Source organism: Streptomyces albiflavescens (assembly GCF_014645835.1).
Lineage (GTDB): Bacteria > Actinomycetota > Actinomycetes > Streptomycetales > Streptomycetaceae > Streptomyces > Streptomyces albiflavescens.
In genome coordinates this window covers 1-81,049 of sequence record NZ_BMMM01000033.1, presented here as the reverse complement: position 1 = coordinate 81,049, position 81,049 = coordinate 1, and the positions used below count along the sequence as shown (strand labels likewise).

General features: G+C 70.5%; 66 protein-coding genes. 28 read left to right on the top strand and 38 right to left on the bottom strand.

Annotated elements, in window-relative coordinates:
* Positions 1-368 precede the first annotated feature (368 nt).
* The 11 genes from IEY95_RS47345 to IEY95_RS47300 all read right to left on the bottom strand — a co-directional run bounded on the left by IEY95_RS47345 (position 369) and on the right by IEY95_RS47300 (position 11,715).
* The gene (locus IEY95_RS47345; protein ID WP_189192540.1) at positions 369-1,724 is read right to left on the bottom strand and encodes a sulfate adenylyltransferase subunit 1; all 1,356 of its coding nucleotides are present in this window, start codon (positions 1,722-1,724) and stop codon (positions 369-371) included.
* A 2-nt stretch (positions 1,725-1,726) separates the two neighbouring features.
* Positions 1,727-2,677, bottom strand: a complete 951-nt coding sequence (gene cysD, locus IEY95_RS47340) for a sulfate adenylyltransferase subunit CysD (protein WP_189192539.1) — start codon at positions 2,675-2,677, stop codon at positions 1,727-1,729.
* Positions 2,674-3,246 (bottom strand): adenylyl-sulfate kinase, encoded by a 573-nt coding sequence (gene cysC, locus IEY95_RS47335; protein ID WP_189192538.1) that lies wholly within the window; start codon positions 3,244-3,246, stop codon positions 2,674-2,676. The genes cysD and cysC overlap by 4 nt, the downstream gene beginning before the upstream one ends.
* Positions 3,243-3,953: a phosphoadenylyl-sulfate reductase gene (locus IEY95_RS47330; RefSeq protein WP_189192537.1), complete on the bottom strand. Its 711-nt coding sequence runs from the start codon at positions 3,951-3,953 to the stop codon at positions 3,243-3,245. The genes cysC and IEY95_RS47330 overlap by 4 nt, the downstream gene beginning before the upstream one ends.
* A complete protein-coding gene (locus IEY95_RS47325) occupies positions 3,950-4,126 on the bottom strand; it encodes a hypothetical protein (RefSeq protein WP_189192536.1) in 177 nt (58 codons plus the stop codon). The genes IEY95_RS47330 and IEY95_RS47325 overlap by 4 nt, the downstream gene beginning before the upstream one ends.
* On the bottom strand, positions 4,123-5,817 hold the full coding sequence (locus IEY95_RS47320; protein WP_189192535.1) for a nitrite/sulfite reductase: 1,695 nt from the start codon (positions 5,815-5,817) through the stop codon (positions 4,123-4,125). Before IEY95_RS47320 ends, IEY95_RS47325 begins: the two co-directional genes overlap by 4 nt.
* Before the next feature lie 134 nt (positions 5,818-5,951).
* A complete protein-coding gene (locus IEY95_RS50970; protein WP_309486338.1) occupies positions 5,952-6,035 on the bottom strand; it encodes a putative leader peptide in 84 nt (27 codons plus the stop codon).
* A gap of 139 nt (positions 6,036-6,174) precedes the next feature.
* Positions 6,175-6,747, bottom strand: coding sequence for a GNAT family N-acetyltransferase (locus IEY95_RS47315; RefSeq protein WP_189192534.1), 573 nt, complete (start codon positions 6,745-6,747; stop codon positions 6,175-6,177).
* A 94-nt stretch (positions 6,748-6,841) separates the two neighbouring features.
* Positions 6,842-8,191, bottom strand: coding sequence for a hypothetical protein (locus IEY95_RS47310; protein WP_189192533.1), 1,350 nt, complete (start codon positions 8,189-8,191; stop codon positions 6,842-6,844).
* Between the two features lie 323 nt (positions 8,192-8,514).
* Positions 8,515-9,813, bottom strand: coding sequence for a GAF domain-containing protein (locus IEY95_RS47305; protein WP_373294692.1), 1,299 nt, complete (start codon positions 9,811-9,813; stop codon positions 8,515-8,517).
* A 267-nt stretch (positions 9,814-10,080) separates the two neighbouring features.
* The gene (locus IEY95_RS47300) at positions 10,081-11,715 is read right to left on the bottom strand and encodes an acyl-CoA dehydrogenase family protein (RefSeq protein WP_189192531.1); all 1,635 of its coding nucleotides are present in this window, start codon (positions 11,713-11,715) and stop codon (positions 10,081-10,083) included.
* A gap of 17 nt (positions 11,716-11,732) precedes the next feature.
* Here IEY95_RS47300 and IEY95_RS47295 point away from each other — a divergent pair, with 17 nt between their 5' ends.
* The gene (locus IEY95_RS47295) at positions 11,733-12,902 is read left to right on the top strand and encodes a YihY/virulence factor BrkB family protein (protein ID WP_189192530.1); all 1,170 of its coding nucleotides are present in this window, start codon (positions 11,733-11,735) and stop codon (positions 12,900-12,902) included.
* A 56-nt stretch (positions 12,903-12,958) separates the two neighbouring features.
* On the opposite strand, the gene IEY95_RS47290 is transcribed toward IEY95_RS47295, so the two are convergent.
* On the bottom strand, positions 12,959-13,801 hold the full coding sequence (locus tag IEY95_RS47290; RefSeq protein WP_189192529.1) for an NAD(P)H-binding protein: 843 nt from the start codon (positions 13,799-13,801) through the stop codon (positions 12,959-12,961).
* Positions 13,802-13,905: 104 nt separating this feature from the next.
* Here IEY95_RS47290 and IEY95_RS47285 point away from each other — a divergent pair, with 104 nt between their 5' ends.
* Together IEY95_RS47285 and IEY95_RS47280 are read left to right on the top strand one after the other, a co-directional pair.
* Positions 13,906-14,841 carry an AraC family transcriptional regulator gene (locus IEY95_RS47285; RefSeq protein ID WP_189192528.1) on the top strand — a complete coding sequence of 312 codons (936 nt, stop codon included), beginning with the start codon at positions 13,906-13,908 and terminating at the stop codon, positions 14,839-14,841.
* A gap of 10 nt (positions 14,842-14,851) precedes the next feature.
* A complete protein-coding gene (locus IEY95_RS47280) occupies positions 14,852-15,538 on the top strand; it encodes a helix-turn-helix transcriptional regulator (RefSeq protein WP_189192527.1) in 687 nt (228 codons plus the stop codon).
* On the opposite strand, the gene IEY95_RS47275 is transcribed toward IEY95_RS47280, so the two are convergent.
* Positions 15,521-15,922, bottom strand: a complete 402-nt coding sequence (locus tag IEY95_RS47275) for a VOC family protein (RefSeq protein ID WP_189192526.1) — start codon at positions 15,920-15,922, stop codon at positions 15,521-15,523. The two genes, IEY95_RS47280 and IEY95_RS47275, sit on opposite strands and share 18 nt — an antisense overlap.
* 135 nt (positions 15,923-16,057) lie before the next feature.
* On the opposite strand from IEY95_RS47275, the gene IEY95_RS47270 reads away from it, so the two are divergent.
* Positions 16,058-16,702, top strand: a complete 645-nt coding sequence (locus tag IEY95_RS47270; protein WP_189192525.1) for a ThuA domain-containing protein — start codon at positions 16,058-16,060, stop codon at positions 16,700-16,702.
* A 201-nt stretch (positions 16,703-16,903) separates the two neighbouring features.
* The gene (locus IEY95_RS47265; protein ID WP_189192524.1) at positions 16,904-18,604 is read left to right on the top strand and encodes a carboxylesterase/lipase family protein; all 1,701 of its coding nucleotides are present in this window, start codon (positions 16,904-16,906) and stop codon (positions 18,602-18,604) included.
* Positions 18,605-18,747: 143 nt separating this feature from the next.
* On the opposite strand, the gene mmuM is transcribed toward IEY95_RS47265, so the two are convergent.
* On the bottom strand, positions 18,748-19,674 hold the full coding sequence (gene mmuM / locus IEY95_RS47260) for a homocysteine S-methyltransferase (protein ID WP_189192523.1): 927 nt from the start codon (positions 19,672-19,674) through the stop codon (positions 18,748-18,750).
* Positions 19,675-20,123: 449 nt separating this feature from the next.
* On the opposite strand from mmuM, the gene IEY95_RS47255 reads away from it, so the two are divergent.
* The 4 genes from IEY95_RS47255 to IEY95_RS47240 all read left to right on the top strand — a co-directional run bounded on the left by IEY95_RS47255 (position 20,124) and on the right by IEY95_RS47240 (position 27,262).
* Positions 20,124-20,510 (top strand): CU044_2847 family protein, encoded by a 387-nt coding sequence (locus tag IEY95_RS47255; RefSeq protein WP_189192522.1) that lies wholly within the window; start codon positions 20,124-20,126, stop codon positions 20,508-20,510.
* The gene (locus IEY95_RS47250) at positions 20,507-22,732 is read left to right on the top strand and encodes a VMAP-C domain-containing protein (protein WP_189192521.1); all 2,226 of its coding nucleotides are present in this window, start codon (positions 20,507-20,509) and stop codon (positions 22,730-22,732) included. The genes IEY95_RS47255 and IEY95_RS47250 overlap by 4 nt, the downstream gene beginning before the upstream one ends.
* Positions 22,729-23,682 (top strand): AAA family ATPase, encoded by a 954-nt coding sequence (locus IEY95_RS47245; protein ID WP_189192520.1) that lies wholly within the window; start codon positions 22,729-22,731, stop codon positions 23,680-23,682. Before IEY95_RS47250 ends, IEY95_RS47245 begins: the two co-directional genes overlap by 4 nt.
* Positions 23,683-23,818: 136 nt before the next feature.
* Complete coding sequence (locus IEY95_RS47240) at positions 23,819-27,262, top strand: SAV_2336 N-terminal domain-related protein (RefSeq protein WP_189192519.1); 3,444 nt, start codon at positions 23,819-23,821, stop codon at positions 27,260-27,262.
* Positions 27,263-27,311: 49 nt separating this feature from the next.
* Here the strand turns inward: IEY95_RS47240 and IEY95_RS47235 are convergent, their stop codons facing one another.
* Both IEY95_RS47235 and IEY95_RS47230 read right to left on the bottom strand, forming a co-directional pair.
* Positions 27,312-28,742 carry a selenium-binding protein SBP56-related protein gene (locus IEY95_RS47235; protein WP_189192518.1) on the bottom strand — a complete coding sequence of 477 codons (1,431 nt, stop codon included), beginning with the start codon at positions 28,740-28,742 and terminating at the stop codon, positions 27,312-27,314.
* A 259-nt stretch (positions 28,743-29,001) separates the two neighbouring features.
* On the bottom strand, positions 29,002-31,113 hold the full coding sequence (locus IEY95_RS47230) for an autotransporter (protein WP_189192517.1): 2,112 nt from the start codon (positions 31,111-31,113) through the stop codon (positions 29,002-29,004).
* Positions 31,114-31,440: 327 nt separating this feature from the next.
* Between IEY95_RS47230 and IEY95_RS47225 the strand changes: the two genes are divergently transcribed.
* Positions 31,441-32,853 (top strand): RICIN domain-containing protein, encoded by a 1,413-nt coding sequence (locus IEY95_RS47225; protein WP_189192545.1) that lies wholly within the window; start codon positions 31,441-31,443, stop codon positions 32,851-32,853.
* A gap of 160 nt (positions 32,854-33,013) precedes the next feature.
* On the opposite strand, the gene IEY95_RS47220 is transcribed toward IEY95_RS47225, so the two are convergent.
* Positions 33,014-34,690 (bottom strand): rhamnogalacturonan lyase B N-terminal domain-containing protein, encoded by a 1,677-nt coding sequence (locus IEY95_RS47220; protein ID WP_189192516.1) that lies wholly within the window; start codon positions 34,688-34,690, stop codon positions 33,014-33,016.
* Positions 34,691-34,879: 189 nt separating this feature from the next.
* On the opposite strand from IEY95_RS47220, the gene IEY95_RS47215 reads away from it, so the two are divergent.
* From IEY95_RS47215 to IEY95_RS47200, 4 genes are all read left to right on the top strand, one after another.
* The gene (locus IEY95_RS47215; RefSeq protein WP_189192515.1) at positions 34,880-35,926 is read left to right on the top strand and encodes a rhamnogalacturonan acetylesterase; all 1,047 of its coding nucleotides are present in this window, start codon (positions 34,880-34,882) and stop codon (positions 35,924-35,926) included.
* 82 nt (positions 35,927-36,008) lie between these two features.
* Positions 36,009-37,709 (top strand): DUF2264 domain-containing protein, encoded by a 1,701-nt coding sequence (locus IEY95_RS47210; protein ID WP_189192514.1) that lies wholly within the window; start codon positions 36,009-36,011, stop codon positions 37,707-37,709.
* A gap of 62 nt (positions 37,710-37,771) precedes the next feature.
* Entirely contained in the window at positions 37,772-38,230 is a 459-nt protein-coding gene (locus IEY95_RS47205) for a hypothetical protein (protein ID WP_189192513.1), read from the top strand.
* Positions 38,231-38,235: 5 nt separating this feature from the next.
* Positions 38,236-39,060 carry an isocitrate lyase/PEP mutase family protein gene (locus IEY95_RS47200; protein ID WP_189192544.1) on the top strand — a complete coding sequence of 275 codons (825 nt, stop codon included), beginning with the start codon at positions 38,236-38,238 and terminating at the stop codon, positions 39,058-39,060.
* Here IEY95_RS47200 and IEY95_RS47195 read toward each other — a convergent pair.
* Entirely contained in the window at positions 39,057-39,737 is a 681-nt protein-coding gene (locus tag IEY95_RS47195) for a response regulator (RefSeq protein WP_189192512.1), read from the bottom strand. The two genes, IEY95_RS47200 and IEY95_RS47195, sit on opposite strands and share 4 nt — an antisense overlap.
* The gene (locus IEY95_RS47190) at positions 39,734-41,017 is read right to left on the bottom strand and encodes a sensor histidine kinase (RefSeq protein ID WP_189192511.1); all 1,284 of its coding nucleotides are present in this window, start codon (positions 41,015-41,017) and stop codon (positions 39,734-39,736) included. Before IEY95_RS47190 ends, IEY95_RS47195 begins: the two co-directional genes overlap by 4 nt.
* Before the next feature lie 223 nt (positions 41,018-41,240).
* On the opposite strand from IEY95_RS47190, the gene IEY95_RS47185 reads away from it, so the two are divergent.
* Both IEY95_RS47185 and IEY95_RS47180 read left to right on the top strand, forming a co-directional pair.
* On the top strand, positions 41,241-41,933 hold the full coding sequence (locus tag IEY95_RS47185) for an ABC transporter ATP-binding protein (protein ID WP_189192510.1): 693 nt from the start codon (positions 41,241-41,243) through the stop codon (positions 41,931-41,933).
* On the top strand, positions 41,930-44,329 hold the full coding sequence (locus IEY95_RS47180; protein ID WP_189192509.1) for an ABC transporter permease: 2,400 nt from the start codon (positions 41,930-41,932) through the stop codon (positions 44,327-44,329). The genes IEY95_RS47185 and IEY95_RS47180 overlap by 4 nt, the downstream gene beginning before the upstream one ends.
* 25 nt (positions 44,330-44,354) lie before the next feature.
* On the opposite strand, the gene IEY95_RS47175 is transcribed toward IEY95_RS47180, so the two are convergent.
* From IEY95_RS47175 to IEY95_RS47160, 4 genes are all read right to left on the bottom strand, one after another.
* Positions 44,355-44,942 (bottom strand): TetR/AcrR family transcriptional regulator, encoded by a 588-nt coding sequence (locus IEY95_RS47175; protein WP_189192508.1) that lies wholly within the window; start codon positions 44,940-44,942, stop codon positions 44,355-44,357.
* A 64-nt stretch (positions 44,943-45,006) separates the two neighbouring features.
* Positions 45,007-45,153 carry an alpha/beta fold hydrolase gene (locus IEY95_RS47170; protein WP_189192507.1) on the bottom strand — a complete coding sequence of 49 codons (147 nt, stop codon included), beginning with the start codon at positions 45,151-45,153 and terminating at the stop codon, positions 45,007-45,009.
* The gene (locus IEY95_RS47165) at positions 45,146-45,391 is read right to left on the bottom strand and encodes a DUF397 domain-containing protein (protein ID WP_189192506.1); all 246 of its coding nucleotides are present in this window, start codon (positions 45,389-45,391) and stop codon (positions 45,146-45,148) included. Before IEY95_RS47165 ends, IEY95_RS47170 begins: the two co-directional genes overlap by 8 nt.
* Positions 45,388-46,230 (bottom strand): helix-turn-helix domain-containing protein, encoded by an 843-nt coding sequence (locus tag IEY95_RS47160; RefSeq protein WP_189192505.1) that lies wholly within the window; start codon positions 46,228-46,230, stop codon positions 45,388-45,390. Before IEY95_RS47160 ends, IEY95_RS47165 begins: the two co-directional genes overlap by 4 nt.
* 153 nt (positions 46,231-46,383) lie before the next feature.
* Here IEY95_RS47160 and IEY95_RS47155 point away from each other — a divergent pair, with 153 nt between their 5' ends.
* The 5 genes from IEY95_RS47155 to IEY95_RS47135 all read left to right on the top strand — a co-directional run bounded on the left by IEY95_RS47155 (position 46,384) and on the right by IEY95_RS47135 (position 52,233).
* Positions 46,384-46,827, top strand: a complete 444-nt coding sequence (locus tag IEY95_RS47155) for an ATP-binding protein (RefSeq protein ID WP_189192504.1) — start codon at positions 46,384-46,386, stop codon at positions 46,825-46,827.
* A 139-nt stretch (positions 46,828-46,966) separates the two neighbouring features.
* The gene (locus IEY95_RS47150) at positions 46,967-48,673 is read left to right on the top strand and encodes a PHP domain-containing protein (protein ID WP_189192503.1); all 1,707 of its coding nucleotides are present in this window, start codon (positions 46,967-46,969) and stop codon (positions 48,671-48,673) included.
* Entirely contained in the window at positions 48,670-49,257 is a 588-nt protein-coding gene (locus IEY95_RS47145) for a hypothetical protein (RefSeq protein WP_189192502.1), read from the top strand. The genes IEY95_RS47150 and IEY95_RS47145 overlap by 4 nt, the downstream gene beginning before the upstream one ends.
* 486 nt (positions 49,258-49,743) lie before the next feature.
* Positions 49,744-50,688, top strand: a complete 945-nt coding sequence (locus IEY95_RS47140; protein ID WP_189192501.1) for an AraC-like ligand-binding domain-containing protein — start codon at positions 49,744-49,746, stop codon at positions 50,686-50,688.
* Positions 50,689-50,802: 114 nt separating this feature from the next.
* Positions 50,803-52,233, top strand: coding sequence for an NHL repeat-containing protein (locus IEY95_RS47135; protein ID WP_189192500.1), 1,431 nt, complete (start codon positions 50,803-50,805; stop codon positions 52,231-52,233).
* On the opposite strand, the gene IEY95_RS51160 is transcribed toward IEY95_RS47135, so the two are convergent.
* The 11 genes from IEY95_RS51160 to IEY95_RS47080 all read right to left on the bottom strand — a co-directional run bounded on the left by IEY95_RS51160 (position 52,230) and on the right by IEY95_RS47080 (position 65,395).
* Positions 52,230-52,604 carry a hypothetical protein gene (locus IEY95_RS51160; RefSeq protein ID WP_189192499.1) on the bottom strand — a complete coding sequence of 125 codons (375 nt, stop codon included), beginning with the start codon at positions 52,602-52,604 and terminating at the stop codon, positions 52,230-52,232. The genes IEY95_RS47135 and IEY95_RS51160 overlap by 4 nt on opposite strands.
* Before the next feature lie 157 nt (positions 52,605-52,761).
* Positions 52,762-53,562, bottom strand: coding sequence for an ABC transporter permease (locus tag IEY95_RS47125; RefSeq protein ID WP_189192498.1), 801 nt, complete (start codon positions 53,560-53,562; stop codon positions 52,762-52,764).
* Between the two features lie 5 nt (positions 53,563-53,567).
* A complete protein-coding gene (locus IEY95_RS47120; protein WP_189192497.1) occupies positions 53,568-54,377 on the bottom strand; it encodes an ABC transporter permease in 810 nt (269 codons plus the stop codon).
* Positions 54,374-55,369, bottom strand: coding sequence for an ABC transporter ATP-binding protein (locus IEY95_RS47115; protein ID WP_189192543.1), 996 nt, complete (start codon positions 55,367-55,369; stop codon positions 54,374-54,376). Before IEY95_RS47115 ends, IEY95_RS47120 begins: the two co-directional genes overlap by 4 nt.
* A 59-nt stretch (positions 55,370-55,428) precedes the next feature.
* Positions 55,429-56,616 (bottom strand): MFS transporter, encoded by a 1,188-nt coding sequence (locus tag IEY95_RS47110; protein WP_189192496.1) that lies wholly within the window; start codon positions 56,614-56,616, stop codon positions 55,429-55,431.
* A complete protein-coding gene (locus IEY95_RS47105; protein ID WP_189192495.1) occupies positions 56,609-59,476 on the bottom strand; it encodes a glycoside hydrolase family 2 TIM barrel-domain containing protein in 2,868 nt (955 codons plus the stop codon). Before IEY95_RS47105 ends, IEY95_RS47110 begins: the two co-directional genes overlap by 8 nt.
* 12 nt (positions 59,477-59,488) lie before the next feature.
* On the bottom strand, positions 59,489-60,382 hold the full coding sequence (locus IEY95_RS47100) for a carbohydrate ABC transporter permease (RefSeq protein ID WP_229703841.1): 894 nt from the start codon (positions 60,380-60,382) through the stop codon (positions 59,489-59,491).
* Complete coding sequence (locus tag IEY95_RS47095) at positions 60,379-61,344, bottom strand: carbohydrate ABC transporter permease (protein ID WP_189192494.1); 966 nt, start codon at positions 61,342-61,344, stop codon at positions 60,379-60,381. The genes IEY95_RS47100 and IEY95_RS47095 overlap by 4 nt, the downstream gene beginning before the upstream one ends.
* A gap of 20 nt (positions 61,345-61,364) precedes the next feature.
* A complete protein-coding gene (locus IEY95_RS47090; RefSeq protein ID WP_189192493.1) occupies positions 61,365-62,627 on the bottom strand; it encodes an ABC transporter substrate-binding protein in 1,263 nt (420 codons plus the stop codon).
* Positions 62,628-62,823: 196 nt separating this feature from the next.
* Positions 62,824-64,053 carry an ROK family transcriptional regulator gene (locus tag IEY95_RS47085; RefSeq protein ID WP_189192492.1) on the bottom strand — a complete coding sequence of 410 codons (1,230 nt, stop codon included), beginning with the start codon at positions 64,051-64,053 and terminating at the stop codon, positions 62,824-62,826.
* A 91-nt stretch (positions 64,054-64,144) separates the two neighbouring features.
* The gene (locus IEY95_RS47080; RefSeq protein WP_189192491.1) at positions 64,145-65,395 is read right to left on the bottom strand and encodes an FAD-binding protein; all 1,251 of its coding nucleotides are present in this window, start codon (positions 65,393-65,395) and stop codon (positions 64,145-64,147) included.
* 178 nt (positions 65,396-65,573) lie between these two features.
* Here IEY95_RS47080 and IEY95_RS47075 point away from each other — a divergent pair, with 178 nt between their 5' ends.
* Positions 65,574-66,581, top strand: a complete 1,008-nt coding sequence (locus IEY95_RS47075) for a hydroxyacid dehydrogenase (RefSeq protein WP_189192490.1) — start codon at positions 65,574-65,576, stop codon at positions 66,579-66,581.
* 115 nt (positions 66,582-66,696) lie between these two features.
* Here IEY95_RS47075 and IEY95_RS47070 read toward each other — a convergent pair whose 3' ends face one another.
* A complete protein-coding gene (locus tag IEY95_RS47070) occupies positions 66,697-67,551 on the bottom strand; it encodes an alpha/beta fold hydrolase (RefSeq protein ID WP_189192489.1) in 855 nt (284 codons plus the stop codon).
* 263 nt (positions 67,552-67,814) lie between these two features.
* On the opposite strand from IEY95_RS47070, the gene IEY95_RS47065 reads away from it, so the two are divergent.
* The 3 genes from IEY95_RS47065 to IEY95_RS47055 all read left to right on the top strand — a co-directional run bounded on the left by IEY95_RS47065 (position 67,815) and on the right by IEY95_RS47055 (position 72,510).
* Positions 67,815-69,134, top strand: a complete 1,320-nt coding sequence (locus tag IEY95_RS47065; RefSeq protein WP_189192488.1) for a radical SAM protein — start codon at positions 67,815-67,817, stop codon at positions 69,132-69,134.
* Positions 69,135-69,669: 535 nt separating this feature from the next.
* On the top strand, positions 69,670-71,154 hold the full coding sequence (locus IEY95_RS47060) for a cellulose-binding domain-containing protein (RefSeq protein ID WP_189192487.1): 1,485 nt from the start codon (positions 69,670-69,672) through the stop codon (positions 71,152-71,154).
* 447 nt (positions 71,155-71,601) lie between these two features.
* On the top strand, positions 71,602-72,510 hold the full coding sequence (locus tag IEY95_RS47055) for a pentapeptide repeat-containing protein (RefSeq protein WP_189192486.1): 909 nt from the start codon (positions 71,602-71,604) through the stop codon (positions 72,508-72,510).
* On the opposite strand, the gene IEY95_RS47050 is transcribed toward IEY95_RS47055, so the two are convergent.
* Entirely contained in the window at positions 72,497-74,668 is a 2,172-nt protein-coding gene (locus IEY95_RS47050; protein ID WP_189192485.1) for a SpoIIE family protein phosphatase, read from the bottom strand. The genes IEY95_RS47055 and IEY95_RS47050 overlap by 14 nt on opposite strands.
* Before the next feature lie 679 nt (positions 74,669-75,347).
* On the opposite strand from IEY95_RS47050, the gene rsgA reads away from it, so the two are divergent.
* Positions 75,348-76,499, top strand: coding sequence for a ribosome small subunit-dependent GTPase A (rsgA, locus tag IEY95_RS47045; protein ID WP_189192484.1), 1,152 nt, complete (start codon positions 75,348-75,350; stop codon positions 76,497-76,499).
* Between the two features lie 251 nt (positions 76,500-76,750).
* The gene (locus tag IEY95_RS47040) at positions 76,751-78,193 is read left to right on the top strand and encodes a DNA-3-methyladenine glycosylase 2 family protein (RefSeq protein ID WP_229703840.1); all 1,443 of its coding nucleotides are present in this window, start codon (positions 76,751-76,753) and stop codon (positions 78,191-78,193) included.
* A gap of 37 nt (positions 78,194-78,230) precedes the next feature.
* Here IEY95_RS47040 and IEY95_RS47035 read toward each other — a convergent pair whose 3' ends face one another.
* Both IEY95_RS47035 and IEY95_RS47030 read right to left on the bottom strand, forming a co-directional pair.
* Positions 78,231-78,971 carry a Type 1 glutamine amidotransferase-like domain-containing protein gene (locus tag IEY95_RS47035; protein WP_189192482.1) on the bottom strand — a complete coding sequence of 247 codons (741 nt, stop codon included), beginning with the start codon at positions 78,969-78,971 and terminating at the stop codon, positions 78,231-78,233.
* A gap of 273 nt (positions 78,972-79,244) precedes the next feature.
* Positions 79,245-79,613: a PPOX class F420-dependent oxidoreductase gene (locus tag IEY95_RS47030; protein WP_189192481.1), complete on the bottom strand. Its 369-nt coding sequence runs from the start codon at positions 79,611-79,613 to the stop codon at positions 79,245-79,247.
* A gap of 140 nt (positions 79,614-79,753) precedes the next feature.
* Here IEY95_RS47030 and IEY95_RS47025 point away from each other — a divergent pair, with 140 nt between their 5' ends.
* The gene (locus IEY95_RS47025) at positions 79,754-80,989 is read left to right on the top strand and encodes an SGNH/GDSL hydrolase family protein (RefSeq protein ID WP_189192480.1); all 1,236 of its coding nucleotides are present in this window, start codon (positions 79,754-79,756) and stop codon (positions 80,987-80,989) included.
* Positions 80,990-81,049: the final 60 nt, after the last annotated feature.

Here is an 81,049-nt window from a genome sequence, read left to right as displayed (position 1 = left end):
GATCTTCTTCGACCCGGCGGCGACCTTCGCCTTGGTGTCGTCCTTCGCCTCGGAGCCATAACTGCAAGCGGCGAGGCCGAGGAGGGGGAGGGCCACGGCGGCGGCTATGCCGCGACGAACAAAGGCGGAGCGGATGGCAGGCACGGGAGGTGTTCCTCTCGTTGGCCCGGCGGTCACGACTCTCAGGTCGTGGCCGGGAAGTCGGCAGGTCTTCGTTTTCGCAGGCGGTGGGGGGTGAGGGCGCGCAAGCAGTGCGCGTACGTCATCGCGCACATCGCGCCACTCCGCCCTGCCCGCTGCCGAGGGCGCCGCTGCCGACGCGGCCGCCCTCCTTCGCGAACGTGGAGAAGAAGTCGGTGGACGTCATGTCAGAAGTCCCACCCGTCGTCGTCGCCCTCGTCCTTGACCGGCTCGGGGGAGGCGAACGACTCGCCGACCATGCCCGCGGTGAGCGTGGTGCCGTCGGCCGGGTCGATCAGGATGAACGCACCGGTACGGCGGGAGTCGGCGTACGAGTCGAGCGGCAGCGGCTCGGCGGTACGGATCTTGACGCGGCCGATGTCGTTGGCGGCCAGCCGGCCCGGGTGCGGGTGCAGGGAGAGGTCGTCCAGCGTCAGCCGGGACGGGATGTCCTTGACGATCGCCTTCACCGTGCGGGTGCCGTGCTTGAGCAGCACGCGGTGGCCGACGGTGAGCGGCTGGTCGGCCACGTGGCAGACGGTCGCCTCGACGTCCTGGGTCGTGGGCGGCGCGTCCTTGCTCGGCACGATCAGGTCGCCGCGCGAGATGTCGATGTCGTCCTCCAGCAGGAGGGTCACCGACTGCGGGGTCCAGGCCACGTCGACCTGTCGGCCCAGCAGGTCGATGCCGGCGATCTTCGACGTACGACCGGAGGGCAGCACGGTGACGTCGGAGCCGACGCGGAAGGTACCGGCCGCGATCTGACCGGCGTAACCCCGGTAGTCGGGGTGCTCGGCCGTCTGCGGGCGGATCACGTACTGCACGGGCAGCCGGGCGTGGCAGTGCGCCAGGTCGTGGCTGACCGGCACGGTCTCCAGGTGCTCCAGGACCGTCGGACCGCCGTACCAGTCCATGTTCGCGGAGGCTTCCACCACGTTGTCACCGGCGAGCGCCGAGATCGGGATCGCGGTGATCTCGGGGACGCCCAGCTCGGAGGCGTACGCCGTGAACTCCTCGGCGATCGCGGCGAAGACGGACTCCTGATAGTCGACGAGGTCCATCTTGTTGACCGCGAGGACCACGTGCGGGACGCGCAGCAGCGCGGCGACGGCGGCGTGCCGGCGGGTCTGCTCGATGACGCCGTTGCGCGCGTCCACGAGGACGACGGCCAGGTCGGCGGTGGAGGCGCCGGTGACCATGTTCCGGGTGTACTGCACGTGTCCGGGGGTGTCGGCCAGGATGAAGCGGCGGCGTGCGGTGGCGAAGTAGCGGTACGCGACGTCGATGGTGATGCCCTGTTCGCGTTCGGCGCGCAGGCCGTCGGTGAGGAGGGCGAGGTCGGGCGCGTCCTGGCCGCGGCTGGCGGACACGCGCTCGACGGCTTCCAGCTGGTCCGTCAGGACGGACTTGGAGTCGTGCAGCAGACGTCCGACGAGCGTGGACTTGCCGTCGTCGACGGAGCCCGCGGTCGCGAAGCGCAGCAGGGTGGTCGCCGACAACTGCTCGACCGACAAGGGCTCGGTGGGTTCGGTGGTGCTGGTCATGTCTAGAAGTACCCCTCGCGCTTGCGGTCTTCCATCGCGGCCTCGGACATCTTGTCGTCGGCACGGGTGGCGCCGCGCTCGGTGAGCCGGGAGGCGGCGATCTCGGCGATGACGGCGTCCAGCGTGGTCGCGTCGGAGTCGACGGCGCCCGTGCAGGACATGTCGCCGACGGTCCGGTAGCGGACGAGCCGCTTCTCGACCGTCTCGCCGTCCTTCGGGCCGCCCCACTCACCGGCGGTCAGCCACATGCCGGACCGCTTGAAGACCTCACGGTCGTGCGCGAAGTAGATCTCGGGCAGTTCGATGCCCTCGCGGGCGATGTACTGCCAGACGTCGAGTTCGGTCCAGTTGCTGAGCGGGAAGACGCGGACGTGCTCGCCGGGGGCGTGGCGGCCGTTGTAGAGCTGCCACAGTTCGGGGCGCTGGCGGCGTGGGTCCCACTGGGAGAACTCGTCGCGCAGGGAGAAGACGCGTTCCTTGGCGCGGGCCTTCTCCTCGTCGCGGCGTCCGCCGCCGAAGACGGCGTCGAAGCGTTCGGACTGGATCTTCTCGGTGAGCGGCACGGTCTGCAGCGGGTTGCGGGTGCCGTCGGGGCGTTCGCGCAGCACACCGCGGTCGATGTAGTCCTGTACGGAGGCGACGTGCAGGCGCAGACCGTGCTTCTGGACGGTGCGGTCGCGGTACTCGAGGACCTCGGGGAAGTTGTGCCCGGTGTCCACGTGCAGCAGCGAGAAGGGGATCGCCGCGGGGGCGAACGCCTTCAGCGCGAGGTGCAGCATGACGATGGAGTCCTTGCCGCCGGAGAACAGGATCACCGGCCGCTCGAACTCGCCCGCGACCTCGCGGAAGATGTGGACGGCCTCGGACTCCAGCGCGTCCAGGTGCGACAGCGCGTACGGGCTGGACTCCTCGGAATCGCCGGCTGCCGCGGAGACAGTGGCTGCGGTCGTCATGCGAGACCCCTCTCGGTGAGCAGCGCATGCAGCGCGGCCGCGGACTCCTGCACGGTCTGGGTGTGCGACTCGATCCGCAGATCGGGCGACTCGGGCTCCTCGTAGGGGTCGTCGACACCGGTGAGGCCGGAAATCTCGCCCGCGGCCTGCTTGGCGTACAGGCCCTTCACATCGCGTACGGAGCAGACCTCGACCGGGGTGGCGACGTGGACCTCGATGTACGGCGTGCCGCCCGTCTGGTGGCGCCCGCGCACCGCCTCACGGCTGTCCGCGTAGGGCGCGATCACCGGGACGAGCGCCTTGACTCCGTTGCGCGAGAGCAGTTCGGCGAGGAAACCGATGCGCTGTACGTTCGTGTCGCGGTCCTCGCGCGAGAAGCCGAGACCCGACGAGAGGAACTCGCGGATCTCGTCGCCGTCGAGCACCTCGACGCGGTGGCCTTCCTCGCGCAGCCGTCCCGCCAGCTCGTACGCGATGGTGGTCTTGCCGGCGCTCGGCAGACCCGTGAGCCAGATGGTGGCTCCGGTCGTCACTTGCTGCTCCTGAGAAATCTGAGTGGTCGTGGTCATCCGTGCAGCCCGCACTCGGTCTTCGCGCGGCCCGCCCAGCGGCCGGCGCGCGCATCCTCGCCCTCCAGCACACGCCGGGTGCAGGGCGCGCATCCGACGGAGGCGTAACCGTCCATCAGCAGCGGGTTGGTGAGGACCCCGTGCTCGGCGACGTACGCGTCCACGTCGTCCTGCGTCCAGCGGGCGATCGGCGAGATCTTCACCTTCTGCCGCTTCTCGTCCCAGCCGACGACCGGGGTGTTCGCCCGGGTCGGGGACTCGTCGCGGCGCAGCCCGGTCGCCCACGCGTCGTACTTGGTCAGACTCTCCTCGAGGGGCTTGACCTTGCGCAGCGCGCAGCACAGGTCCGGGTCGCGGTCATGCAGCTTGGGGCCGTACTCGGCGTCCTGCTCGGCGACCGTCTGGCGCGGGGTGAGCGTGATGACGTTGACGTCCATCACGGCCTCGACCGCGTCGCGGGTGCCGATGGTCTCCGGGAAGTGGTAGCCGGTGTCGAGGAAGACGACGTCGACACCGGGGAAGGCGCGGGACGCGAGGTGGGCGACCACCGCGTCCTCCATGGAGGAGGTCACGCAGAACTTCTTGCCGAACGTGTCGGCGGCCCACTGGAGGATCTCCAGGGCGGAGGCGTCCTCCAGGTCGCGCCCCGCCTGCTCGGCGAGACTCTTCAAGTCCTCGCCCGTACGCTCTTCCTGAATGGTCGTCATATCTCTGCCCCTCCGTGATCCTGCTGAAGACCCCGGGCGAGCAGCCCGAGGAACTTCAGCTGGAAGGCTCGATTGCACGCCGCGCATTCCCACGCGCCGTGGCCCTGCTCGCTCGGACGAAGGTCTTCGTCACCGCAGTAGGGGCAGTAGAAGGGGGCGGCCCGCTCGCTCATGACAGCGACTCCTCGCTGGCGCGCGAGGCCCAGGCGGCGAAGCGCTCGCCGTCCTCACGCTCCTCCTGGAAGTGCTTCAGGACCCGCTCGACGTAGTCGGGCAGCTCCTCCGAAGTGACCTTCAGGCCACGGACCTTGCGGCCGAAACCGGCCTCCAGGCCGAGCGCGCCGCCCAGGTGCACCTGGAAGCCCTCGACCTGCTCGCCCTGGTCGTTGAGGACCAGCTGGCCCTTGAGACCGATGTCCGCGACCTGGATACGGGCGCAGGCGTTCGGGCAGCCGTTGATGTTGATGGTGATCGGCTCGTCGAACTCGGGGATGCGGCGCTCGAGTTCGTCGATCAGCGAAGCACCGCGCGCCTTGGTCTCGACGATCGCGAGCTTGCAGTACTCGATGCCGGTGCAGGCCATGGTGCCGCGCCGGAAGGGGGAGGGCTTGGCGGTCAGGTCCAGGGCCTCCAGGGCCTCGACCAGCGACTCGACCTGCGCCTCCTCGACGTCGAGGACGATCATCTTCTGCTCGACGGTGGTCCGGACCCGGCCCGAGCCGTGCGCCTCCGCCAGCTCGGCGATCTTCGTCAGCATGGTGCCGTCGACGCGGCCGACACGCGGGGCGAAACCGACGTAGTAGCGGCCGTCCTTCTGCCGGTGCACACCGACGTGGTCGCGCCAGCGCGCCACGGGCTCGGCGGGCGCGGGGCCGTCGACGAGCTCGCGCTTGAGGTACTCGTCCTCCAGCACCTGGCGGAACTTCTCCGCGCCCCAGTCCGCGACCAGGAACTTCAGGCGGGCGCGGGTGCGCAGCCGCCGGTAGCCGTAGTCGCGGAAGATGCCGATCACACCGGCCCAGACGTCCGGGACCTCGTCCAGCGGGACCCAGGCACCCAGCCGGACGCCGATCTTCGGGTTGGTGGACAGTCCGCCGCCGACCCACAGGTCGAAGCCCGGGCCGTGCTCGGGGTGCTCCACGCCGACGAACGCGACGTCGTTGATCTCGTGAGCGACGTCGAGGAGCGGGGAACCAGAGATCGCCGTCTTGAACTTGCGCGGCAGGTTGGAGAATTCCTTGCTGCCGATGTAGCGGCTGTGGATCTCGTCGATGGCCGAGGTGCCGTCGATGATCTCGTCCTCGGCGATCCCGGCGACGGGCGACCCGAGGATGACGCGGGGCGTGTCACCGCAGGCCTCGGTCGTGGACAGGCCCACAGCCTCCAGGCGCTCCCAGATCTCCGGGACGTCCTCGATGCGGATCCAGTGGTACTGGATGTTCTGCCGGTCGGTCAGGTCGGCGGTGCCACGCGCGAACTCCTGCGAGATCTCACCGATGACGCGCAGCTGCTCGGTGGTCAGCCGGCCGCCGTCGATGCGGACGCGCAGCATGAAGTGCTTGTCGTCCAGCTCCTCGGGCTCCAGGATCGCGGTCTTGCCGCCGTCGATCCCGGGCTTGCGCTGGGTGTACAGACCCCACCAGCGCATCCGGCCGCGCAGGTCGTTGGGGTCGATCGAGTCGAAGCCCCGCTTGGAGTAGATCGTCTCAATGCGTGTCCGCACATTGAGACCGTCGTCGTCCTTCTTGAACTGTTCGTTGCCGTTGAGCGGGGTGAAGTGACCCACGGCCCACTGACCCTCGCCGCGGTGACGGCTCACCTTGCGGCGCGGCGCGGCGGCGGGATTCTGCGGGGTGGCGGCCATGGTTGCTACGTCCTTCGAGACTGCGGGACAGGTCTGTCGCGGCTCTGACCTGCGCATACGGGCGCATACGGATGTATGGGCGCGTCACTGCGCAAGGCTCGCAAAAGGGAAAGGGTCGGGCGGAGCTGGGCTGGTCAGCTCGCCGGACAGATGGCGCTGGACATGCGGCCGAGGTCGACGTGCCGCCGACTCACCAAGGCAATTCCAGTTCCAGACATGACGGAAGCGTGTCACGAGGATCTCGGGCCAGTCCACCGTCATCCATCATGTGGACACCCTTGTCCCGAATCATGAGACAAGGGTGTCGTCGGTCACACGGCCGGGCCTCCGACCGTACCGAATCGGGTCATCAGCAGGTCAGACCGCTCGCGCCCCCGGCCAGGGGCCCGGTGTGGCCGCGTCCGTCTCCTCCTCGACCTTGGTGTCGAAGAGCCTGAAGCCACGCCGCAGGTAGTTGTCCATCGCGTGCTCCCCGTCCTTGCTGCACGTATGCAGCCAGACCCGCTTGGTCTCGGCCCGCCCCGGCCAGCGCTCGGCCAAGTCCCAGGCCCGCGCGACGCCGTACGAGAGGAGGTGTCCGCCGATGCGGCGTCCGCGGAAGGCGGGGATCAGCCCGAAATAGACGATCTCCACGATGCCGTCGTCCTGGGGATCCAGCTCGACGTAGCCGGCGGGCGTCCCCCTGTCGTAGGCGACCCAGGTCTCCACGCCCGGCCTCTCCAGCGCCTCCTGCCACTGCGCGTACGTCCAGCCGAGCCGGTCCGTCCAGCGGATGTCCCCGCCGACCGACGTGTATAGGAAGCGGCTGAACTCCGGCGAGTGGACCTCCGCGCGCACGATCCGGACGTCCCCGTCGGGTGCGATCGCGGGGAGCAGGTCCGTCGGGGCCGTCTGCTCCAGGGACCAGGTGGTCACGGTGAGGTTGCTCATGCGGGCCAGGGAACCATGGGGGCGGGTGCGTCTCCAAAAGCGACTCCCGGGAGCTCGCCGGGTCCCCTGCCCGGAGAACCCTTGCAGACAGGCCCTAGTCCAGCGAGCTGTCGACCGAGGGCAGCGGGACCGCGTACAGCACGCGTTCCGCCCCCGCTCCGGTCAGCGTCCACAGCTCGCCCGTTTCCTGCCAGTAGGAGAGGGACTCGCCGCCCTGACCCCAACACGCGTGCGACCGGTCCGCGGTGCAGGTGGCCGCCTTGGCGCCGTGCTCGGTCTGCCGCCAGAGGGTGTCGTGCCGGGTGCCGCTGTCGGGTGTGTGGCCGACGTACCAGTCCGCCTTGCGCGCGCCGGTCGGCCTGTGGGAGAGGGCGCCGGACAGACCGGTGCCCTTGGTCTCGTAGGCCTCGACGGCGTCGACGTACCCCTGGGAGTCGGCGAGCAGGCCCGTGCGGTAGGCCGCGGTGCTGTAGGAGTACCGCCAGACTCGGGCCCGCTCCGCACCGTCGGGCCTGGACCGCTCGGTCGCGACCAGGCTGTCCGGCGTCGAGGTGCGGTCCAGGGAGAGGGAGCCGAAGCAGGGGACCGCGCGGCCGCCGGTGCCGCACGCACCGTCGGGTACGTCGTACGAGCCGATGGCCGGGAGCACGTACCGGTAGCCGTCCGCCGAGTAGCCGCCGCTCACTCTGCCGACGGCGCCGCTGTTCACGTCGGCCTTCAGGATGCGGTGCATGTCGAAGACGAGGAGGCCCGCGCCGTGCGCGGAGGTGACGATCAGTTTGTCCTGATACCAGACCATGCCGCCCAGGTCGGAGGGGACCGCCGCGAAGTCCTTGCCGCCGTCTCGCGGGGCGACGAGCAGGACCCAGTCGTACGTGAGGGCGTGCGGGTCGGTCGCGTCGACGAAGGCGATCCGGGCCAGGCCCTCGTCCCGGGTCGGCGCCGCGGCCTGGTCGTCGCGGTGCGTCCAGCCGGCCAGGATCACCCGGTGCCGGCCCCACTGGCCGTCGTCGTCGGCGTCGCCCGACGTGGTGACGGAGCGCGGTTGCCACTGCCGGGTCTTCGCGTCACCGCTCTCCCAGCAGTACGCGCGGGTGGCCGTCGGCTCGACCGGAAGCGCTGCGCGCTCGCCGGTGGCGCAGTCGGCCTCGTCGCGCATCGAGCGGTCGGCGTCCCGGAGGACGCCGTCGACGCCGACGTTCCCGCCCATGTCCTTGGTGAGCGTGTCGAGGGTGTCCCGGGCGACCGGATTCTCGTGGAGTCGCAGCTTGCCGGTCGCGGCCGCCGAGGTGAGCGGGGTCAGGCCGCCCGGAGTGCCGCTGCCCGTGGCCTGGGAGGTGCTGATCAGGGTGGCGGCCGCGGTGAGCGCGAGGGCGGTTCCGGCCAGGGTGGCGCGCAGCGCCTGTCCCCTTCTGCGACGACGGTGCCTGCCGCGGTGCTTCATGCGTCCTCCCGAGGAAGGCCAACTGCCTCTCACGCTCCGGGCGTTGACGGAGAGACGGGTGGGGTGGCCTGGGAGGAGATGCTACGGCAGAGACCGGCGGGCCCGGTCGAAGACCGCGGAACACGCTCACGAAATACGCACGTGACGACACTCGTTGGGCGCGAGAGGGATTCTTTCGCCCCCGCCGCCCCTACCCAGCCCATCCTTCTGGGGCTCCGCCCCAGGCCCCGGCCCGGGACGCTGAGCTCCTGGACTCCTGCCCGGGGCGCTGCCCTTGGACCCTGCCCCAGGCCCCCGTGCGGCAGGCCCGACCGCCCCCGTTCTCAAACGCCCGGCGGGCCGGCGGTGCCCGACCGTGCGGCCACCACCGTCGGTGCCGTCGAATGGGGGAGCAGGTCCAGTGGGTCGTTCGGGAGCAGGACCTCGATGTCCACCTCCTCGCGGTAGCGGTAGGGGCGGTGGTCGAGGAGGCCTGTGAGGCGTCGGCGTAGGCGGGAGAGTTCGGCGCGGACGGTCACCGTGCGGGTCGGGTCGTCGAAGAGGTCGACCGCGAGTTGGGCCGCGCTGCGGCCGTGCCGGTGCACGGCGAGGACGTAGAGAAGCTCGGCGTGGCGTGGGGTCAGGTCCTGTGCCCAACTGCCCGCCGCGCCGGTGATGGTGGCGCACGGCCGCCGGGGTTCGGTGAGGTCGAGCACCACACGGCTGGCGCACCCGGAGGTCTCGGTCTCCGTGACCCGTAGCAGCCAGCCGCCGGGCATCGGCTCCGCGACGCACGTCCCGAGGGCGGGCAGCCAGATCGGGCCCGCGCCGAGGGAGCTGGGCAGCGCGACCCGGTCGACGGGCGGCATCCCCGTGACGGCCGCGAGCCAGCCGTTCGTGTCCACCACCAGCGCCTTGCCGCCCAGCCGGCACAGGATGGGCGCGGCCACCGCGCGCAGCCGCTCGATGCCCGTCAGATGCCTGCTGCGCAGCTCGCTCTCGGCCAGCCGGGACACCGAGTCGACCAGAGCGAGCGTGGCCGGGTGAAAGGTGCTGTCCGGGCCGCTGACGTCGATGATGCCGAGCAGCCGCCCGTCGCGCGGGTCGTGCACCGGCGCGGCGGCGCAGGTCCAGTCGTGCAGTGTGCGCACGAAGTGCTCGGCCGAGTGCACCTGGACCGGTGTCCCCGCCGTCAACGCCGTACCGATCGCGTTGGTGCCCGTCGTGTCCTCGCTCCAGGCGGCGCCCTCCTCCAGACAGATGGTGTCGGCCCGGCGCAGCACCCCCGCGTTGCCCTCGCGCCACAGCACCCGGCCCTCCGGGTCAGTGACCACCATGATCTGCAGGGACGCGTCGGCGACCGAGCCCAGCCCGCCACTGAGGACGGGCATCACATCGGCGAGGGCGGTGGATGTACGGCGATGTTCGAGTTCGTCCGTCTGCAACAGTTCGCTGTCCGTGCTTTGTTCGGGATCGACCCCGAAACGTTTCACTCGTTGCCAAGACTGACCGATAACCGGCCGGGGAGCGATCGGGGAGCGTTCGCCTCTGAGCGTTGCGGCCCAGGTTTCCTGGAGACGCCGGACGGTTTCGGACGCGTCCGGCGGAGCGAAGCGGACGGGGTTGAACGATGTGGTCTTCACAGGGCACTCCCCAAACCAGTACCGCGTACGAGCTGTGACGCCGCCGTCACCCCACATCGTGCCTGCTCTCGGCCCGGGACGCCGGAAGTTCGCACAAGGAGGGCAAACGAATGCAACGGTCTGCAACTCTCGCCAACGGTCACAAGGTTCCTTGAAACTGACAACGACGTCGCCTGCGCGGCGTCCGAGCTCCTGGAAACGGGGCGAGCAAGCGGGGGTGGTGCCGTGTCGGCGCAGCACCACTCCCGCATCAGCCCCGGCGACTCCTCACGACACGGGCCGCGCCCGCTCCACCACCGTGGCCAGATCCAAACTGTGCGGCAGGGTACCGAAGGCCGAACCCCAGTCCCCGCCCAGCCGTGAGGCGCAGAACGCGTCGGCGACCTCCGGGGGCGCGTACCGGACGAGCAGCGAACCCTGGAGCACCGTCGCGATGCGCTCGACGAGCCGACGGGCGCGCCCCTCGATGCCGTCCAGGTCGGCGAGTTCGGCCAGCAGGTTCTTGATGGCTCCGTCGAGACGGTGGTCGGCGCCCCGGGCCCGGCCCACCTCCCGCAAGTACGCGTCGAGCGCCCCAGGCTCCCGCTGCAGCGCGCGCAGCACGTCCAGTGCCTGCACATTGCCCGCGCCCTCCCAGATGGAGTTGAGCGGCGACTCGCGCAGCAGCCGGGGCATGCCGGACTCCTCGACGTACCCGTTGCCACCCAGGCACTCCAGCGCCTCCACCGCCACCGGCGTACACCGCTTGGTCACCCAGTACTTGGCGGCCGGCACCGCGAGCCGCAGGAACGCCCGCTCCTGCTCGCCGCCGTCGTCGTACGCGGCGGCCAGCCGCAGCGCGAGCGTCGTCGCCGCCTCCGACTCCAGTGCCAGGTCCGCCAGTACGTTCCTCATCAGCGGTTTGTCGATGAGCTTGCCGCCGAACGCCTGGCGGTAGGTGCAGTGGTGGACGGCCTGCGCGACGGCCTGCCGCATCAGCGAGGCGGAGCCGAGCACACAGTCCAGCCGGGTCGCCGCGACCATCTCGATGATGGTGCGCACCCCGCGCCCCTCGTCGCCGACCCGGCGTGCCCAGGTCCCGTCGAACTCGACCTCGCTCGACGCGTTCGACCTGTTGCCGAGCTTGTCCTTGAGCCGCTGGATACGGAATACGTTCCGGGTGCGGTCCTCCAGGACGCGCGGGACGAGGAAGCAGGTGAGCCCGCCGGGAGCCTGCGCGAGCACCAGGAAACCGTCCGACATCGGCGCCGAGCAGAACCATTTGTGGCCGGTCAGCTCGTACGTCCCGTCCTCGGCGAGCGGTCGCGCCTCGGTCGTATTGGCGCGTACGTCACTGCCGCCCTGCTTCTCCGTCATCCCCATGCCGAAGAGCACGCCGGCCTTCTCGGCGGCGGGCCGCAGCCCCGGGTCGTAGACCGTGGACGTCAGCCGCGGCTCCCACTCCGCGGCGAGCGCCGGGTCGGTGCGCAGCGCGGGCACCGCCGCGTGGGTCATCGACAGCGGGCAGCCGTTGCCCGCTTCGACCTGCGTCCAGATCACGAAGGCGGCCGCCCGCCTGAGGTGCCCGCCGGGGCGCGACCAGGCCGAGGTCAGCCCCGCCGACACGCCCTTGCCGAGCAGGCGGTGCCAGGCGGGATGGAACTCGACCTCGTCGGTCCGGTTGCCGTAGCGGTCGTGCGTACGCAGCTTGGGCGGGTTCTCGTTGGCCAGTACCCCCCACTCCTGCACCTGAGCGGAACCGGACGTGCGTCCCAGCACCGTCAGCTCCTCGCGCGCCTCGTCCAGCAGCTCTGGATCAAGATGCCGGTCGACCGCCTCCACGAGGACCCGGTCGGCGGCGAATACGTCATATCCGACCAGGGGCGGAGCCTGGTTGGTCACGGTGTGGGTGCTGGCTGCCATACGGATACGGTAAGGACGTGCACCAGGCAAAAGAAACACCTGAACGGCCTCCCTCGGGCCGCTTCCACCGCGCTCGCGCGCTGTATCGGAACGTATCGAAGCGCAGGACCGCCTGGCTGCTGCTCAAGGACACCGTCAACTCGTGCATGGAGTACCGGATCCTGGGTCTGGCGGCCGAGGCCGCCTTCTTCACGCTCCTGTCCGTGCCGCCACTGCTGCTGAGCATGATCGGGCTGCTCGGATACGTGGACGACTGGACCGGCGCGGACACGATCGCCAGCCTGGAGTCCAACATCCTGGAGGCCTCCCGCACGGTCCTCACCGAGAAGGGCGTGCACCAGATCGCCGAGCCGATCCTGCACGACGTGATGAAGGGCGGCCGTCCCGACATCATCTCCCTCGGTTTTCTGTTCGCCCTGTGGTCGGGCTCCCGCGCGGTGAACGTCTTCATCGACACGATCACCGTGATGTACGGCCTCGACGGCACCCGCGGGATCGTGAAGACCCGCGTGATGTCGTTCCTGCTCTTCATCGTGGCGCTGCTGATCGGCTCGGTCGCGCTGCCGCTGATGGTGGCGGGCCCGGACGCGGTGGTGAACTTCGTGCCATGGTCGACGACCGTCGTACAGGTCCTGTACTGGCCCGTCGTCATCGTGCTGTCGGTCGTCTTCCTCACGACGCTCTACCACGTGTCCGTGCCGGTGCGCTCTCCGTGGGTCGAGGACGTGCCGGGTGCCCTGGTGGCCCTCGCCATGTGGGTGCTGGGCAGCTTCCTGCTCCGTATCTACCTGACCAACACCGTCGAGGGCCCCACGATCTACGGCTCGCTCGCCGCGCCCGTCGCCGTCCTGCTGTGGATCGGTGTGTCCGCGTTCGCGGTCCTGGTCGGCGCCGCCGTCAACGCCGCCATCGACCGTGTCTGGCCGGCCGCCGCCACGGCCGCCGCCCGCGCCGCGAACGAGCGCCTGCGGCAGGAGCAGGCGGCCGAGTACGTCGCCCGTGCGGCCGCCGCCCGCTCGTACGACGCCGACATCGACCCCGACGACCCGGACATGCCCTCCGAGTTCCCGGAACGCTGGTCGCGCTTCCTGCCGCCGGAGGACGTGACGTCCCGGCTGCGCACGCATGCGAAGAGCACGCATCACCATCCGCACCGGAACGGGGACGCACCGCCTACGGGAGAGTGACAGCACCGCCTCCGGGGGGAGTGACAGCAGCGCCTCCGGCGGAGTGACAGCGGGCGTTACGCCTTCCACACCCCCGCCGCCGCGGCCTCCCGCGCGAAATCGGAGAAGTCGCGGGGCTCGCGGCCCAGGATCTGCTGGACGCCGTCCGACAGATAGGAGTTGCGGCCGTCGAGAAGGCTCTCGAAGAGCTCGACGAGGAACTCGACCTCCTCGGGCGGCACCCCGAACCCCGCCAGGTTGTCGCCGTACTGGCGCGCTGTCACCGGGGTGTACGTCAGCTCGCTGCCCGTCGCCCCGGAGATCTCCGCGACCGCCTCGCGGAAGGTCAGCAGCCGGGACCCCGAGATGGCGAGATCCTGGCCGACATAGCGGTCGCCCGATGTCAGCGCGGCCACCACGACGTCCGCGATGTCCCGCACGTCGATGAACGGCTCGCGCACCTCACCTGCCGGGAAGATCAGCTCCCCGTGGCGCAGCCCCTCCACCAGCGGGCCTTCGCTGAAGTTCTGCGCGAACCAGGCGGCCCGTACGACCGTCCAGTCCGCGCCCGACGCCTTCAGCGCCTCCTCGGTGGGCCGGGCACGCTCCTCGCCCCGCGACGACAGCAGCACGAGCCGCCGTACGCCGTGATCGACCGCCTGCCGCCCGAGAGCACCGACGGCCGAGGCGGCCCGGGGGGAGCCGACGTCGGACGGGTAGACGAGATACGCCGCGTCCGCACCCCGCAGGGAGTCCGCCCATGTCGTCGGGTTCTCCCAGTCGAAGCCCTGGGAACGGGATGCGGCCCGCACCGTGAGACCGGCCGCCCGCGCGGCCTCCGCGACCCGGCGCCCTGTCCGCCCCGAAGCCCCTGTGACCAGTACCGTCATGTCGTGTGTACGTGCCGTGTCGTCCGTCATGCAGCCAGTGAACTGCCGTGCCCGGCAAGGGACCATCGCTGAACGGCTCATTCCCATAAGCGCACGTCTACGACAGGGTCCGGGAGGGCGTTTACGCTGACGCCATGGACGCACTCGCAGGCCTGTTGGAGGGTCCACGCGCGCGGGGCGCCTTCATGATCCGTGCGTGCTTCGACCCGCCGTGGTGCGTACGCGTGGAGGACCGCGCCCCCCTGACGATCATGCTGGTGGTGCGCGGCGACGCCTGGGTCGTGCCGGACGGCGGACAGCCGCTGCCGCTGCGGGCGGGCGACCTGGCCATCGCGCGCGGCCCGGACCCGTACCTCTGCGCCGACGACCCGAAGACCGCGCCCCAGGCGGTGATCCTGCCGGGCGGCGAGTGCACCTACCCCGACGGGCGCTCCCTGAAGGGTCACTGGGAACTCGGCGTACGCAGCTGGGGCGACCGGCTGGACGGCTCCACGGTGCTGCTGATCGGGACGTACATGATGCAGGGCGAGGTCAGCCGCAGGCTGTTGGACGCCCTGCCTCCGCTCCTCTCGCTCACCTCGGACGTGTGGGAGTGCCCGCTGACCCCGATCCTCGCCGAGGAGATGGTGCGCGACGAGCCCGGGCAGGAGGTCGTCCTCGACCGGCTCCTCGACCTGCTGATGATCGCCTCGCTGCGGGCCTGGTTCTCCCGCCCCGAGGCCGCCGCCCCCGCCTGGTACCGGGCTCTCGCCGACCCGGTCGTGGGCCGGGTGCTCCGGCTCGTGCAGGACGACCCGGCCCACCCCTGGACGGTGGCGACTCTCGCCGCCAAGGCCGGGGTCTCGCGCGCCGCCCTGGCCCGGCGCTTCAGCGAACTCGTGGGCGAGCCCCCGATGGCCTACCTGACCGGCTGGCGCCTGGCCCTGGCCGCCGACCGCCTGCGCGAAACGGACGACACCCTCGACTCGATCGCCCGGCACGTCGGCTACGGCAGCGCGTTCGCGCTCTCCAGCGCGTTCAAGCGGGTGTACGGCGTCAGCCCACAGGAACACCGGGCGCGGGCGGCGTAGCCTGACGCACGTGTACGAGGAGCGTGCGTCCAGGCTCGCGGGCGCGGTGGCGTGGTCCCGCGCGATCGCCGGTCCGTCGGTGGCGCCCGTCCTGCCCGACGGCTGCATGGATCTGCTGTGGACCGAGGGGCGGCTGCTGGTGGCCGGTCCTGACACACGGGCGTACGTTCCCGACGGTGTGCCCGGTGGCTGGGCGGGCGTCCGCTTCTACCCCGGTACGGCGCCCGCGTTGCTGGGCGTACCCGCGTATGAACTCCGAGACCGGCGTGTCGAGTTGGCCGACCTGTGGCCCGCCGCCCGGGTGCGGCGCCTCACGGAGAAGGTCGACGGGGCCCCGGACCCCGTGAGCGCCCTCGAAGAGGTGGCCCTGGAGCGTGCGGCGGACACGGAACCCCCTGATCCGCTGCTGCGCGGCGTGGTCGCGGCCCTCGACGCGGGCCGCCCGGTCGCCGCGGTCGCCGATGAACTGGGCCTGAGCGCACGGCAGTTGCATCGCCGCTCGCTGGCCGCGTTCGGCTACGGGCCGAAGATGCTGGCCCGGGTGCTGAGGCTGCAGCGCGCCCTCGCGCTGGCCCGGGGCGGGGTGCCCCTGGCGGAGACGGCGGCCCGCGCCGGGTTCGCCGACCAGGCCCACCTGGCGCGGGACGTACGGGAGTTGGCGGGGGTGCCGACGCGAGAGCTACTGGGTCTCCGGTAGCCGCGCGAACAGGTCGACGCCGTTGCCGTCCGGGTCGTGCACGACCGCGTACCGCATGCCCCAGAAGGCGTCCCACGGCTTGAGCTCGCCGTGATGACCGGCGCCGACCAGGTCCTCGTACACGGAGTCGACCTCCGTCGGACTGTCGCAGAGGAAGGCGAGCGAGACTCGTCCGCCTCCGCTGGGCGGCCGCCACCCCGCGTGGAACGACCGAACCGTCTCCTCCGTGTCCAGCGCCAGCCGCAGTCCGCCGGGCAGTTCGGCCTCGACGTGCGGCTGGTCCTCCGAGCCGTCGGGGAAGACGAGCCCGAGGCGGCGGTAGAAGGCGAGGGAGGCGGCCATGTCGGAGACGACGAGACCGATCACATCGAATCGTGGAGTCATGAGGTCACGGTAGGCAGGGGGTGGGAGGGAGTCTTGGACGAATCGGACGCGACACGGCGTGGGTGCCCAACCGGTTCCTCGGGGGCTCCGCCCACGGGCCTCGCGCCCGTCCCACCACGGACATAGGCTCGGGCCATGCCCCCGCGCCTGCTCGTCTGCACCCGCACCACGGGTTACCGGCACGACTCCATCCCGGACGCCATCGCCGCCGTACGCACCCTCGGAGAGTTCGAGGTCGACGCCACCGAGGACCCCGCGGCGTTCGAGGGGCCCTTGGACGCGTACGCCGCGGTCGTCTTCCTCTCCACGAGCGGGGATGTGCTGACTCCGCGAGGGCGTGACCGTCTCGCGGCCTACGTCGAGGGAGGCGGCGGGTTCGTCGGGGTGCACGCGGCCGCGTGCACCGAGTACCACTGGCCCTACTACGGCGAGCTGCTCGGCGCGCGCTTCGACCGGCACCCGGAGTATCAGCCGGGCAAGGCCGTCGTCGAGGACCGGGAGCATCCGGCGACCCGACATCTGCCGCCCGTCTGGGAGTTCACGGACGAGTGGTACGACTTCCGGGCCAGCCCGCGTGGTTCGGTGCGCGTGCTCGCCTCCTCCGACGAATCCTCGTACGAGGGGGGCGGCATGGGCGACGACCATCCGCTGGTGTGGTGCCGCGAACAGGGTGCTGGCAAGGTTTTCTACACCGCCCTCGGGCACGCCTCCGAGGCCTACGACGATCCGGACTTCCGGGCACATCTGCTGGGCGGCATCACCTGGGTTTCCAAGGGGTAGTCGGTGCCGGGCCCGACGGCGAACTCGCTGCCGAATCCGAGTGGGGCGAAACGGTACTGAGGCCGCTTTGATGTGCGCCAAACAGGGCCGCTCACGGCCACAGAGACGACGTCCGCCGGAATGACGTCCGAAGGAATACCCGGAAGTGATGTGATGCTCTGATGTGAACGGTTTGTGAGTCGGCGAGGAGCTGGTGGTCGCATGGCGGTGCGCGCGGTGGACTCGGTTTCGGAGACGAAGGACCCGGTGGTCAGCACCCCCTACGGGGCGGTGCGCGGCCGGTACGAGAACGGGATCGCCGTCTTCCGCGGCATCCCCTACGCGGCACCGCCGTTCGGCCCCCACCGCTTCCGGCCCCCGGCGCCGCCCGAACCCTGGGACGGTGTGCGCGACGCGGGCGCCTTCGGACCGACGCCGCCCAAGCCGCCGTACTCCGAGGCGTTCGCACGGCTCCTCGCCGACCCCGTCGTGCCCGGCGACGACTGCCTCAACCTCAATGTGTGGACACCGGAGCCGGGACCGGGTGCCCGGCTCCCCGTCATGGTGTGGATCCACGGCGGGGCCCTGACCCGCGGTTCCTCGGCTGTGCCGGTCTACAACGGGCACTCCTTCGCCCGCGACGGAGTCGTCCTGGTGTCCATCAACTACCGCCTGGGTGTGGAGGGTTACGGCCTCTTCCCCGACGTGCCCGCCAACCCCGGGCTGCGCGACCAGCTGGCCGCGCTGGAGTGGGTGCGTGAGGCGATCACGCGGTTCGGCGGCGACCCCGACCGGGTCACCGTCTTCGGCGAGTCGGCCGGCGCCATCAGCATCGGCGCCCTGCTGGCCAGTCCGCGCGCCGCGGGCCTCTTCCATCGTGCCGTTCTGCAGAGCGGGCCGCCCGAGGTGAGCGACCGCGACAAGGTGCGCCGGATGGTGCGCAGGATGGCCACCCGGCTGAAGATCCCGGCGACCGCGGAGGCGTTCGCCGCCGTGAACCGCGACCTGCTTCTGCGCACCCAGGCCGACGTGGGGAAACTCAGCAGCCCGGTGCTCGGCGGACCCGCCTTCGGTATCGTCGTGGACGGCGACCTGGTCCCGCGCGACCCACTGGAGGCCCTCGTCGAGGGCGCCGCGCCGGACGTCGACCTCCTCCTGGGCTGGACCAGCGAGGAGTACCGGCTGTGGCTGGTGCCCGGCGGCCTCCTGGAGCGCGTCGACCGGCTCGGCCCCGTCGCCCTGGCCGGCGCGATGGCCCGCTGCCACTGCGGCCACGAGGTGCCCCGCGGCTACCGCGCCATCCATCCGGACGTGGGCACGGCGGACCTCGTGGGCCAGATGGTCACTGATCACCTCCTGCGGGTCCCACTGCACCGCCTGGCCGACGCGCGAAGGGGCCAATCTCCCGCGTACGTCTACGAGTTCGCCTGGCCGTCGAACGTGCCGGACCTCGGTGCCTGCCACGCCCTGGAGCTGGGCTTCGTCTTCGACACCGCCGACGTACCGGAGTCGGCGAAGCTGGCGGGTGCGGGCGCCCCGCAGGAGCTCGCCGACGCGATGCACTCGGCGTGGGTACGGTTCGCGGTGGAGGGCGACCCCGGGTGGGCCGCCTGGGACGCCTCGCACCCGGTCGGTGTCTTCGGCGGATCCAGCGGATCCAGCGGATCCAGCGGATCCAGCGGATCCGGCACCGGTGAAGTCTTCGGCGGACTCGGCATCGGTGAACCGCGCACGGTCCACGGACCGCGTGATCGAGAACTCGTCCTGTGGGACGCCGAGTTGAGCAAACCCTCCGGTCAACCGGTCGGCTCTCCGGAGTCCACCCCGGCATCGCGCCCCGGCCCCGACTCGCCCACGCGCGGTACGGCACCACTGTCCGCCGTACGCCGCTTCCGTCGCTCCGGCGGCGCCCGTCGGCCCTGACGACACCGAGCCCGGCGAGCGGCTCCGGCCGAACGTGACGGTCGGAACCGGGCCCGTAGGGCATAGGGCATAGGACATAGGACAACGGTCGGACCCGACCCGTAGAACACCGCACGCGCAGGGCTGGAGGTGGCGAAAACCCGTTACGCCGACGCCAGCGTCTCCCTGATCCCCGCGATCGCCCCCGGCCCCACCCGGCAGCACCCCCCGATCAACCGAGCCCCACCCCGTCGCCACCCGGCGACCTGCTCCGTGGTGAACGTGGATCGCCCGGCCCACGCACGGGCCTCCGCGTCCCACACCTCGCCACTGTTCGGGTACACGACGACCGGCTTCCCCGTCACCCGCGCCGCGGTGGCGACGGCCGCGTCCACGTCTTCGGGCGCGCAGCAGTTCACTCCGACCGCGATCACCTCGTCCGCGTCGGCGGCCAGGGCGAACGCCTCCTCCAGGGGCTGCCCGGCCCGCGTACGGTCGCCGGCGACGCTGTACGACAGCCACGCCGGTACGCCCAGCCCGCCCACACCCCGCAACAGAGCCCGTGCCTCGTCGGCGTCCGGCACGGTCTCCAGGGCGAGCACGTCGGGCGCGGCGGCGGCCAGCACCTCCAGGCGGGGTCGGTGGAACCGCTCCAGTTCGCCGACGCTCAGCCCGTACCGGCCCCGGTACTCCGAGCCGTCCGCGAGCATCGCGCCGTAGGGTCCGACCGACGCGGCGACCCACAGAGGCCGCGTGACGCCCTCGGAGGCCGCCCGGCGCGCGGCCTCCCGGGCCAACTCCACACTCAGTCCGAGCAGTTCGGCCGCCCGCCGGTGGCTGATCCCACGCTTGGCGAAGCCCTCGAACGTCGCCTGGTAGCTGGACGTGATCGCCACGTCCGCGCCCGCCTCGAAGTAGGCGAGATGCGCCTCGACGATCGCCTCGGGACGCTCCGCGAGCAGCCGTGCCGACCACAGCTCGTCGCTCAGGTCGTGCCCGGCCGATTCGAGCTGGTTGGACATGCCGCCGTCGAGGACGACGGGCCCGGCGGAGAGCGCTTCGGCGAGGGTGCCGGCGGTGTTGCTGGTCATGACACGACGCTAGTCGATGCGGGGAGCGGCGCCCGCTTGCGTCCGGTCCATGTGTGGCCGCGCGGACGCCGCGAGGTGGGAGCCGACCCAGGGGGTTTCTGATGGATCTCCGTGGAAGAAGGAGCGGCGTTCGGTGCGTGCTCTCGGCGTGCCGGGCGGAAGTCCTCGATGGGGGTCCCCCCGCGCGAGCGAAGCCGAGCGTGGGGGAGGAGCTACTAGGGCTTTTGTCCGGTGCGGCGAGAGTGCGTGCCGGGCGTCGCGACGCCGCGGAGATCCATCAGAAACCCCCTAGGGCCTGTCCGGTCCCGTCGGGCGGCCCACGTGGCATCGTCGGACACAGCCTCGTACCCGACGTCTTCTGCGCGGGGCGCCAGATCCGCATGCCACTGCCTCGCCCCGATTCCTCAACTCGCCTGCCTCCAAGGGACATCGACCGGCACAATGCCTCTGTGCCGCACTACGACTACATGGAGTTCACCCTCGACGACGGGGCGCAGGTGAGGCTCGAACTCGCTGCCGCGGGAGAAGAGCCGGCCGGCCCGGCGGCGGATGCCGATCTGCCGGGCGGCATCTCCGGGGTGGTGCCGGTCGGCCGCGGCGCGCGCGTCGCGTCGCTGGCGACGGACGGCCTGCGCAGCGTGCTGAGCCCCCTGGGGCCCGTACTGCAACAGGTGCACGACTCCATCCGGGGAATACCCGACCCGCCGAACGAAATCTCCGTCGACTTCGGCATCCAGATCGGACAGGACCTCAAGATCGGCATCGTCGGCGTCAACGGCCAGGCCAGCATGACCATTTCGGCTACCTGGCAGCTACCCCGCCGGACCGAGCCGTGACGACCTGGTTCACGTCGCCGGAGGACCCCTCGTCCAGAGATGCCCGCGGCGCGCTGGTGCGCGTCCTGTCCACGGATCGCGGCCGTACCGCGGGCGCGGGCGTCTACCTGGCCGGCCGCAGGCTGCTGACCTGCGCCCATGTCATCAATGCGGCGCTCGGGCTGCGCAGTCTCAGCCCGCACAATCCTGGGAAGGTCACGCTTGACGTGTCCTTCCCGGTGCTGTCCGCCTCGGACGTGCACCCGGCTCGGCTGGTGGCCTGGATACCGCCGCGCTCGCCGCAGTACGGCCCGGTCCCCGACGGTTCCCTGGAGTGGGACGGCGATCTGGCCGTCCTCGAGCTGAACGATGAACCGCCGCCGCCGGTGAGCCCGGTGCGCTGGCTGGAGATGGAGCGCGGCCAGCAGGTGCGGGCCTGGTACGGGGGCGGGCAGCCGTTCTCGTACGCCGACGCCCGGGTGGGGGCGTACGACGGCCGGATCTGTTATCTCGACGGGCAGTTGTCGGGCGCCGCGGTCGATGAGGGCTACAGCGGCGGGCCCCTGTGGTCGGTGACCGACCAGGCGGCCGTCGGGCTGGTCATGGGCCGGATCACCGCGCCCGACGGGGCCCTTTCGGCGCAGCACACCGTACGGCGGAGCTGGGGGCTCGGCTGGCAGTCGGTGTTTCGGGAGCTGGCGCGGGTGGGTGCGGCACCCGAAGGCCACGTGAACGGTTCGCGGGAGCGGTCCGCCGCCACCCTCGCCGAGGCCGAGTCGGTGCGCGACATGATGGTCGGCCCGCTGCACGGTCTGCTCGGCGACCCTCGGGCGCGCGCCGACCACGCCACCGTGCTCGCCGCCCAGCTCGGCCTGCGGGCTCCGGCGGACGGGAGCGCGCCGACCGTGGAGGAGCTGGCGCTGCTGCTCAGCGGCACCGAGCGGGCGCTGCCCACGCTCGCCGAGTCGCTCGCGCCCAAGGTGACGGACGACTCGCGCGGCCGGGCCGAGCTCGACCGGCTGCTGGCCCTCGGCCGGCTCACGGAAGCCGCCCGTCTGCTGTCGGTGCCCGAACACCGGGCACTGGTAGGCAAGTTGGAGTATCTCACCGAGCACGATCCGGGCCTGCTGTGCCGCGCCGCCACCGCCGCGCTGCCCTACGTCGACCTGCCGCGCTCGCTGCAGGCGGCCCGCCTCGTGCCCTCCGCCGTGCCCGGGGTCGTACGCGAGCTGGAGAGCTGGTACGGGGACGGGTCGCCGGTCCCCGACGAGACGCCCCGTCTGCCGGCTCTGCTACGGGTCGTCGAGTACGTTGCTGCCGAGACGTCCGGCGACCTGGCCCGGCAGGCGCTGCGGGAGTGGAGCAGCCGGGTCGCCACCCGCCTCGGGATTCATTCGTCGGCGTTGCAGGAGCGGCGGGGGGACGCGGACCGCTGGTCCCGGCGGACCGCGCCGGCCGGCGTCCGGGTGCTGGTGGAGCTGGACCGGTACGCCAAGGACCCTGTCGGCCACTACCGGTGCTCGGTGTGGCGGCTGCGCCCCGACGGCACTCCCGCGCGCGCCGCCACGGAATCCGATCGCCCGCGTACCGGTCGGGAGATCGCCCGGCTGATCCGGGAGGTGGCCGGTGGCGCGGAAGGTGCCGGGGGCGGAGTCGCGCTGGTCGCCGTGTCGGTGCCGCCGGACGCCCTGGAGCTCGCGCTGGACGAGTGGGACGGGGCGGGCGCCGACGAGTACATACCCGCGCCGCTCGGCGAGGACTTTCACCTCGTGCTGCGGTGCCCGAAGATCCGGCGGCGCTCGCGCACCGGCCACGCGGACCTCGAGCGGCGATGGAACTCCCGCCACCAGAGCGACACCCTGCTCGCGGACCACAGGATCGGTGGCAGAGCGGGACTGATCGGGCTGCTCAAGACAACCCATCGGGACACTGCCCGCGTCCTTGTGCATGGAAGCACCGAGCTCCGCGGTGAGTTACTGCCCGTGTGCCTGGTGATGGGGGTTCCGGTCGTGCTGTGGGACCGAGCCGCCCCCGGTCCGGACGACAGTGACCCGCTCGACTCCCTGGCCCCGCACGGTCCTGTCGACGGACTTCCGGAGCGCGTACGGCACTTCAGGGTCCATGCCTACGCCAACCGGGCGGTGTCCGCGCGTCCCGCCCTGGTGTGGGAGGACATCGGGCTGCCGCTGCCGGACGAACTCCAACTCGCCGACCCATCGGAAGGAACGGAGCGCACAGGATGACGCAGCAGACCGACGGGTGGCGGTTGTTCCGCGGTGACCGCGTGGCCCGGCAGGTGGAGTTCCCCGAGGCGCCGCCCTGGCGGCAGTTCGGCGACGGGACGGGCAGCCGCACGCGGCACCGCCCGTATCTGATCGGGCGCACGGAGGCCGATGTGGTGAGCGCCGCCCTGCATCTGCGCCGTCCGCTGCTGGTCACCGGGCACCCCGGCACCGGCAAGTCTTCGCTGGCGCACGCCATCGCCCACGAGCTGTCCCTCGGCCCGGTCCTCCAATGGCCGGTCAACAGCCGTTCGGTCCTCAAGGACGCGCTGTACGGGTACGACGCGATCGGCAGGCTGCGCGAGACACATCTGCGCCAGGAGCGCGGGGAGGCCGAGCCGGACATCGGCACCTACGTCCGGCTCGGCCCGCTGGGCACCGCCCTGGTGCCGCGTGACCGGCCGCGGCTCCTGCTCGTGGACGAGCTGGACAAAGGCGACGTCGATCTGCCGAACGATCTGCTGACCGTGTTCGAGGAGGGCGAGTTCGAGATCCTGGAGCTGTCCCGGTTGCCGGAGGCCCAGTCGGAGGTGCCGGTGCTGACCCATGGTTCGGGGGGTGAGCGGGTCACGGTGACCCGCGGTGTGGTGCGGTGCCGGGAGTTCCCCGTCGTGGTGATCACCAGCAACGGGGAACGGGATTTCCCGCCCGCCTTCATGCGCCGCTGTGTACGGCTCGATCTGCCGGACCCGGACGAGGCCCGGCTGCGGGACATCGTCGCCGCGCACCTTGGTGAGGGGGCGCTGGCCGACGTGGACGACCTGCTGCACGCCTTCCTCAACCGCAGGGCACCCGGTGAGCTGGCCACGGACCAGCTGCTCAACGCCGTGTTCCTGCGCAAGGGCGGAGTCGATCTGGACGCCGACGGCCTGCTGGACGCCGTACTGCACCGCCTTGGCGGGATGGTCTAGCGTGCCCGGGGGCGGCTGGAAACCGGGCGGCTCCGGGCCGGAGGGCGACGGGGACCGCGGCCAGGGCGGGCCGGGCGACGGAAGCGGCCCGAGTCACCCGGGCGGCCCAGGCGATCTGGCTGACTCGGGCAACGGCATGTCCCGAGACCTCCGCCCAGGGACTCCGGGTGTACGGAGTGGCCGTGGGGAGCCGTCGGTCCTCCCTCCGCTCAGCGGGCTCGGCAGACTGGCCGGGCACGAGCTGTCGATCCATGAGCTGCTCGACACCCTGTGGCTGGCGGCGCGGCTTCCGGCTGGAGCCGGCGCACCGCTCGCGAGCGCGCTGGCCGCGGATTCCGCGCCCCCGCCGGGCAGGGGCGCCGCGGACACCTCGCGTCCCGCGGACGGCACCGCCCCGGCGGAGCGGGGCTCCCCAGCGCCCGCGGCACCGGCCCAGCCGCCGCCCCCCGCCCAGCTTCTGGGCGCGCTGCACGCCGCCGCGGCCGCGCGGAGTGCGCCCGAGTTCGCCGACCTCGCCGCACCGGTGCCGCGCGGCGCCCCCGGCGAGGGCGCGCTGCCCGTTCGGGTGCCGGAGGAGAAGGCGCTCGGTGCGGACGAACTCCGCCTCAGCCGTTCGCTGCGCCTGCTGAAGCAGCCCCAACCGGGGCCGTTGAAGCGGGAGTTCGACGAGGAGGCGACGGCGTCCGCCATGGCCGAGACGGGACTGCCCGATGTGGTGACCCGCCCGGCCCGGCAGCGCTGGCTCGATCTCGCCCTGCTGATCGACGACGGCATATCCATGCTGCTGTGGCGGCGACTCGCGATGGAGTTGCGTGCTCTCCTGGAACGCCTGGGCGCCTTCCGCGACATCCGTGTGCACGGTCTGGACACCCGATCGGCGGGGGCCCCGCTGCTGCGCTCCCGCCCCTTCGATCCGCATTCCCCGCTCCTCCCTCCCGCGTCGGTCGTCGACCCCTCGGGCGGCACGCTGGTGCTGGTGATCAGCGACGGCGTCGGCGCCTGCTGGCGGGACGGTCGGCTGCACGCGACGCTGGAACGCTGGGCGCACCAGGGGCCGACGGCGATCATGCACGCGCTGCCCTCCCATATGTGGGACGGGTCGGGCATCCGCTCGGAGCCATGGCTGGTGACGACCCGGCGGCGGGGCGCGGCGAACGACACCTGGGAGGTGGCCGACCCCCTGCTGCCGCCCGGGCTCGGCGACGAGTTCCCCGGAGTCCCGGTACCCGTACTCGAACCGTATCCCCCCGCGGTCGCCGCATGGGCGCGGCTGGTGGCTTCGCCGGGCGGCAGCACGGAACTGCCACTGTTGGCCCCCTTGCAGGCCACGGCCGCGCGGCATGGTGCCGACACCCGGGGCGGCGGCGCGGCGGACGCCGTGCTCAGATTCCGCGACGCCGCGTCGCCCCAGGCCTACCGGCTGGCCGCCCATCTCGCCGCCGTGTCCCCGCTCACGGTGCCCGTCATGCGTCTGGTCCAGGCCGCCGTGCCGTGGCGGGCCGACACCGCCCATCTGGCCGAAGTGTTCCTGGGCGGCCTGATGCGACAGGTCGATCCGGTCGACGAGCGGATGCCGGCCCAGCACCGCAGGTTCGGCTTCCCCAGCGACGCCCAGGAGATCCTGCTCGACACCGCGTCCCCGATCGATCTGCTGCGCACCACCCGGGCCGTTACCGAGCGGTTGCGTACCCTGGTGGGCCGCTCACCCGACTTCCCCGCCTGGCTCGCCCATCCTTCCGGCACCGGCGAACTGCTGCCCGGAACACGGCCGTTCGCGTGGCTGGAGGACCGCCTCCTCACCCACCTCGGCGCCAAACCGATGGCCCTCGCACCGCCGCAGACCACTGAATACGAGGCGGTGCGGCTGCCGTCGGGCCTGGAGACGGCCCCGTCCTGGCTGCCACTGCGACTCCAGGACCTGCATTCCCTGGGCCCGTACAACCTGCTGCAGCGCGACGGAACGGGCGGCAAACCCACCGCGTACATCGGAGAGGACGAGGACGGGCAGCGGGTGCTGCTACGGGTGTCCTACTCTTTCGCCTCTCCTGTCGCACGGGAACTGCTCGATGTGGAGCGACGCGCGCTGCGCCGTATGGACGGGATGTACGCGCCCGCCGTGGTCCGCAGCGACCTGGACGGTGCGACTCCGTGGCTCGCCCTGCGCCTGGACACGCTGAGCGGCGGTCTGCCCGCGCCCACACTCCGTGCCGTGCTCGAGACGGCCGGGGCACAGCCCGGCACACCGCTGTTCACGTGGCTGGGCTGGAATCTGGCGCGGGCGGTGACCCGCTGCCACCACAAGGGCATCGTGCACGGCGCCCTGACCCCCGGCACCGTGCTGGTCACCGAGTCGACGCTGCATCTCATCGGCTGGACGTCGGCGCGCATCGACGGCGCGTGGAGCGCGTCGACGCCGTCCACGCCGGCCGGCTCCCCCTATCGAGCCCCCGAGGTGACGTACTGGGGGGAGTCCCGGATCGCGGCGGGTGACGTGTACTCCCTGGGCTGCATCCTGTTGCAGGCCGCGACCGGCCGGGCGTGGCCCTGGTACGAGGGCGAGGCGCTGAGGCGGAGCCCGGAGCTCGCGGAACTCGACGAGTCGATCAGAGAGTTGTTGCTGCGCTGCGTCGAGCCCGAGCCGGCGGGGCGGCCGACCGCCCGTGAGGTGGCGGACGCCTTCGGGGAGCTGCTCCCGGACGGCGTCGAGTGGGAGGACGTGGAGCGGGACGCGGATGCCTCCGACGACGCCGTCGCGCCCGAGCCGGAGGCCGCGGAGTATGAGGAGGACCACCGCGATCAGTGGATCGAGACCATCCGGGCGCCTCTGCTGCACCCCCTGCGCATCGCGCTCGTGGGAGTCAAGGACGGCGTCGGCTGCACCACGACCACCATGGTGCTCGGTGCTGTACTGGCCGATCAGCGCCAGGAGCGGGTGCTCGCCATCGATGCCGACCGGCATACGGGCAGCCAGGTCCGTATCGGCAACCGGGTGTTCCGCAACACCCTGGCCAGCCTGTCCGACCTGGCCGAGTCACTGCACGACGTACGCCACTTCGAGGATCTCCAGCTCTTCCTGTCGCCCCACCGCTCGGGGCTCCACGTGCTCGCCAACGACTCCGTGTCCCGCACTTCGGCCGTGGGCCAGTACACGGACTACGACTTCCGCCGGGTGGCACGCACGACCCAGACGTATTTCGACCTGACGTTGGTCGACTCGGACAAGTTCACGCCGGCGGTGCTCAAGGAGTCCGACCGTGTGGTCATCGTCTCGCGTGCGGATCCCGCGGGAGTGACACAGGCGCAGCAGGCCATGGACCGTCTGGTGACCCTGAACATGCCCGACAAGGTTCGTGAGGCCGTCGTCGTCCTCAACCACAGCCGCCCCGCGGCCGGCTGGACACTCGACTCCGTCAGCATCATGGGCCTGAGCTCACGCTGCCGCGGAGTCGTCAACGTGCCGCGTGACAACCATCTCAACATGGGCAGCACGGTCGAACTGTCCTGGCTGACCCCCGACGCGTACAAGGCGTATCTGCGCCTTGCCTCGCTGCTGTTGGGACCGCGCTCCATGTTCCCCTGACCCCTCGGCGGGATCCTGAAGTCGGCGACCGTCATGTTCGGCCGTCGACTCAGCGGCTGTAGCAGTACGAATCCGAGGAGGCGTCGCCGCCTTGCAGGCGCGTCTGGTGCACGCGCAAGCCCAGGAAATCCGGGCCGTGCGGGTAGAAGCGGCTGTCGACGGAGAGCCCGCCGTGCGAGGTGTCGGCGTCGAGTTTGACCATCCACGGGTCGATTCCCGCCGGATAGAACTGCGCGTCCCAGGTGCCGTACAAGGAGTTCGTCAGGTACACGCGCCGCCCGTCGCGGCTGAGCTCGACCATCTGTGCTCCGCCGGTCAGCGGAGTGTCCGGCTCGGCGGGATGTGGCTGTCGGCTGACGATGCCGCCAAGACGCACGGACGCGGTCGGCCTCGGATGGAACGGGTCGCTCACGTCGTACTGGTGCAGATCGCCGGTTCCCCATGCGGACACGTACAGCCACTGGTCGTCCACCGACAGGTCGATGTCGGTGATCAATGGGGGCACGGCGCCGAACGGCTGCAGCGCTGGGGGCAGGTCCTCCGTTTGCGCGGGCTCGGCAGGGATGGTGATCACCTTGTGGACCACGAAGTCCTCGCCCTCCCGGTTCCACAGGTACACCGACGCCGACAGGTCCTCCACGTTGACCACGGTGTGTGCGAACCCCCACGTCGCCTCGGGGTCGTGCGCGGGACGCAGCTCCAGCACCATCTGGTTCTCATCCCCCAGGTCGACGCGCTGCAGGTGCCGGCCGGAGTCCAGCTCCCAGAAGTGCAGTGAGTGACCGTACTGGCGACCCAGCAGCAGTTCGGGGACAAGGCCGTCCTCGTACATCGAGGGGGTCCCCCACTCGCTGGTCACGGCGATGTTCTGGCGCAGATGCCACCAGAGGTCGTAGGCGAGCCACTGAGGTCCGCGGTCGCTCTCCCAGGCGCGCAGCACTTCGAAGCTTTCGTGGTCCAGCAGCGCGACGCCGCCAGGCCCGTCCGCACCGTCCGCGCCGCCCAGGCAGGACAGGAACACTCCGTCGGGGCCACAGTGGAGTGTGTGCGGACGCGAATATCCGGCTTTGGTGGCCAGCTCCTCGGGCTCGACCACCTTGACCAGGCGCGGGCGGGCGGGATCGGGGCCGGTGTCGAAGACGTGCAGCCGGGAGGAGCGCAGTCCCGGGATGATGAGGTAGCGCCGTGCAGCGTGATGATGACCGGTATGCGCCAGCGCGCTCGAGCAGGCGTTCCAGCCGAAGTGGTGCAGTTCGTTGCCCAGGCCGGGTAGCTCGGCGTGGGAGGTCACACGGCCGTATGCGGGGGATTCGGGCTCGGTGCCGACAGTGAACAACGCGTCCGCGCGCTGTGCGGTCGGGGCGAAACCTACGACATAGGCGAACTTCTCCGGGGGTGCGGCTACGGCATCCGCCGGAGTGCGGTACAAGGTGGGGTCACTGTCGTCGTCGCGGACGTGAGGCTGATCGGTCGTCGTCATCGCTGTTCCTTCTCCCGAACGGGAGTCTGGAATCGGGGGATTCCCGAGAGGCAGCCGGGCTCACCCGTTCAAGATCGATGTGCAGATACCGGACATATATGCCATAAAGTCAGCGTTTCACAGCGCCGAAACAATGCCAAGCCGACAGCGCGGCGGCGCGGACCGCCTCAGTGTGCGATGCGTCTGTGGCACGCCCGAGAGCGGCGGCACCGAGCGTAACCGGGCCTTCACGGGTGCCGTCGAAGCGCGCGCCCGACCGTCACCTGGAGGCGGCGTGCCGACGTCCGCCGCGGCGTCGCGCGCGCTTGCGCCGGGCCGACGGTACGACCAGTGCGCCCAGCAGCATGGGCACGAGCAGGAGCGGCCACCACGCGCGCGTGCTCTCGTTCTTGCCGAGGGCGGTGTGCTGAACCGAGGGAGCGGCGGAGGCGGACGGGCTCGCCGCGCGGTGCTTCGAAGTCGCCTTGAGGACCACGTCGTTGCCGTCGCCCCCGTGGTAGCTGATGCGATACGTGGTGTCGGAAAGCTTGAGGGTGGCGCCCTCGGGGAGATGGGTGAAGCTGCCGGTGGTTTTCGCGCGGCCCGTGTGGTTCAGCAGAGTGATCTCGTGGGCGGGATCGATGGCGTGGGCGGGATCGATCGCGGCTTCGGAGAGGTCGAGATCGCCGGCGAGGCGGACGGCTCCGGTCACCTTCAACGGCTTGTCCCGGAGCACCAGTTCACCCTTGGCCCGCTGGGTGTAGTCGCCGGTTACCGTGAGGGCGCCGGCGACCACGCCCTCGTTCGTCACCGCGCCCCGCACCGTGCCCTTGCCGGTGAGCGACGTCGTCACGCGCAGGCCCGTCGCGCGTGCGTCCAGGCGTGCGTCGGGCGACGTGAGCCGGATCGCCTTGCTGCGCGCGAGCGAGGCGCCCCCGGCCAGGGCGAGCGTGCCCTTCGTGACCGTCGTCGTTCCCGTGTACGTCACCTCGCCACCCGTCAGCGTCGTCGTGGCGGCGCCCGACTGGGTGAGCTCGCCCGTTCCGCCGACCCGGGCGAGGGTCACGGGAGTCGAGGTGTTGTGAACGACGAACGTCCCGTCGTTCACCACGCGCCGTCGCGCCGTGCCCGTCATCAGCGCGCCGTCGCCGCCCGGTGAACCCGACCCCAACCGCAGCACCGCACCCTTCTCGATGGTGGTCGATCCGTCGTAGTACTGCTTCGCCGCGAAGGTCACGTCGTTGCCGCGCGTCCCCTTGATCACGACGTCCCCCGCGCCGGGCACGGCCAGTGTGTCGTGATACCTGCCACCGCCGATGGGGGCGCCCAGTGTGACCGGGCCGTTGTACGCGAACGTCAGCAGCGAGCGCCGTCCGCTCGCCTCGTGCAGGTTGATGTAGACGGTGTCCTTGGTGCCCGGCATGAAGATCTTGTGGGTCGTGCCGTCGCCCCATTGGACGTTCGCGCCCTCGATGTTGGTGCCGCGCTTGTTCACGTCATGGGGAACCCTGCGCCAGTTGATGTCCGGGTCGCTCAGCGAGGGGTGGGTGTCGCCGCCCCGGTCGCTGTAGCTGTACTGGCCGGTGAGCACGACCTTGCTGCCGGGGCGTGTGTGGACGTTGACGTCGCTGCCGTACTCGCGCTGATAGAAGTTCTGGCGCAGGGTGATGGTCTTGTACAGCGGGGTGTCGATGATCCAGGAGCCCTGATTGAGGATGGCGCGGGCGTTCGGGAGGGCCACCGGGTACTCGGGGCGGCCGACCGCCATGCCCGTCCCGTTGTCGATCACACCTGAGAAGGGGTGGGTTCCGGCCAGGTCGAGCGTGCCCCACATGGTGCGGGGCTGGGTGACCAGGCCCGATCCGCTGATCGTGCCGATGTTGAAGGTACGGGTGAGCGAGAGGCGCAGGGTGCCGTCGACGCGGACGTTCAGCTGGTTCAGTTGATAACCGGGTGTGCTGTACGGGAAATGACCGATCAGGCCCGTCCCACCGCCCGTCCCGTACTGCAGGGTCGCGCCGTGCGCCACCGTCACCGCGGGCGGATCGGGGTTGGCGACCGTCGTGTACGGGTGGTTGCCGCCCTGCGTCTTCACCGTCTGCCGTTGCCGCGCCTCGGGGAGCGTGAAGTCGCTGTCCTTGGTCAGGATCAGCGTCCCGCTGCCCCGCACGGTGAGCGTGCCCTCGCCACGGAACACTCCGTCGTACGTTGTCGTCCCCGCCGGCACGGTCACCACCGTGTCACCGGCGAGCGTCACGTCCTGGCCCGCGAGCACATCAGCCGTGACGTCCCGGCCTCCGCCCGCCGCCGCGGTGGGAGCACTGCACATGACGGCAACCGCCGCGAGGACCCCGGCGACGGCCGCTGACTTCTGATGGCTATGACTGCGCACATCACCGGAGACGGCACCGACGCACGCCGATAACAAAAACTTGCCTACGGAGTCCGCCGGTACGGGCCTATGCCGAGGCGGCCCGGCCGGCCTCGGGCCGCCGCCCCGGCTGACAACTCCCGTCGCGTCCGACCCGTTGACCTCGCCGTAGTACGCGCTTACCTTTTCGGCGGTCGCAGCGTTCGTAATGACAAATACGGTTCGATATACCGGACGGACGGTCACCGTATGAGCCGCAGTGAACGACACCAGGAACACCACGACGGACAGCGCCGCGTGCACCTCATCCGCCCACTCATCCGCGCCGTCGCGAGGAGAGCCCCCGGGGTGAGGCGCGTCTACGCGATACTCGTCGCCCTGTGTCTCGCCGCGGCGGGAGGTCTGGCCACCGCCGGCCCCGCCCAGGCCGCGGCGCAGACCATCACCAACGGCACCCAGTTCACGGACACTTCGGGCAACGTCGTGCACGCGCACGGCGGCGGAGTCATCAAGGTCGGCAGCTACTACTACTGGTTCGGCGAGCACCGCAACGCCGACAACACCTTCCAGTACGTGGACGCCTACCGCTCCACCGACCTGAAGAACTGGGAGTTCCGCAACCATGTGCTGAGTCAGTCCAGTTCGTCCGAGCTGGCGAGCGCCAACATCGAGCGTCCGAAGGTCATGTACAACGCGTCCACCGGCAAGTTCGTGATGTGGATGCACAAGGAGAACGGCACCGACTACAGCGAGGCGCGCGCCGCCGTAGCCGTCTCGAACACGGTCGACGGCACCTACAGCTACCAGGGCAGCTTCCGGCCGCTCGGCCAGTACATGTCCCGCGACATCACGGTCTTCGTCGACACGGACGGCACGGGTTACATGGCGTCGGCCGCGCGTGAGAACTACGACCTGCAGATCTACAGGCTCACCGCCGACTACACCGGCATCGAGGGCCTGGTCGCCGACCCCTGGCACGGCGGACACCGCGAGGCACCCGCCCTCTTCAAGCGGGGCAACGTCTACTTCATGCTGACGTCGGCCGCGACCGGCTGGAACGCCAACCAGCAGCAGTACGCCACCGCGACGAACATCGCGGGTCCCTGGACGGCGATGACCAACGTCGGCGACTCGACGGCGTACGGCTCGCAGACCGCGTACGTCCTCCCCGTGCAGGGGACTTCGGGCACGTCGTACCTCTACATGGGCGACCGCTGGGGCAACTCCTTCGGGGGCACCGTCAACGACTCCCGTTACGTATGGCTGCCGTTGACCTTCCCGACGACGACCACGATGTCCATGTCCTGGTACCCGGAGATCACGGTCGACACGGCCGCCGGGACGATCGCCGGGACGAGCGCCACGTACGAGACGCTGACGGCCCATCACTCCGGCAAGTGCGCCGACGTGCCCAGCCAGTCACTGCTCGCCGGGGTCGCGCTCAGTCAGTACACCTGCAACGGCGGCAACAACCAGAAGTTCTGGTTCAAGTCCGTCGGCAGCGGCTCCTACCAGCTGATGGGCCGGGGCAGCTCCCTGTGTGTGCAGGAGAACGCCACCAACGTCACCCAGGAGAACTGCAACGGCTCGGCGACCACCCAACAGTGGTCGGTCACCACCTCGGGCAGCTACGTCCTCCTGAAGTCCCGCGCCAGTGGCGAATGCCTGGACGTCTCCGGCGCCTCCACCGCCAACTCCGCCGCAATGATCACATACACCTGCAACGGAGGCACCAACCAGCAGTGGACGAGGGGCACGTGAGCGTTCGGCACAGCGCGCCCACCACACGCACGCTCAGAAGTCGATCCGCATGACGGCCCGCCGAGGACTGGGGCGACTCACCTCGGCGAAGCCGGCGGCGCGTGCCGCGTCCAGGAAGACGCTACCCGGCACCACCGACATCGGTGCCGGGCAGCGGTGCTCAGGCCAGCAGGTCGATCGCGTCGATCGACGTACCCGCGCTGAGATAACCCGTCGTCCCCGAGCCGCTCACCACATCGATCTTCAGCACGTTGTACTGGCCGACGTCCGTGAGCCACGCACTTGCCGGAACGCTGTACGTGAACGTGTAGTTGTTGCCCCGGTACGAACCGACCGTCAGTGACCGGGTGCTCGGCTGCGTGGGCGGTGAGGGGATCGCCGACACCCAGCTGTTGACGGTGACCTGCGGCCGGCCGTTCGCGTACGCCGTCGTCACCCCGATGCGGAGGGTGTGCGCGGCGGCGGCCTGGGCGGCGGTCAGCTTGAAGTACACCAGCAGCCCGCTGTTGACGTCCTTCCAGATGTACGCGGGGAAGGCGGCGGTCTCGCTGCCGCTCCCGATCACCACGTTCCCCGTCCAGGAGGAGGCCCGTACGTCCGAGGGATGTGCGTACGTCATCAGCGCCGCGTTCTTGAAGCCGCTCGGTGTGCCGGTCCAGTCGCCGATCCGCCAGACGGCGCTCGCGTTGCCCGGGTCGTTCGAGGACGGGATCGAGATGGTGTTGAGGGACGTCGTGGTACCTGCCGTCACCGTCACCGAGGTCGTGTGGACGGCCAACTCGTCCTTGAAGACGGTGAGCGTGTACGTCCCCGGCAGCACCCCGGGGATCGAGAAGTAGCCGTCGGACGAACGCGCCGAACCCCAGTACTGCGCCGCCGAGTTGGCGAGCCCCACGGTGTACGGGTACGCCGTGTTCCGCCCGGTGATGCCGACGCCCGCGACCCGGCCCCGGCCGCCGGCCGCGACATAACCGGAGATGCCGAGCGAGTCCGCCCACGAGGTGGTCAGGGTGCCCGGGAAGAGGGAGGAGGAGGGCGCGCCGCCGTCCGTGAAGGCGATGACGTACGGGCCCTGGAGGCCGAAGCGCTGGGCCTCGGTCTGGTTCTCGCCGTAGTAGAGGATCTCGTACAGACCGCCGCCGTCGGCGCTCTGATGGCGCAGGAGAGAGCGGTAGAACGGGCCGCCGGAGGCCTTCTCGTGGTTGCTGAGCACGATCCACAGGCCGACGCTGCCGGTGTTCCAGCCGATGTAGTCGTAGTCGATGACGCGGAGCTTCGAGTAGTGCTTGGAGCGGGTCTGGCCGTCGGACTTGGCGAACACGTCCGAGGCCTCGACGGTGGTGGGCGCGTACGTGTAGGAGTCGGGCTCGTCGTTGAGGAACAGACCCGCCTTGACGCGCACGATGTAGCGGGTCGCCGACACCGACGTGTCCGCCTTGTTGGTCCACAGGTAGACGTTGTTCTCGCCGCTGCGGGCCGCGTAGTAGTGCCTGAGCGTGCCGTACGCGACGGAGATCAGGATCGTCGAACCGGACTGCGCGATCGTCACGGTGGAGGTGCCGAGCCCCGACTCGACGTGCGAGTTCTTGCCGCCGTAGCCCTGGTACTCCGTGCCCCGGTGGACGAGCGAGGTCAGGTCGCCGTTGGTCTTGCTGACCTTGAAGACCAGGTTGGCGCCGGTGTCGACGACGTAGTGCGAGCCGTCGTCGCTCCAGCCGAAGCTCGCCGCGGACGCCGACTCGGCGAGCGGTCCGGCGAGGGCCGCGGAACCGGCGGCGGCCGCGCTGCCGAGCACGAAGGTACGGCGTCGGACCGGTCTGTTCAGGGGTCCGGACATGGGGGTGCCTCCTTCGGAGGTGTGGGGGTGCGAGTGTTCGCAGAGTGACAGTTGAATCAACTTTGCGAAAGGGCTTTCGCTTGTTGGGGGTTGGCGGTCATGCGAAATCGAGCCGCACCCTAGAAAGCGCTTGCCGATGAGCGGTACGGTCCAGCGGCCAGGTCTTGTCGTCCTGTTGGAGGAGCCGCAATGAGACGCGTCACCGTCACCGCCGCCGTGTCGGTCATGGCCACCGTCACCGCCCTGTCGGCCACGCCGGCGCACGCGCACGGCGGGCGGCGCGCCCTGGGCCTGGAGAACTGCACGGCGAACGCCTGCCACTTCGACGTCGCGCCCGGCACGTACGACGTCCGTGTCGTCCTCGGCGGGGACGCCGCGGACAGTACCGCCATCAGCGGCGAGACCCGCCGCTCCCTGCTCCCCGAGACCGCCACCGAGGCCGGCCGGACCGTGGCCCGCAGCTTCACCGTGAACGTCCGTACCCCCGAGGGCGAGCCGACAGGCCCCGAGGGCACCCCGGGCCTGGACCTCGTCATCGGCGGCTCCGCCCCCGCACTCGCCGACATCCGGGTGACCCCGGCCACGCACACCCGCCAGATCTTCCTGGTCGGCGACTCGACAGTGTGCGACCAGCCGGGCGACCCGTACTCGGGCTGGGGCCAGCAGCTGCCCGAGTACCTCCGCAAGGGTCTCTCGGTCGCCAACTACGCGGACTCCGGCGAGAGTACGGTCACCTACCTCGCCACCCCGGCGCTCTTCCCGACCGTTCAGCCGCTCATCGGCAAGCGCGACCTGGTGCTCATCCAGCTGGCCCACAACGACAAGACGACCGACGAGGCGACCTACCGGGCCAACCTCGAAACGCTCGTCGCCGGCGTCCGCGCCCAGGGCGGCGAGCCGGTCCTCGTCACCCCGATCGTGCGCCGCTGGTTCAGCGCGGACGGCACCCTGAACAACAACACCGCGCTGCTGGTGAACGGCCTGGGCGTCGACCACCCCGCCGTCATCCGCTCGGTCGCCGCCGCCGAGAACGTCCCGTTGATCGACCTCACGGCCAAGACCAAGGCTCTCGTCGAATCCCTGGGCGTCGAGGGTTCCAAGGCGATCTACCTCTACAACGAGAAGCGGGACAACACCCACACCTCGGCGCACGGCGCGACGGTCTACGCGGGGCTGGTCCGGGACGAACTCGTCACCCAGCATCTGGTGCCGGCCGGCCTGGTGAGGGTGGGATGAACTCCTGGGGCGTCCCGACCGGAACCGGGGCGCCCCAGGTACTGGCACCTCCGCAGCTCCCGACCGAGACAGGACCAGATCGATGCCACCCGAGGACCGCACCCTCAGCCCGTACACCGGTTACACCCGCGCCCACTGGGAGGCGGTCGCCGACTCCCTGCTCGCCGCCGTCGCGCCGTACGCGACCGAGGACGGCGCGCTCTACCACCTCCCCGGTACGCACACGAGCTGGTCCGGCAGGCTCTCCGACGGCCTGGAGGGTTACGCGCGCACGCTCCTCCTCGCCGCCTTCCGCCGCGACGAGAAGGTCCTGGAGCGGTACGCGGACGGCCTCGCCGCCGGCACGGCGGGCGTCTGGCCCCGCATAGAACACCGCAGCCAGCCCCTCGTCGAGGCCGCGTCGATCGCCCTCGCGCTGCGGCTGACCCGGCCGCTGCTGTGGGACCGCCTCGACGACGGCGTACGGCAGCGGGCCGCGGCCTGGCTCGGCGACGCGCTGACGGCCGAAGCCTGGCCCTGCAACTGGGAGTTGTTCCCCGTGACGGTCGGTGGCTTCCTCCAGGAGATCGGTCACGAGCCCGAGGCCTCGCGCGCCGCGATCGACCGCGGCCTGGAGCGCATCGAGCAGTGGTACGTCGGCGACGGCTGGTACACCGACGGCGAAGGCCGCAAGTTCGACTACTACAACGGCTGGGCGATGCACCTGTACCCGGTGCTGCACGCGTGGCTGGCGGACGACGCCGACCTGCTGGAGCTGTACGGCGGCCGACTGGACGCCCATCTCGGGGACTACGCCCGCCTGTTCGGCGGCGACGGCGCGCCGATGCTCCAGGGCCGCTCCCTGACCTACCGCTTCGCGACCACCGCACCACTCTGGCTCGGCGCTCTCACCGGCTCCACACCCCTCTCCCCGGGCGAGACCCGACGCCTGTCCTCCGGCGCCCTGCGCTACTTCCTCGACCGGGGCGCCGTGGACGACCGCGGCCTGCTCACCCTCGGCTGGCACGGCCCCGACGAGGCGCTCCTGCAGGACTATTCGGGCCCCGCCTCCCCGTACTGGGCGAGCAAGGCCTTCCTCGGCCTGCTCCTGCCACCGGACCACGAGGCCTGGACGGCGCGTGAGGAGCCGGGCCCGGCGGACCGCGGCGACGCCGTCACCCCCGTCGGACCACCCAACTGGCTTCTCCAGTCGACCGGTTCCGACGGCCTGGTCCGCCTCCACAACCACGGCAGCGAGGACGTCCGCTACGACCCGTACTACACCCGGCTCGCGTACTCGACGACGACGGAGCCTTCGCCGTCTTACGACAACAGCGTGATCGTCGGCGACGACGCGAGCCGCACGGACATCGAGCCGCTGGGGGTGGGCGAAGGCTGGGCGGCGTCCCGCCACACGGTCACGGAGGGCATCCGGGTCACCAGTCTCGTCGTCGCCCGGGGCGCGGTGGAGGTGCGTGCCCATCTGGTGGCGGGAGCGGCCGCCGGCACTCCGGTACGGGTCACGGGATGGCGGCCCGGAGAAGGAGTCCGATCCGAACTCCTCTCAATGCACGGCCTGTTGGACTCCACCGGCGTCACCGAAGAGGAAGCCACACTCTTCGTCACCCTCGCCCGCCTCACCGCCGACCCGGATCCTCTGCCCCTCACGGAGCTGGTGTCCGTGAAGGTCGAGGGGGCCTACGAAGTCGGCGTGAGCTGGGCCTCGGGTGAGTCGGCGCGCTTTCGCTTCAGTACGTCAGACGCGCGATCCTCGGAGTCGTCGTGGTCGGTGACGCCCCTGTGAGCGCACTGATGTGGCGGCACGTTTCGGCAGGCGCCGAAGTGTTCCGCCTCTAGCGTTTCGACATGACCGATTCCCCGAAGGAAACACCGGCCGAGGCCGTCGTCGCCATGGTCGACCACGTCCTCGACCTCGCGGCCACCTGGACCGCCTGGGACGGCAAGCCCGCCCACATCGACGACCGTGTCTACACCCCGCACAAGGCGATCCGACGCGTCGCCGATCATCTCGTCGACCACCTGGCGGAGCTGGAGGCCCGGCTCGTGGGCGAGGCGCCGCAGCCCGACCACTGGCACGCGTCGGCGAGCACCACCGAGGCGGACCTCGCGCCGTTCACGCAGGAGGACCTTGACGAGGCGCGCAGCCGGCTCACGCGCCTTGCCAGGATCTGGGCGAACCGGCTCGGTGCGCTGACCGAGCAGCAACTCGACGATTCTCCGGGTGACGGCTGGACGTTCCGCGAGCTGGCCCTGCATCTCAAGGGATCGACGTACTACGCCGATGCGGTCGGGAGGCCGGTATGACCGGTATGAGCGGGACGCCCTTCGCCGCGCTGCATCACACTGGCGCACCCCTCCTCCTGCCCAACGCCTGGGACCACGCCTCCGCGGCGCTGCTCGCGGCCCAGGGGTTCGAGGCGATCGGCACGACGAGTCTCGGCGTCGCGGCCGCCGTCGGTCTGCCGGACGGCGCCGGGGCCACCAGGGGCGTGACGCTGAGCCTGGCCCGGCAACTCGGCGCGGGTCCCTACTTCCTGTCCGTGGACGCCGAGGACGGGTTCAGCCAAGATCCCGACGAAGTCGCCGAGTTGGCGCGCGAACTGTCCGCCTCCGGAGCCGTCGGTATCAACCTGGAGGACGGCCTCGGATCCGCCGCACTGCATGCCGCGAAGATCGCCGCGGTGAAGGCGGCCGTGCCGGACCTCTTCGTCAACGCCCGCACCGACACCTACTGGCTGGGCGACGGGGACGAACGGGAAACGGTCCGCCGACTCGACGCCTACCAACGAGCGGGCGCGGACGGGGTGTTCGTCCCGGGCCTGACCGACCCGGCCGGGATCTCCGTCCTCCTGAAGACCCTCGACGTCCCGCTCAACATCCTCTACTCACCCTCCGGCCCGACCATCGCCCAACTCGGCGACCTCGGCGTACGCAGGATCAGCCTCGGCTCGCTCCTCTACCGGCGGGCGCTCGGCGCGGTCCTGGAAACGATGGCGGACATCCGCGCCGGACGGACACTCCGGGGCACCGCGCCGACGTACGCCGAGGTGCAGGCGCTCAGTGCAGAGGGCCCCAACGCCCAGCACCGCCGGAACCACCAGGTAGGGGGCTCCCACGCCGGTCGGGCCGACTAGGCGCCGCCTCCCGGGGCGATCAGCCCCGTCTCGTAGGCGAAGACGACGGCCTGGACGCGGTCGCGCAGTTCCAACTTCGACAGGATGCGGCCGATGTGGGTCTTGACCGTGGTGGGGCTGAGGAAGAGCCGGTCGGCAAGTTCGGCGTTGCTGAGGCCCGTCGCGAGCAGCCGGAGCACTTCGAGCTCGCGCGGGGTCAGGCCGGACAGGTCGCGGTGCAGGGTGGTGGTCCCCGGCTCGTCGCGGTGGGCGAAGCGTTCGATCAGCCGACGGGTGATCGTGGGCGCGAGCAGGGCGTCGCCGGACTGCACCAGGCGTACAGCGGCCACCAGATGCTCGGGGGTGACGTCCTTGAGCAGGAAGCCGCTGGCGCCGGCGGTGAGCGCGGCGTAGACGTAGTGGTCGAGGTCGTAGGTGGTCAGGATGATGACCCGGGTGGCGTCCGGGCCGCCGTCGGCCAGGATGTGCCGGGTCGCTTCGATGCCGTCCATCTGCGGCATCCGGATGTCCATGAGCACGACGTCGGGCCGTGTGCGGCGGACCGCGGCGACCGCCTCGACCCCGTCGGCCGCCTCACCCGTCACCTCGATCCCGTCGGCGGCGAGGATCATCCCGAAGCCCGTACGCACCAGGGCCTGATCGTCGGCGATGACGGCCCGCAGGGGCGGCCGGCTCATACGGTCCGCCAGGGGACTCGCGCCTTGATCCGGTAGCCTCCGGCGAGGGTCGGCCCGGACGTCAGTTCGCCCTTGTAGACCGCCAGCCGCTCGCCCAGTCCGATGAGGCCGCGGCCATTGCCGTCCGTCGGCACGGCGTCCCGCACACCGCCGGTGTCGGTGACCTCGATTTCCAGACTGTCCTCGGTGTAGCCGATCATGACGGCGGCGTCGGCGCCGGGCGCGTGCTTGATGGTGTTGGTCAGCGCCTCCTGGACGACGCGGTACGCCGCGAGGTCCACCCCGGGCGGCAGCGGGTCCGGCGGCAGCGACACCGCGACGCGCACCGGCGTGCCGGCGGCCCGCACCCGCTCGACCAGGGCGCCGAGCTGTCCGAGGCCCGGCTGGGGTTCGAAGCCGTCGGGGCGCTCATGGTGGGGAGCGGCGAGCAGGCCCATCACATGCCGCAGTTCGGCCATGGCGGCCCTGCCCCCCGCTTCGACCGCGAGCAGCGCCGTCTTGGACCGCTCGGGCTCCGCGTCCATCACCTTGCGCGCCGCACCCGCCTGGATCACCATCACGCTCACATTGTGGGTCACCACGTCATGCAGCTCGGCGGCGATCCTGGAACGCTCTTCCGCAACGGCCCGCCGCATGGCCTCCTGCTGTGCCTGCTGCAACTCCGTGTAGCGGTCGCGGCTGGCCGCCAACTGCCGCTGCCAGAACCGGACCAGGCCGGCCAGTGCGCCGGCGATGAGCAGCACGACGGCCGGGCTCGACCAGCCCGGCAGGATCGGTTCCGTGTTCTTGAACGCGAGACCGGCCAGCACGGCGGCGAGGACCATGCCGGCCATGGCCCGCGTCCGGTGGCGGCTGTAGATGACGGCGCTGTACGCGCCGAGGACGCAGGTCACCACGTTCATCCAGGTGGCGTCGTCGACCATGACCAGCGTCGCGCCCATCACCACCGCGAACGCGGTCAGCGGACAGCGGCGCCGGTACGCGAGCGGCAGCGCCGCCAGCACGACGAGCGGCCAGATCATCGACGAGCGCTCTTCCTCGTGGGGCACGACCTCCCCGGGAGGCACAGGTACCGGGGGCGGATACGGCGCGTCCTGTTTGTACTGGACCAGCCCGCCGTCGGGGTAACGCGCCGCCACGACCAGCGCGACCACCGTCAGCAGCACCGCCAGCAGCACATCGGCGCGCACCGCCCGCCGCGACAGCGGTGCGGGCTTCGCGTCCGGGCGCAGCACGTCGCGCAGCTGCCGGCGCCAGCCGCGGCGGTCCTCCGTCTCCATCAGCACATTGTGCGGCCCTTCCGCACCGCCCCGCGTCCGCCTGCGCGACCACGGAAGCTGTCCCGCAGGCGTACGCCGCAGGTATGACCCCGCGGCCGCATCATCCGCGGGAACGGCCGGACGTCGGTGCCGCGGCCGACGCGCCGCAGAACCGCCCGTCCCTACGTTTGCCGAGCCGGCACAGGCATGAGCCCTCGCGAACCCCAAGGACGGGACAACTCCCATGACCCACGTGATCGAACTGACAGGTGTGGCCAAGCGGTACGACAGCGCCGGCGCACCTGCGCTCGGACCGATCGACCTGAGCGTCGCCAAGGGCGAGGCCCTGGCCGTGACGGGCCCCTCCGGCAGCGGGAAGTCGACGCTGCTGAACCTCGTCGCCGGTCTGGACAAGCCGACCGAGGGCTCGGTGACCGTGGCCGGCCAGCAGGTCGACCAGCTGAGCGAGCACGGGCTGGCCCGGTTCCGCCGCGAGCAGATCGGCATTGTTTTCCAGTTCTTCAATCTGCTCGACGACCTCACCGTCGCCGACAACGTCCAGCTCCCCGCCCAGCTCACCGGGACCTCGCGGAAGAAGGCGGCAGCCCGCGCCGCCGAGCTGATGGAGGTGCTGGGCATCAGCAAGCACGCCCTCGCCTATCCGGGCCGGCTCTCCGGCGGCGAACGCCAGCGGGTCGCGGTGGCCCGGGCGCTGGTCAACCGGCCCGCGCTGCTGCTCGCCGACGAACCGACCGGCGCACTCGACACCGCTTCGGGCCACGACGTAAGGGAGCTGCTCGTGGATCTGCACCGCGGGGGGCAGACGATCGTGCTGGTGACGCACGATCTGGCGCTGGCGGAGGCCTGCGCCAGCCGCACGATCCATCTGGTCGACGGTCATCTGGCGCTCGAGACCCCTGCGGAGGCCGCCCGATGAGCCGCTGGGGTACGGGCCCGCTCGGCCGGGTCATACGGGCCGGGGTGGGTCGGCGACGGGTCCAGACGGTGGTGATCGCCATCGCCACGATGATGGCCGTGGCCTCGGCCGTCGTCGCCGGATCGCTCATGGTCGCGACGAACGCGCCCTTCGACCACGCCTTCGCCAAGCAGCACGGCGCACATCTGACCGTGCAATTCGATCCGGACAAGGTGAGCGAGGCTCAGCTCAAGGAGACCAAGCAGCTGGAGGGAGTCACCGCGAGTGGCGGGCCCTACCCGTCGACTTCCTTTCAGCCGGTGGATTCGCAGGGCGGGCATCTGCCGAGCCTGACCCTGGTCGGGCGGTCCGGTCCGCACGCCGACGTGGACGACCTGGACCTCAAGTCCGGGCGGTGGGCCCGAAAGCCCGGCGAGATCGTGCTCTCCGCGTCGTTCACCGGGCCCGTCCTCAAGGTCGGCTCCACCCTGAAGACGTCGGACGAAGCCGGTGGGCAGACGCTGACGGTCGTGGGCTTCGCCACCTCGGTGGCCAAGACCGCCGACGCGTGGGCGACGCCCGGGCAGGTCAGGTCGCTCGCCTCGAAGGACAGCCCGGTCACGAGCCAGATGCTCTACCGGTTCGCCGACGCCGGCTCGAAGGGGCAGATCGCCGCCGACCGCAAGGCGCTCGTCGCCGCCATGCCGTCGGGGGCGCTGGTGGGCACCCAGTCGTATCTGGACACCAAGCGGGCCGCCGACTCCGGTGCGCGGGCGACCATTCCGTTCCTCCTCGCCTTCGGTGTGCTCGGCATCGTGATGTCGGTGATCATCATCGGCAGCGTGGTGAGCGGTTCGGTCGGCACCAGCCTGCGCCGGATAGGCATCCTCAAGGCCATCGGCTTCACCCCGCGCGAGGTTGTACGCGCCTATGTGGCACAGGCGTTGATCCCGGCCGGTGCGGGCATTGTGCTCGGGGTCGGACTGGGCAATCTGCTCGCCGTACCGCTGCTGGAGGACACCGAGCAGGTGTACGGCACGGCCTCGCTCACCGTGGCGTGGTGGGTGGATGTCGTGGTGCCGCTCGTGGCGCTGCTGATCGTCGGAATGGCGGCGCTGGTCCCCGCGCTGCGGGCGGGGCGGCTGCATACGGTCGAGGCCATCGCGGTCGGCCGGGCGCCGCGGACAGGGCGCGGTCAGTGGGCGCACCGGGCGGCGGGCCGGCTGCCGCTGCCGCGGGCGGTGACGTACGGACTGGCAAGTCCCTTCACACATCCGGTCCGTACGATCGCGCTGCTGCTGGCGGTTGCCTTCGGCACCGTCGCGGCGACCTTCGCGGTGGGGCTGACGCAGTCCCTGAACGCGGTCGGTGCGGCGTCGGACCCCGAGGAGCGCTCGGCGGTCACCGCCATCAGCGGCGTACCGGAGGGAGCGGGCGGCGGACCGAGCGTCGAGAGGAAGCCCCGCGGCGGGCCGCCCTCGGGTGAGGCGCCGGAGATGCCGTCCGCCGACCCGGAGAAGGTCAGCGCCGCCATCAAGGCCCAGTCGGGCACCGCCTCGTACTACGGGCTGACCCAGGGGCAGGTCGCGGTGACGGGCCTCTCCGGTGCGGTGGAGGCCAGCTTGTACCAGGGCGACACGAGTGCCGGACGCTACGAGATGATCTCCGGGCGGTGGTTCACCGGCCCGGGGCAGGCCGTCGTGCCGACGGGGTTCCTGGAGCGGACAGGCACCAGGATCGGCGACACCGTGCGGGTCACGTACCAGAAGGACACGCAGACGCTGCGGATTGTCGGCGAGGCCTTCGACACCTCCGATGACGGGCTGCACCTCAACGCGGACATGGCCACCTTCGCCAAGGCCAAGCCCCAGACCTTCCAGATCGCGGTGAAGCCGGGCGTCTCCCCCGCCGAGTACGCCGAGAAGCTCACCGCGGTGGTGGAACCGCTGGGCGGCGACGTCTTCGCCAACTCGCCCTCGGAGCAGGAGAGCATGATCCTCATCCTGGATGCGATGGCGGTGTTGCTCACGCTCATGCTGGTTTCCGTGGCGGGCCTGGGCGTGCTCAACTCCGTCGTCCTCGACACCCGCGAACGCGTCCACGACCTGGGCGTCTGCAAGGCGCTCGGCATGTCTCCGCGGCAGACCTTGAGCCTTGTGCTCGCCTCGGTCGCCGGGATCGGCCTGATCGGCGGGCTGGTCGGAGTGCCTCTCGGGTTCGCACTGCACGGCTATGTGCTGCCGGTGATGGGGCATGCGGCGGGCACCAATCTGCCGCCGTCCATCCTCGAGGTGTACGACGCTCCGCAGTTGGTGCTGCTGGGGCTGGCCGGGATCGTGATCGCCGTGCTGGGCGCGATGCTCCCGGCCGGCTGGGCGGCCAAGGCCCGTACGGCCACGGCGCTGCGCACCGAGTAGCGGCCGTCGGAGCGCGAACCGCAGGTCACTCGTGATCGCCGTCCTTCGTCCGTGGCCAGTGCTCCAGGGCCACATGCAGGGCGTCCAACGCGCGCTCCCAGGACGCCTGTACGTCACGGGGAGCGCCGAATCCGCCGATGGATTCGAGGTGGCAGTAGCCGTGAAAGGTGCTGCGCAGCAGGCGTACCGCATCGGTGAGGTCGGGCTCGGACAGCCCGTACGCCCGCAGCATGCCGTACGTGACCTCTGCCGTGCGCCGGCCGGCGTCGGACTCGGCGGCGACGGCGGGGTCGAGCTGCAGATGCGTGGCCCGGTATCGCCCCGGCCGCTCCAGCGCGTACTCCCGGTAGGCGCCCGCGAAGGCGACGAGCGCGTCCTTGCCCGCACGCCCGGCCACCGCGGCGGCGATCCGGTCGATCATCTCGCCGGCCGCGAGGAGCGCGATCCGCTCGCGCAGCTCCCGCACGCTCTTCACGTGCGAGTACATGCTCGCGTCCTTCACCCCGAACTGCCGCGCCAGCGCGGACACGGTGACGTTCTCGAAGCCGACCTCGTCCGCGAGATCGGCCGCCGCCTCCACGAGACGGTCGGTCGTGAGCCCGGCACGGGGCATGTGTCACCACCTGTCGCTCGGCTGAACCTAGAGTTTCTAGGCTACAACCTGATATGCACAGGTTTTACGGCCCTGAGAGGAGGCTGCCGGCGAAGTGGGCCGCCACCTCGTCCCACCTGGTGCCGTCCGAGGTCAGCCCGTGCAGCAGCACGAGGGGCGGGGCCTCGGGGTTCCCCGACTCCCGGTACGCGAGCCGTATGGGGTCAGCCACGCGCGGCGAACTCCAGGAACTCCGTCCACGTGGTGGGGGAGAGGGTGAGTTGGGGGCCGTGGGTGTTCTTGGAGTCGCGGATGTGGATGGTGGTGGGGCAGGTGGCTACCTCTACGCAGTCGCCGTCGCTGCCGCTGCTGTACGTCGACTTGCGCCAGGCGAGGGCCACTTCGACGCAGTCGTCGCCGTCGCTGCCGCTGTAGCTGCTCTTGAACCAGTCCAGCTCCGTGGTGCTCATAGCGCTCCTCGCATCTGCTCCAGCAGGCTCCGGGAATCCTCCGGGGTGAGAGCCTGTGAGCGCAGTTTCGCATAGCGTGCGTGGAGCACACTGATCGATTTCGGGTCAGCGATGAACTGGCCGCTGCGCTGCCCCTCGCTATAGCCGAACCACTCGTTCTCCGGAGTCTCCAGTAGCCGGATGGGGCCATCGAGACCGGCGTGGGCTTGGAGCGTCTTTGGCAACAACTGCAGTTCCACGTTGCGTAGTTCGGTGACGTCCAGGACAGAGTCGATCAAGCCGCGCGTGACGTCCGTGCCGCCGGTGCCCCGCCTGAGGATGTACTCCTCGACGATGAAGCTGAACGCCGTGTTGGGCCGCTCCCTGAGGAGGGACTGGCGCTCCAGGCGAGCCGCGATCTGGGCCTCGATCTGCGAGTCCGTGAGCACCGGCACCCGCTCGCGAAAGAGGTTGCGCGCGTACCCCTCCGTCTGTAACAGCCCCGGCACCAGCCGGTTCTCGTATGTGTAGAGGCTGATCGCCTGCTCCTCCAATTCCGCCCATGGACGGAACCAGGACGCCAGGCCCTTCTCCCTTCCCGCGTGCTTGTAGACCCCCTTCAGCACGCCGAACGCGTCCAGAACCTCCTCCGCGCGCTCGACGAACCGGCGATGCGGGAAGCGTCGTCCCTGCTCGATCGACGCGACCGTGGACGGCTGGTACTGCACGAGCGGCGCGTACTCCTCCTGCGTGTAACCCGCCCGCTTGCGGAAAGCCTTGTGCACCGCTCCGAACGCCTTCAAAGTGTCGGGCGGCTCGTTCTCGGTCGCGTTGTCGATGCTGATGGTGCTGTCGGTCATGCCGGGAACCCCCGAGCTTCTTGGTGCCAACCCCGCCGAGTCACCAAGGGTCACGCACGGTGACACACACTGTCCAGTCCGTGAACTCGTACACCGCGCTTTGTACGAGTGGCGGAGCTGGTCGACCCCCATGCCCCACGGGACCGTTGCCGCATGCAAGGAGACACCCAAGCCCAAGTCCCCGTCACCGTACGTACGTTCACCCAGCTCTACAGCTGCACCCCGCGAGGGGCACGGCTCGCGCGGCGGCTCGTCGCGAATCGGATGGACGTATGGGGGTTCGCGTACGACAGCGAGGTGAGCGAGAACGTGACCCTCGTCGTCGCCGAGCTCGCGGCGAACGCCGTGCGGCACGGCCGGGTGCGCGGGCGTGGCTTCCGCGTACGGCTGCTGCTGCGCGACGGCGTCGTACGCGTGGAGGTGGCCGACGGGCGGACGGACCGGCTGCCCGTTCCTCAGGAGCCGTCGGACGACGAGGGCGGACGTGGGCTGCTGCTCGTCGCGGCGCTCGCGGAGCGGTGGGGAGTGGAGCCCCGTACGGGAGGGGCGTACAAGGTCGTCTGGGCGGAAGTCCGGACGCAACGGGCGGCCGGATGATCAACACGTGTATGTACAGGTCCAGTTGCCCCGCCCAGGTCGTTCGGTGATCACGAGTCGGCCGCCCAGAGTTCATGTTTCGCATCGAATCTCCTCGTGACACGCGTCCATGGGGCGGCGCGCGACTCAGGAGGCGGTCATGGGGCACACGCACGGACACGAGCACGGGCATCACCACCATCACCACCACGAGGAGATGGGCGGCGGCCGACTCCCCGCCGCCTTCGACACCTCCGTGCCGGACGAGGCGCTCACCCCCGACCAGCAGTCGCGCCGCTCGCTGCTGCGCCGCGCCGGTCTGCTCGGCGCGGGCCTGGCCGCCGGCAGTGTCCTCGCGCAGGGGGCCGCCACCCCGGCGTACGCCTCCTCGGACAGCCGGGGGAAGAACGGCTTCCTGTGGCTGGCCGGTGACCACCACATCCACACGCAGTACAGCAGCGACGGCAAGTACCGCGTCGGCGACCAGGTCCGTCAGGGCGCCCGGAACGGTCTGGACTGGATGGTCATCACCGACCACGGCAGCGAGACGCACGCCAAGATCGGTGTGGAGAAGGTCAACCCGGACATCCAGGAAGCCCGCGACGCGTACGGGGACACGCTCGTCTTCCAGGGACTGGAGTGGAACATCCCGGCCGCCGAGCACGGCACCGTTTTCGTTCACCCCGGCAAGAACGAGGTCGCGGTCCTCAAGCAGTTCGAGACCGACTACGACGGCAGCGTGAAGGGCGCCTCCGACTCGACGCCCGCCAACGAGGCGCTCGCCGTCGCGGGCCTCAACTTCCTTGCGGAGCAGGTCGAACGGCGCAAGGTCAAGGACGCCCTGATGCTCGCCAACCACCCCGCGCGGCGCGGCGTCGACTCGCCGCACGAGATCCGCGGCTGGCGCGACGCGACCGCGCCCGGCCGTCAGATCGCCGTCGGCTTCGAGGGCGCCCCGGGCCACCAGGCCGCCGGTATCGCCGCACCGCTCGGCATGGGCCGGGCCCGTGGCATCTACGACAACAGCCCGAGCGCCGGCTCCTTCGCCGGGTACCCGCTGGAGAGCTACCGCACCTGGGGCGGTTTCGACTGGATGACCGCCACGGTCGGCGGCCTGTGGGACAGCCTCCTCGCCGAGGGCAAGCCCTGGTGGATCACCGCCAACTCCGACTCCCACCAGGTGTACACGGACACCGCCGTACGCGGCGGCCCGGACAGCGACTTCACCGCCAACGGCAAGCACACCGACCCGGTCTACGGCGGCAAGGTCGACCTCACACAGGGCGACTACTGGCCCGGCCAGTACAGCCGTACGCACGTCGGCTCCGACGGATTCTCGTACGCCGCCGTGATGGACGGCATCCGGGCCGGGCGCGTATGGGTCGACCACGGGCAGCTCATCAGCGGACTCGACGTGCGGGTGGCGGGCGGTGGCCGCTGGGCCACCCTCGGCGGCGCGCTGCACGTGAGGAAGGGCACCCGGGTCACGCTGACGGTGGACCTGGGACTCGCGGGCAGCCCCAACTGGGCCGGGTTCGTACCGAAGCTGGCGCGTGTCGACGTCATCCAGGGCGATGTGACGGGCCCGGTCGCGGACCAGGACACGTTCACCGCTCCCACCGCGAAGGTCGTCCGGTCGTACGAGGTGAACAAGTCCACCGGCACGGTGCGTCTCACCTACGACCTCGGTGTGGTCGACCACCCGGTGTACGTGCGCCTGCGCGGCACCGACGGCAACCGATCCGCGGTCGGCCTGATGGGCTCCGCGGTCGACCCGGCGGGCCCGGCCGTGGACGTCGTCGGCGACGCGGACCCGTGGAAGGACCTGTGGTTCTACTCCAACCCGGTGTGGGTCCTGCCGTCGTGACCGAGCGGTACGCGTATGTCGTCGGAGTCGACACCGGCCTCGTGGGAGCCCTGCGGGAGGCCGACCACCTGCTGCGCGGGCTGGCTGTCGAACTCGGCGCGGCCGAGGACGTGTGGGGCTGCACGCACCATGTACGGGACGGGGGGCGCCCGCACACGGCGCTGTCCTTCGCCGTACCGTCGGAGCGTGCCGCCCGCGCGGCCGTTCGGCGGCTCGCGGAACGGGAGTTCGGTGTCGCCCTCGGCGCCGAGCGGCACGGCCCCGCCGACCTGGCTGCCGGAGCCGCCCGGGCCGCCGCCGAGCACGCGGAGCGCACGGGTGGCCGCGCCGTCCTCTACCCCGGGGCCGAGGCCCTCACCGGCACGGTGACCGTAGCCCGGCTGCTGGCCGGCTCCGCCGTGGACCGGGTCGCCGTACTCGGCGCACCCGACGGTCCCGAGCCGGAGCGGCGGATCGTCACGCGCGACCACGTACGCCCGGAGTGGCGCGAGGGGCAACTGGTCCTGACGACGATGCCGGCCGCGGGCGGGACGCTGGTTCCGTTCGAGGTGCCGGAGCCCACGCCCTGCTGCGCGGATCACTGAGGGCGGACGACCGGGGGCAGCGGGCGGCCGAGGGCAGTCGGCTGGAACTGTGGTGACGGTTCCAGCCGACGTTGCTCCCCCATGAGTCACGCTACGGAAGCGACGGCCCGACGAGTCTCCACATCGCGCCCGGTCCGTCTCCGATTCGCGCCCGGTCCGTCTCCGATGCACGCCCGGTCCGTCTCGTCTCCGATTCGCGCCCGGTCCGTCTCCGACTGGCGCTCGGTCCGTCTCCGATTCGCGCCCGGACCGTCTCCGAGTGGCGCCCGGTCCGTCTCCGATTCGCTCCCGGTCCGTCTCCGACTGGCGCTCGGTCCGTCTCCTATGCACGCCCCGGCCGTCCGGCGACTCCCGCCCGGGCCGCCGTCTCCCTCTCACGCCGGGACCCTCTCCCCGATCGGCTCCCGGAACCGGGTAACTCCCGCTTACGTCAATCGATATACCGACAAAGGAACGGGCAGGCGCGCGGAGGCAGGGAGCGGCTCCATGAACGGTGGTGCCTTACACATCCACCACGCAGGCATCGGCGAGTTACAGACCGCCGCGTCAACGATCCTGGCACCGCTCGCCGTGACGGCGCCGGGCGCGGACGCGTTCCGCGCCGACATCGACGCGGCGGCGGTGGGGCGCGCGGCGGTGGCGCGGATCCGGGGCTCCGGACACCTGGTCGCGCGTACCTCCCGGGCGATCACGTCGTCCGATCCCGAACTGCTGAAGGTGACACTGCACCGGTCGCCGTCGCCCGCGGCGGTGGACCAGGGAGGGCGTCAATCCCGGGCACACGGCGGGGACTTCGTGGTTCTCGACATGACGCGGCCGTACCGGCTCGCGGTCGCCGACGGCTGCGACGTCATGGCCGTCGGCATCTCGCGCACCGAGCTGGGCCGCCACGCCGACACCGTCGCCCGCCACGCGGCGCTGCGGCTGCCGGCCGAGACGGGGGCGCAGGCGGTGCTCTCCGCGTTCCTGCAGGGCCTCGGCAGCCACCTCGACGAACTGGCGGGTCCCGCGCAGGCCCACGTGGGCGACGCGCTGGTGTCCCTGCTCCTCGCCGCGTTCACGGACGGGACTCCCGGCCGGATGGACACGGAGACGGACCTGGTGGACCGCATCCGTGTCTATGCGCTGGCGAACATCGCCGACCCGTCGCTGTGCGTCGACTCGGTCGCCGCCGCGCACGGCATCTCGGCGCGCCAACTGCACCGCCTGTTCAGCCGCGATGAAGTCTCCTTCGCGGCCTGGCTGCGCCGCGAACGCCTGGAACGCGTCCGCCGGGACCTGCTCGACCCCGCCCATGACGGCCGTACGACGGCGGCCGTGGCCGCCCGTTGGGGCATGCACGACCCCCGGCACCTCGCCCGCGCCCTGCGGACGCACTACGGACAGACGGCTCGCGACCTGCGGCAGGGGCGCGTCACGCGGCCGGATTGAGCCCCTTCGACAGACCGGCTGTCGTCATCCCGGCGAGTGGAACTCTGACGACCAGTGAGCCCAGCCCGTGGCCAGCCGCCGTGTCGGGTCAACGGGCGTCCGGAAGCTGGGCGCATGTCCATGCTTACTTCCCGACATCCGCGCCGTCCCCGCTCGTTCATGAGCCGGGTCGGTCTCGCCTTCGCGGCCGCTCTCGCCGGCGTCGTGGCCCTGCCGAGCAGCGCCCTCGCCGCTCCCGGCGACCTGGACACCTCCTTCGGCAGCGGCGGCAAGGTCGCCATCGACGGTGGCTCTCCCGCGGAGGGCCAGGACCTCGCCGTCCAGGCCAACGGCAAGATCGTCACGGTCGGCGCCCGACAGAATCCCGACACCCTCTACAGCGACTTCTCCGTGATGCGGCACAACGCCGACGGCAGCGTCGACACCTCCTTCGGTGGCGGCGACGGGGAGGTGGTCACCGATGTCGAGGGCGGCCAGGACGTGGCGCAGGGCGTGGCGATCCAGCCCGACGGGAAGATCGTCGTCGTCGGCGACACCGAGAGGTTCGGGGAGGCGAACGGCGGCTGCTGCTGGTTCACGGTGGCCCGCTACAACGCGGACGGCAGCGTCGACACCACCTTCGGGCAGGGCGGGCACGTCATCCCCGAACTGGCCGGCGGCGCCGAGGACGGCTGGGCGGTCGCGGTGCTGCCCGGACCCGACGGGAAGATCCTCGCGGCGGGCCGGGCCGGCGGCGCGTTCACGGCGGTCCGCTACGACCGCGACGGCACCCCGGACACCACCTTCGGGGGCGGCGACGGCGAGGTCATCACCTCGTTCCCGTTCTCCGACGTGGGCGTGGGCGGTGCTCAGGCGTTCGACATGGCCGTCCAGCCCAACGGGAAGTTCGTCCTCGCCGGATACTCGGGCTCCACCTCCTTCGACTTCGCGCTGGCCCGCTACAACGCCGACGGCAGCCTCGACACCACCTTCGGGGGCGACGGCCTCGTCACCACGGATCTCGGCGGCTACAACTGGGGTCGTACCGTGGTCGTGCAGTCGAGCGGCAAGATCGTCGCGTCCGGAGCGAGCGGCGGCAGCTTCACGCTGGTGCGCTACAACGTCGACGGCAGCCTCGACGGCGGCTTCGGCACCGGCGGCGTCGTGACCACCGACTTCGGCACCAACTCCGCGGTGCAGGACCTCATGCTCCAGCCCGACGACCGGATCGTCGCCGCCGGAGTCGCCGGCAACGACGTCGCGCTGGCCCGCTACAACGCCGACGGCACCCTCGACACCGGCTTCGGCACCAACGGAAGGACGACCACCGACTTCGGCGCCTGTGACATCGTGAACAGGCTCGCCCTCCAGCCCGACGGCAAGATCCTCGCGTTCGGCAACAGTGGTGACCACCGGGCCCTGGCCCGCTACCTGGGGGGCATCGGCACCCCGCCGCCGCCCGTCGGCGTGGACCTGTCGGTCACCAAGACCGGCCCCGCCGCGGTCAGTATCGGCGACCGGGCCACGTACACCGCGACCGTCACCAACAACAGCACCACCACCTAGGCCACCGGCGTCTCCCTCTCCGACACCGTCACCGGACCCGCCGCGACGGTCGTCTCGGCCACGTCCGGCCAGGGCACCTGCACCACCACCGGCACCGGCGCGAGCTGCTCCCTGGGCACCCTCGCCCCCGGCGCCCGCGCCACCCTGACGGTCGTCGTCGAGCCCCGCGCCACCGGCACCCTCTCCGACCGGGCCACGGTCAGCGCCACCCAGACCGACCCGACCCCCGGCAACAACAGCGCCAACGGCGGCTTCGGCACGGACACCTGCACGACGGACACGGGGGACACCCGGATCAGCTGTCCGTAGGGCACACGGGCGAGACGAGTGGGGCCCGGGCCGGTCACCGGTCCGGGCCCCGTCGTCGTCACTCGCGGTCTGTCACTCGCGACCCGTCACTTCAGTCCGTCACGCTCGGTCCGTCACGCTCGGTCCGTCACGCGCTCTGCCGGCGGCGCCGCGCACAGCACGGCGCCGACTGCGTAAAGCGCGGCGCCGACCAGCGTGAAGCGGGCCTCGCGGCGGTGGTCATCCGTTGATTCCCGTGTAGTGCCGAAGGCTCCACCGCCACAGCAGCCGGGCGGCCAGGTACGCGGCGGCTCCCCACAGCGGGGAGGCCGCGGCCAGCCAGTACGGCACTCCCGCCTGACCCCCGTGGCCGGTCAGCACGGCGGCCGGGAAATACGCGACGAAGGCGAGCGGCAGCCCGTAGGTGAGGAGACCGCCGATCGCTCGCGGCAGCACGTTGAGTGGATAGCTGCCGAACGTGCCGAGCAGTTCCTCCAGCCAGCGGCCCCAGTAGTCGGCGGCCGGGAAGCGGAGCGAGGCGCAGGCCACGACCGTGAACAGGGCGGCTTCCAGGAGCATGCCGCCGAGGACGGCGACGATCAGGTACGTGGTGCGCCCCGTCGTCCAGTCCAGGTCGCTGCGGCTCAGCGCGCCCGCCATCAGGCCCGCCGCCACCGTCAGGTCGCCGATCGCGTTGGTGGGGAAGAACTCCAGCTGGACCTGGCGGTGGACCGGCAGGGGCCGGATCAGGTAGACGTCGATCCTTCCTTCCTGGATGATCCGGCCGAGACCGTGCAGCCGACCCAGGAACAGGACGAACAGGCCGTGCGCCACCATGCGCGTCGCCGGAATCAGCAGGACGTCCGAGCTGTCCCAGCCGCCCATCCCGGTGAACCGGGTCAGCAGGACCGTCGCGAACACGATCACCGACACCTGCCAGACCGCGCCGATCGCGATCATCATCAGGAACTCGGAGCGGTACTCCAGCTGCGCACGGAAGTTGAGCCGGGTGATGCGCCACGCGATCCGGACGGCTTTCACAGGTATCAGCCTCCTTGTGAGATCACGCGCCGGGCGGCGCGCCGCCACAGCAGCCGGGTGAACAGGGCGAGCGCCACCACCCAGGCGGCCTGCAGGGCGAGTTCGGGGGCCGCGTCGGACACCGGGATCCGGCCCACGTACAGCGACAACGGCACACTGAGCGTCGCCTGGAACGGCAGAAGACGGCTGAGCGTGATGAACCAGTCGGGGAAGAACCACAGCGGCGCGTACACCCCGGACAGCAGGTTCTGCGCGAAGATCAGGATCATGATCGCGGCACCGTTGCGGAGCGTCCAGAAGCACAGCTGGTCGATGACGAGCATGACGTAGTACTGGACCCATTGGCCGAGCAGCACACTCAGCGCGAACACCCCTGCCACGGCAGCGGACGTGGGTGGATCGACGACCCCGGCGGCCAGGCAGATCAGGTATCCGGCCGACGCCCAGGCCAGTCCGTAGACTTGCTCGCCGAGCGCGCGCAGCGCGTAGTAGCGCTGCGGGGGCAGCGGACGCAGATACCAGTACACGATGGTGCCGAAGTGCATGTGCTGCTGCACGGTGTCCCGGCCCGAGTACTGGTCCAACTCCCTTATGCGGGTAGCCAGTACAGCGAGCACGGCATACGTGACGGCCTGGTCCCGGGTGAGTCCGGCGGTGGTGCCGGTCGCCGCGTACAGGCCGCGCCACAACGAGGCCACCAGCACCACCTGCACGGTGAGCCGGAGCAGCGCGGCGGTCATCCGGGGAGGGGTGTGCAGCTCGCCGAGCGGGGTGACCCGGGCGGCCCGCCAGCCGCGCGGGGCACTGACGCTCATACTGCCCCCGCCTGGACGTACGCCGCCCGCATCACGTCCTCCAAGTCGGCCTCGTCCAGGGCGACATCGGACACCTCGTACCGCTCGATGATCCGCTTCAGCGCCTGGTGGACGGTCGGGGCCTCCTCCCCGTCCGGCCCGAACACCATCTGCGGGCCCTCGCGTCGCAGCAGCGCGATACCCGGCAGCGGTTCGACCGGGGTGTGCGGGTCCGCGAGCGTGGCCCGCACCTGCCAGGTCGAGCCGAACGTGCGGCGGATCTCGTCGAGCGTGCCGTCGAGGATGAGCCGCCCGTGGTTGATCAGGACGACGCGCTCGGCGAGGCGCCCGACCTCCGTCATGTCGTGCGTGGTCAGCAGCACCGTCCGGCCGCGCTCCTCCACCTGATGCTTGAGGAAGCCACGCACCTGCTCCTTGACCACCACGTCCATGCCGATGGTGGGCTCGTCGAGGAACACCACCGGCGGATCGTGCAGGAGCGCCGCGGCCAGGTCGCAGCGCACCCGCTGGCCCAGGGAGAGGTGCCGTACGCGGGTGTCCCAGAAGGAGGAGAGGTCCAGCAGCTCGTCGAACTCGCCGAGCCGGGCGCGGTGTTCAGCCGCCGGTACCTCGTAGATGTCGCGCAGGATCGCGAAGGACTCGCGCACCGGCAGGTCCCACCACAGCTGTGTGCGCTGCCCGAACACCGCGCCGATGTTGCGTGCGTTGCGCTCGCGCTCTTCGTACGGGACCACGCCCGCGACGCGCGCCTCGCCGGCCGTCGGAGTGAGGATGCCGGTGAGCATCTTGATGGTGGTGGACTTGCCCGCGCCGTTCGGCCCGAGCAGGGCGAGCAATTCTCCGGGGGCCACGTCGAAGGTGACGTCGGAGACGGCTTGCTTGGCGACTCGCTCCGGGCTGACGAGAGACTTGAGGGCGCCCGTGAATCCGGGGCGACGGACGGTGGTGTGAAAGGTGCGGGAGAGGCCGCGGACCTGGATGCTGCCGTTCACACCGGCGGAGCTGCTGCGCCCGTTCACGGTGGCAGAGCTGTTGACTCGGTTCACGCCCTTCATGCCGCACGCTCCCCCGTCAGCCGCGTCAGTTGCGTCAGCCGCATCAGCCAGACCGTCGCCAGCAGCGACGCGCCTGACAACACGGTCAACAGCCAGGGCACCGCGTGAATCCCGGACGCCTCGATGCCCACGCCGAGGAGCGGTGGCGCCGCCACTCCGCCGATCATCGACGCGGCGATCACCCAGGCACCCGCCCGCTTGGCCCCCGGCAGTGCCTGGTTCAGCCAGGGCAGACCGGTCGGGAACACCGGTGCGATGAACAGGCCCACACCGGCGTACGCCACCGGCGCCACATCCGGTATCAGCGCCAGCAGCAGGCACGCCGTCATCCCGGCCGCGCAGACCGCGAGGATGCGCTCGGGCGCGTACCGGAGCGTGATCGGGACGACGAGGAAACGGCCCGCCGTCATCATCAGCCAGTACACCGAGGTGGCGGAGGCGGCGACCGTGGCGCTGTAGCCGACGGTCTCCAGGTGGGTGGGCTCCCAGCCGCCGATGCCCGCCTCGACGGCGACATTCAGGATGTACAGGGCGAGGAAGCCCATCAGCACGCGGGAGAGCAGGCCGCCGGCGGCGGGTTTCTCGGCTGCCTCGGACGTGGCGGGCGCCTCGCTGCGCACCCCGCCCGTGCACAGGATCAGTGCCGCCGCCAGCACGGCACACGCCCCGAAGGCGTACCCGTAGTCATCGGGACCCACCCACGCGATGAGCGCGGGACCGAGCACCGCACCGATGCCGAAGTGCGCGTTCAGCACGTTCAGCATCGCCGTCGAACGGTCGCCGAAGCCGACCGCGAAGAGCTGATTGAGGCCGTAGTCGATACCGCCGAAGCCGAGGCCGCCGAGGAAGGCGGCGGCGAGGGCCGAGGGCCAGTTCGGCGCCCAGGCGAAGCCCGCGCCACCCACCGCCATCAGCGCGTAACTCGCCGCCAGCAGCGCTCTGTTGCTGATCCTGGAGTGGATCGCGTTGAAGGCCAGGACGCCCGCGACCCCTCCCGTGAAGTGCAGACTCAGGCCGAGCCCGGCTGCGGAAGGAGACAGGCCGAACTCCTCGCGCAGGCCCGGCACCGCGGGACCGTAGAGCGCCTGAAGCATGCCGATGAGGACGAACGCGACGCAGGACGCGACCGCGGCCGGACGGCTGAAGAGCCGGCCGGCCGCAGTCCGCGTGAGAGTGTCAGCCATGGATCTCCGAGAAGACGAAGGAGAACTCCGCGGGAGCGGCCCGCAGTTGGTACTGCGGCAGCGCGCCGGGACCGCACGACTGCGAGCCGATGCCCTGCTGCCCGTGGTCGAGGTTGACCCAGACCGTGTCGCCGGGCGCCAGGTCCGTCAGATGCTCGGCGGCGTCGAGCTGCTCGGTCGTCCAGCGACGTGCGGTGAACCAGAAGGACGGATCACCCTCGACGCGCAGACCACCGATCTCCGCCCAGCGGACATCGGCACGGGCGCCGTTCTCCTGCGGACGCACATACGGCGTCTGCAACGCGTCGACCGTCGAGTCCCAGCGCGCCACTCTGGACGCGGACTTGGTGTCCGGATACCCCTCACCGGGGCCACCTCCGAACCACTTCACCCGGTCCGCCGAGCCCGAGAGCCCCAGGCGGATCCCGAGCCGTGGCAACGGCAGCGTCCAGTCGCCCTCGGGCGCCACGGACACCGTCAGCCGCAGCCGCGTCCCGTCGGACGTCCACCGGTACACCGTGCGCAGGCCCACCTCCCAGGCGGCGGGCGCCACCCGGGTGCGTACGGTCAGGGCGTCGTCGCCCAACTCCACCGCGTTCAGCCGGTGTCGCATCCGGTGCAGGCCCAGCTTGCGCCAGAGCAGGCCGTAGCGCTCGTCCGGCTGCCAGTGCGCACCGTTGTCGTTGTCGGTCGGCGCCCGCCACACGTCCAGGCGCGGACCGGTGACGTCGACCCCGCCGATCGTGTTCAGCGCACCCGTGCGGGCGTCGAAGGAGGCCGGGCCGAGGGTGATGCGCCGTCCGCCGAGCACGGGCCCGTCGGACTGGACCATGCGGGCCAAGGGCCGTTCATCGACCGGGATTTGGGTCCAGGCGACCTCGTGGCCCTGCGGCGCCCACGCCGTCCCGGCGGCGAGCACCGCCCGTACCGTCCACTGTGTCTCGGCCCCGTGCGCGTCGGCGGGCGGTGTCGGCAGCTTCACCTCGGCCGACTCACCAGGGCCGAGCGCGGGCACCGTCAGCGCGCCCGTCTCGACCGTCTCGCCGTCGACCTGGTACGACCACTCGAAGGCGAGCGCCGAGAGATCCGCGAAGTCGTACGCGTTCGTCACGCGCACAGTCCCGTCCGCGCCCTCACCGGCCATGCGAACCGGTTCGATCACCTTCTTGTACTCGACGAGCCCCGGCGACGGCGTCCGGTCCGGGAAGAGCAGCCCGTCGCAGACGAAGTTCCCGTCGTGCAGCTCCTCGCCGAAGTCGCCGCCGTACGCGAATCCGTACCGTTCGTCCTTGATGCCGTGGTCGATCCACTCCCAGATGAAACCGCCCTGGATACGGTCGTAGGACTCGAAGAGGCGCTGGTAGTCGGCGATGCCGCCGGGGCCGTTGCCCATGGCGTGCCCGTACTCGCAGAGAATGAAAGGAAGGTGACGCCGCTTCAGTGAGCCGCCGTCCAGACCGCGGCCGATCCGCTCGACCTCGGCGTGGTCCGCGTACATCCGCGCATACATGTCCGTGTCACGGCAGTTGATGTCACCCTCGTAGTGGATCAGCCGTGAACCGTCCCGGCCGCGGATCCACTCGGCCATGGCGGTGAGCCCGCGCCCGGTGCCGGCCTCGTTGCCGAGAGACCAGATGACGACGGACGGGTGGTTCTTGTCGCGCTCGACCATACGGGCGGCGCGGTCGAGCAGCGCAGGGGTCCAGCGCTCGTTGTCGACGGGGTTGTCGCGCCAGGCCTGTTCGGTGAAGCCATGGGTCTCCAGGTCGCACTCGTCGATGACCCACAGGCCGTACTCGTCGCACAGGTCCAGAAAGGCCGGATGCGGCGGGTAGTGGGAGGTGCGGACCGCGTTGATGTTGTGCCGCTTCATCAGCAGCACGTCCTCGCGCATGGTCTCCAGGTCGAGGGCGCGGCCCTTCTCCGGATGCCACTCGTGACGGTTGACGCCCTTGAAGAGGACCGCCTTGCCATTGACCTTGATCAGGCCGTCGGCCAGCTCGACCGTGCGGAAGCCGATACGGAGCGGCACGCGTTCGCCCTCCGTGGCCAGCACACCGTCGTACAGATGGGGGACTTCGGCCGTCCACGGCCGGACCGCGACGGTTGCCGTCTCGCCGGTGGCGACATCGATGTCCAGGGCCGGCAGGGTCACTCGGCCGTCGACGTCGGAGTCGACGCGCAGGGTGCCCTCACCGGTGACGTGGTCGTACGACGCGTGCACGAAGAAGTCGAGGACGCCGCCCGCCGGGCGGTGCAGCAGCGTCACGTCACGGAAGATGCCCGGCAGCCACCACTGGTCCTGGTCCTCCAGGTACGAGCCCGCCGACCACTGGTGGACACGGACGGCGAGCACGTTGCCGCTCGGCTTGAGCAGGTGCCCGACCGCGAACTCGTGCGGCAGCCGGGAGCCCTTGAACTCGCCGATGTCCGTGCCGTTGAGCCAGACGCGGGCGCACGACTCGACCCCGTCGAAGCGCAGGACGACACCGCCGTCCGAGGGCCAGTCGGACGGCAGGTCGAAGAACCGCAGATGATCTCCGGTCGGGTTCTCGGTCGGCACGCGCGGCGGGTCGACCGGGAACGGGTAGAGGTGGTTGGTGTAGATCGGCGCACCGTGGCCCTGGAGCACCCAGTGCCCGGGAACCGAGACTTCCGCCCAGTCCCCGGCGTCGTAGCCCTCCTCGGCGAACGAGTCGTCCTCGGCGTCGGCCGTGGCCGACAGCCGAAAGCACCAATTGCCGTTCAAGGACAACGACGTGCTGTCTGAGGACGCATACCAGGCCCGCGGCGGCAGCGCGCCGCTGCCGGGCGAGACGTTCTCGACGTAATCGATGGAAGTGGTGGTGCGGAAAGACATCGGTCTCCTAGCTCAGCCCTTGATGCCGGTCTGCGCGATCCCCTGCACCAGCCAGCGCTGGAGGAAGAGGAACACGAACAACAGGGGCAGGATGGAAATGGCGGTCGCCATGAAGATCAGGTGGTAGTTGACGGTCTGGTTGGTCATGTACGAGGAGAGCGCGACCTGTACGGTCCACGCGCTCGGGTCCTGGCCGATGACCAGCGGCCACAGGAAGGCGTTCCAGCCGTTGATGAACGTGATCGTCGCGATCGCGGCGAAGAAGTTCAGTGAGTTGGGTACGACGACTCGCCAGTACGCGCCCCAGTAGCCGAGCCCGTCCACGCGTGCCGCCTCCTCCAGCTCCCTCGGGAACCCCAGGAAGTACTGCCGGAAGAGGAAGCAGGTGAAACCACTGAAGAGGCCCGGAATGATGAGACCTCGGTAGCTGTCCACCCAGCCGAGGGAGGAGACCAGCACGAAGCTCGGGACGAAGGTGACGGCGGCCGGCACCATCAGGGTGAACAGGACGGCGTAGAAGATCTTGTTGGCGTGTCTGTAGGGGATGCGGGCCAGGCCGTAGCCGGCCAGCGAGCACACCAGCAGGGTGCCGACGGTGTGCAGGGTGCCGACGACCAGCGAGTTCACCATCGACTGGCCGAAGTCGACCGTCGTGTCGCGGAACGGCTCGGTGATGTTGCCCCACTGGATGTTCGTGGGGAAGAACTTCCAGTTCTCTCCGGTGATGTCGGGGTCGGTGGAGAGGGCGTTGCGGACCAGCAGATAGAAGGGGATCAGGAAGAGGACGCCGGCGATACCGGTGCCGATGTACAGGCCGGTGGAGCTCATCACGCCGCCGCGCCTGGAGCGGCGCGGCCCCGTGGGAGACGTCCCGGTCTTGCTCACCTCGGGTACGGTCGTGGTCACTTGGACTCGTCACCCCTTCCGAAGCCCATGATCCTGCCCTGGAACAGCGTCACGACGACGATCAGCAGGGTCAGCATGACCGCGCCCGCGCTGCCCGCGCCGTAGTCCTGGTTCTGGCCCAGGGCGGTGTAGTACAGCTCGACGAGCGGCGGGCGGCCCCAGGTGGTCTTCGACAGGAGGTTGAAGAACTCGTCGAAGGCCTGGTAGGCGGCCACGAGCAGCAGCAGGATCACGGCCGTCGAGGTCGCCCTCAACTGGGGGAGCGTGATGTGGCGGAAGGTCTGCCAGCCCGGCTTGGCGCCATCGATCGCGGCGGCCTCGTAGAGCTCCTGAGGGATGTTCTGCAACGCGGCCAGGAACAGGATCATGTAGAAGCCGGACTGCAGCCACAGGCGCGCGGTGAGGATGACCAGCCAGTACCACGGCGGGTCGGGGTTGGCGAGCCAGGCGATGTTCTCCACGCCGAACCAGCCGAGGACGGTGTTCGCCAGGCCGAAGCGGACGCCGTTGAAGAGGGACATCTTCCAGATCAGCGAGGCGGCGACATAGCTGCACGCGGTCGGCAGGAAGAAGACCGAGCGGAAGAAGGCGCGCAGGAAGCGCAGCCGGTTCACCAGCATCGCCAGGCCCAGTGAAAGGGCCCACGTCGTCGGCACGATGAACGCGGCGAAGACGGTGAAGGTGCCGAGGGATCCGACGAAGTCATTGTTGTCCAGCATGAACCGGTAGTTGTCGAACCCGACGAACTTGTCCGGTGTGACGGTGAAGCGCGCCTCGAAGAAGCTGAGCCAGATGCTCCAGCCGATGGGGACGTAGACGAAGATCACCAGGCCGATGAGGAACGGGCTGGTGAAGAGCCAGAAGTTGAAGGTGCTGCTGCCCCGCAGACCCCGCCGCGGCCGGGCCTTGGAGGCTTTGGCCGGGGCGGGGCGCGCGAGGTCGCGTGTCGTGGTCGTCGACATGTCTCGGTCCGTCCGGCGGTCTATCCGAAGAGCTTCTTGAGCTCGCGGTCGACCGTCTTGTCGGCCTTGTCGAGAGCGGCCCCCGGGTCCCCGCCCTTGCGGACGGAGTCGGCGAAGACGTCCTCAAGGGCGGTGATCATGGCCTGGGTCCAACCGATGTTGTCGAAGTGGCCGTACTCGTTGAAGAGCTTGACGCCCTCGGCGGGCAGACCCGACTTCAGCTTGGTGGCGGACTGGGCGATGGAGGTGCGGGGCGGGATGTGGAAGCCGTACGAGGTGGCCCAGTCCTCCTGGTACTTCTTCTGATCGATCCACAGCCACTTCACGTACTCCTTGGCCAGGTCGACGTTCTTGCCCTTGGCGTTGACGAACATCGACCAGCCGCCGTTGTAGACCGAGGGCTTTCCGGCGTCCGTGACCTTCGGGAAGGGGAAGACCCCGATGTCGTCGCCGAGCGTCTGCTGGAACTGCGGCATCGCCCACATGCCGCAGAACTGCATGGCACACAGCCCCTGGTTGAGCGCGGAGGGGTCCCAGTAGTCCGCGGGGGCGTCGAGGAGCAGGTCGCCGCTGGTGAACAGCTTGCGCATCTTCTTGATGCCCTCGATGACGCCGTCCGTGTGGTAGGCGATCTGGTTCTTCTCGTCGAGGGTGTCGGCGCCGGCCGACCAGATCATCGGGTTGATGACGGCGTGCAGGTCGTTGCCGAGGAACAGGCCCTTGACCTTGCCCGTGGTGAGCTTGGCCGCCGCTTCGATCAGCTCGTCGAGCGTGGTCGGCACCTTGACTCCGGCCTTCTCCAGCAGCGAGGGGCGGTAGAAGAAGAACTGCGGGTCGTCGATCATCCGGACGCCGTATATCTTCCCGTCGACCGTGTGCGACGTGATGTCGGCCGGATTGAAGTCGTCCTTGACCGGGTCGATGATGTCCGTCAGGTCCGCCACCTGGCCGCTCTTGACGAGTTGGATCTGCGGGTGGAACTCGAAGAGGTCGGGCGCGTTCTTGGTGAGCAGCGTCGCGAACAGCTTGCTCTCGAAGTCGGAGCCGGTGATCCACTGCGTGGTCACGGCGGCCTTGTCGTAGGCCTTCGCGTACTTCTTGATGGCCTGCTCCGTGCCCGCCTCGCCGTAGGCGTGGAAGTACTGCACCAGGCTCTTGCCCGAACTTCCGCCGCCGGAACGCCCGTTGTTGCTGCCGCACGCGGCCAGCGCGCCGGCGGCGGAGAGGCCGGCGGCGGCCCGGAGTACTGATCGACGGTCCCAGTTGCTGCTCATTGCCGACATGGTGACGTCCTTGTCTCGAGTACGGCTGCGGCTCGAATTCGCTGTGCGGTGCGGGACGTTAACCTTCGGCTAAGCCTTCGGCAAGGGGTTGGACGAAGTCTGTTCGAAGCGTTGCGTGGTGTTCGGGATACCGGACGTGACGGAGCCCTGGCTCGCCGCGTCAGCGGTTCCGCACCGCTCAACTCCTCTTGATGCGTTACTGCTTGGAAGCGGCGTTGCGCTTCGCGGGCCGCTGGCCGACCGACTGGAGTGCCCCTTCCAGGGCGAACGTCGCGGCTCCGAGGCAGACCGGATCGGTCGGGATGGGGGAGAGGACGATCTCGGTGGCCGTGAACGGCCGCTTCAGCGCGTGCCGGGCGACGGCCTCGCGGACCTCGTTCAGCAGCGGTTCGCCGAGCGCGGCCGCGACCCAGCTGCTGAGCACGACCACCTCGGGGTTGAGAAGGTTCACCAGGTCGGAGATCCCGGCACCGAGGTAACGGGCGGTGTCCCGGACGACTTTGAGTGCCACCGGATCCTGCGCGGCGACGCCCTGGGCGAGCGCGTTGATCGTGGCGGTCTGATCCTCGGGGTGCAACAGCACGCTGCGGGGGCTCAACTCCCGCAGATTCAACATGATTCCGGGCGCGCCCACATACGTCTCCACGCAGCCGTGATTGCCGCAGTGGCACAGCCGCCCGTCCAGCACCAGCGTCGTGTGGCCCCACTCGCCGGCGCTGTTGCTGACCCCGCGGTGCAGACCCCCGCCGAGGGCGAGCCCGGCGCCGACTCCCGTGCCGAGATTGACGACCACGGCGTCCCCGCGTCCGCGGGCCGCGCCGAACCAGAGCTCGGCGACCGCACAGGCGCGCAGCGGATTGTCGAGGTAGAGGGGGTAGGCGATGTGCTCGGCGAGCAGGTCGAGCAGCGGCACTTGGTGCCAGTCCCAGTTCGGGGCGTACTCGCAGATCCCGCCCTCGCGGTCCACCTGGCCGGGCACACTGACGCCTACGCCGAGGACGCGCGCACCTTCGACACCGGCCTGCGCGACCACCGAACCGACGGCCGCCGCGACATGCCCGACGACCTGCTCCGGTCGGCTCTCGCCGGGGCGCATGTCCTCGTCGGCGCGGGCCAGCACGTTCAGCGCCAGGTCGAACAGCTCGACGCGTACATAGGTCTCCGCGATGTCGACGCCGATCAACGCGCCTCCCGACGCGTTGACGGCGACGAGGCCCCGCGGGCGGCCACCCGCGGAGTCCTCGAAGCCGACCTCGGTCAGCATCCTCAGGTCGAGCAGCTCACCGACGAGCGTGGCGACCGTGGCCAGACTGAGCCCGGTCGCTGCCGCCAACTCCTGCCGGGAGGTGGGCGATTCGGCGATGATCTGGCGCAGCACCTCGTAGCGGTTCGCGGTGCGGATGTCGCGTGATGTGCCGCGCCTCATTGCACTCCCCCGGCCCCTCCAGGTCATGCCGGGACCGCTCGGCCCCGGCGCCGGAAAAGGCTATGGCCTGTGAGGGAATTTCGACAAGGGGTTAGGAAAGGGGGTGGAGAAAGTCCCTCGCGAAGGCGTTGGTGAACGTGCCCGCCGGGTCGAGCGATTCCACCAGTGTCCTGAACTCGCCAAGCCGCGGATACCGGCCGCGCAGCACCGCAGGCGGCACCGTGAACACCTTGCCCCAGTGCGGCCGGGGATCGAACGGCTCCAGTGCCTCCTCGACCCGCCGCACCACCGGCAGTACGGCCTCGGTGTCCTCGACCCATGTGAAGTGCAGGGCAACCGTATCCCGCCCGTACGCCGGGCTCAGCCACTGGCGGTCGGCGGCCACGGTCCGCACCTCACAGATCTGCAGCACCGGCGCGATGGTTCCACGGATCTCGTCGAGGGCCCGCAGCGCGGCCAGGGCGTCCGAGCGCGGCAGCAGATACTCGGATTGGAGCTCGGCCCCGCTGCTGGGCGTGAACTCGGCCCGGAAATGGGGGAGTCGCTCGTGCCAGGGGCCCGGAACGCCGAACTGTTCGGTGCAGTTGCGCGCGGGCATCCCCGGCACCGGGTGCATCGCCTCGGTCGCCGGCGCGGCCCACGGGAAGTCCGTGAGCGGTTGGTCGGTGCGCCGCTTGAGCCACACGTGACGAAAGCCCGGCCGCCCCCAGTCGGTGAACAGACTCACGCTGTACGCCGCCGCCGCGACCGTCTCGAAGTCCAGTCCCGCCAGGGGGAGTTCGGTGAAGACATGCTGGCTCACCTCGAAGTCCGGCTCCAGGTCCAGAGTGAGCGCGGTGACGACACCGAGCGCGCCCAGCGACGTCACGGCTCCGTCGAAGCGCTCGTCGCCGCGCCCGATCGTCACCATCGAGCCGTCCGCCGTGACGAGCTCGACCTCGCGTACGGCGGAGGCCAGCGAGCCGTTCTTCACCCCCGAGCCATGCGTACCGGTCGCCACCGAGCCGGCCACGGAGATGTGCGGGAGGGACGCCATGTTGTGCAGCGCGAACCCGTGCTCGTGCACCCGGCGGGCGAGTTCGGCGTACCGGACGCCGCCTGAGACCCGTACCGTACGGGCCGTCGTGTCGACGTCCACGGCGGGTGGCAGACCGGTCAGCGAGAGCAGCATGCCGTCGGCGCCCGGCTCGGCGATCTCGTTGAAGGAGTGGCCGCTGCCCAGCACCCGCACCCGGGCGCTCTCCGCGACCAGCGCTCGGAGCGCGTCGAGCGAGTGGGGCCGGTGCAGTTCCTTGGCCGTGTACGTGATGTTGCCGGCCCAGTTGGTCAGGGTCTTGGTCATCCCTGTCGTCCCTCCCCGGGAAGTCGCCGTCCGCGGCCGGTTTTCGACGGCCACCGGGGGACGGTACCGCGCCGGAAGGCCCACCCCACCGGCCCGTCCATTGACCCTCTCACGCGGCGACACCTACGGTAGAGAGCGTTTGCTGTCGCCGAAGGAACCGAGCCGGAAGGTCACCTCTTTGCCCGAGCGTCCACTGGCGATGTTCGCCATGACCGCCGAGAACGTGCCGCAGATCTTCCCTCCGGAGGCACTGGCCCGGCTGCGCGAGTCGGTCGACATCGATCCCGCTCTGGTGGCGGTGAACTTCACCGATCCTCGGGTCCGCGATGTCCTCGCCGAGACCGAGATCCTGATCACCGGCTGGGGCTGTCCCGCGCTCGACGGCGCCGTCCTGGACGCGGCGCCGAAGCTGCGCGCGGTGCTGCATGCCGCCGGCTCCGTCAAGAGCCTCGCGACGCCCGAGGTGTGGGAGCGCGGGCTCGTCGTGTCGTCGGCGGCCGGGGCGAACGCGCTGCCTGTCGCCGAGTACACGCTCGCCATGATCCTGCTCGCCGGCAAGGACCTCTTCGCGTACCGGGAGCGCCTGCGTGTCGAACGGGCCTTCCCTTACGGGGAGATCGTCCCCGGCATCGGCAACTTCGGGCGCCGTGTCGGCATCGTCGGAGCGTCACGCGTCGGGCGACGGCTCATCGAGCTGCTGCGGCCCTTCGATCTGAGGGTGAGCCTTGCCGACCCGTATGTCGACGAGGCCGGGGCCGCCGCGCTCGGTGTCACCCTGCTGCCGCTCGACGACCTGCTCGGCGGGAGTGACATCGTCACCCTCCACGCGCCCCAGACGCCCGAGACCCGGCGGATGATTGGCCGGCGTGAACTCGCGCTGATGCCATCAGGATCCGTCCTCATCAACACCTCGCGGGGTGCGCTCGTCGACCAGGACGCCCTTGTCGATGAGCTGCGGAGCGGGCGGATCAGCGCGATTCTCGATGTGACCGAACCTGAGCCGTTGCCCGTCGACTCGCCGCTCTACGACCTGCCGAACGCGTTCATCACCCCGCATCTTGCGGGGTCGCAGGGGAATGAGGTCGCTCGGCTGGGTCTGACGGTGGTGGGGGAGGCCGAACGGCTCGTGGCGGGGCGCGAGTTGGCGTTTCGCATCGATGGGGAGGCGTTGGAGCGGGCTGCGTGAGGAGGGTGTTTCGCCCCCGCCGCCCCCGCCGCGCCTGCCTGCTCCCGACTTGGAGGCTCCGCCCCCAAACCTCCGATCGGCCTTGACGGCCTTGACGGCCTTGACGGGTTTGTCCTCAGACGCCGGACGGACTGAAAGACGATGCCGCGACGGCCGCCACGAAACCGTCGGCGTCGTCCAGCCACGGGAAGTGTCCGGCCCCGGGCTGAATGACCAGTTCGAAGTGCGGGAACAGCTCGGCGAGTTCGGCCACGGCGCTGGGAGGAGAATTCAGGTCGACCTCTCCGGCCAGTACGAGGACCGGTGACACGAAACGGGCGAGCGCGGCACGGGTGGTCTCCGGGGCGAAGGCGCCCTCGGAGCCGTAGACAGCCGCGGCCTCCATGTTCTTGTGCCCGTCCTCCGCTGCCCGATGCGCGCGAGCCGTCTCGTCCCAGCGGCCGTACCAGAACGGGGCGACGGCCTGGAAGGAGTCGGCCGTCGCCTCGCCGGCGACGATCGCTTCCAAGGCCGCGAAGGCCGCCGGGAACCACGGCTCGTCCCGGCGGAGCAGTGCCGTCGCGCGCCGGACGTCCGCCGTGATCGTGATGCCGACGGCGTACACGCTCGGTGTGATCAGCGCGAGCCCGCCGACACGTTCCGGATGGCGCGCCGCGTACAGCACGGCCAGATTCGTACCGGCGGAGTGCGCGAGCAGGTGCATCCGGTCGAGGCCCAGGTGCTCGCGCAGGGCCTCCACGTCATCGACGAGTCGGTCGCAGCGGTAGGAGGCGGGGTCCTCCGGTGTCGCCGACCGGCCGGTTCCCCGAAGGTCCAGCATGATCAGCTGCCGGTGCGCGGAGAGGCCACCGAGATCCTCGATGTACCCCGAGTCCTGCATCGGTCCGCCCGGAAGGCAGATCACCGGAGGGCCGTCGCCGACCACGTGGTACGCCAGCTCGGTCCCGTCGTGCGCGGAGAAGGTGGGCATGGCCTCGACTCTGTCAGTGGCGTTCGGGCGGAGCAACAGGGTTCTCCGTGGCCCTCGCCTGCCGCTGACCTCGACCTGGGGCGCGCCCCGAGTCGACGTCCCCCAGACTTCGTCCAGGGGAACCCTCAGCCGCCGCCGGACAGGGTCCCTCCGGCGCACATCGCGCGGCGCGAGGGGACCCGGCACGGCTGATGTCCGAGCGGGGGCATACCGTGAGGAGTGGAGCACGTCAGACGAAGCAGGTCGGGAGCGAGGAGAACGGGATGGGCAGCCGCACCACACTGGTCGAGGATCTGATGGAGCGGTTCCCGCACGTGCCGCGGGAAGCGGTCTTCAAAGAGGACCTGCTCCGTGGGGGTGTGGCCTTCGACGCCTCCGCCCTGAGTGACAATGAGAGCGGTGAGGTCAAGCCGAAGTCCTACTTCATCTTCTCCTTCGACCACGGCACCCTTCCCGAGCTGGGCGAGGCCGCGCTGCGGCGCCCGCCCGAGGAGATCATCCTCACGGGTGGCCCGTACGACCTGCGGCGGACCGTGGTGTCCGTACGCGTCAACCCGTCCTCGCCGTATCGCGTCGCTGCCGACGAGGACGGCGTGCTCGGGCTCTATCTCGACGGGAAACGGATCTCAGACGTCGGGGTGCCCCCGATGCCCGAGTACTACCGGCACACGCTTTCCAACGGGAAGTCCGTGATGGAGGTGGCCCCGACGATCCAGTGGGGGTATCTCATCTACCTCACCGTCTTCCGCGTCTGCCAGTACTTCGGCGCCAAGGAGGAGTGCCAGTACTGCGACATCAACCACAACTGGCGCCAGCACAAGGCGGCGGGCCGGCCGTACACCGGTGTGAAGGACGTCGAAGAAGTCCTGGAAGCGCTCGAGATCATCGATCGGTACGACACCGCCAAGGCGTCCACCGCCTACACGCTCACCGGCGGCGCGATCACCAAGACGGTCGCCGGACGCGACGAGGCCGACTTCTACGGGCACTACGCCAAGGCCATCGAGGAGCGCTTCCCCGGGCGGTGGATCGGCAAGGTCGTCGCCCAGGCGCTGCCGCGCGACGACGTCCAGCGCTTCAAGGACTACGGGGTGCAGATCTACCACCCCAACTACGAAGTGTGGGACCGGCGCCTCTTCGAGCTGTACTGCCCGGGCAAGGAGCGCTACGTCGGCCGCGACGAGTGGCACAAGCGGATCCTCGACTCGGCGGAGATCTTCGGCGCGCGCAATGTCATCCCCAACTTCGTGGCGGGCGTGGAGATGGCCGAGCCTTTCGGCTTCACCACCGTCGACGAGGCCATCGCCTCGACGACCGAGGGGCTGCGCTTCTTCATGTCGCACGGCATCACGCCCCGCTTCACCACGTGGTGCCCGGAGCCGACGACTCCGCTCGGCAAGGCCAACCCGCAGGGCGCGCCGCTGGAGTACCACATCCGCCTCCTGGAGGCGTACCGCTCCACGATGGAGGACTTCGGCCTCTCCTCCCCGCCCGGATACGGCCCGCCCGGACCGGGGAACGCGGTCTTCTCCGTCAGCTCCTTTATGGACAGCCTTCCCGCACAGGAGCCGTCCCAGGTGTAATCCGTTCCGCGTCGCCGGAGACGGCGCAGGGCGGTGGGCGTACCCGGGTACCCCCTGCTCGAGAGGTTTCGGCCAGTCCCGCCAGCCCCTCTGTCCCGCCGGCCTCGCCAGCCCCTCTGTCCCGCCGGCCCCGCCGGCCGCCCTCCGGGTGGCCGGCGGGGCTGCGTCTGTGCGGTGATCGCCGCGGCCGTCCTGGGCGTCGAAGGTCCGGTGAAAGTCGTTGGGGATCGATACTTTCCGGCCTTCCTTCCGTACCACACTGGGGACGCCCGGAGCCGGGCGGCCGGGTCGTGGCCATCGAGCGGCAGGGCCGGGAGGGACCGGTAGGGGGACGGGGCGGGTTCGGTTGCTTCGCACCACCACCGGGTGCGATGCGAACGCCTGCCCCAACATTTGAATACGTCGCTTGTCAGTTGTGCGGAAACCGTGAAAGGCTCGGGCCCCACCGTGAGACGGGCCCCAACTCCCCATTCCCGTATCCGAGTTGGGCCTTGCATGACTTTGCACATGGAAGCAGCGGATGCAGGAGTCCCCCATGCCTGACCTGCCGACCCCCCAGGACGCCGCCGAGGCGGCGCTGTTCTCGGAGTGCTGGGACGCGGTCCTGTCGTACGCCGATCTGTGCACGTCCGGTTCCGCCGCGGCCACCCAGCTGGCCACCGAAGCGTTCACCCACGGCATCCGCGAGGCGCGCGCCGTCGGTTCGGGAACGAAGAGTACCGGCCGTCGAGCGCCGCGGCTGCCCCGGATTCCCTTGCTGCTGACGGCGGTTCGGACCACGGCCGCCGCATGGGAGGCGCACGGGCAGGGCCACCGACTCGACCCCGACCTGCGGCTGTGGCTCAACTCCGAGAAGGCCGGCCGCTACACCGGGCCGCCGCTGCACCGCCCGCTCGCGCTGCGCGGCCTCAGGGACATGCAGGAACCGGACGCGGCACTGCTGTGGCTCGCCGAGGTCGAGTCGCTGCCGCTGCCCGCGGTGGCCCGGCGGCTCGGCCTCGACCCGGCGGCCGCGGCCGAGGAACTCGCCCAGGTGCGGGCGCTGTTCAGGGACCGGTGCCATCGCAACCACCTCGACACGCCCATGGACGCCAACTGCCGCAGCTACGCCCGGCTCCTCGACGCGGTCACCCGCTCGCCCGAAGCAGAGACACCCGAGGACCTCTCCCGGCATATCGCCCGGTGCGTCGACTGCGCCGAGGCGGCCGCCTGTCTGCGGCTGCACGGCGGCGGGCTGCCCGCGGCGCTCGCGGGCGGAGTGATCGGCTGGGGCGGCCTCGCCTATCTGGAGCGCCGACGCCGGGCCGCCGAGGCGGGGCTTGCGGGCGGGCGTACGGACGCGGCCGTGGACACGGGCCTCGCCGAGGGCAAGGTGGCCGGGCCCCGGATCGGCCGGACCGGGGTCCTGGTCGCGGCCGTCATCGTGTCGGCGCTGGCGCTTACGGTCTCGCTGATGCCGTTCGACGGTTCCAAGGGCGAGGGCGTCTCCGCGCGCGGCGACTCGGCGGACCGGCAGCCCGTGGCGGACCCGGGCGTCTCGTCGCCCTCGGCCACCACGCGCCCCGCGGGCTCGCTCGTCTCCCCCCAACCGTCGGACCCGACGACCGACTCCGAGACGAACCCCGATCCCGAACCCCAGGGCACGTCCACGTCCCCCGCCGAGACGCCGCACACGTCCCCGCACCCCACGAAGAGCGCATCGTCGTCGTGCAAGGTGAAGTACCAGATCGACAGCGAATGGCCGGACGGCTTCCAGGCCACCGTCACCGTCACCTCCGCCAAGGCCCTCGACACCTGGCAGATCGCCTGGACCTTCCGCGACGGCCAACGCGTCACCCAGATGTGGGACGGCACCTTCGCCCAGCACGGCTCCCAGGTGACCGCCACCGCTGCCGACTACAACAAGTCCGTCACCGCGGGGGGCGGTTTCGCGGTCGGTTTCCTCGCCTCCTGGCAGGACGGGAACTCGGTGCCGGGGAGTTTCACGCTGAACGGCGGGAGTTGTACGAACGTCGGTTGAGCCGGTGCGGTCGTCCGCCACCACTGGTTGCGACATGGTCACCGCCGACGGGGTCATGCGCGCCGACACCCTCAGGGCGATGGGCGGCCGGATGCAGGACGCCCGTGGACCTGGCCGATCATCTCCGTTGCCGCATTGCCCGCCCCTCAACAGCCTGGCCCGCTGAACCCGCCGTCACACTTACGCCCACCGGTCACCATCGGTTCCAATAGCACCATGATCAGAGGCATACCGCGTGCAGGGGCACGAGGCCGTCAGCTTCGGCGGATCGCAGAGCGCAGAGCACGGGTGCGACAACGAACCGCGCAACGCCCCCGAGCTCCGCTAGGAGCACGTCGCCCAGGACACCGCCGCGGAGCACCGCAGCGAACCGGGGCCCACGTCGGCCCTGGAATCGACCGAGGAGCGGTCAGTCTGCCTGCGGGAGCGGGGGGATCGGGCGACAGGGTGGGCCTCGTCGCGGCGATGCTCCCCGGGCTGGCGGCAGTCGCCGCGTTGGTTTTCACCTGGGTATCCGTGACCCAAGTGTCCGAAGAACTGGCAATTTCGAAGCAGGGACAGATCGCGGATCGGTACGACAAGGCATTGGAGAGGCTCAGCGACAGTTCCGCGAACATACGCAGAGGTGCCATCTTTTCCCTGCAAGGCATCATGGAGGACGCTCCACGGCAGCAGCCCGCGGTGATCGATGCGTTATCCGGGTACATCCGCACGCACGCCACCAAGAAACTGTCGGCTGAGAAGGCCCCCGACGTTCAGGCAGCACTCTCCGCGCTCGGTCATCGCGACCCCTCCCAAGACGGTGACAGCACCATCAACCTCAGAGGCATCCATCTGGCAAACGCCGATCTCCGAGGAGTCGATCTGGCTGAAGCAAACCTCGGCGAAGCGGATCTGCCCAACTGCAACTTGGAGGGCGCAGATCTGTCCGGTGCGGACCTCCGCCTCGCCTCGCTGAGACAGGGGAATCTGACGGGTGCCAACCTGGCCGAGGCGAATCTGGGCAGGGCGGTTCTCAATGGCGCAAACATGACCAAGGCGAAGCTGTCCAACACTGGGCTCAACTCGGCCGTGCTGAAATCTACCCTCCTGATGAACGCAGATCTGCGAAGCAGCGACCTCTACGAGGCCGACTTACGGGAAGCGGATCTGACTGACGCGGACCTGACCGGGGCGGACCTGACGCGGGCAAGCCTGGAAGCCGCCCGTCTGGACGGCGCGGACTTGACCAGCGTTCGTCGTCCGGAAGCAGATCTGGCCTTCCGGTCCGAGACCGGACTCGAACTTGATCGCTCACCTGAGCGCGAAGGTGGCGGGAATGGCTGCTGCGCCATCGTGGCCATCAGGTGGCGGTGACCACCAGTGCGGCCTGGTCGTCGAGAGTGGCATTGCCTGCGAACGTGGTGACTGCGGCGGTGATGGACTCGATGAGGATGGCGGCGGTGGGCGTCGTGGTCCGGACGGTGACGAGCGCGTCGGCCAAGCGGTCCTCGCCGAAGAATTCGCCGTCGGCGGAACGAGCCTCGGTAATGCCGTCGGTGACCAGGACCAGGCTGTCGCCGGGGTGCAGGTTGATGCCGCACGGGCAGAAGCCGGGGTCGGGACGGATGCCCAACAGCAGGCCCGGTTGGGCGAGTTCTTCGAGCGTGCCGTCGGCGCGCCGCACGAGGGGCGGTACGTGGCCTGCTCGAATCAGGTTGAGCGCGAGGTGGGACGCGGCATGCCGCAGCTCGCCGTAAGCGAGCGAAACGAACTGGTCCTCATCGGCGGCGCTTGCCGTCAACGCGTCGTTGATGGCGGCGACCACCGCCGCCGGGTCGTTCAGCAGGCGGGCGGCGGCGCGTGCGGTGTGGCGGACCATTCCGGTGGTGGTGGCTGCCAGCGCGCCGCGTCCGGACACATCGCCGATCATGAACGCCCAGCGGTCGGCGGACAGCGGGAATACGTCGTAGAAGTCGCCGCCGACGTCCAGTCCTTCACCGGCCGGATGGTACGAGGCGGCCAAGGTGGCGCCGGGAATCCTGGGCAACTCGGGAGGCAGCAGACCTGCCTGCAGATCGTGGGCCAGCCGGACGCGGTCGGTGAATTGGTGGGCGTTGTCGGCACTCGAAGCGGCCCGGCGGGCGAGCTCCTGGGCCAGGGCGATCGTGTGGCCGTCCAGGGGCAGGTCGGTGGCCAGGAGAGTCAGCGCGCCGAAGGTGCGGCCCCGGGTGGCCAGCGGCATGCACACGGAGCCCGTGACGCCGAGCTGCGCGCAGGGGCTGCCCGTGCGGGCGGTCTCGGTGGTGCCGGAGGCCAGCGCCCGGGCCACGGCGGCGTCCACCTCGTCGCGCAGTGCGGGGGAGGAGAGGAGCTGTTCCCCCTCCCGGGTCGAGGCGGCGATGGCGATGCGGTGGGTCTGGCCGCGCTCGACCACGTGGACGGCACACAGCGGCGCGAGGGTCGGAACGGTCAGCCTGGCCATGCGCTGCAGGCTGTCGGAATAGTGTGTCTCGCTCGTGATGGCGGTGCTGGCTTCCAACAGGAAGGCCAGATCCTCACGGGCTGCCTTCTCGCGCTCCTGGGCGGCGTGCCTCGCCTCCACCGCGGAGTGGCGTTCGATGGCCAGCGCGACTATGCGGGCGAACGCGGCGCTGAGTGCCACATCCTTGTCCTCGGGAGCCTTGGGGGTGCGGTGGTACATCGCGAAGGTGCCCAGCAGCCGGCCGTCCGCGTTCTGGATCGGCGTGGACCAGCATGCCGCGACCCCGGCCCGCAGCGCTAGGTCGCGGTAGTCCTTCCACAGGGGATCGGTGGCGATGTCCGTGACGATTACCGGTTCGAGCCGGAAGGCGGCCGTGCCGCACGAGCCGACGCCTTCGCCGATGGGTGTCCCATCGATCGCCTCGTTGTAGAAGTCGGGCAGGTGCGGGGCGGTGCCGTGCCGCAGGCGTTGTCCGTCGGGATCGATGAGCAGTACCGAGACGATCATGTCCGGGGAGAGCTCCTCGATCGCTGTGGCCATGCCGGTGAGGGTCTCGTCGAGGGGGGCGTCGCGTGCGATCTGCTCCAGCAGCACGCGCTGCTCGGCGGCCAGGAGATGTGCGTCGTGGTACGCGGTGGTCTCGACCGCGATCACCACGACCCCGTCGATCCGGCCGACCGCGTCTCGGCGGGGCTCGTAGGTGAAGTCGAAGAACCCCTCCCGCTGCCTGCCCGGCCCGCCCAGCAGGAGCCGCCCGTCCCGGGACCGGTACGCGACGCCGGTGCGGTAGACGGCATCGAGCCGGTCGAGGACGCCCTGCGGAACCAATTCCGGAATAACGTCTCCGACCGGCTCGCCGACGTGCCCGCGGTCGCACCCGACGGTCTCGAAGAATGCCGAGTTCGCCGCCTCCAGCAGGTGTCTCGGGCCACTGAGCGCAGCGAAGATCACTGGGGCCTGCCCAAACAGGTCTGCGTACTCCTCGCTCCGCCGGTCGACGGAGGCGGAGTGGGCCTTGGACGAACTGTGGGGATCGAAATATAGGGACATGACAGGCCGCCCTCTCCTGTCTCCTCCGTCCACTGACGGCGCTCTGGCCCCTCCACTCTGACACATGTCTCCGCTGTTTCCAGGCCGTAGCCGGGCCGGTCACAGCGGTGCACCATGGGCCTGGCTGGAGGACCACTCGCGCATCCACCACGGCTTCATGGCCGGTGGCGCCTACCGGCTCAACCTCCAGGAAGGCTGGTGGCGCATGGGGAGCCGAGCCCGTCGTTCACCGGAAGAGGCCCAGCCGGCTCCCTACCGCAGATTCGCCGATCACGGATGGTGCAACATCGGCGGGTGGGTGCGGAGTTGGGTGGCACCAGTCTCCGGGCGCCCTTATCCGGGCGGTCCTGCATGTCCGCGACGGCGAGGGCGAGCGCAGACGTCACCGTGGCTCCTCGATGGGCGCCTGGCCAACAGCCTGGAGCAAGGAACGACGGGGGAAATTCGGTGGTGCCGCAGTATGTGCCCCGCTAGGGTGAGGCCTGCTCCTCGCGGTGGCCATCGGCTGCCGCGGTCAGTCGTGTGGGGAACGGGAGGTGTGACCGATGGCTGTCTCTGTGATGGGCGCTGCCCGCAACCAGACGTTCGTTCACTCCACCTCCGCGGTGTCCGGCTGACCACTTCCCTCTGTTCGCGCTTGTGAGCGCGACGCCGGGGCCGCCCTTGTGAAGGGTTTCCCTTGAATTTCTCTGTTTCCTCGGTTCCGTCGCACCCTCTCGCCCCGTACGGCTGGGACGAGGGCTGGGACGCCGAGTTCGCTCCCTACGCCGAGCAGGGGCTCCTGCCCGGTCGTGTCGTACGGGTCGACCGTGGTCTGTGCGATGTCGTCACTCCGGCAGGCGTCATCCGTGCCGATACCGAGTTCGTTGTGCCCCGTGACCCGATGAAGGTCGTGTGTACGGGTGACTGGGTCGCCGTCGATCCCGAAGGTGACGATCCGCGGTATGTGAGGACGTTGCTGCCTCGGCGCACGGCCTTCGTGCGGTCGACCTCGTCGAAGCGTTCCGAGGGCCAGGTGCTGGCCACTAACATCGATTACGTCGTCATCTGTGTGTCCCTCGCGGTCGAACTGGACCTCGGGCGGATCGAGCGGTTCCTCGCACTTGCGATGTCCAGCTCTAGTGGTGATGCACTGCTGCATAAGTCGGCACTCTCCTGGGAGTCCGGCGCACAACCCGTGGTCGTCCTCACCAAGGCCGACCTCGTGCCGGACGCGGTGACGCTGGGGTATCTCGTCCAGGACGTCGAGACGACGGCCCCGGGTGTGCCGGTGCTGACGGTCAGCTCCACGACGGGTGCGGGACTCGATGTCCTGGAGGCCGTCCTCGCCGGCGGTACCTCGGTCCTCCTCGGACAGTCCGGAGCGGGGAAGTCGACCCTCGCGAACGCGCTGCTCGGCGAGGACGTCATGGAGGTGCAGGCCACGCGGGACATGGACGGCAAGGGCCGGCACACCACGACGACCCGCAATCTCCTCGCCCTGCCGGGCGGGGGCGTCCTCATCGACACCCCGGGACTGCGGGGCGTCGGTCTCTGGGACGCCGAGACCGGTGTCGGGCAGGTCTTCGCCGAGATCGAGGAACTGGCCGCGCAATGTCGCTTCCACGACTGTGCGCATGCCGCCGAGCCCGGCTGCGCCGTGCTCGCCGCCGTGGACTCCGGTGAACTTCCCGAACGCCGTCTCGACAGCTATCGCAAGCTGCTGCGCGAGAACCAGCGGATCGTCGCCAAGACGGACGCGCGGCTGCGGGCGGAGATCCGACGGGACTGGAAGCGGAAGGGGGCGGAGGGGCGGGCCGCCATGGAGGCCAAGCGGGGACGCCTGCAGTAGGCCTGGGCTGGGGCGGGTTTGGTTCGCCCCCTCCGCCCCTGCCCGTCCCGACCCTGGGGCTCCGCCCCAGACCCCGTTCGCGCAGTTCCCCGCGCCCCTGAAAAGGGGCGCGGGGAACTGCGCAGTCTTTTGGCGGGGGTCTGGGGCCGCAGCCCCCAGGTACGGGAATGGGCAGGGGCGGGGGCGAGAAAACCCAACTCCATGTCCGATTTCCGCCAGCCGTGGCGACCGTCGGCCCGCACACTGGAAGGGTGATCGGCGAAGAGGCCAGGTATGAGGACACCAGGTACGAGGCGGTGCGGAGTCGGGATGCCCGGTTCGACGGGGAGTTCTTCTTCGCTGTCGAGACGACGGGGATCTATTGCCGGCCCAGCTGCCCCGCGGTGACGCCCAAGCGGCAGAACGTGCGGTTCTACGCGACGGCCGCCGCGGCCCAGAGTTCGGGGTTCCGGGCGTGCCGCAGGTGCCGGCCGGACGCCGTGCCGGGGTCCGCGGAGTGGAACGTACGGGCCGACGTGGTAGGCCGTGCCATGCGCCTGATCGGCGACGGGGTGGTCGACCGCGAGGGCGTCGGAGGCCTCGCGGTGCGCCTCGGGTACAGCGCCCGCCAGGTGCAGCGGCAGCTCACCGCGGAGGTCGGCGCGGGCCCCGTCGCACTGGCCCGCGCCCAGCGCGCCCACACCGCGCGGGTACTGCTCCAGACCACCGACCTCCCGATCACGCAGATCGCGTTCGCGGCCGGGTTCGCGAGCGTGCGCCAGTTCAACGACACGATCCGCGCGGTGTACGCCTCGACGCCGAGCGAGCTGCGTGCCGCCGCCCCGCGCACCGCCTCCGCCGCCCGGCGCGCGGCCACACCCACCGCCGGGATCCCCGTCCGCCTCGCCCATCGGGGGCCCTATCAGTCCACCGCCGTCTTCGACCTCCTCGCCGGCGAGGCGATCGCCGGGATCGAGGACGTCAGCGGCACCCGCGGCCGCCGCACGTACCGCCGCACACTCCGGCTCCCGTACGGCACGGGCATCGTCGCGGTCGACGAGCGGCCGGGCGGGAACCACGGCCGCCGCGCTTCCGGCGACGGCGCCCACCCCGGCGGCTGGCTCGACGCCTGTCTCCAGCTCACCGATCTCCGTGATCTCACCACCGCCGTCCAGCGGCTGCGCAGGCTGTTCGACCTCGACGCCGATCCGTACGCCGTCGACGCGCGGCTGGGAGCCGACGCGCGGCTCGGACCGCTGGTCGCCGCGCACCCGGGCCTGCGTTCGCCGGGCGCCGCCGACCCCGACGAGCTGGCGGTGCGCGCGCTGGTGGGGAAGGCGGAGGCCGAGCGGTTGGTCGGGCGGTACGGGAAGGTGCTGGACGCTCCGTGCGGCACGCTCACCCATGTGTTCCCGGAACCGGCCGTCCTCGCGGAGGCCGAGCCGGACGGCACCCTCGGTGCCCTGACCGCCGCTCTCGCCGACGGCACCCTGCGGCTGGACGCGGGCGCCGACCGCGACGACGCGCGGGAGGCGCTGCTCGCGCTGCCGGGTCTGGACGAACAGACCGTCGCCGTCATCCGTACGCGCGCCCTCGGTGACCCCGACGTGGCCCCGCCCGACGAGGACGTTCCGGACACCTGGCGTCCTTGGCGTTCCTACGCCGTGCAACACCTCAGGGTCGAGACCGAGTTGGGCGCGGACAGCCTGAACTAGTGCCGCGGCAGGCAACGTTTGCCCCGTCGCGACGCCACTAGTCCTGCGGCGACGGCAGCAGACGTGGCGCCAGCCGCTCCTCGACCGCCGAGTCCCCCTCGCGCCTGACCACGTACGCGCCCTTGCCCGGTATCTCCGTGACCGCCTCGACGAGTTCGGTGCCCCGGTACACCAGTCCCACGCCGTCGTCCGTGCAGTGGGTGACGGGCAGTGTGCCGTCGGCGACCAGCCGGTGGACCAGCGGGCGGCGGCCCTGGTCGCTGTCGTAGTGGACGCCGTTGCCGTACGGCAGGAACCCGAGCCCGTTGGTGAGCGGGCGCAGTTCGGGCCCGAAGGAGTCCGTGGTGCCGCCCCGGAACCAGCAGATCGAACCGGCGCTCACCCCGCTGAGCACGACCCCGGCTTCCCAAGCGCGCCGGAAGATCGCGTCGAGTCCGTGGACGCGCCACACCGCGAGCAGGTTCGCCGCCGAACCGCCCATGACCCACACGACGTCCTGTTCGAGCACCGATCCCTCGATGTCCTTGAGGTTCGGCATGGGGAAGAGGTGGAGGGGGGTCAGGTCGAAGCCCGCCACACGGGCCGCCTCGCCCATGCGGCTGGAGAAGTGCTCGGCGTCGCCGATCGCCGTCCCGACGTACATGACGCGCGGGCGGCGCCCCTGGACCCCCGCCAGGTCCACGGCATGGTGGACGAGGGCGTCGAAGGTGACCCTGGTGCGGTCTCCGACGCGGTGACCACCCGAAGTGGCAAGGATGGTGGGTTCCGTGGCGGTCATGGCTCGCGACCCTACCAAGACCGCGGCGTCATGTGATCTTCAACGGCACTGATCGTCCCGACCTCCAACGGGTCTCATCCGCCGAGTCCTGCAACGGGTCTCACCCGCCGAGACCTCCAACCGGCCTGACCTGCCTGGACGTCCAGCGCGCCTGATCCGCCCCGATCCTCAAGGGACCTGGTGCTCCGCGATCTTCAACAGGGCCGGCCTGTGGCACATCTTCAACCGGCCAGGATCGTGGCACATCTTCAAGACCCTCATCCACAAGGCCGCTCAGTCTTCCAGCCCCCAGCTGTGGATCCGCTTCGGGTGGATGCGGATCAGCTCCTCGCTGAAGTGCGGACCCAACTCATGTGGACCGGTGACGAGTTCGGCTTCTCCTCGGATGTCGACGCCTCTGACCTTCCACGGCGAGAAGCTGACGATGTCGTCGACGACGAGGGCGACCTTCGGGTTCTTCTGCAGGTTGCGCCACTTCTTCGTGGTGCCCATCGAGTAGCCGCCGATCAGGATCGTCCCGTCCTCCTGCGGGAAGAAGCCGACGGGGTTCGCCTGCGGCTGCCCATGGGGGTCGACGGTGGCCAGCCGTCCCAGCCGCTGCGTTGTCAGGTACGTGCGTTCGGCCTCGCTGAATGCGGTCATGACGGCAGCCAAACACTCCCGCGCCGCGAACGCATCGGATGCAGGTCCTAGGTCCAGGGGAGTACGGGGACGTCGTACGGGTGCGTCCATTGGGGTGACAGTGAGTTGAGGGTGGCGACGGCCAGGGAAACCATGCCCCCATGACTCGTGCGATCAAGGACCGGCACCTCCTGGCCGCCCTGGTGACCTCCCTGGTTCTCACCCCGCCGACCGCGCTCGCCGAGTCCGTGCCCGGCCGGGCCGCCTCCACGCCGAGCCAGACCTGGACCGGCACCTGGGAAGCCGCCGCCTCCGGCACCGCCCGCGCGCTGCCCGGCGCCTCGATCCGCAACGTGGTGCACACCAGCGTCGGCGGCCACGCCGCCCGCGTCCGCCTCTCCAACCGCCTCGGCAGGCTCCCGCTGCAACTCGACGCCGTGACCCTGGCGTTGCAGCGGCGGGGCGCGCCCGGAAGCCCGTGGGCCGTCCCTGGTTCGATACGTACGGTCACTTTCGCCGGCGCACGATCGGTGACGATCCGGGTGGGCAGAGACCTGGTCAGTGACCCCGTCGCTCTCCAGGTCCCTGCCGACGCCAACCTCCTGATCTCGCTCCACACCCCCGCCGACTCGGGCCCGGCGACCTATCACCGCTCCGCCCTCCAGGCCAACTTCCTCGCCCGCAAGGGCAACCGCACCGCCGAGGAGAGCGGCGCCGCGTACACCGCCACCCTGAGGAACTGGTACTACGTGACCGGTGTCGACGTGCTCGGCTCGGCCGTGGTGGGCAGCGTGGTCACGCTCGGAGACTCCATCACCGACGGCACCGGCTCGACGTTCAGCGCCAACCACCGCTGGCCCGACCGGCTCGCCGACCGTCTGCGCGCCCTCCCGCCGTACCGTCGCCTCGGCGTCCTGAACGCCGGGATCGCCGGGAACCGCGTCCTGCTCGACGGCCGCGGCCCCAGGGCCCTGTCACGCCTGGACGCCGATGTGTTCTCCCGCGCCGGCGTACGCGCGATGATCGTGATGGAGGGCATCAACGACATCAAGGGCACCCCCGAGCAGACGGACCCCGGAGCCATCGAGGATGCGTACCGGCGCATCGTGCGCCGCGCACACGCCCGCGGCATCCGCGTCATCGGCGCCACGCTCACCCCGTACGGGGGTCACGCCGCGTACACCGCGGCCCGTGAGGCGGTACGGCAGTCGGTGAACGCCGTCATCCGCACACGCGGTCTCTTCGACGCGGTCGCGGACTTCGACGCCACCGTCCGCGACCCGTCCCACCCGCACCGCATCCTCCCCGCCTACGACCCCGGCGACCACCTCCACTTCAACGACGCGGGCATGAAGGCGATGGCCGACAGGATCGACCTGACTACCCTCGCCCCCTAGACGAGTCATTCCGAATGCTGACGGTGTGTCCGGCAACGCAGACAGGGCGTCCAAGATCGT

Excerpts from the sequence above, each read along its gene's own strand:
- IEY95_RS47345 (WP_189192540.1), bottom strand. The coding sequence starts at position 1,724 with ATGACCAGCACCACCGAACCCACCGAGCCCTTGTCGGTCGAGCAGTTG.
- cysD (WP_189192539.1), bottom strand. The coding sequence starts at position 2,677 with ATGACGACCGCAGCCACTGTCTCCGCGGCAGCCGGCGATTCCGAGGAG.
- cysC (WP_189192538.1), bottom strand. The coding sequence starts at position 3,246 with ATGACCACGACCACTCAGATTTCTCAGGAGCAGCAAGTGACGACCGGA.
- IEY95_RS47330 (WP_189192537.1), bottom strand. The coding sequence starts at position 3,953 with ATGACGACCATTCAGGAAGAGCGTACGGGCGAGGACTTGAAGAGTCTC.
- IEY95_RS47325 (WP_189192536.1), bottom strand. The coding sequence starts at position 4,126 with ATGAGCGAGCGGGCCGCCCCCTTCTACTGCCCCTACTGCGGTGACGAA.
- IEY95_RS47320 (WP_189192535.1), bottom strand. The coding sequence starts at position 5,817 with ATGGCCGCCACCCCGCAGAATCCCGCCGCCGCGCCGCGCCGCAAGGTG.
- IEY95_RS50970 (WP_309486338.1), bottom strand. The coding sequence starts at position 6,035 with ATGTCTGGAACTGGAATTGCCTTGGTGAGTCGGCGGCACGTCGACCTC.
- IEY95_RS47315 (WP_189192534.1), bottom strand. The coding sequence starts at position 6,747 with ATGAGCAACCTCACCGTGACCACCTGGTCCCTGGAGCAGACGGCCCCG.
- IEY95_RS47310 (WP_189192533.1), bottom strand. The coding sequence starts at position 8,191 with ATGAAGCACCGCGGCAGGCACCGTCGTCGCAGAAGGGGACAGGCGCTG.
- IEY95_RS47300 (WP_189192531.1), bottom strand. The coding sequence starts at position 11,715 with ATGGCAGCCAGCACCCACACCGTGACCAACCAGGCTCCGCCCCTGGTC.
- IEY95_RS47290 (WP_189192529.1), bottom strand. The coding sequence starts at position 13,801 with ATGACGGACGACACGGCACGTACACACGACATGACGGTACTGGTCACA.
- IEY95_RS47285 (WP_189192528.1), top strand. The coding sequence starts at position 13,906 with ATGGACGCACTCGCAGGCCTGTTGGAGGGTCCACGCGCGCGGGGCGCC.
- IEY95_RS47275 (WP_189192526.1), bottom strand. The coding sequence starts at position 15,922 with ATGACTCCACGATTCGATGTGATCGGTCTCGTCGTCTCCGACATGGCC.
- IEY95_RS47270 (WP_189192525.1), top strand. The coding sequence starts at position 16,058 with ATGCCCCCGCGCCTGCTCGTCTGCACCCGCACCACGGGTTACCGGCAC.
- IEY95_RS47265 (WP_189192524.1), top strand. The coding sequence starts at position 16,904 with ATGGCGGTGCGCGCGGTGGACTCGGTTTCGGAGACGAAGGACCCGGTG.
- mmuM (WP_189192523.1), bottom strand. The coding sequence starts at position 19,674 with ATGACCAGCAACACCGCCGGCACCCTCGCCGAAGCGCTCTCCGCCGGG.
- IEY95_RS47245 (WP_189192520.1), top strand. The coding sequence starts at position 22,729 with ATGACGCAGCAGACCGACGGGTGGCGGTTGTTCCGCGGTGACCGCGTG.
- IEY95_RS47240 (WP_189192519.1), top strand. The coding sequence starts at position 23,819 with ATGTCCCGAGACCTCCGCCCAGGGACTCCGGGTGTACGGAGTGGCCGT.
- IEY95_RS47235 (WP_189192518.1), bottom strand. The coding sequence starts at position 28,742 with ATGACGACGACCGATCAGCCTCACGTCCGCGACGACGACAGTGACCCC.
- IEY95_RS47220 (WP_189192516.1), bottom strand. The coding sequence starts at position 34,690 with ATGTCCGGACCCCTGAACAGACCGGTCCGACGCCGTACCTTCGTGCTC.
- IEY95_RS47215 (WP_189192515.1), top strand. The coding sequence starts at position 34,880 with ATGAGACGCGTCACCGTCACCGCCGCCGTGTCGGTCATGGCCACCGTC.
- IEY95_RS47210 (WP_189192514.1), top strand. The coding sequence starts at position 36,009 with ATGCCACCCGAGGACCGCACCCTCAGCCCGTACACCGGTTACACCCGC.
- IEY95_RS47205 (WP_189192513.1), top strand. The coding sequence starts at position 37,772 with ATGACCGATTCCCCGAAGGAAACACCGGCCGAGGCCGTCGTCGCCATG.
- IEY95_RS47200 (WP_189192544.1), top strand. The coding sequence starts at position 38,236 with ATGAGCGGGACGCCCTTCGCCGCGCTGCATCACACTGGCGCACCCCTC.
- IEY95_RS47195 (WP_189192512.1), bottom strand. The coding sequence starts at position 39,737 with ATGAGCCGGCCGCCCCTGCGGGCCGTCATCGCCGACGATCAGGCCCTG.
- IEY95_RS47190 (WP_189192511.1), bottom strand. The coding sequence starts at position 41,017 with ATGGAGACGGAGGACCGCCGCGGCTGGCGCCGGCAGCTGCGCGACGTG.
- IEY95_RS47185 (WP_189192510.1), top strand. The coding sequence starts at position 41,241 with ATGACCCACGTGATCGAACTGACAGGTGTGGCCAAGCGGTACGACAGC.
- IEY95_RS47180 (WP_189192509.1), top strand. The coding sequence starts at position 41,930 with ATGAGCCGCTGGGGTACGGGCCCGCTCGGCCGGGTCATACGGGCCGGG.
- IEY95_RS47175 (WP_189192508.1), bottom strand. The coding sequence starts at position 44,942 with ATGCCCCGTGCCGGGCTCACGACCGACCGTCTCGTGGAGGCGGCGGCC.
- IEY95_RS47165 (WP_189192506.1), bottom strand. The coding sequence starts at position 45,391 with ATGAGCACCACGGAGCTGGACTGGTTCAAGAGCAGCTACAGCGGCAGC.
- IEY95_RS47160 (WP_189192505.1), bottom strand. The coding sequence starts at position 46,230 with ATGACCGACAGCACCATCAGCATCGACAACGCGACCGAGAACGAGCCG.
- IEY95_RS47155 (WP_189192504.1), top strand. The coding sequence starts at position 46,384 with ATGCAAGGAGACACCCAAGCCCAAGTCCCCGTCACCGTACGTACGTTC.
- IEY95_RS47150 (WP_189192503.1), top strand. The coding sequence starts at position 46,967 with ATGGGGCACACGCACGGACACGAGCACGGGCATCACCACCATCACCAC.
- IEY95_RS47140 (WP_189192501.1), top strand. The coding sequence starts at position 49,744 with ATGAACGGTGGTGCCTTACACATCCACCACGCAGGCATCGGCGAGTTA.
- IEY95_RS47135 (WP_189192500.1), top strand. The coding sequence starts at position 50,803 with ATGTCCATGCTTACTTCCCGACATCCGCGCCGTCCCCGCTCGTTCATG.
- IEY95_RS47120 (WP_189192497.1), bottom strand. The coding sequence starts at position 54,377 with ATGAGCGTCAGTGCCCCGCGCGGCTGGCGGGCCGCCCGGGTCACCCCG.
- IEY95_RS47110 (WP_189192496.1), bottom strand. The coding sequence starts at position 56,616 with ATGGCTGACACTCTCACGCGGACTGCGGCCGGCCGGCTCTTCAGCCGT.
- IEY95_RS47105 (WP_189192495.1), bottom strand. The coding sequence starts at position 59,476 with ATGTCTTTCCGCACCACCACTTCCATCGATTACGTCGAGAACGTCTCG.
- IEY95_RS47095 (WP_189192494.1), bottom strand. The coding sequence starts at position 61,344 with ATGTCGACGACCACGACACGCGACCTCGCGCGCCCCGCCCCGGCCAAA.
- IEY95_RS47090 (WP_189192493.1), bottom strand. The coding sequence starts at position 62,627 with ATGTCGGCAATGAGCAGCAACTGGGACCGTCGATCAGTACTCCGGGCC.
- IEY95_RS47085 (WP_189192492.1), bottom strand. The coding sequence starts at position 64,053 with ATGAGGCGCGGCACATCACGCGACATCCGCACCGCGAACCGCTACGAG.
- IEY95_RS47080 (WP_189192491.1), bottom strand. The coding sequence starts at position 65,395 with ATGACCAAGACCCTGACCAACTGGGCCGGCAACATCACGTACACGGCC.
- IEY95_RS47070 (WP_189192489.1), bottom strand. The coding sequence starts at position 67,551 with ATGCCCACCTTCTCCGCGCACGACGGGACCGAGCTGGCGTACCACGTG.
- IEY95_RS47065 (WP_189192488.1), top strand. The coding sequence starts at position 67,815 with ATGGGCAGCCGCACCACACTGGTCGAGGATCTGATGGAGCGGTTCCCG.
- IEY95_RS47060 (WP_189192487.1), top strand. The coding sequence starts at position 69,670 with ATGCCTGACCTGCCGACCCCCCAGGACGCCGCCGAGGCGGCGCTGTTC.
- IEY95_RS47050 (WP_189192485.1), bottom strand. The coding sequence starts at position 74,668 with ATGTCCCTATATTTCGATCCCCACAGTTCGTCCAAGGCCCACTCCGCC.
- IEY95_RS47035 (WP_189192482.1), bottom strand. The coding sequence starts at position 78,971 with ATGACCGCCACGGAACCCACCATCCTTGCCACTTCGGGTGGTCACCGC.
- IEY95_RS47030 (WP_189192481.1), bottom strand. The coding sequence starts at position 79,613 with ATGACCGCATTCAGCGAGGCCGAACGCACGTACCTGACAACGCAGCGG.
- IEY95_RS47025 (WP_189192480.1), top strand. The coding sequence starts at position 79,754 with ATGACTCGTGCGATCAAGGACCGGCACCTCCTGGCCGCCCTGGTGACC.